This window comes from Deferrisoma palaeochoriense (genome assembly GCF_054656955.1).
The window spans coordinates 1-103,747 of record NZ_BAAHXI010000004.1; the positions used below are offsets into that span (position 1 = coordinate 1).

Sequence of the window (103,747 nt, forward strand, 5' to 3'; positions counted from 1 at the left end):
TCGCCGCTTCCGGTTTGGGGGCGGCGTTTTCGTTTGGGGTGGCGGGGGGCTTTGGCGCGGGGGCGTTCAGAGCCACAGGGCCGCGGCCGCGGCGTAGAACACGGCGGGCATCAGGTTCCCGGTGCGGATCTTCGTGGCGCCCAAGAGGTTGAGGCCGATCCCGGCGATCAGGAGCCCGCCGGTGGCCGTGACGGCCGAAAGCACCTCGGGCCGCTGGAGGGCCTCGAGGTGCCCGGCCAGGAGGGTGATGGCGCCCTGGGTGAGGAGGACCGACAGGGCCGAGAAGGCCACCCCCACCCCCAGGGACGACGCCATCACCACCGAGGCCGCGCCGTCGAGCATGGCCTTCACGTAGAGGGTGCTCGGGTCCCCCACGGTGCCGTCCTGGATCGAGCCCACGATCATCATGGCCCCGGTGCAAAAGAGGATCGAGGCCGACGCGAACCCCTCCACGAAGGTGGCGGACCCGGCCCGCAGCCGGCGCTGGAGCGCGCCGCCGAACCGCTCCAGGGCCCGCTCGATCCGAAGCGCCTCGCCGGTGAGGGCCCCGGCGATCACGCACCCCACGCTCAATAGGGGCTTCTCCCCCGAAAGGGCCATCTGAAGCCCCAGCAGGAGCACCGAAAGCCCCAGGGCCTGCATCAAAATCCCCTGAAACCGCTCGGAGACCCGCCGGCCCGCGATCGCGCCGGCCGCCCCGCCGGCCGCCACGGCCAGGGTGTTTACCACGGTTCCGGTCATCGTGTTCCCTCCCGCTGGAGTTCTCTCTCGTTCCCGAAGCGGCGGATGATGGCGGGTTTTTGTGCCGACGTCCAGGAGGCCCGGCCCTATTCCCCGTTGACAACCGGAAAATAGGGGCGTAATGTGCATATGCACAAAAACCCCAACCCGGAGGATCACGATGAAGATCTGCTTTCCCGTGGAACGACCCGATGGACTCGGCAGCACGGTGTACGGCCATTTCGGTTCGGCCCCCGCCTTCGTGGTGGTCGACACCGATACGGCCGAGGTCTCGGCGGTGGTGAACCGGGATCTCCAGCACGAGCACGGCCGGTGCAGCCCCCTCAAAGCCCTGGACGGCCACGCGGTGGACGCCGTGGTGGTGGGCGGCATCGGCAAGGGGGCCCTTGCGGGGCTCTCCCGCGCCGGGATCCGGGTGTTCGCCGCCTTCCCCGGCACCGTGGCCGAGAACCTGGAGCATTGGAAGGCCGGCCGCCTGCCCGAGTGGGACCCGGCCCGGACCTGCGGCGGCCACGGCCACGGGGGCGTCTGCGGGCATCACGGGTGAGCCCCCGGCCGAGGAAACCCCGCCGGTGCGGATGCGCCGCGCGGCTCGGGGATCGGGTGTACAAACCGGCCGGCGTCGCCTTGCGGAATCTCCCGCGTGTGGTACTCAGGGACGACGAATTTGAGGCGCTGGCCCTCTGCGACGGGCAAGGCCTCACCCAGGAGGAGGCCGCGGCGCGCATGGGCGTGTCGCGGGGAACGGTTCAGCGGCTCGTGGCCGGGGCCCGGCGCAAGGTGGCCCGGGCGATCCTGGAGGGGCAGGCCCTCGTGATCGGCCCGGCCGGGGAAGCGCAGAAAGGAGAGGCGCGATGAGGCATGGGATCGTGGCGGCGGTGGCGCTGGGGGTGGGGCTGGCGGCCTTGGGCGCATGGGCGGGGGATCCCCCCGTGAGCGACGACACCGACACCTGCATCGGCTGCCACGAGGAGGTCACCCCCGGGATCGTGGCCGATTGGCGAAGAAGCCGCCACAGCCACGTGACCCCGGCCGAGGGGCTTGGGCGCCCGGAACTCGAGCGCCGGGTGTCGGCCGCCGAGGTGCCCGAAGGACTGCGGGACGTGGTGGTGGGGTGCGCCGAGTGCCATACCCAGAACCCCGACGCCCACGCCGACACCTTCGAGCACAACGGCTACGAGGTGCACATCGTGGTTACCCCGGCCGACTGTGCCACCTGTCACCCGGTGGAGCGCGAGGAGTACGGCCGGAACCTCATGGCCAACGCCCACGACAACCTCATGGCCAACGGGCTCTACGCCCATCTCGTGGCCGCCGTGAACGGGCCCACGAGCTTCGACGGGGAGGGCCTCGCCGTCCGCGAGCCCGACGAACTCACGAACGCCGATTCGTGCCTCGCCTGCCACGGCACCCGGGTCACGGTGGACGGCACCGAGACCCGGGAGACGGCCATGGGGGAGATGGAGTTTCCGCGGCTCCGGGGCTGGCCCAACCAGGGGGTGGGGCGGGTGAACCCCGACGGCACCCGGGGGGCGTGCACCTCGTGCCACACCCGCCACCGGTTCTCCATCGAGGAGGCCCGGGAGCCCGACGCGTGCGAGCAGTGCCACAAGGGCCCGGACGTTCCGGCCTACAAGGTCTACGAGGTGAGCAAGCACAACGCCGTTTACCAGTCGGCGCGGGGGTTCTGGGACTTCGAGGCCGTGCCCTGGGTGGTGGGGGAGGATTTCACGGCGCCCACCTGCGCCACCTGCCACGCGAGCCTGGTCACCACCCCCGGGGGCGAAGTGCTGGCCCCGCGGACCCACGAGATGGCCGATCGTCTGAAATATCGGTTGTTCGGCCTGGTGTACGCGACGGCCCATCCCAAGTCCGGGGACACGACGGGCATCCGAAACCGCGCCGGGCTGCCCCTGCCGGCCGAACTCACCGGGGAGCCGGCCTCGGCGTTTCTGATCGACGAGGCCGAGCAGGCACGCCGAACTGCCCGGATGCAGGCCGTTTGTTCCGGGTGCCACAGCGGCCAGTGGGTGCGCGGCCACTTCGAGAAGCTTGACCACACCGTGGCCACCACCAACGCCCTGACCCTGGAGGCCACCAAGGTGCTCCTGAAAGCGTGGGAGAAAGGTCTCGCCCAGGGCCCGGGCCAGGACGCAAGCCCCTTCGACGAGGCGATCGAGCGGATGTGGGTGGAGCAGTGGCTCTTTTACGCCAACTCCACCCGGTTCGCCTCGGCCATGGCCGGTGCCGATTACGGCGTGTTCGCCAACGGCCGCTGGTACCTCCAGAAGAACCTGGCCCAGATGTGGGACTGGTTGAACTTCCTGGAATCCCGGAAAGGGCAGGATCCCGAGAAGTAGGACGAAACGATGGCGCTTTTCGAGTTCGAGGGCCGACGGCCCTCGGTGGACCCGTCGGCCTTCGTGAGCGAAACCGCAATCGTGGTGGGAGACGTTCGCATCGGGCCGCGGGTGTACGTGGGCCACGGTGCGATACTCCGCGCCGACTACGGAACCATCGTCGTGGGCGCGGAATCCGCCGTGGAGGAGGGGGCCGTGGTTCACATCAACCCCGACCACACCTGTCACATGGTGGGGAGGGTGACCGTGGGCCATGGGGCGAAGGTCCATTGCCCCTTGTTGGGCGAGAACTGCGTGATCGGGATCGGGGCCATCCTCTCGTTCGGCGTCGAGGTCGGCACGTGGGCGATCGTTGCGGAGGGAGCTGTCGTCCCCAACGGCACCCGGGTCGAACCGGAAACCATTGTGGGAGGGAACCCGGCTCGGGTGATCGGGCGGGTGCTTGACCGGCATCGAGAGTTTTGGTCGTACGGGAAGAACCTATACGTCGACCTTGCCGAGAGGTACCGGCACGGGTTCCGCCGGATTGGCTGACCGGGGATCGCGCGGACGACCCGTCCCCGCCGGGGCTTCAAGGCAGGTTCCTTCTGTTTTGCCCGGCCCCGTAAGGACCGTGGTAAGGTTTTCCCGGGGCCGCGCTTGCCGCAGGCTGCTACGCGCGACCAAGTTCCCGCAGCACCGCCATGGCCCGGGTGATCTCCCGGAACCGCTCGGGGTCGCCGCCGGCGTCCGGGTGGTGCTCCCGGGCGAGGGCCCGGAACCGGCGGCGCACCTCGGCCGGGCCCGCCTGGGGTCCGAGGCCCAGGGCGGCCAGGGCCTCCTCGCCTCGGTGGTAGACGCGAAACTGCTTCCAGAACCAGCGCAGCATCTCCCGAACGTCCTCCTCGCCGGTGCGGGCGAGGTGGGTGAGGTCGAGGTAGTACGTTTCCAGGGGATCCGGCGCGGCGGGAAGCCCCCTCGGGTTCGGGGCCGCGGACTGGAGGGGAAGGAGCCGGATGCGAAGGACGTGGATCTCGAGGCTCCCCCGGCTGGCCCGCTCCAGGGCCCGGCGGAGCCGGTAGAGGTGATGGAAGAGAAGGAAGTGGACCCGGAAGAGCTCGAGTTCCGTGAGCCCCCGGAGCGGCCCGTCGCCCCGGAGCCGTTCCAGGAGGTCGTACTCCCGAATGCCTTCGGGGTGGTCGCGGAGCACCCCGTAGAGCCGCCGGAGTTCGGGGTCGAGGGAGCGGAAGAAGGCCCGGTCCATGGCCGGTCAAGGTACCACCGGGGGCTCGCGGGGCCAACCGGCCGGGGGACGCCGGGTGGGTGAGCCCGATCTCTCGGTGGTCGTCCCCGCCCGAAACGAGGCCCACGAGCTCCCCGGGCTCCTCGCCGACCTCGGCCGGCAGGAGGGCATCGGACTCGAGGTCCTCGTGGCCGACGGCGGAAGCCGCGACGGTACCCCCGAGGTCGCGCGGCGGGCCGGGGCCCGCGTGGTCCCCGCCCCCCCGGGCCGCGGCCGCCAGATGAACGCCGGTGCCAGGGCGGCCCGGGCCCGGGATCTCCTCTTCCTCCACGCCGACACCCGGCTCCCCGATCCCCGGACCCTTGCCCGGGCCCGGGCCGCCTTGGGGTCCCAGGGCGGCCGGGTGGCGGGCCACTTCGGGATCCGGTTCCGGGACCGGGGGCCCGGGCGGGAAGGGGCCTACTACTTTTACGAGGCCAAGACCCGCACGAACCGGCCGGGCACGATCCACGGGGACCAGGGGATCTGGATCCGGGCCGACTACTTCCGGGAGCTCGGGGGATTCGACGAGGCCCTCCCGTTTCTGGAGGACGAGCGCCTGGTCCGGCGGGTGTTCCAAACCGGCCGGTGGGTGCTCCTGCCCGGTACCCTCGAGACCTCGGCCCGGCGGTTCGAGGCCGAGGGCCTCGAGGCCCGCCAGGCCCTGAACGCGCTGATCCTGGCGGCCGACGATCTGGGGCTCGAGGGGTTCCTGGCCCGGGCCCCCGCGCTCTACCGGGAGCAGGGGGAGGCCCGGCGGCTTCGGCTCGCGCCGTTTCTCGCGGCCCTCCACGCCGAGGGCCGGGCCGGCGGGTGGGGCGCGTTTCTCCGGCGCTGGCTCGCCGCGGGGCGGTTCGTGGCCCGAAACGCCTGGCAGGTCGGGTTCGCCCTCGACTGCCGCCGGAACCGCCGGGCGGGCCATCCGCCCGGGGAGGGCCCCTTCCCCTGGACCCGGCGGTTCGACCGGTGGGCCGGGGTGTTCGAGAGCCGCCCGGCCGCGGCGGCCGCCGCCCTTCTCACGGCCGGGGCGTTTTACGCGCTCTGGGCCCATGGACGGTGTTTTAGGCGTTGACAGCGTTTGAAACCTAGGGTACTGTGCTCGCTAACAAACGGTCGGGGACCGTGCCTCATCCGTCCCGGCCCGCCAGTGCGAGCGGATCGAACCGGAAGAGGCCAGCGCCCCTTCCGGTTTTTTGCAGGCGCCCCTTGCGCCGCGAACGATTGGGCGCGCTGGGCAGAAGCAGTACCGGATGCGGTTCCTCCCTCCGGGCGTTGTTTCTCCCACGCAGTTTTCACCACGGGTGCCGTGGGCACCCAAACGCCTTGAAGGAGGCAGGAACATGGCAGTCGGTACGGTAAAGTGGTTCAACGACCAGAAGGGCTACGGGTTCATCGCGCAGGAGAACGGGCCCGACGTCTTCGTGCACTTCAGCGCGATCCAGATGCAGGGCTTCAAGACCCTGCAGGAGGGGCAGCAGGTGGAGTTCGAGGTGGTCGACGGCCAGAAGGGCCCCCAGGCCGCCAACGTGCGCGTCGTCTGATCCCTTCTCTCGACGGAACCGAAAAAAAGGAGCGAGCCCCCGGGCTCGCTCCTTTTGCGTGAGGGTCATGCCGTTCGCCGATCACGACACCTACACCACGCCCCCCGACCGCCGGCCGGGGTGGCTGCCGCGCCTCCTCCCGAGGAAGGAACTGCCCTTCTACGCCAGGGTGCTCTGGATCGTGGCCCGGTCGCGCTGGGAGGTGGGCCGGGGCGTTTACGACGGGGCCCGGTGGGCCAAGTCGAGCGAGGACATCGTGCGAGCCCTGGAGTGGGTCGGCGTGCGGATCACCATCGAGGGCATGGGGGTGCTCCGGCGGTTCGAGGGCCCGGCCGTGTTCGTGGCGAACCACATGAGCACCCTGGAGACCTTCGTGCTCCCGGCCCTGATCCAGCCGGTCAAGCCCGTCACCTTCGTGGTGAAGGACACGCTCCTTCGCTACCCCTGGTTCGGCCCGATCCTCGCGAGCCGCGACCCCATCGCCGTGGGGCGGAAAAACCCCCGGGAGGATCTTGTGCGGGTTCTCGAGGAGGGACGCGATCGGTTGGGGCGGGGCATGTCGATCGTGGTGTTCCCCCAGACCACCCGGTCCGACGCCCTCAGGCTCGACCGGTTCAACACCATCGGGGCGAAGCTCGCGGCCCGCTCCGGGGTGCCCCTGGTGCCGGTGGCCCTTCGGACCGACGCCTGGGGCACCGGCCGGCGGTTCAAGGACTTCGGCCCGGTCCGGCCGCACCTCCCCGTGCGGTTCCGGTTCGGCGACCCCCTGCCCCCCGGCCCCCGGGGCACCGAGGCCCACCAGGCCTGCGTGGCCTTCCTCCGAGAAACCCTCACGGAATGGGGGGTGCCGGTGGTGGAGGCCGACCGGGCTACTCCTCCAGGATGAGCACGCCCGGTTCGGGGTCCACGGCGTAGCGGAACCGGCCGAGGAAGCTGAGGCCCAAGATGCCGTCGAGTCCGGGGAGCGGGTCGTCTTTGACCACGGCCACGGGCACGTCCCGGGCCGCGGCCTCGCCCACTTCCACCTTGCGGGCCTCCCCGAGACGGGCCTCGATCACGCCGTTGGCCGTGGCGAGCCGGACCTTGTCGCCCCCGATGCGGCCCCGGATCTTGGCCTTGCGGGCCACCTCGGCGGTGACGATGCAGTAGGTGGCGCCGGTGTCCACGAGGAACCGACCGGTGAACCGGCCGTTCAGGGTGACCTCGGCCACGAGCGCCCCGCCGTGGGCCTCCAGTTGCACCGTCGCGGCGGGGGCCTGGGCGGCCAGCAGAAGAAGCCCCAGAAGCACGAAGGCGGCGGTGCGGAGGCCCATGGCTCACTCCCAGGAGCGGAAAGGGCTGGAAATCCGGAAGGCCATCGCCAGGAAGCGGGGCTCCGTCGTTTTCGGGCCTTCGGCCCGGATCGCGGCGGGGACGCCGCTCCTACAACGGGTCCGTACCCTGGCGGCTCGCCTTGTCGGCACGTTGACCTCGATCCCCCGTTCGTCTCGGTTCAGAACAGGTACGGGTTCTCGTCCCAAAACGCCTCCCGGAGGCGCCAGGCGTAGGCCGTGGCCACGGCCATGGCCAGGGCCGAGACGAGGAGCACCGAGCGGAGCGCGGCCGGGCCCTCTTCGAGGCCGAACGCGGTCGCCAGTTCCTCCATGGGCCAGGCCCAGAGCCCCACGGCTGCGCTCGCAAGCTGCAGGGCGTTGTAGCCGAGGAGGATCCACCAGGTGAGCCGCTGGGCCTTGGCCACCCCCACCACGATGTGCACGAGCACCAGGCAGTCGAGGAGGACGGCGACCCGCGCTGGGGTCCCCCGGAGCACCCAGAAAAAGAAGGGGTAGGGCGAGCCGTGGGCCGCGGCCGTGGAGGCGAGCAACACCGCGTAGTAGAAGAGCAGCGCGAAGCTCGCCGGCCGGCGCCGGGTCATAGCTCTCCCCGGCCCAGGGCCCGGAGCGCCGGCAGGAGGAGCCGGAGGGCCCGGCCCCGGTGGCTCACCCGGTTCTTGACCTCGGGCTCGAGTTCGGCCGCGGTGCGCCCGAGGCCCTCCACCAGGAACAGGGGGTCGTACCCGAACCCGCCGGTGCCCCGGGGCTCCCTAAGGATCCGGCCGGCCACCCGGCCCTCGGCTGCCACCTCCCCCAGGTCCGGCAGGGCCAGCACCAGGGCGCACACGAAGGCCGCGGTGCGCCCGGGGTCGGGCACGTCCCGAAGTTCGGCAAGGAGCCTGGCGTTGTTGTCGGCGTCGGTGGCCCCGGGGCCGGCGTACCGGGCCGAGCGCACGCCGGGGGCCCCGCCCAGGGCGTCCACGGCGAGGCCCGAGTCGTCGGCGAGCACGGGGATGCCGAGGCGCCGGGCCAGGGGCCAGGCCTTGGCCCGGGCGTTCTCCAGAAATGTGTCCCCGTCCTCCGGGAGGTGGAGACGCTCCGGGAGGTCAGCGAGGCCCAGGACCTCGAACCCCAGGGGCTCGAGCATCTGCCGGAACTCCCGGAGCTTCCCGGCGTTCCCCGTGGCGACCAGGAGCCTCACCGGCCGGCCTCCAGGGCCTCGCGCTGGATCTCCAGGAGCCGCTCGATCCCCTTCCAGCCGAGGTCCAGGAGCTCCATCAGCCGCTCCCGGGAGAACGGCCGTTCCTCCCCGGTGGCCTGGACCTCCACGAACTCCCCCCGGCCGGTCATGACCAGGTTCATGTCGAGGTCGGCCGAGGAGTCCTCCCGGTAATCGAGATCCAGGAGGGCCCGGCCGCCCACCAGCCCCACGCTCACGGCGGCCACCGCGTCGGTCAGGGGCGGCCGGCTCACCACGTTTCGCTCCACCAGGGTCTGGAGCGCGTCGGCCAGGGCCACGTAGGCCCCGGTGATCGAGGCCGTGCGGGTGCCCCCGTCGGCCTGGAGCACGTCGCAGTCGATCCAGACCGTGCGTTCGCCCATGGAGTCGAGATCGGTCACGGCCCGGAGCGACCGGCCGATCAATCGCTGGATCTCCAGGGTGCGGCCCCCCTGCCGGCCCCGGCTCGCCTCGCGGGGGGTGCGGGTCTCGGTGGCCCGGGGCAGCATGCCGTACTCGGCCGTGACCCACCCCCGGCCCGTGCCCTTCAGGAACGCCGGCACCCCGTCCTCGACGCTCGCGGCGCAGAGCACCCGGGTGTGGCCCACCTCGATCAGCGCGCTCCCCTCGGCGTAGCGCAGCACCCCCCGCTCGATCCGAACCGGCCGAAGCTCGTCGGCCGCCCTTCCGTCATGGCGCATGAATCCTTCCTCTATTCCGTCGTAGGGGTTTCCGAACCGGGCTCCCCCGGTCCCAGCACATCTTCCACGGCCCGGGCCACGGCGCGAGCCAAGGCCTCGGCCCCCTCGGGCCGGCGCCACCAGGCCGTGTCCTCGGGCCAGGCGAGGGATCCGAATTCCACCAGGGCCGCCGGGCAGGTCACGGCCTCGAGCGCCGGGTGGGGCAGCGTGCCGATGCCCCGGTCGAAGCTGGGCGCCGCCTCCCCCAGACGCCGGCGCAGGGCCTCGGCCCACCGCCGGCTCCGCTCCCAGACGCCGGCCTGCCCGGCCTCCCAGAGCTGGGGGTCCACCCCCGCCGGGGGCGGCGGGGGAACAAACACCTCGAACCCCCGGGCGTGGGTGCGGGGTTCGCCGGAGAAGTGGACCGAGAGGTAGAGGTCGGCCTCCCGGTAGTTGGCAAACGCGGCCCGCAGTGGTTCCGGCAGGTCCTGGTCCGCCTCCCGGGTCAGGAACACCACAAGGCCCAGGGCCTCGAGGCGGGTCGCGAGGGCCTTCGCCAGCTCCAGGGCCGCGGCGTCCTCGGGCCCGGCCTCAGCCCGTGCCCCCCCTTCGGCGCCGCCGTGGCCCGGATCGAGCACGAGCCGCGGCCCCGGCCGTTGGACCCCGGCGCCCGAGGTGCTATCCTCGCCGCGCGCCGGGGTTCGGGGGCCGGCGAGGCACAGGAGCACGAGCAGGATCGGAGCGAGGGAACGAAGGCGGTCCATGGGCGGTCGGGAAAGCGGGCCGGAAGGTCCGCGCATGCTACCCCGGGGCCAGGGGACTGTCAATTCGCGCGGGCCGAAACGCCCCCTTGGGCAAGGGATCCGGGAGGAACGGCCATGAAACGGTGGTGGGTGGTCGTGGCGTTGGTGGCGTGGACCGGGGTCGCGGCGGCGGCCGAGCCCGATCCCCTGGTCCGGACGGCCAAGGAGACGGGCCGGCCGGTGCTGGGGGAGTTCGTGTCGGAAACCTGCCCGGCCTGCGACCAGCTGGAGCCGATCTTGGCGGAGGTGCTGGCGCGGCACCCCCACATCGTGCGCCGGGTCCACGACGCGGACAAGGAGCCGGAGCTCGCGAAGAAGTACGGGGTGAAATGCGTCCCGGTGCTCGTGATCGTGGACCCGAAGGGACAGGTGCGGTTCAACCAGGTGGGCTTCTGGACGGCCGAGGAACTCGAAGCCGTGCTCCGGGAGGCCGGGGTGGCCGAGGCGGGGTCGCCGTAGCCGCCGGGCCGTTGACAGCCCCGCGGGCGGTGCCTACGTTTCGCCGCCGAGCGGGGGGGACCACGACGTCAGGAGGGGTCGGATTCGATGGCCACGAAACGGGACTACTACGAGGTTCTCGGCGTGGGGCGAAACGCCTCGACCGAGGAGATCAAGAAGGCCTACCGGAAGCTCGCCCGCAAATACCACCCCGACGTGAACCCGGGGAACAAGGAGGCCGAGGAGCGGTTCAAGGAGATCTCCGAGGCCTACGAGGTGCTCTCCGATCCCGAGAAGCGGGCCCAGTACGACGCTATGGGCCACGCGGCCTTCGGCCAGGGGGCCGGCGCGGGCGCCGGGCCCCAGTGGGAGGAGTTTCGCTCGGGAGGGTTCGGTGGGTTCGACTTCTCGGACCTCTTTTCCGACCTGTTCGGGGAGACGGCCGGGTTTCGCCCGTCCGGGCCGCGAAAGGGGGCCGATCTCGAGTACGAGATGACCGTGTCCCTGACCGAAGCCGTGAAGGGCACGGAGAAGGAGATCTCGTTTCGCCGCAACGCCCCCTGCGACGCCTGCGGCGGGAGCGGGTACAAACCCGGCGCGGGTGGCGGAACCTGCCCCCGGTGCGGCGGCCGCGGGGTCGTGCGTTCGTCCCGGGGGGTGATCTCGGTGCAACAGACCTGCCCCACCTGCCGGGGCACCGGCCGGACGCCCGGTCCGGCCTGCGAGCGGTGCGCCGGCCAAGGCACCGTGCCCAAAGCCGAACGGATCCGGGTGCGGATTCCGGCGGGAGTGACCGAGGGGTCCCGGGTACGGGTGGCCGGCAAGGGGGAGGCCGGAGCGGCCGGGGGGCCCCCGGGCGACCTCTACATCCGGGTCCACGTGGCCCCGGACCCGCGGTTCCGGCGGGAGGGGAACGACCTCGTGACCACGGTGGACGTGGACCTCCTGGACGCCCTGCTCGGGGGCACGGTGGAGGTGCCCACGCTGGACGGCCCCGTGCGGATGAAGGTGCCGGCCGGCACCCAGAACGGCCAGCGGTTCCGGATCCGGGGGAAGGGGGTGCCGGGGAAGGGCGACCTCTACGCGGAGGTCCGGGTCAAGATCCCCCGGCGGCTCGATCCCGAGGTCCGAAAGGTGCTCGAGGGGCTGCGCGGGAAGCTCTAGGGGGCTGGCCGCGCCAGGAGTCAGCGGACGGACGACGGAGGGCAGGGATGCCCTGACATCTGACCTCTGAATTCTGTCCTCCGGTACGGCGGCCGCTACCACAAGGGAGGATGGGCGACGACGCCGGAATCCTCAAAGAGGTTCGCGTCCCAGCCTCCCAGCGTTCCAGCGGAAGTTCCAGCGAAGACTGGGGAGGGAGTGATGGACAAAGCGGTTCGGTTGATCCGAGTCCGGGAGATCGTGGAGGCGACCGGGGTCAGTTCGTCGACCCTGCGGGTGTACCGGGAGGCCGGGCTGATCGAGCCCGCGGCCCGGGAGGGGCGGGCGTACCTCTACGACGAGGACACCATCGAGACGGTCCGCCGGATCCAGCGCCTGCGCAACGACCTCGGGGTGAACCTGGCCGGGGTCCAGGTCATCCTCGAGATGCGCCGTACCATCGAGGAACTCCAGGAGCACCTGGACGAGGTGGTCCGGTTCGTCCGTGAGGACCTGCGCGCCGAGTTGGAGCGGGTGCTTCGCCAACGGGAGAAGGCGATGATCCCCCGGGCCTTCTTCCGGCCCCCCAAACCCCTGAAGTAGGAAAGGGGCCTGCGCGGGGGCTTTCCGTGATCGCCCTCGGTCCCCGAATCCTCCCCTTCCTCCCCCTCCTCGGCCTCGCCTCGGGCCTTTGGATTTCGTCCCATCCCGTTCCCGCCCTCGCCGCGTTCGCCGCGGTCTCCTGGACCGCGTGGCGGCTCGCCCCTTCGCCGGCCCTCCGGGTCGCTGCCCTGGCCGGCCTCCTGGCCCTGGCGGGGGCGGCCGCGGTCGCCTCGGGCCGGCCCCCGCCCCTGGAACCGCCCCTGGGAGCGGCCGGGAGGTTCCGGGGCCTCGTTGTGGAGGACCCGCGGCCGACCGACGCGGGCTGGTCGGCTGTGGTGGAGCTCACCGGCTGGGCCCCGGCCCCCATCGGACCCTGGCGGCCGGCCCGGGGGCGGGTGCGGCTCTCCGTGGAGGGCTGGCCCGAACCCCGGCCGGCCCGGGGAGGCGCCTGCTGGTTCCGGGGGGAGCTGCGCCGGCCGGTGGCGTTTCGGAACCCCGGGTCCGAGGGGTATGCGGCCTATCTCCGCCGGAAGGGGATCGGCGCCCGGGCCGGTACCCGGTGGCCCGGGGAGGTGACCTTCCGGCCCCCGCCCCCGGGATGGCAGGCCTGGCGGCAGGCCGTCGCGGCCGCCATGGAGCGGGCGGCCCCCGGTCCCGGGGGCGCCGTGCTGCGGGCCATGACCCTGGGGGATCGCTCGGGGGTGGGCCGGGAACTGGCCGAACGGCTTCGTCGGGCCGGGGTGTCGCACCTGGTGGCCGTGTCGGGGCTCCACCTGGGGATTCTCGCCCTCCTCGTCATCCCGGTCGCGCGGGCCGCGCTGCTCCGGGGCGCCCCGACCTTCTTCCTGGCCCGGCCCGTGGACCCGTGGGCCCGGGCGGCCTGCCTCCCCGTGTTGCTCGGGTACGCGGCGCTTTCCGGGTGGCAGGTGAGCACCCTGCGGGCGCTCGTCATGGTGGGGCTCGTGCTGCTCGCCGGCGCCGCGGCCCGGCCCCGCGCCCTGTTGCCCGGCCTCGGGGCCGCGGCGCTCCTGGTGGGGGTGGCGAACCCGGCCGTGCTTGGGGACCCGGGCCTGCACCTCTCGCTTTCGGCGCTGGCCGGGCTCTTCTGGCTCGCGCCCGGGCTCGAGGCCCGCCTCCTGCCGGCCCGGCCGGACCCGGTGGCCGCCCGGTACCCGCCCCCGGGGCTCCGCCGCTGGGGCCCGATCCTGGGTCGTGCCGCGGCCCGGGTGGCGTTCGCCTCGGCGGGGGCCACCCTGGCGACCCTTCCCGTGTCGCTCCTCCACTTCGGGGCCGCCCCCGTGGCCGGGGTGGTCACGAACCTGGTCTCGGTTCCGCTGGTGGGGTGGGGGTGCCTTCCCCTGGGGCTCCTGGGGGTCGGGATGCACCCCCTGGTTCCCCGGGCGTCGGCCTTCCTGTGGGAGCTCGCGGGGGGCGCGCTCAACGGGTGGGTGGCCGGGCTCGGGACCCTCGAGGACTGGGCGGGCATGGTGCGGGCTCCCTTTCTCGCCTCGCCCCTGGGGTTTGCCGGGCTCGCCGCGGCCGGGCTGGGCCTCGGCCTCTGGCTCTGGCGGCGGCCCGAGGCCTGGCGGTGGGCCGCCGCGGGGGCGATGCTTTGCGCCGCGGCCGCCCTGGGGCCCCGGATGCGGGAATCCCTGGATCCCCGGGTGCACCTCTGGGTGTTCGACGTGGGCCAGGGACAAGCGCTGGCCCTGCGGGTCCCGGAGGCCGGATGGATCGCCGTGGACGCCGGCGGATTCCCCGGAAGCACGTTCGACCCGGGGGCCGAGGTGGTGGTCCCGGCCTTGGAGGCCCTGGGGTGCCGGGGGCTTCGGGTCGCCGTGTCCACCCACCCCCATCCCGATCACCTCCTGGGGCTTCCCGCCCTCGTGCGGTGGGGCCGGCCGGGGGAGGTGTGGCTCCCGGCCGGGTTCCGGGGCGACGGCCGGTACCGGGACCTCCTGGAGGCCGCCCGGGAGGTGGGGGCGGCGGTGCGCTGGGTGGGGGCGGCGGACCTGGACCTTCCCGGCCCGGCGCGCCTCACGGCCTGGGAGGGGCCGGGGCCGTCGGAGAACGACCGCAGTCTCCTCCTGCGGATCGAGGCCCACGGCGGGGCCCTCCTTCTCCCCGGGGATCTCGAGGCCCCGGGCCAGGCCGCGGCCCTGGCCGCGGTACCGGAGCTCGGGGCGGCGGTCCTCGTCGCGCCCCACCACGGCGCGGCCGACGCGTGGCATCCTGGGTTCTTCCGGGCCGTAAGCCCGGCGTGGGTCGTGGTCTCGGCCGCCGGCCGGCGGGGCCTGCCGGCGGCCGCGTTCGTCGAGGGGGCGACCCGCCTCGGGGCCCGGGTCCTGGGGACCCACCAGGCCGGCTGCGTCCACGTGGCCCTGGGGCCCGGGGGACGGGTGCGGGCCGGCCCGTTTCGTTGACAGTCCTGGGGGGTTCTGTTAGCTTTCCCCATCCCTCGGTTCCTGGGACGCCATGACCCCTGCCGCCGTTCTCGTCGTCGACGACGATGTGTTCTTCCGCTCCTTTTGCTCCGACGTGCTTCGGCAGGAAGGGCTGCGCGTGCGCACGGCGTCCTCGGGGGGGGAGGCCCTGTCGGCGCTGGGCCAAGAGCTCGTGGACCTGGTTCTCGCCGACATCTACATGCCCGAGATGACCGGGCTCGAGCTGCTCCAGGAGATCAAGGCCCGCCACCCCGCGGTGGACGTCGTCATCATGACCGGGTACGCGTCGATCGACACCGCCGTGCGGGCTTTGAAGCACGGGGCCGCCGACTACCTGCGAAAGCCCTTCGCCGCCGAGGAACTGGCGGCCGTGGTGCGCGCCACCCTGGAGCAGCGCCAGTTGGTGCGGGAGCACTCCCGGCTCAAGCGCCAGCTGGAGCTCTACGAACTCGCCCGGGCGTTTCAGGGGCTGGACGATCCGGATCGGGTGACCGCCCTGGGGCTGGAGGCCCTGTCCGGTGCGACCCGCAGCGATCTGGGGCTCGTCCTGCGGCCCACCGACCCGGCCGGGCCGCTAGCGGTGGCGGGTCGTCACGGGCTCGACGCCGACGAGGCCGAGGCCCTGCGGGACGCCCTGGTGATGAAGGCGGAGCGGTATCTGCGCGGGCTCGAGGTGCCGCGGATCCTGGGGCGGGCCCGGCTCCTTCGGATCCTGGCGGACCGGTCCCGGGCGCCCGAGGTGCGGGAGCTCCTGTTCCTTCCCCTGCGTCCCCGGGCCGGGTTCGATGGCGTGGTCGTTCTCGGCCGGTCGGGCCGGGGCGAGCGGTTTACCCCGGACGATGCGGCCAACGCCCACTTCCTGGTCCAGCAGATGGAACTCGCGCTGGAAGCGGCCGAGCGGTTCCAGGAGGCCCGGAAGCTGGCCTTCGTGGACCCCCTGACCGACCTCTACAACGCCCGGTACCTGGAACGGGCGATCGACGAGGCGATCCGGGAGACGGAGCGTTCGGGCACCCCGTTTAGCCTGCTCTTCCTGGACCTCGACCGGTTCAAGGAGATCAACGACGTCCACGGCCACCTGACCGGAGGCAAGGTGCTCATCGAGGTGAGCCGGCTCCTCCAGGCCAACGTGCGCGAGAACGACGTCCTGGTCCGGTACGGGGGCGACGAGTTCGTGGTGGTGCTCCCGGGCACAGACACCCAGGCCGCAGTGGAGGTGGCCGAGCGGGTCCGCCAGGCCGTGCGCAACCACCGGTTCCTGGGACGGGAGGGCCGCGACATCCGGCTCACGGCCTCGGTGGGGGTGGCCACCTACCCCGACGACGCCGGCTCCCGGGAGGAACTCGTGGACAAGGCCGATCGGGCCATGTACCGAAACAAGGAGGCCTCGCGCGACGCCGTGTACGAGGCCCGTCTCCTCTGACGGACATTCCCCACATGGAGATCAAGAAGCTCAAGGGATTCCGGGATGTGCTCCCGGACGAGGCCCCCCTGTGGCAGCACATGGAGGCCGTGGCCCGGCGGGTGCTCGAGGCGTTCGGGTACCGGGAGGTGCGGCTCCCCCTCCTCGAGGACACGGCGCTCTTTCGCCGGTCGATCGGCGAGGCGACCGATATCGTCGAGAAGGAGATGTACACCTTCGTCGACACCGGCGGAAACTCGGTGACGCTGCGGCCCGAGGGCACCGCCTCGGCCGTGCGGGCGTACCTGGAAAACGGGCTGCACCGCTCGGCCCCCCGGGCCCGGTGGTACTACATGGGCCCCATGTTCCGGCGGGAACGACCCCAGAAGGGGCGGCTCCGGCAGTTCCACCAGATCGGGGTCGAATGCTTCGGCTGGGCCGAGCCCGAGGCCGACGCCGAGGTGCTGGCCGTGCTCTGGGACCTGTTTGGCGCCTTCGGCCTGACCGAGCGGCTCCGGCTGGAGGTGAACACCCTGGGGTGCCCGATCGACCGCCGGGCGTACGTGGAGAGGCTGCGGGAGCACCTCCGGGGCCTTCGGGACGAGCTCTGCCCCGACTGCCAGCGCCGGGTCGACACGAATCCCCTTCGGGTTTTGGACTGCAAGCGGGAGCGGTGCCGCGAACGCACCGCCGAGGCCCCGCTCATCCCCGACGCCGTGTGCCCCGACTGCGCGGCCCATTTCGGGCGGGTCCGGGAGATCCTGGAACGGGGCGGAATCCCCTTTGCCGTGAACCCCCGCATGGTCCGGGGCCTCGACTACTACAACCGCACGACTTTTGAGCTCCTGGCCGAAGGCCTGGGCGCCCAGAACGCCGTGGCGGCCGGCGGCCGGTACGACGGGCTGTCGGAAGCCCTGGGCGGCCCGCCGGTGCCGGCCTTGGGGTTTGCCGCCGGGATGGAGCGGCTCGCCCTTCTCCTTGACCCGAGCAGGGTGCCGGTCACCCGGCCGGTGGGGTACTGGGTGGTGCGGGGGCCGGAGGCGGCCGACCGGGCCCTGGCGCTTCGGCGGAGCCTGGCCGCCCGGGGCCTGGGTACCGAGATCGATCTCGCCCCCCGGAGCTTCAAGGCCCAGATGCGGGCGGCCGACCGGAGCGGGGCCCGGGTGGCCCTGATCCTGGCCGAGGACGAGCTCGCGGCCGGCACGGTGACCGTGAAGGATCTGGCCACGGGCGAGCAGGAACCGGTGGAGGCGGCCGCCCTGGAGGCGTACCTCGCCGATCGCGCGACGACGACTCCCCAAGGAGAGGAGCCATGACCCGCATCCCGAAGGACGCCCTGATCGCTTTGGCCGCCGTGGCCCTGGGCCTCGGCGCGGCCGGGATCACCGCGGCCGGCACCTGCATCGACGGCGGGTGCCACGCCGAGATCATGAAGCCCCAGTTCCTCCACGGCCCCGTGGCGGCCGAACAGGCCGGGGTCGACGGCTGCGTGTCGTGCCACGTGCCGGTGGGCCAGCCGTGCACGGCGTCCAAGGCCGGGAAGTATAAGTTCAAGACGAAGCCGGCGCGGCTGTGCCTCTTGTGCCACGAGCGGGGCACGGGCACCCAGCACACCCGGGCCGGGGGGAAATGCCTCTCCTGCCACGACCCCCACGGCAGCGAGGAAAGCTACAAGCTGATGCGGGCGGGGTAGCCGGGGGCTTTTCTCCCTGATTTCCAACGAATCCCGAACGGAGCGGACGAGCGTGATCGAACCGATGGGAACCTGGCGCCGCACCCACCCGTGCGGCGAGATCCGGCCGGAGCACGTCGGCCAGACCGTGACCCTGATGGGTTGGGTGCATCGCCGCCGGGACCACGGCGGCCTGATTTTTGTGGACCTGCGGGACCGCTCGGGGCTCGTGCAGGCGGTGTTCTACCCCGACGTGTCCCCCGGGGCCCACGAGCAGGCGCACCGCCTGCGCAGCGAGTACGTGATCGCGGTGCGGGGCGAGGTGGCGCCCCGGCCCGAGGGCACCGAGAATCCGGATCTCCCCACGGGGCAGGTGGAGGTGAAGGTTCAGGAACTCAAGATCCTGAACCGGTCCCAGACCCCGGTGTTCCCGGTGGACGAGGAGGCCGAGGTGGGGGAGGACCTGCGGCTCAAGTACCGCTACTTCGATCTCCGGCGGCCGGCCCTCCAGAAGAACCTGGCCCTGCGGCACCGGGCCGCCGCCAGCGTGCGGCGGTTCCTGGACGAGCACGGGTTCTGGGAGGTGGAAACCCCGGTCCTGACCCGGTCGACCCCGGAGGGGGCCCGGGACTTCCTGGTGCCGAGCCGGCTCGCCCCGGGCAAGTTCTACGCCCTGCCCCAGAGCCCCCAGCTCTTCAAGCAGATGCTCATGGTGGCCGGGGTGGAGCGCTACTTCCAGATCGTCAAATGCTTTCGCGACGAGGATCTCCGGGCCGACCGCCAGCCCGAGTTCACCCAGATCGACCTCGAGATGAGCTTCGTGGGGGCCGAGGATGTGCTGGATCTGATGGAGGCGATGGTCTGCCGGCTGTGGAAGGACACCCTCGGCGTGGACCTGCCGCGGCCGTTCCCCCGCATGCCCTACGCCGAGGCCCTGGCGCGGTACGGCACCGACGCCCCTGACCTGCGGTACGGCCTGGAGCTCGCCGACGTGAGCGCCTCGGTGGCGGGGTGCGAGTTCAAGGTGTTTGCCCAGGCCGTGGCCAAGGGCGGTGTGGTCAAGGTGCTGAACGCCAAGGGCGCCGGCGAGGCGCTTTCCCGCAAGGAGATCGACGACCTGGCCGGGTTCGTGGCCCCGTTCGGGGCCAAGGGACTCGCCTGGATCCGCGTGCAACCCGACGGCACCTGGCAGTCGCCCATCGCGAAGTTCCTGGGCGACAACGCCCGCGAAGGCATCCGGGCGGCGGCGGAGCCGGAGCCCGGCGACATCTTGTTCTTCGTGGCCGACACCGAGAAGGTCGCGAACCTCGCGCTCTCGAAGCTCCGGGTGCATCTGGCCGAGCGCTTGGGGCTCATCCCCGAGGGGCGGTGGGCGTTTTGCTGGGTCACGGACTTCCCGCTCCTCGAATGGGACCCCGACGAGAAGCGCTACGTGGCGCTCCATCACCCGTTCACGAGCCCGGTGCCCGAGGACGTGGAGAAGCTCGGCGACCGGCCCCTGGAGGTCCGGGCCCAGGCCTACGACCTGGTGCTCAACGGCGTCGAGATCGGGGGGGGCTCGATCCGGATCCACGACGCGGAGACCCAGGAGAAGGTGTTCGACGCCCTGGGCATCGGCCCCGAGGAGGCCCGGGAGAAGTTCGGGTTTCTCCTGGACGCCCTCTCGTTCGGGGCGCCGCCCCATGGCGGCATCGCGTTCGGGTTCGACCGGATCCTGATGTTCCTGTGCGGCACCCCGAGCATCCGGGACGTGATCGCGTTCCCCAAAACCCAGCGGGGCACCTGCCTGCTGACCGAGGCGCCGGCCGAGGTGGACCCGGCCCAGCTGCGGGAGCTGCACATCCGGGTGCGCCGGCCCGAAACCCCGGCCCCTTGACCCCTTTCGGGCGGGCTGCTATTTTCGCGCGCGTCAATCGGGAACCCGAGAGGGAGACGCCATGAAACTTACGACCAAGAGCAGGTACGGGGTGCGGGCGATCTTCGACATCGCCTACCACGCCGGAGGGCTTCCGGCCCAGATCAAGGACATCTCGGAACGCCAGCAGATCAGCCCCCGGTACCTGGAGCAGATCTTCCAGAAGCTCAAGAAGGCCGGGATCCTGGGCAGTAAACGGGGGCCCCGGGGCGGGTACTTTCTGCTCAAGAAGCCCAGCGAGATCACCCTCTACGACATCGTCACCTGCACCGAGGGGCCGATCGAACTCGTGTTCTGCGTGAGCGACATCGACGAGGCCGACTGCGACGCCCCCACCTGCGACCGCAAGGACGTGTGCGTGGCGAGCCCCATGTGGAAGGAGATCGGGGACAAGATCGCCGACATCTTTCGCAACACCACGATCCAGGACCTTTGCCAGCGGGCCGAGGAGTTGGGGATCGAACGCCAGCTCGACGCTCGGTTCATGTACTACATCTGAGGCGCCGGCGCCCCCCGGCTGGGGCGCGCCCCGCCGCCCTCGTCCGCCCGCCCCGGTCCCTGCCGGGGCGGTGGCGTTTCGGTGGGAGGAGTTCGGATGCCCGTTCGCATCGCCATCCACGGGTTTGGCCGGATCGGCCGGAGCGCCTTCCGGGTGGCCTGGGGCCGGCCCGGGGTCGAGGTCGCGGCCGTGTCCGACCGGGCCGACCCGGCCGCGCTCGCGCATCTGCTCCGGTACGACTCGGTCCACGGCCGGTTCGGGGGCGAGGTGGCGGCGGAACCCGGGGTGCTCCGGGTGGACGGCCGGCAGGTGCCCTTCGTGCGGGCGGAGGACCCCGGGGCGTGCCCCTGGGCCGAGCTCGGGATCGATGTGGTCCTGGAGTGCACCGGCCAGAACACCCGGAGGGCCGCCGCCGAACGGCACCTGGGGGCCGGTGCCCGGTGGGTCGTGGTGTCGGCCCCGGCCGAGGGCGCAGACCTCACGGTGGTGCTGGGGGTGAACGACCACCTCCTGGATCCGGGCCAACACCGGGTGGTGAGCAACGCCTCGTGCACCACGAACTGCCTGGCGCCGATCCTGAAGGTGCTCCACGGGGCCTTCGGGGTGCGCCGGGGCCTCGTGACCACGGTGCACAGCTACACCAACGACCAGCGGCTCCTGGACACCCCCCATCCGGATCTGCGGCGGGCGCGCACCGCCGGGGTCTCGATCGTGCCCACGACCACCGGCGCGGCCCGGGCGGTGGGCCTTGTGCTCCCCGAGCTCGCCGACCGGCTCGACGGGGTGTCGGTGCGGGTGCCGACCCCCGACGTGTCCCTGGCCGACGTCACGGTGGCCCTGAAGCGGCCGGCCTCGGCCGGGGAGGTGAACGCCGCGCTCCGGGAGGCGGCCCAAGGGGCGCTCCGGGGCATCCTGTCCTACACCGAGGAGCCCCTGGTCTCGGCAGACTACGTCGGAAGCCCCTTCTCGGCCGTGGTGGACGGCCCCCAGACCCGGGTCGTGGGGGGCGATTTCGTGAAGCTCCAGGCCTGGTACGACAACGAGTGGGGCTACGCCAACCGGCTCGTGGACCTGGCCGAGCGCTTCGCCTTTCGGGTGGGGTAGGGGGACCTCGGCGGGATCCCCTGCGCTGCCGCCCTGGGGGGCGGGTCATCCCTTTTCCTGCCCCGCCGCCGCGCACGCTTTGCACAGCCCCCAGATCTCGACCCGGCGTCCTTCGACCACCCCCCAGGTCGATGCCGGAATCGGGGGCTCCAGTTCATCCGCCTCCGGCCATCGGAAGTCCAGGATGGTTTGGCATCGGCGACACACGAGGTGGTGGTGCGGGGTGGGATCCGGGTCGTAGCGCACCCCAGACCCTGTTGGATCGACCCGGGTGATGAGCCCGAGTTTCTCGAACAGGGACAGGGCGCGATAGACGGTGTCGAGAGACACCGTCGGTAGTTTCGTTCGGGCGCGCCGAAATACGGCCTCCACCGTCGGGTGGCTCGGGTCTGATACCACGGCGCGGTAGAGCTCGATGCGCTGATGGGTCAGACGGAGCCCGTGGCGCTGAAAGGCTTCCCGCAAGCGCTCCAGTTCGGGATCGACAGACGATGTGCGGGCGGTCATTGGAGGGCCTCCGTGCAAGGGGTACCCGAGGTGGCCTGGGCGTGCGCGGAAAAAGCGGGGAGCCCGGGCGGGGGAACGCCCGGGCTCCCCGCGGCCCTAGGGGTTGGCGGGCGCAGCCCGGGCGTCCTTGGGGAGGTCGAACCGGTCGAGGTGCATGACTTTGTACCACGCGGCCACGAAGTCGCGCACAAACTCCTCCAATCCGTCAGCGCTCGCGTACGCCTCTGCCACCGCCCGCAGTTCCTCGTGGTGGCCGAACACGAGATCCACCCGGGTGGCCGTCCATCTCCTCGCACCCGTGGCCCTGTCGTACCCGTGGAACAGGTACCGGTGCTCGTCGGCCGCCTTCCACTCGGTTCCCATGTCCAGCAGGTTCACGAAAAACTCGTTCGTGAGCGTGCCCGGGGTCTCGGTGAGCACCCCGTGCTTCCCGTAGCCGTACACGGCCCCGAGGGCCCGCAGCCCGCCCACAAGAGCGGTCATCTCGGGCACGGTGAGCGTGAGGAGTTGGGCCTTGTCCACCAGGCGATACTCGGGGGTGCTCAGCACGTCGGCCTCGTCGAAGGGTTCCCCGTCCTTCCAGTAGTTGCGGAAGCCGTCGGCCACGGGCTCCAGGGCGGAGTAGAAGGCGACGTCGGTCTGTTCCTGGGTCGCATCCACCCGCCCCGGCACGAAGGGCACGGAAATGTCCAGGCCGGCCTTCCTTGCCGCCGCCTCCAAGGCGGCGCAGCCCCCGAGCACGACCATGTCCGCCAGGGAAACCCTCTTGCCGCCGGTCTGCCGCTCGTTGAACCGCCTCTGGATCTCCTCGTAGACGGCGAGCACCTCGGCCAGGTCTTCCGGATGGTTGACCGGCCAGTCCTTCTGGGGGGCGAGCCGGATTCGGGCGCCGTTGGCCCCGCCGCGCCGGTCCGAGTCCCGGTAGGTGGAGGCCGAGGACCAGGCGGTGTAGACGAGCCGGGGAACGCTCAGGCCCGAGGCCAGGATCTCCTCCTTGAGCGCCCGGATGTCGGCCTCGTCGATCAGTTCGTACTCCCGGTCGGGGAGGGGATCCTGCCAGACGAACACCTCGGCCGGGACCTCCGGCCCCAGGTAGCAGGAACGGGGGCCCAGATCCCGGTGGATGAGCTTGAACCACGCCCGGGCGAAGGCCTGCTCGAACTCCCCGGGGTTTTCGAGGAACCGCCGGGCGATCTTCGCGTAGTCCGGGTCGAACCGCAGGGCCAGGTCGGCCGTGAGCATCATGGGCGGGTGTTTTTTGTTCGGGTCGTGGGCGTCGGGGATGATGGGCTTGGCGCCCTTGGCCACCCACTGCTTCTTCCCAGCTGGGCTTTCGGTCAACTCCCACTCGTTGTGAAAGAGCAAGTGGAGATACTGGATCCCGAACCGGGTGGGCGTCGGCGACCACGCGAGTTCGAACCCCGAGGTGAACGCGTCGGGCCCCTTCCCGGTCTTGTAGCCGAACCTCCACCCCAGGCCCTGCTCCTCTGGGGGGGACGAAGCGGGATCCGGGCCGAGGTGGGTGTCGGGGGCCGCGCCGTGACACTTGCCGAAGGCGTGGCCGCCAGCGATCAGCGCCACCGTTTCCTCGTCGTTCATCCCCATCCGGGCGAACGCAACCCGGATCTGTTTGGCCGATCCCACAGGATCGGGGTTTCCCTCTGGGCCTTCGGGGTTCACGTAGATCAGGCCCATCTCCGTGGCTGCGAAGGGCTTTTCCAGTCCGCCCCCCTTGAACCTCTTGTCCCCCGTGAGCATCTCCTCTTCCGGACCCCAGTCCGCCCCCTCGTCCGGCTCCCAAACGTCCTCCCTTCCCAGGGCGAACCCGATCACCTTCACGCCCATGGACTCTAGGGCCACGTTGCCTGCGAGCACGATCAGATCCGCCCACGACAGTTTGCGTCCGTACTTCTGCTTCACCGGCCAAAGCAGACGGATTGCCTTGTCGAGGCCGATGTTGTCGGGCCAGTCGATCCGGGGGGCGAAGCGGATCTCCCCGGTACGGGCGCCGCCGCGCCCGTCGTGAATCCGGTAGGACCCCGCGCTGTGCCAGGCGAGCCGGATGAACAGGGGGCCGTAATGCCCGAAATCGGCCGGCCACCACTCCTGGGGTGTGGTCATGAGAGTCCGGAGGTCCTCCTTGACAGCGGAGAGGTCCAGCCCGGCGCACTCCCTCGCGTAGTCGTAGGCCGGCCCGTAGGGGTTGGCGTTGGGGCAGTGCTGGCGGAGGATCTTGAGGTTCAGCCGGTTTGGCCACCAATCGGTGATCCACCGCTTCCTCGGTTTCTTCTCGTTCGGTGCCATGACGGATTCCTCCCTTTCACGGGTTCGCTGCCGTGGGCTGCTGCGCGGTGCGGCTTCGCCCGCTACCAGGCCGCCACGAAGAGTTCGAAGTGGTCCCGGGGGTGGGCGCACGAGGGGCACTCCTCCGGGGCTTCGGGTCCCTCGTGGAGATACCCGCAGTTGCGGCACTTCCAGACGACGGGTTCCTCCCGCCGGAACACGCGTCCCGCCTCCACGTTGGCCGCCAGGGCCCGGTACCGGGCCTCGTGGTGCTTCTCGGCCACGGCGATGGCCAGGAACACCTCCGCGATCTCGTCGAACCCCTCCTCCCGGGCCACCCGGGCAAACTCCGGGTACATCTGGGTGTGCTCGTAGTTCTCTCCGGCCGCCGCCGCGAGCAGGTTCTCCAGGGTGGACCCGATCACACCGGCCGGAAAGGACGCCTGCACCTCCGCCTCGCCCCCTTCCAGGAACTTGAAGAGCCGCTTCGCGTGCTCCTTCTCCTGGTCGGCCGTTTCCTGGAAGATCGCCGAGATCTGGACGAACCCTTCCTTTCGGGCCTTGCTCGCGAAGTAGGTGTACCGGTTTCGGGCCTGGGATTCCCCGCAGAAAGCGGTCAGGAGATTCTTCTCGGTCTGCGTTCCCTTGATCGATGCCATGACGGGTCTCCTTTCGGCCGCGTGCGCGGACCGGGTGAGGATTGGTGATGGTGGCAGGGTGCCACGGAGAAGGGAAATTGTCAAGAAAAATTCCTAACAAGGAAATAATCGCATCGACTGGGGTGTTGTCAGATCGCCGGTGATGCTACGGAAACCAGCGGCTGGGGGGCTGGTGGAGAGCCAGGTGTGGCTCCCCACGTTGCCGCGCCCCACCAGGATTGGGTTGCTTTGGAAGATCCGGAACTTCCGCTGCCGGCGCGCCGACCTGCCGAGCCGACAACGGCATGCGAAGGCGCGGCGATCGGGTGCCGCACTCGCACCTGGCCGGAACCAGTTCCCCACCCGCCGCCGGCAAGACTCTTGAAAGTAGAAAGTATTAGGACGTTGCCATGGATCTTCGGACCCCTGGCACGTCGGCAGCATGGACGACGGGGGTGGTTTGTCAAGGCGCACCGCCCCGGCGGAGGACTCCACGGGACAGAAATGGCGGTTGACAGGCAGGCGGCCGCCGTCGTATCGTCCGGGACACAATCAGCATGACGCCCGCCGGTGCCCCCCTGGGGCTGAAAAGGGAAGAGGGGTGCGATTCCCCCGCGGACCCGCCGCTGTGAGCGCTGACGAAGGGCCTTGATGCCACTGGCCGAAACGGCTGGGAAGGCGGCCCGGAGGACGACGCGCGAGCCAGAAGACCTGCCGGCAGACGGGCGACCCACGCGAACCTCCCCGGGCCTTTGGGAGGGTGGGACCGCAACCCGGCGCTTCGAAAACGGGAAGCCCGCACGCCATGGCGCGTGCGGGCTTTTTTCGTGGTGCCGGAACCGCCGTCTCGTCCCTCCCCGCTCCGGGGCCAACTCCCACAAGGAGGGACTCGATGAACACCGGAACCGTGCTCTACCTGGCCGACGTCTCCCGCATCGCCGCCGCCGACCCCGCCGAACTGCCCGGGGATCTGGGGCTGGACCCGGAGTGGACCGAGATCGCCGCCTCGGCCCCGGGGTGGCCCACGGTGCCAGACGCCCTGCTGCGCCTCGTGGAACGGGGGGCCGGGCAGGTAACGCTGCGCGTGGCGAGGCCGGGGCCCGGGGGAGGCGTGGAGCTCGGTTGTTTGTGCGAGAGGATTTTTGGTTGAGGCAACCCCTTTTCTCCAACAACGCCCGAAAGGAGGCCCCCATGTTCCGTCGCAGCCGTATCGCCCTCATCCTGTTCTTGGCGTTCGTGTGGGCCCTGCCCGAGTCGGCCCGGGCGGCCCAGATGATGACCCGCACCCTCAAGGACAAACCGGCCATCGTGATCGCGGCCTTCGGCACCAGCACCAAGGCCCAGGTCACCTACGACGCGTTTGAGCGGCAGCTTCGGGAGGCGCTCCCGGGATACGAGGTGCGCTGGGCCTTCACGTCGGAGGTGATCCGGGAACGGGTGAACGCCCGGTGGGCGAAGGAGGGCAGGCCCGAGCGCCTCAAAAGCCTCCAGCAGGCCCTGGCCGACCTGGAGGCCGCCGGGTACACCAAGGCCGTGGTGCAGCCCCTCCACGTCTTTCCCGGCGAGGAGTACGAGGAGGTCTTGCGGATCGTCGAGCGGTTCCCGGACCTGCACATCGAGACCGGCGAAGCCCTTCTCCAGCGCTGGGAGACGGTCCACGAGGTGCTCGAGATCCTTTCGGCCTCGTTCCTGCCGCCGGACGAGGGCTGCAACGTCTTGGCGGCCCACGGAAGCCCCCAGACCCACGTGGGGGCGAACATCGCCTACCTGGGCCTCGACCGGCTCCTGCGCCGCCGGTTCCCCAACGCCTTCGTCGGCACCGTGGAGGGCATCCTGGGCCCCGAGAACGGCCTCGAGCCGGCCAAGGCCTACCGGGTGAAACGGGCCCGGTTCGTGCCCCTCATGTACGTGGCCGGCGACCACGTCATGAACGACATCATGGGCGACGAGTTCGATTCCTGGAAAGAGCAGATGAAGGCGGCCGGGTTCACCGCCGACTGCCCCACCGTGGAACTCGGGGGGGAGCGCTACTACAAGGGGCTCGGGTTCTATCCCGAGATCAACGCGATCTTCATCCGGGAGATCGAGCGGGTCTTGCGCCGCCTGTGACCCAACCCGATCCAACGCTCCTTTCGTCCGGGGGAGGGCACCCCTCCCCCGTCCCTTTTTTCGGAACGGCGGCCCGGACAACGGGGCCGGAACAACGCGAATCTGCCCGCCGGTGCCCCCTTGGGGGCTGAAAAGGGAAGTGGGGTGCAATTCCCCCGCGGACCCGCCGCTGTGAGCGCTGACGAAGGGCCTCGATGCCACTGGCCGAACGGCCGGGAAGGCGGCCCGGAGGACGACGCGCGAGCCAGAAGACCTGCCGGCGCGGGCAACCCACGTGAACCTCCCCGGGCTTTCGGGAGGGTGGGCTCTGTGGTGCTTCAAAAACGGGAAGCCCGCACGCCGGCCATGGTGTGCGGGCCTTTTTCGTAGCCCGATCGGGGGCTCGGTTTCGAGGGGAGCCGATGGAACGCTGCACCCATCGACAACGTGTGGGGAGATCCGTCCGGGCCGTCGTGGGGCTGGCCCTGCTGCCGGCATTCTGCTCCCACCCCGCGCCCGCGGACGAGAGTCCCGTGCTCCAGGAGGTGGTGGTCTCTGCCGAGGTTCCGCCGCCGGAGCAACCACAGACCCCGGAACGCACGGCCGCGGTCACGGTGATCCCGGCCGAGCGCTTCCAGGAGAAGGCCACCTCGGTTCCCGAGGTCCTGGAGCAGTCGGTGGGCCTCACGATCCGCCGGTTCGGCGGCCTGGGCGCGTTCTCCACGGCATCGATCCGCGGGTCCACGGGCCAGCAGGTGGCCGTACTGCTGGACGGCGTGCCGCTGGCCGGCCCCGGCACCGGTCTGGTGAATCTCGGCGACCTTCCGTTGGGCGACGTGGAGCGGATCGAGGTGTACCGGGGCACCTCGCCCCTGCGGCTGCGTTCGCCCGCCATCGGGGGCGTCATCAACGTGGTGACCCGCAGGGCGAAGCCGGGCTGGACCGCCCGGGCCGACGCCACGTACGGATCGTTCGACACCCTGGACGCGCGGGGCGTGGTTTCGTGGAAGGGCGACCGGGTGGGGCTCCTGGCGTCGGGCAGCTACACCTCGTCCGACGGGGACTTCGAGTTCTTGGACGACAACGGCACCCGGGCCAACCCGGACGACGACGAGACCACCACCCGCCGCAACAACGCGTTCTACGCGCGAAACCTGCTGGCCAAGGTCTCCTGGGAACCTTCGCCCCTGCTTCGCCTCGAACTCTCCGACGACTACTTCGACAAGCGCGAGGGCGTGCCCGGGATCGGCTCAAACCAATCGGACACGGCGCGCCTTCGCACCTATCGCAACGTGCTGTCGGTGCGGGCCGTGCGGGATGCCTTCCTCTCCGAGAACCTGGGCGCGGAGCTGTTCCTGCACCGGGTCGACGAGACCACCGCCTTCCTGGACCCGCTGGGCGAGATCGGGGTGGGGCGTCAGGACAATGTGAACGAGACCGTGGCCTGGGGCGGGGAGGGGATCCTCACCTGGTACTGGGGCGAGGCCCAGGTGCTGTCCTTTCTAGGGGCCTACCGAAACGAGCGGGCCGAGTCCCGGGACGAACTCACCGAGCCGTCCCAGGGCGACACCCAGGAGCGCACCACCTACCAGGCCGGGGTCGAGGACGAGGTGTATCTCCTGGACGACCGCCTCGTGCTGGTGCCCCAGGTGCTCTACACCTTTCTCGACCACGAGTTCGGCGGCCGGTCGCCGTTCTCCTGGAAGGAACTCCCCTCCCCGGACGACCGGGGGTACTGGACCTACCGGGTGGGGCTCTCCTCCCAACCCCGCCCCTGGATCAAGGTTCGGGCCAACGTGGCCCGGGCCTACCGGTTCCCCACCTTGACCGAGCTGTTCGGGGATCGGGGCACCGTGATCGGCAACCCCGAGTTGGTGCCCGAGCGCGGGGTCAACTGGGACGTGGGGGTTTCGCTGGATCCGGTTTGGCCCGGCGGCCGGGTGCATCTAGAGGCCGCCTATTTCCAGAGCCGCACCGACGACCTGATCCTGTTCGAACAGACCTCCCAGCGCACCGTGCGGGCCACCAACGTGTCAAGCGCCTGGGTGTGGGGCGTGGAAACCGCCTGGAGCCTCGAGGTGGCCAATCGCCTGGCGGTGAGCGGGAACTACACCTTCCAGCACACCGAGAACACCAGCGATATCCCCTACTACCGGGGCAACCAGCTCCCGGGCCGGCCCGAGCACGAGTTGTTCAACCGGCTCGAACTGCTCCTACCCCTCGGGCTGAAAGCGTTCCACGAGTTCTCGTGGACCTCCGGCAACTACCTGGACGCGGCCAATTTCGAGAGGGCGGATATCCGCCGCATCCACAACCTGGGTCTGTCGGCGCGACCCACTGGCACCCTGACCGTCACGTTTGAGGCAAAGAATCTCACCGACGAGCAGGTGTCGGACGCCCTCGGGTTCCCGTTGCCCGGCCGCAGCTACTACGTGACGGTCTCAGCCCAGCTCTGACCCCGTCCGCCCAAAAAGGAGGAGAGACCATGTGGCACACTATCCAACGCTCTGCGATGTTCCTGGCCGCGGCCTGCCTGCTGCTGGCCGGCTGCGGGGGAAGTTCCGGCGGGTCGGACACCGCGGCCCCGGCCCTGCCCGGCTCGGTGTTCGTGACCACCACCGACTTCACCACCGGGGGGTACGCCACGATTGATCTGGACACCTTGGAAGTTCAGGCGTTCGAGGGAAACGGCATCGTGGAGAGCGACAACGCCGTGGCAAGTCACGGCGGAAAGATTTACGTGATCAATCGGATGGGGTTCGACAACGTCACGGTGCTGGACCCCTCGGATCTGACCGTTCCGGTTGCCCAGTACAGCACCGGCAACGGCACGAACCCCCACGCCATGGCGTTTGCGAGCGACGCCAAGGCCTTCGTGAGCCTGTACGGCGCCGACCACCTCCTGATCGTGAACCCGGCCACCGGCGAGGAGGTCGGCCGGGTGGACCTGAGCGGGTTTGCCGACGACGACGGTCTTCCGGAGGCCTCGGCCATGGCCGTCGTGGGCGGGAAGCTGTTTGTGGCCCTCCAAAGGCTGGACCGCGACAGCTGGTTCGCGCCCACCGACGCCTCGTACCTGGTGGTGATCGACACGGCGACGGACCAAATCGTCGACGTGGACCCCTCCACGCCCGGTACGGCAGACCCGATCGTGCTCACCGGCACGAACCCGCAGTTCATGGTCTACGACGAGACCCTTGGCAAGATCGTCGTCTCGGAGACGGGAAGCTACGGGGCCCAGGACGGGGGTCTGGAGGCGGTGGACCCGAACACGTACGCGGCCGAAGGCTTCCTTGTGACCGAGGCGGACCTGGGGGGCGACGTGGGAGCCCTCGCCGTGGTGGACGGCTCCAAGGCCTACGTGGTGGTCACCGACTCGTCGTGGGCCAACGACGTGGCCGTGGTGGAGAGGATTGGGATTGGCGGAGCATGGGAGAAACAGGGGACGTTGGGTTTGCCCGGCGCCTTCATCCCGAACCTCGCCCTGGACGGCCGGGGGCGGCTCCTGGTGCCCGACCGGGACACCACCCGCCCGGGCGTTCGCGTCTATGACACCGCCACCGACCAGGAGGTGGAGGGGAGCCCGGTGGACGTGGGCCTGCCGCCCAACGCCATCGCCGTGTTCTGATCGCCCCGTCCCCCGGCCGTCCCCCCGCGGGGGCGGCCAGAGCACGGGAGAGGGACTTCCGTTGACCCGCCGGAGCCTTGGCCGGAGAGTTCGCGTCCTCGCCCTGGCGCTCGCGCTGGGCGCATCCGCCGCCCACGCGGCCGGGTGGACCGATGCGCTCGGCCGCCGGGTCGAGGCACCGGACCGGCCCCAGAGGATCGTTTCGCTGGTGCCCAGCGTGACCGAGGTACTCTACGCCCTGGGCGTGCAGGACCGGGTGGCCGGGGTTACCCGGTTTTGTACCTACCCCCCGCAGGCCCAGACCAAGCCGAAGGTGGGCGGGTATGCCGACCCCAGCCTGGAGGCGATCGTGGCCCTGGTGCCCGATCTGGTGCTGGCGTCGGCCGACGCCACCCCGCCCCTGCTGATCGACCGGCTCGCGGGCCTGGGGATCCCGGTGTACGTGGTGTATCCCCGGAGCCTCTCCGGCACCGTGGCGATGATCCGGCGGCTCGGCCGGGTGGTGGGGGCTGCCCGGGCGGGCGATCGGCTCGCGGCCGACCTGGAGCGCGCCACGGCCAGGGTCCGCAGCCGGGTGCGGGATCTTCCCCGGCCCGGCGTGCTCCTGTGCGTCATGGTCGAGCCCCTGGTGGTGGCGGGCCCGGGCACCCTTGCGCACGATCTCATCGAGGCGGCGGGCGGTCAGAATGTGGTGCCGCCGGGGCCGTCCCGCTACCCCACCTGGGGAGCCGAGGCCCTGCTCGCGAAGGACCCGGACGTGGTAGTGGTGTCGCCCCATCCGGGCCAGCCCGCCCCCGGCCGGCTGTTCGACCGGTGGCCCGAACTCAAGGCCGTGGCCGCCGGTCGGGTGGTCGAGGTCCCGGCCGATTGGATCCACCGCCCCGGGCCGCGGCTCGCCCGGGGCTTGCGGGCCCTGGCCCGCGCCATCCACCCGGACGCGTTCCCGGAGGAAGGCCCATGACCCCGCAACGGCGACTGCCCTGGGCGGCGGTGCTCCCCGCCCTGGTCCTCGCGAGCCTGGGCCTGTCCCTGTGGGCCGGGCCCCTGCGGCTCCCGTGGGGGGAGATCGCCGGCATCCTGCTGGGCAACGGCCGCGCCGACCCCATCCACGCCGCGATCGTGTTCCGGGTGCGGCTGCCCAGGGCGGCCCTGGCCGCCCTGGTGGGAGCGGGGCTGGGCGCGGCCGGCGGGGCGTTCCAGGGGCTGTTGCGCAACCCACTGGCCGACCCGTACATCCTGGGGGTGTCCGGAGGCGCGGCCCTGGGGGCCGTGGCCGCGCTGTCCCTGGGCCTGGCCTCGCCCCTGGGCGTGCCCGCGGCGGCGTTCCTGGGCGCGACAGGGGCGCTTGGGTTCGTGTACGTGGTGGCCCGGGCCCACCGGGGCTCGCCCCACACCCTGATCCTGTCGGGCGTGATGGTGGGCAGTTTCTGCTCGGCCCTGCTCCTGTTCCTGCTCTGGACCGCGCCGTCCGACCCCGTGCGTACCGCGATCTTCTGGCTGGCCGGGGACCTCTCGGGAGCCTCGCCCGGATGGCTTCCTGCGGCAGGGCTGTGGGCCGGGGGCGCCTTCCTGGTCCTGTGGCTCCAGGCCCCGGCACTAGACCTGCTGACCCAGGGGGAGGAGACGGCGGCCGACCTGGGCCTGGACGTGGGACGGGCGCGGTTGCTGCTGCTCGGAGCGGCCGGGGGGCTCACCGCCGCGGCCGTGGCCCTGGCGGGCCTTGTGGGCTTCGTGGGGCTCGTGGTCCCCCACGCCGTGCGTCTGGTGTGGGGCCCGGGGCACCGGCGGCTCCTGCCCGCATCGGCTCTGCTGGGCGCGGCGTTCCTGCTCGCGGCGGACGCCGCCGCACGCACCGTGCTCGCCCCGGCCGAGATCCCGGTGGGCGTGGTCACGGCCCTGGTGGGCGCGCCGTTCTTTCTGTATCTGCTGCGCCGGGGGGAGGGACAGGGATGATCCGGATCGAGGACCTCACGTTCGGGTTTGAGGTGGGCCGCCCGGTGCTTCGCGGGGTGACCCTGGAGGTGGGAGACGGGGAGATCCTCGGCGTTCTCGGTCCCAACGGGTGCGGGAAATCCACCCTCCTTCGGCTGATGCGGGGGGCGATCGTCCCGGACACCGGCCGGGTGATGCTGCGTGGCCGGCCTGTGCACCGATACCGGCCACGGGAAAGGGCCCGGCAGATGGCCGTGGTGCCCCAGGCCACGGCCGCACCGTTTCCGTTCACGGTATGGGAGTACGTGTGCATGGGCCGGTTCACGTGGCACCGGGGCTTCGGGGGGCCTGGACGGGAGGACCGGGCCTGGGCGGAAAGGGCGCTGGACCTTACGGACACCCGCCATCTGGCCCGGCGGCCGGTCACCCGGCTCAGCGGAGGCGAACTGCAACGGGTGACGTTGGCCCGGGCACTTGCCCAGGACGCCCCGATCCTTTTGCTCGACGAAGCTACGAGCCACCTCGACATCCAGCACCGCCTCGGGATCGCCGAACTCCTGGTGGAACTCCACCGGCGGGAGGGGCGCACCATCGTGCACGTCACCCACGACTTCGACCTGGCCGCCGCCATCTCGGACCGGCTGCTGCTACTCTCACCCCGGGGGGAACCCCTGGCGGTGGGCCCCCCGTCGGAGGTGCTGCGACCGGAGAAGATCGAGGAGGCGTTCTCCGTCGCGGTGAGGGTGGAGCCCGACCCGATCACCGGCCGGCCGCGGGTGCTGCCCGTGCTCCCCGTGAGGGGTCCGGCCGTGCTTCGGGAGGTGGCCCCATGAGCCCAACCTCGGGGAGAGGACTGGAGCGTTGGATCGCGGTTTCCTTGGCGATCCACGCCCTGGGTGTCTCCTTGTGGATGGCGGGCGGGCCGGGCGGAAACGAGGCCAGGCTTCCGGCGGCGCCGGTCCCTGTGCGGGTCGTGTTCCTGGACGCGGCCCCGGGCGGCGGTGCCGACGACTCGGCCCGCCCGGGGACTGGGGAAGGCACCGGGCCCACGCCCCGGAAGATCGTCAGGAGGGCGCCATCGGCGGCGAGGCCGGCCGCCGACAAGGCCCCGGGCCGGCGCTCGTCCCTGGTGCTGCACCGGCGATCTCCGGCCCCGCCCATCCCCGAGCCGGCCCGGCGTGGGGCAAAGACGCCTGTACGCCCTGCGAAGCCCGAGCCCGCGGCAAAGGCCGTTCCCGAGCCGCCCCCGTCGAAACCGTTGCCGGCCGCGGAGCCGCAGGGCAAAGCGCCTCCGCCCCGGCCCACGGCTCCCGCGGGAGATCCCGCCCCGGAACCCCAACGGCCTGTCGCGGTTTCCCGGCCAGCCGATCCGCCGGAGCCCGGGGGGGCTCCTGCTCCGAGAGCGATCGAGGGAGTTCGTGCCGAGACGGTACGGGCCATCCGGACGCCGGAGGTCCCCCGGCTCCGGGGGGATGCGCCCGGCGCGGTTTCCGGCGAGGGTTCGCCATGGTCGCCCGGGGACAGCGCGCACGGGTCGGCCGCTTCGCCCGCTCCCGCGGGCACGGAGGCGGATGCCTTGTCTCCACCAGGGCAAGGCGCCGGGGCCGGGGGTGGCCCCACCACGGCCGGGGAAACCAAGGGTGCCGGAACAGGTGTCGAAGACAGGGAGGCCCAGCCGGATTACGCGGCGATCTCGCCGCCCCCGTACCCGCGGCTGGCTCGGAGGCGCGGATGGCAGGGGGTGGTACGGCTGAGGGTGCGGGTGTCGTCCCGGGGCGAGGTGATCGGGGCTTCGGTGGATCAGAGTTCCGGGTACAGGGTGCTCGACCAGGCCGCTCTGGAGGCCGTCCAGGGGTGGCGGTTCACCCCGGCCGTTCGCGAAGGACACCCCGTGGAGTCGGTCGTCGTGGTTCCTGTGCGGTTCGCTCTAAACCCCTCCAGATAAGGTTTGTCCTGCCCCCGACGCAAAGGGGAAAATAGAGGTTACGCGCTGCCCCGGCAGCCAGCCACCAATTGCGGGAGGCAAGGGTCTTGGACATCTGGGTATTGGGAGGAGGTCGGTTCGGCACCCGAGCGGCGACCAGGCTCGCTGGGGCGAACCGGGCCGTGCTCGTGGTGGACCGGGAGCCCGCAGGGCTGGCTGCCGCGCGGGATCTGGGGGTGGACACCCGGCAGGCCGACGCGGTGGCATTCCTGCGGGGTTCCCTGGGCGAGGGGCGGCGCCCCGACTGGATCGTGCCGGCCGTGCCGTTCCACCTGGCCGCGGCCTGGTGCCTGGCCGAACTGGGCCCCGGGCTGGTGCGTCACCCGATCCCCCCCGAGGTGGAACGGGCCGTTCCGAACCCCTTTCGGGCGGCCGAGGATGAGATCTACGCAAGCCACGCCACCTGGCGCTGCCCCCCCGATTGCCCAGAGCCGGCCGACCGCTGCACGGTCACCGGGGAGCCCCGGCCCAAGGATCTCTTTCGCCTGCTCGCCGAACTCGACGTGCCCCCGTTTCGCCCCTTCGTGCTCCGCAGCCACCAACTCGCCCCGGGGGTCGGGGGGTACCGGCCGGAGGAGCTTCTTTCGCTTCGGGACGCCCTGGGCGCCCACCTCGGGCCTGCGCTGGTGGCCACGGCCTGCCGCTGCCACGGCGTGATCACCGGGGTGCTTCGGGAGGGTTGACGAGGGCAAAAAACGGCCGGTCCCTGGGGACCGGCCGTCCGATGAAGCGCGCCCGGGGGAGCAGTGGGGCCGCCCCCCGGGGCCGGCAACTGCGGACCGGCCCGCTGGGTTTGGCCTCCCAGCTTTCCAGCCTTCCGGCTTTCTAGCCCCCCTCACACCGACTTCGGCAACTCCGGCAGATCGAGCCCTGCCATCTGCTGCAGGAGCCGCATCACCTGGCAGGCGTAGCCGAACTCGTTGTCGTACCATACGTAGATCACCACGTTGCGGCCGTCGGCGCCGTTGACGATGGTGGCCTCGCCGTCCACCACGCCGGCGTGGCGCGAGCCGATGATGTCGGAGCTTACGATGTCGGGGCTCGTGGTGAAATCGATCTGGTTCTGGAGCGGGCTGTCCAGGGCGATCTGTCGCAGATAGTCGTTGAGCTCGTCGCGGGTGGTGGGGGTTTCGAGCCGCAGGTTCATGATGGCCAGCGACACGTCGGGCACGGGCACCCGCACGGCGTTCCCGGTGAGCTTGCCCTTGAGCTCGGGCAGGGCCTTGGCCGCGGCCTCGGCCGCGCCGGTCGAGGTGATGACCATGTTGAGCGGCGCGGCCCGGCCCCGGCGGGGCGCCTTGTGGAAGTTGTCGATGAGGTTCTGGTCGTTGGTGTAGGCGTGGCAGGTCTCCACGTGGCCGGACTCGATGCCGAACCGGTCGTGGATCACCTTGAGAACCGGTACGATGGCGTTGGTGGTGCAGGAGGCGGCCGACACGATCCGCTCGTTGGGGTCGAGGGTGTGGTGGTTCACCCCGTACACGATGTTGGGGATGTCGCCCTTGCCGGGGGCCGTCAGGAGCACGCTCTTCACCCCTTTGGCCTCGAGGTGCTGGCCCAACCCCTTGCGGTCCCGCCACTTGCCGGTGTTGTCCACCACGATGGCGTTTTCGATGCCGTACTGGGTGTAGTCCATGGAGGCCGGGTCGTCGGCGTACAGGATGCGAATGAGGTTCCCGTTCGCCACGATGGCGTTCTCCTCCTCGTCCACCATCGTGGTGCCGTGGAAGGGCCCGTGCACCGAGTCGAGCCGGAAGAGCGAGGCCCGCTTGTGGAGATCGGGTTCCTTGGGCGTTCGGACCACGGCGGCCCGCACCCGGAGCTTGTCGCCCTTTCCGGTCTTGTCCACCAGGATCCGCGCGAGGAGCCGGCCGATCCGGCCGAACCCGTAAAGCACCACGTCCTGGGGCGGTTCGAGCACGGGCCGCGGGCCCGTGGTGACGGGGGCGAGCTCCCGGGCCACGAAGGCGTCGAGGTCGCCGCCCTCCCTTTGGTAGCGCACGGTGAGTTTCCCGAGGTCGATCCGGCAGGGGCCGAGGTCGAGCTTGGCCATCGCCTGGAGCACCGGGTAGGTGTCCTGGACCGTGAGCTCCCGGCCCAGGATGAGCCGGGCGTGGCGATGGACCTTGAGGATCTCCACCGAGCTCACCTTGGCGATGGACCGGCCGAACACGTGGACCAGCACGCCGCGCTCCACCCGGAGATCGCTCAGGATCGGCATCATCTTCGTGGCCAGCGCCTCGGACTCGTTCCACAGCTGGAAATACTGCTCGCCCTTGTTTGCGCCCATGGAACCTCCTCCTTGGTTTTCGGGTCGTTCGATCGCCCCCCACGGAGGGGCGCCGGAAAGATAGCACGCCGGATTGGTCCGGCAAAACCCCTGCGGTTGCAAAACCGCAGGGGAGCCCTGCGTCCCGCGGGCGGGCGCCTCCCGGCCCCGGTCGGGCAAGGGTTTCTTTGAGTCAAACAAAGGGTATACTGGGAGGACTTCGGTCGCCGGTTTTCGGTCCCCGGTCGTCGGGACGGGAAAGAGGGTCGGCGGCGAAGGATTTGCGGGATCAAAACGTGTTTCTTGACATCAAACTTTTCCGGGACTAGCCTGTCGCCATCTGTCAGACGGAGGAGACCCTCATGGCGAAGCGTATCGACCCTTCGGTGGAGGACCTGGGCATCGGCCAGAAGATCCGGGAGCTGCGCCAGCGCCGGCGGTACACGCTCCAGGACCTCTCGGCCAAGACCGGGCTGTCGAAGCCGCTCCTGTCCCAGGTGGAAAACGGCCATGTCATGCCCCCGGTGGCCACGCTCCTCAAGATCGCCCGGGCGCTCGACGTCAACATCTCCTACTTCTTCCAGGAGGAGGAGCAGGAGGAGAAGATCGCCGTGACCCGGGCCCAGGAACGCCGGCAGTTCACCCGGCGCTCCCACCAGGACGCGAGCGAGGTGGGGTACGTGTACGAGTCGCTGGAGCTCCACAAGTCGCGCAAGCACATGGAGCCCCTGATGGTGACCTTCCCGCCGATGGAGAAGAAGGACATGGTGTTCTACTCCCACGACGGGGAGGAGTTCATCCACGTGCTCGAGGGCGAGATCGAGTTTCGCACCCCCGACGAGGTCCGGACCCTGAAGCCCGGCGACAGCCTCTACTTCGAGTCCGATGTATCCCACGCCTTCCGGGCGCTGGGTGACAAGGAGGCCCGGGCCCTGGTGGTGGTGTACACGGGCGAGCGGAGGTAGGCCGTGATCGAGATCCGGTTCCACGGGCGCGGGGGGCAGGGGGCCGTGGTCGCGAGCAACATCCTGGCCGCGGCGTGTTTCCTCGAGGGCAAATACGTGCAGGCGTTTCCGGCCTTCGGGGTCGAGCGCCGGGGGGCGCCCGTGGAGGCCTACATCCGGGTCGATGACCAGAAGATCCACCTGCGCACCAACGTCTACACCCCGGACCACGTGGTGGTGCTCGATCCCACCCTGATCGAGGTGGTGGACGTGACCCGAGGCCTGAAGCCCGGGGGAGCGCTTTTGCTGAACACCGAAAAGCCCCCGGGCGCGTTCCCCAAGTTCGCCCCGTTCCGGGTGGCCACGGTGGACGCGAGCCGGATCGCGCTGCGCCACCGCCTGGGGTCCCGCACCCATCCCATCGTGAACACCGCGATCCTCGGCGCGTTCGCCCGGGCCACAGGCATCGTGTCCCTCGACGCCGTGTGCGAGGCGATCCGCGAGGAGGTGCCGTCCCACCAGGAAGCCAACATCGACGCCGCCCGGGAGGCCTACGAGTCGGTGTGCCTGCCCGAGGCCGGCGCGGAGGCTGCCCCATGAGCCCTGTGACGTTTCGCTCCGCCCGGGACCTGCCCCCCATGTCCCGGTCGGCCGACACCATGCTCTGGAACCGCACGGGTTCCTGGCGGTTCCTGAGGCCCCGGTACCAGGACAAGATCGCCCCGTGCGCCGAGGCCTGCCCGGCGGCCGAGGACATCGCCCGGGTCCAGATGCTCTTGGGCCAGGGGGATTTCGAAGGGGCGTGGCTCCGGATCCGCGAGGAGAATCCCTTGCCGGGGGTGTGCGGCCGGGTGTGCTACCACCCCTGCGAGACGGCCTGTAACCGCGGGGAGTACGACGAGGCGGTGAGCGTCAACTCCCTGGAGCGGTTCCTGGCCGACCACGCCTGGAAGCTGGGGCTCGCTCCGCCGCCCTTGGACCTGCCGGCCTCCGGCGGGCGGGTGGCCGTGGTGGGGGCCGGGCCGGCGGGGCTAGCGGCCGCCTACTTCCTGCGACGGTTCGGCCACGACGTGGATCTGTTCGACGCCCGGGAGGAGCCCGGGGGGCTCCTGCGCTACGGCATCCCCGAGTACCGCCTGCCGCTGGATGCCCTGGCCTGGGAGGTGGGGCTCATCCTGGACGACGGGGTGCGGTTCCACGGCGGCCGGAAGCTGGGCGGGGACCTCGGGTGGGACGACCTCGCCGGGTACGACGCGGTGTTCCTGGCCGTGGGGGCCTGGACCCCGGCCCCGCTCGGGGCCGAGGGCGAGGAGCACGCGACCGACGGCCTGGGCCTCCTGGAGGGGATCCGCCGGGGCGAGCGGCCGGAGATCCGGGGCAAGGTGGCGGTGATCGGGGGCGGAAACACGGCCATGGACGTGGCCCGGTCGCTCCTTCGGCTGGGGGCCGAGCCGGTGGTGTACTACCGCCGCCGGCTCCAGGACATGCCGGCCTTGCCCGACGAGATCGAGGAGGCCCGGGAGGAGGGCATCCCGTTCCAGACGCTCCTGGCCCCGAAGCGGATCGAGCCCCTGGAGGGGGGCGGGTACCGGCTGGTGCTCACCACCATGATGGCCCTCGAGGAGGAAGAGGGGCGCCGGGCCCGGGTGGTGCCCTCGGGGCACCCGGACGTGGAGGTGGAGGTGGCCGCCGTGGTGACCGCCATCGGGGCCCGGCCCTCGGAGGGGGTGCCCCCCGAGGTGACCGCCGGGGACGGGCTCCTGGTGGAGGGGCTCCACCTCAAACGCATCGCGCCCAAGGGCGAGTGGGCCGAGCGGCCCCCCGTGTACGTGGGGGGCGACCTGGTGAACGACCGGAAGGCCGTCGTGACGGCGATCGCCTCGGGCAAGGAGGCGGCCCTCGTCATCGACGCCCGGCTCCGGGGCCGGGACCCGGCCGAGATCTGGCCCGAGATCCGGATCGGCCGCAAGGGCGGGGTGTCGGCCAACCGGTACCGCGGCGGCGACCGCACGGCCCAGCAGGACCACGTGGTGCGATACGAAGAGCTCAACACGATCTACTTCGAGTACCGGGAGCGGCGGGAGCGGCCCCGCATCACCCTGGAGGAGCGGCGCACCGGGTTCGACGAGGTGAAGATGCGCATCTCCGCCTCGATGGCCCTGCGGGAGTCGGAGCGGTGCTTCCACTGCGGGCAGTGCGACCAGTGCGACAACTGCTATCTCTTCTGCCCCGACGTCTCGGTGCTCCGGGATCTCCGGGCCGGGTCCCGGGAGATCAACTACGACTACTGCAAGGGGTGCGGCGTGTGCGTGGTGGAGTGCCCGCGCAACGCCATGGTCCTGGAGGAGGAGCCCCGATGAGGCGGGTGTTGGAGGGGAGCCACGCCGTAAGCCACGCCGTGGAGCTGGCCCGGGTCCAGGTGATCAGCGCCTATCCCATCACGCCCCAAACCCACATCGTGGAGCGGCTGGCCGAGCTCGTGGCCGACGGGGTGCTGGACGCCCGGTTCATCCGGGTCGAAAGCGAGCACTCGGCCATGGCGGCCGTGATCGGGGCGGCCTCGGCCGGGGCCCGGTCGTTCACCGCGAGTTCGAGCCACGGGCTCGCGCTCATGCACGAGATGCTCCACTGGGCCGCCGGGGCGCGGCTCCCCATCGTGATGGCCGAGGTGAACCGGGCCATGGGGCCGGGGTGGAACATCTGGGCCGACCAGACCGACAGCCTGTCCCAGCGCGACACGGGGTGGATGCAGCTGTACTGCGAGGACGTCCAGGAGGTGCTCGACACCATCCTGATCGCGTACAAGCTGGCCGAGCGGGTGAGCCTGCCGGCCATGGTGGTGATGGATGCGTTTTTCCTCTCCCACACCTACGAGCCGGTGGAGGTGCCCGACCAGGAGGCCGTGGACGCGTTCCTGCCCCCCTGGGAGCCCCAGGAGATCCTCGACCCCCGCGACCCCCACGCCTTCAACCAGCTCGCGAGCCCCGAGTACTACATGGAGTTCCGCTACAAGATCCAGGAGGCCATGGAAGGGGCGCTCGCGGCCCACGCCGAGATCGACGCCGAGTTCGGCGAGCGGTTCGGCCGCTCCTACGGGGCGGTGCGGGTGATCCCCTGCCGGGAGGGGGAGCGGGCCCCGCTGGCGCTCGTGACCACCGGCTCGGTCACGGGCACGGCCCGGGTGGCCCAGGCGGCCCTGCGGGAGAAGGGGGTCGAGTTCGACCTGGTGAAACTCAAGCTGTTCCGGCCGTTTCCCCACGAGGAGATCCGCCGGGTGCTCGGGGCCTACCCCCGGGTGGCCGTGATCGACCGGAACCTCTCGTTCGGCTCCGGCGGGATCTTCGCCTCCGAGATCCGGGCGGCCCTCGCGTTCCTGGCCGAGCGGCCCGCCGTGTACCCCTTCGTGGCCGGGTTGGGGGGCCGGGACATCACGCCCCAGACCATCGAGAACATCGTCCGGCGGGCCCTGGCGCCCGAGCCGCCCCGGGAGATCCTGTGGGAGGGGCTGAAGCTCTGACGCCGACCGGCGCCGAACCGAGCGGCCGGCGCGCCGGCCGAGGGAGAACGCCATGCCCATCGAAGTGCCCGTGCACGAACGGATGTACTCGGGCCACCTGGCCTGCCCGGGGTGCGGGGCGGCCATCGCCATGCGGTTTCTTCTGAAGGGGCTGGGGGAGAAGGCCGTGATCTCGATCCCGGCCTGCTGCTGGTCGATCATTGCCGGCCCGTTCCCCTACACGGCGCTGCAGGTACCGATCCTGCACACGGCCTTCGAGACCGGGGGCGCCGTGGCGAGCGGCATCCGCGCCGCCCTAGACGCCCGGGGCGACACCGAAACCCAGGTGGTCACCTGGGCCGGGGACGGAGGCACCTTCGACATCGGGCTCCAGGCCCTCTCGGGGGCGGCGGAGCGAAACGAGAACATCCTCTACGTGTGCTACGACAACGAGGCCTACATGAACACCGGGGTCCAGAGCTCGGGGGCCACTCCCGCAGGGGCCTGGACCACCACCACCCCGACGGGCTCGCCCAAACCCACCCGCAAGAAGGACATCATGCAGATCATGGCGGCCCACCGGATTCCCTACGCCGCCACGGCCTCCATCGCCTACCCCGAGGACATGGTGCGCAAGGTCCAGAAGGCCGTCTCGGTCAAGGGCACCAAGTTCCTGCACGTGTACGCCACCTGCCCCACGGGGTGGAAGGTGCCGAGCGAGATCGCTGTCAAACTCGCCCGTCTCGCCGTGCAGACCCGGATCTTCCCGCTGTACGAGGTGGAGGACGGGGTGCGCTACACGATCAACCTGGAGCCGGTGGGGTACCTGGTGGACGAGTACTACCGGATCCAGGGGCGCTTCAAGCACCTGACCCGGGATGACCTCGACCGGATCCAGGAGGAGGTGGACCGGAACTGGGAACGGCTCAAGGCCCTGGCCCGTCTGTCCTGAGCCCGCGGCATCCCCGGGCTTGCCCCGGTGCCCCCTTCGCGCATACCCTTGGGCCCTCCGCGGGAGGGCCCGTTTTCGTTGGAGGCCCCCGGCCTGGAACGCGGGCGGGGATGCCTGACCCGCAACGGGTGAGAGGCGCCCCAGCCTCCCAGCGGCGAACGGAGGCAGACCCCATGCGCATCGTCCGCTACGAGGATCCGGCCGGCAACGTGCGATACGGCAGGGAGGACCCGCCCGGGGTGGTGGAGGTCCTGGAGGGGGATCCCTTCACCGGGCTTCGCCCCACGTTTCGCACGGCCGACGTGCAGCGGTTCCTGGCGCCCATCGAGCCCGTGAACATCTACTGCGTGGGGCTGAACTACCGGGCCCACGCCCGGGAGGCGGGGCTCCCCATCCCGGGGGATCCGGTGATCTTCATGAAGCCCACGACCGCCGTGGTGGGGCCCGACCGGCCGATCCGGATCCCGGCCTGCTGCGCCCGGGGACCCGAGGTGGACTACGAGGGGGAGCTCGCCGTGGTGATCGGGCGAAAGGCCCGGGACGTGCCCGAGGAGCGGGCCCTGGACTTCGTGCTGGGCTACACCGTGGCCAACGACGTGTCGGCCCGGCGGTGGCAGAAGCACAACGGGGGTCAGTGGATCCGGGGGAAGTCCTTCGACACCTTCTGCCCCCTGGGGCCGGCGATCGTGACCCGCCAGGAGATTCCGGACCCCCAGCGCTTGCGGATCCGCACGGCCCTGAACGGCGAGCTCGTGCAGGACGGCACCACCGACGACATGATCTTTTCGGTGGCACGCATCGTGAGCTTCCTGAGCCGGGACACGACGCTTCTGCCGGGCACCGTGATCCTGACCGGCACCCCGCCGGGCGTGGGCTTCGCCCGGAATCCCCCGCTGTTCCTGAAGCCCGGGGACATCGTGAGCGTGGAGATCGAGGGGATCGGCCGGCTCACGAACCGGGTGACCGACGCCGACGGGGTGTGAGCCGCGCCGGCTGTCCCTAAGCCGCCCGGCCCGCAGAGGCGGAGGAAACACCAAACCCGTTCGTCAGCTAATCGACGGCACGGGCCGTTTGCAACGCGAGGTCAAGAGGGGACGCTCCGCCTCCCAGCTTCCCAGCCTCCAGCTTCCCAGCTTTCCGAGAGGAGATCCGACGTGAGTGAAAACCAGGCGAACGAAAACGCGGTGAAGGTCGAGGTGAACAAGCAGAACCTGTTCCGGGAGGAGATGTTCACCGACCTTCGGGCGGCGACGATCCGGCGGCTCGTTCCCATCAAGGCCGACGGATCGGACGACCCGGACCGGCAGCCCCTTTTCATGGGCGAAACCCAGATCCTGACCCCGGCCGGGCTTCTGCCGGTGCAGGCCCCCATCGAGGCCGACACGCTGGAGGAGGCCTGCGACAAGTTTCCCCAGGCCATCAACGACGCGGTGCAGCGGTTGGTGCGGGAGGTGCGGGAGGCTCAGCTTCGGGAGGCCTCTCGCATCGTGACCCCGGCCGAGGCCGGCATGGGCCTGGGGGCCGATCTGACCGGCGGGCTCCGGGGCGGCCCCGGGCCCCGGCCCGGGAGCAAGATCAAGCTGCCGTAAAGGCTGGGAAGCTGGAAGGCTGGAAGGCTCGGGGGGCGGCGCTCGACCGCCTCAACCCTGCCGGCGGCGGCGGTAGTCGTCCTGGGCCCGCCAGGGTTCGATGCCCTCCGGGGTGAGGGCCCAGAACGCCTCCAGCCGGTTGCGGAAGAACGCCCCGTCCGCCAGGGCGGCCTCGGCCGCCCGGCGGGCCGCCTCGCCCACGATGCCCCGTTCGTGCAGGTACCGGTAGAGGAGTGCGAGCGCCTCCCGGATGGCGTCCATCTCCTCGTGGGTCGGGTACAGGGTGTTCACGATGTACCAGTTGCCCAGGTACTGGCGCACCAGGGTGGGGTCCTCGTCGGCGGGGCCGGTTTCCTTGCAGTCCACCACGAAATCCCTGAGATACCGGTCAGCATGATGGGCCAGGGCACCGGCCTCGATGGGCGGGCGCCCCAGTTCCTCCCGCAACCAGGCGGCAAATTCCTGCAGCAGTTCCGCGCACAGGGTGTCAAGCCGGACGAAATCGTCGGGCCCCTGGAGCAGAAACGGGTTCGCCGGCATCGGCCTCATCCGGAGACGAGGTAGAGGATCGTCACGGCCACGCTGAAGACCACCAGCACCCCGAGGAGACTCGGCAGGAGCGGAAACCGGTGCCGGCCCAGGGCCGCCGTGATCGTGGCCAGGTAGGCGTCGCGGTTCGGGCCCGAGATCATCCGCCGGTGGAACCAGTGGAGTCCCGCGCCCATGGCGAGGCTCGCCACCCCGAACACCACGGCCACCCACGAGTAGGGCTCCTTTTGGGCGATCCCGATCCAACCGAGGAGGAGCAGGGTCACCCCGCCCACGTAGAAGTGGTAGGTGATCAGGCGTCCGTCCAGGAGCGCCCGGTCGCGGTGGGAGAGGTTCCGGTATCGGGCGAACCACATGGGTCGATTCCCTCGTTCGGATGGAAACCGCGGTGGACCGCGGGGCGCGGCCGGTTCGCAGGAACAAGAACGTGATGGCGGTTCGCCGCGGGCTGGCCCCACGGACCGAAGACCGCAAGACCGACGACCGCAGACTGCAGTTCCTGGGACGTTCCGGTGGGCCGGCCCGCCGGTTTTGCGCGCGCTCGCCGCGAAACCGATCCCTCTATACCCGATTCCGTTCCGTGGTGTCACCCCCCGGCCGGGTCAGTCCGGGTCCTCGTCGGGAGGCGGGCGGTTTTTGGTCCAGGAGGGGTGGGTGATCCCGAACTTCTCGATCTTGTAGTGGATCGCCCGCTTGGTGATGCCCAGGAGCGCCGCCGCGTCCTTCTGCACCCACCGGGCCCGCTTGAGGGCCGCCAGGAGCACCTCCTTCTCCACCACCTCGAGGGGCACGCCCCCCCGGGGGAAGTAGAACCGGAACCGCTCCCCGTCCCACTCCCGGGGTACGGGCGCCGCGGTTTCCGGAAGCCCCAGATCCTCGGCCGAGATCACCGGGCCGTCCGCGAGGAGCACGGCCCGCTCGATGGCGTTTCGGAGCTCCCGCACGTTGCCGGGCCAGGGATGTTTGCGCAGGGCGTCGAGGGCGTCGTCGCCGAACTCCACGGGGGGTTTCTTGAAGTCCGCGCAGAACTGGCGGGCGAAGTGCTGGGCCAGGAGCACCACGTCGTCCCCCCGGTCCCGCAGGGGCGGCAGGTGGATCGTGACCACGTTGAGCCGGTAGAACAGGTCCTCCCGGAACTTCCCCTGCTTCACCATCTCGGCCAGATCCCGGTGGGTGGCGGCGATGATCCGCACGTCCACCTCGAAGGGCTCCTCGCCGCCCAGTCGCTCGATCCGGCCGTCCTCCAGGGCCCGGAGGATCTTGGCCTGGGTGGCGAGGCTCATGTCCCCGATCTCGTCGAGGAACAGGGTGCCTCCGTGGGCTCGCTCGAACCGGCCCACGCGGCGGCGGGCCGCGCCCGTGAAGGCGCCGCGCTCGTACCCGAACAGCTCGCTCTCCAGGAGCGTGTCGGGCACGGCGGCGCAGTTCACGGCCACGAACTCCCGCTCCCGGCGCGGGCCCATGGCGTGGATCGCGCCGGCCACCAGTTCCTTTCCGGTTCCGGTCTCCCCGGTGATGAGCACCGTGGTCTTGGCCGGGGCCACCTTCCGGGCCAGTTCCAGGGCCGCCCGGATGCCCGGGCTCTCCCCCACGATGTTCTCGGGCCGGTAGGGCTCCAGGAGGTGCTCGCGAAGCCCCCGCACCGTCTCGGCCAGGTCCCCCTGCACCAGGGCCCGCTCGATGCGGGCCTCCATCTCATCGATATCAAATGGTTTTTCGATGAAATCCAGTGCCCCGAGCCGCAGGGCCCGCACGGCGGCCTCCATGGAGCCGTGGGCCGTCATCACGATCACGGGGGTGCGGGGTTGGTGCTCCCGCACCGCCTCGAGCACGGCGAAGCCGTCGGCCCCGGGGAGCCGCAAATCCGTGACCACAAGGTCGAACGGCCGCGTTTCGATCACCCGAACCGCGGCGTCGCCCCGCTCGGCGGTGACGACCCGGTGGCCCCGGGCCCCGGCCGCGATGGCCAGGGCGTCCCGGAGCGCGGCGTGGTCTTCCACGATCAGGATCTCAGCCACCTCGCCCCTCCTCGGCCAGAACCGGCACCCGCACCACGAAGCGGGTGCCCTGGCCCGGCGCGGACACGATGTCGAGCCCTCCCCCGTGGGCGTCCAGGATCTTCTGGGCGGTGGGGATCCCGAGTCCCGATCCGCCCTCCTTGGTCGTGAAAAACGGGTGGAACACCCGCCGGAGCACCTCGGGCTCCATCCCCGGCCCGTCGTCCTCGATCTCGATCCGGATGCGGCGGGCCGGGTGCTCCCCGAACTCCCTGAGGCCGGGCACGGGCACCGGGGCGTGCTCGGCCACGAGGGTGGGTGCGTCCTCCACGGAGAGCCGAACGGTCACGTTGCCCCCCGGCCCCGTGGCCTCGACCGCGTTGGCCAGGAGGTTCACGACGGCGTCCCGGAGCCGGTCCCGGTCGCCCCGGGTGGCGGGGAGGTCCTTGCCCACCTCCCACGACACGTGGGGCACCGCATCCGCGAACCGGGCCGCCACCGCTTCCCAGGCCTCCCGGCACAGGGTCGCGAGGTCCACGGGGCCGAGCTCCAGCCGGACCGGCCGCACGAAGGCCAGGATCTCCCCCAGCTTGTGATTGGCCTCAAGGAGCTCCTCCTCGGCCCGGTCCAGGAACCCCGCCCCCTCCGGGTCGTGGTCGAGCCGGCGCCGGGCCAATCCCAGAAACAGCCGGATCCCGCCGAGGCGGTTTCGGATCTCGTGGGCGAGCTGGGCCGCCACCTCCCCGAGGCTTGCGAGCCGGCTGCGAAGGGCCTCGCGCTCCCGTTCCTCCTCCACCAGGGTGAGATCCTTAAAGAAGATCGCCGAGCCCACGGGGGCCCCCCGCTCGTCTTCGACGCGCGACAGGCTAAACCCCACCAGCTCGCGGGTGCCGTCGGGCCGCTCCAGCTCGAGCTCCGCCCGGTCAGGCAGGGTGGCGCGCCCCAGGGCGTCAAGGAGCAGGTGCGCCAGCGCCGGGTAGGCCGCCAGGGCCTCCCGGCAGTCCCGGCCCCGGGCCGCCTCGGGCTCGATCCCCAGGATCTCGGCCGCCGGCCGGTTCCAGAGGAGCACCCTCCCGGCGGCGTCCACAGCGATGACGCCGCAGCGCATGGCGGCAAGGATCCGGCTGGCGAGACGTTCGGGCATGGGCGGGTCCGGGGTCGGGGACGAAACGGGTGCTCGGCTCCCTTCCATACCACGGAATCGGGACGGGCGACAGGGCCCGAGGCGGCTTGCCGACCGCAGACCGTCGACCGGAGACCGACGCCCCTAGATCTGGTGGCACTCCTGGCACAGTTGGGACCGGGGCCGAACGAACAGGCTCCTCTCCCCCGACTCGTGGGGCGCGTGGCAGCCCGTGCAGCGGTACTCCGCCCCGTCGGTGGGGAAGGCGCGGGAGCCCGGGAACCGCTCCCCCCGGGCCGCGTCCACCGTGTGGGCGTGGTCCGAGAGGTCGTGGCAGGTGCGGCACAGGGCGTTCCCAGGTGTTCGAAGCTGGTGCTCCCGGTCGGCCCGGTGGGGGTCGTGACAGGTGGAACACCCGTCCTCCAGGGCCCCGTGGACCACGGGCTTCCCGGTCAGGACCTCGTGGCACTCGAGGCAGGGGGCGTTGGGCTCGGCGCCGGTCAGGAACCCCGGCTTCGTGCCCCGGTGGGGGCTGTGGCAGACGAGACACCCCTCCTCCAGGGCCGGGTGAAGCTCCCCGGCTCCCTCCCGGGGGTCGTCGTGGCACTCGAGGCACAGGTCCGGGGGCGTCTGGGCCAGGAACCCCGGGCCCTCGCCCCCGTGGCCGGACATCCGGTGGCAGGTGGTGCAGTCCTCCTCGGCCGGGGGGTGTACGGCGAGGCCGGCGGCGGGACCCTTGTCGGCGTGGCACCGCAGGCACAGCGCCGGCCCCTTGCCTCGAAGGAGTTTGGCCGAGGCGTCGCCGTGGGGATCGTGGCAGCCGGCGCACCGGTCCCGGGCCGGGGTGTGGGCTTTGGGGAGGCCCGCCGTGGGGTCGTCGTGGCACCCGAGGCACAGTTCCCGCTGGGGCTGGACCAGGGCGGCCCCGCCGAACCCCTCGTGGGGGCTGTGGCACCCGAGGCACCCGCCCTCGAGGGCGGGATGGGGCTCCTCCACCCCCTCGGCCGGATCGTCGTGGCAGCCGAGGCAAAGCCCCGGCGGCTGGGCCTTGAGGTACCGCGGCCCGCCGCGGCCGTGGGGATCGTGGCAGTTGGAGCAGGTCTCGGCGGCCGTGTGGAGGGTCTTTCCCCCGGTAAGATCGGGCACCTCGTGGCATTCCCGGCAGGCGGCCCAGGGGGTGTCCCCCTTCGTGTACCCGGGCCGGAACCCCCGGTGGGGGTCGTGGCACGAGAGGCACCCTTCTTCCAGGGCGGGATGGGGCTCGTCCAGGCCTTCGGCCGGGTCGTCGTGGCACGCCAGGCAGAGCTGCGGCGGGGTCTCGGACAGAAACGCCCGTTTCGTGCCGCCGTGGGCGCCGTGGCAGTCGGTGCATGTCTCGGCCGCCGGGTGGCGGGCGCGCCCCTCCGGGACCTCTGCCTCCCCGTGGCAGGCGCCGCACACCTCGGGCTGGGGCCCCCGGAGGAACGCCGGCCGGTCCGACAGGTGGGGGTCGTGGCAGGCGGTGCAGTCTCCCTCGGCCACCGGGGCGTGGAGCGTCGCCCCCTTGTCCCGGAGGTCCTTCTCGAACGAGTGGCACATGCGGCACCGGGCGGCCGCGTCGTCCACCTTGACGCTCCGCTCGGCGCCCCCGCCGTGGCACACCGTGCATTTGCCCTTGGCCATGGGCGGGTGGAGCCGGCCCCTCACGAGCCGGTCCTCCGCCGACGTGTGGGGGGGGTGGCAACGCCCGCAGGCCTCCGGCGGAATCGAGAGGCCGCCGTGGAGGCCCGAAAGCTCCTCATCCCCCGCGAGGTCATGGCATCGGCCGCAGGAGGCGCGGGCCCTCGCCCGGTTGTCGTCGGCGTGGGGGTCGTGGCAGCCCTGGCAGCCCTCCTCCAGGGCCGGGTGAACCGTGTTCCCCTGGTCGATCCCCCCGTGGCACCCCAGGCACTTCGGCGCCGGATCGGCGGCCAGGAGCCCCCGGTCGGTTCGGCCGTGGGGATCGTGGCAGTCGGTGCAGGCCGCGAGCGCGCCCTTGTGCCCGTGCTGGAGCACCGGACCGTGGCAGGCGAGGCAGAGGTCGGGCACCCCCGAGACGACCAGGCCCTTCCGGTCGCCGTGGGGGTCGTGGCAGGTGGCGCAGGACCGTTTGCCGAAGAGCGGGGGATGGAGCCTCTTTCGGTCGCCGGTCCCCTCGTCGTGGCAGTCGTGGCACTGGTCGGGCAGGGGTTTGTGGAGTTCCTTGGGGTAGCCCGAGTAGTGGGAATCGTGGCAGGCAGAGCACCCCCCTTCGGCGACCGCGGGATGGGTTGCCTCGGACACGGTCCGGTCGGGGTGGCAGGTTCGGCACAGGTCGGGGCCAGGGGCCTTCAGGAGTTTCGGATCGTGTGCGGCGTGGGCCTCGTGACACCTTTCGCACCGCGCCACCGCCGTTCGGAAATGGGGGTGGGCCAGGGGATCGGAGCCTTCGGCCTCCGGGTTCGTTGCGACCACGACGTGGCACGAAAGGCACACCGCGGGGGTTCCGCCCTCCCGCAGGTCCATCGACAGCGGGTCGTGGCAGTCGACGCAGTTCGAGACGTCTCCGGCGTGCACGCGCAGGGGGCGAAACCCGGCGGGAGGTTCCCGGCCGTCGTCGGCGAAAAACACCCGGACCGATTCGCCGCCGATCCGAAACTCGTTGAGTCCCGGTTCGAGGAGGACGAAGATCTCGAACAGGTCGCCCCAGTCGGCCCGGACCACGTCCTCCACCCACCCCGAGGCGGTTCTCGCGGTCCAAGCGACGGTCGATCCCCGGGGGGCGGTCCCCAGGATGAGGAGCGTGTCCTCGGTCACGAGGGTCCGGTCTTTCGGAATCAATACCCGCACGCCCTCCTCGGCCGAAGCGGGAGGCGGGCAGAGGACCCACAAGACGGCGAGGATTGCGGCGAGGGCCGGCCACCGGGGTGCCCTGGGCCGCATCCCCCGGGCGGGGAAGCGCGATCCATGGCACCGGGCCAAAAGGGCCGGGGCCCGGTTGGGCATCTCGAAGCGGTGGGGATGTGGATGCATCGGTTGCCGCAGTGTCCGCCGCCCCGGGGCGAGTTCCACGAAGAGTCGGTCGAGATCTCCCTCGGCGCGCACGAGAGGGGGTGTGACCGTATCACCGGGGGCGTCCCCGCTGCAACGGCGGGGAACGGCCGCCGTTTAAGGTTTTCGGGCCGCCGGCCGAAGTCCGGGAAGGCGGCCCCGGGGAGGATCGGGGGCCCGGCGCCCGAAGGAAGGCCGGCCGGGAGGTGCCCCGCCCCTTCGAAACCCGGTCCCTGGGGCGTACGCGATATTTCGCCCATTGGGGCAAATGCCGCAGGGGGCGGCGAGACGGGGCCTTTGGGGACGCGCTTTCCGCACGGCACGATTTGTGCTACTAGTCCGCCCCGGGCTTCGTCCCTGGGGATCGTGCGAACCGAGGAGGAACTCCATGGGAGTACCGGCAAGAACGCTGACCCTGGCCTTGGGGCTCCTGTTCCTTTGGGCCCCCGCCCCGTCGCCGGCCGCGATCAAGGTGCGAAAACCGGTTCTGCTTGCCCCTTCGCCGGCGGCCAAGGCCCCGGCGGCCCCGACGCCCTCCCGCGAATCGGAGGAGTTTTTCGTCGGAACCGTGATCTTCGCCCGGGGAGGCACCCTGGTGGCGGAGATCCCGACCGGGGCGAAGAAGGGGGAGTACATGGTGGTGTTCGACAAGGGATTGCGCCGGGTGGGGAAGGTGCGAGTGGTGCGCGCCCTCGAAGACGGGATCTACCTCCTGCAACCCTCGGGGGCCGTGCCGGCCGGGCCCGGCGCCCGCCTCGCGAGGGAATCGGAGCGGGAGGCCGCGGCTCGGGTGGTTCGCGCAAACCGGATTCCCGACTACCTCGAGTTCTTGGAGTTCTTTCCCGAGAGCGAGTACCGCGACCGGATGGCCCGGGAGGTGTTCCGCCTGCGGATGAAGGAGGCGTACCCGACCTTTCCCGGGACCACCCTGGAGGGACGAATCGTCTTGGCCGAGACCCTCGACAGGAACATCCCCCTGGGGCAGGTGCTTGTGAAGCTCGACCGGTTCGTCATCGCCCGCACCGACGACACGGGCCGATTCCGGATCGAGGGCATCCCGAAGATGCCGGTGGCGGTGCGCGTGGATCTCGACGTGAAGAGCGAGCGGTTCCAACGGGGGGAGCCGGTTGCCGTGGACATCCCGGCGGACGCCGTTGCCCAGCTGGAGGCGGAGATCCCGGTCAAGGTGGTTCCCACCGTGCTCGTGGGGCAGATCGTGGACGAGAGGGGGGCGCCGTTGCCCGGGGTCGAGGTTTGGACCTCGCCCTACACGATGGAGGCGCTCACCGACGAGGCCGGGGCGTTTCGCATTTCACGCCGGAAGGTCCTCGGAGCGGGGGGTGAGGCCGGTTCGGACCAGCCCCTGTTCGGGGGGCGGTACGAGGTCTACGCGTTCCGGCGGGGATACGCCGTGGGCCGGGCGGTGATCACGGCGGAGAGTTACCGGGAGAATGAGGTGCCGCCGATCCGGTTGGAACGGCTGGACCTGGTGGCGGAGCCCGTTCCGGAACTCGGCGTGGATCTGATCGAACACCTGGCCGTGGATCCGGGCGCCGTGGTTCCCGAGGGGGCCGGCCCCAGGCTCAACCCGTGAGGTGCGCTCGGATCTCGCATCGGCAAGAGAGGTGACCATGAGGCGCTTTCCCGCGATGGTGGTGTTGGCCGTGCTCGCCGCGTTTCTCTGGCTTCCCGCGTCGGCGCAGGAGGAGCCCTCCGCGGAGCCCGCGGCCGGGACGGAAGAGGCCCTTCCCAACGTTTCCCGGTTCGAACGGGAGGCGGGGGAGCCCGGGGTCTTGTCGGTCCTGTCCAGGCCCGAGGGGGCCCGGGTGTTCGTGGACGGCGAGGAGCGGGGCACGACCCCGGTGTACGTGAAGGGCCTGTCGGACGGTCGTCACGAGGTCATTTTGTACCTGCCGGACCAGGGCGCGGTCCGGCAGATCGTGGAGGGAGCCGGCGGCCGGATCTTCGTGGACTTCGAGGCCGAGGACAAGGTCGGACTCGGACTGGTCGTGGTCACCACCGAACCGCCGGACGCCCGCGTGGAGGTGGACGGAGAGGCGGCGGGGCTGGCACCCCTGGAGCTGCCCCTGCCGGCCGGCCGCCACGTCGTGCGGGCCGTGCGGGAAGGGTTCCGGCCCGCCGAGAGGGTGGTCGAGGTGGAGGCCGGGGGCCGGGCCGAGGTCGCGTTGAGGCTGGACCCGGAGGACGGGGCGCTCCTCGTGGTCACGAGCCCGGCCGGGGGGGCGGTGTTCGTGGACGGGGAGCCGCACGGGAGCGCCGAGGGCCCTCTTCGGATCGCGCCGGTGGCCCCGGGGGTCCATGCCGTGCGGGTCGATCTGGAGGGGTTCGTCCCCTGGGAGCGGCGCGATGTGGTCGTGGAGAGCGCGAAGACCACCACGGTGTTGGCGGCGCTCGCCCCGATCCGGACCGAGAGCACGGTCAGGGTCTATTCGGACCCGCCGGGAGCCAAGGTTTGGCTCGACGGTGCGGAGCTCGGGGTGGCCGGCGAGGAGGGGCTGGGGTTCCGGGCGCCCAAGGGCCCCCACCGGCTGCGCCTCGCGTTCGACCCGGCCGAACGGCCGGGGTACCTGCCCCTCGAGGTGACGGTTCATTTCCGGAACGACGTGGAGGACTACCGCGAACGGCCGTTTCGCCTGCGGCCGGTGGACGAAAATTACGCCACGGCAGAGACCCTCGCCGAGCGGGGTCAGAGGGAAGAGGCTCTGGCGTTTTTCGCCCGGGTGCCCCCCGACCACCCGAGCTTCGCCAGGGCACGGGCCCGGATGGTAGAGTTGTTGGCCGAGTTGGGGCGGGTGCGGGAGATCCCGGCCGTCCTTTCCGAGGTTGTGGCCGTGCCGGAGTTTGCCCAGAATCCGGTGCTGAACCTCGCGCTGGGGTATTGGTGCTGGGAGGCGAGCCGCACCGCCGGAGCCGGCGAGGCCGTGGACCTCCTCAGAAGGGGAGCCGAGGCCCTGGAACGGGCCGTGGCGGTGCCGGAACTGTTTCCGCCGGATCGGCGAGACCGGCTCGTGTTGCAGGCCTATTACTATCTGGGGGTGACCAGTGAGCGTCTGTTCCAGGAGACGGGGGAGGCGAGGTTCATCCAGAAGGGGGCCCAGGCCTGGCAAGTGTTTTTCGCACGGTTGGGACAGACTCCCGACGCGCTGGGGCCCGACTGGGTCGACCGGGCGCAACGCCACCGGCAGCATGTCGAGTTCCTGGCGACGAAGTTGGGCGGTTAGCCTTCTGGCGCTGGTCCTCGGGCTGGCCTGCACCCAGGCTCCCGACGGAGGAGCGGCGGCGGCCGCGCCGGACCCGGAGGTCCAGGCGTGCAAAGCCGGCTGGATGGGGGCGTATGCGGCCAAGGACCCGGCGATCGCGCAGTTGCTGACCAAGGGGAAGGGTTGGATCGCCCTCCGGGAAAGCCGGTTCTACGACGCCATTCAGGAGTTTTCGGCCTCGGGGGAGCCGGATCCCGGCCTGGTCCGCACGTACCAGGCCTTTGCCGACCTCTACCGGGCCCTGGACGGCCTGTTCCTCGACGTCGAATCCCTGTATCTCCCCGAGGCGAGCGCCGGGAATCCGAGCCTGGAGGCGCGCCTCGGGTGGGTGGCGCTCCGACGGGGCGACCTGCCCACCGCCCGGAAGGTGTTCGGAGGGGAAAGGGCCTCGGCCGGCGGGTACCTCGAGGTGCTGGCCCAGGCGGGGCTCGCCTACCTGGAGGGGGACGGGGACCGGCTGCGGGCGCTGACCCGGAAGGCGGGGTCCCCGGACACCGACGACGAGCGGGTGATGGGACTCGTGGCGTGCTACCTCTGGGGGGTCCCCTGCCCCACCGGAGACCGCACGCCGTACGGCCAGGCCCTCGACGCGTTCCGCCAGGGGGACCTGGCGAGCGGGGTGCTGGCGCTCGAGATGGTGGACTTCCACCAGGTGGGGAGCGCGCCCGGCCCGGACCTCTACCTGTACGAGCTCCTGAAACGCGGGTTCGGCGGCCTGGCGGCCGAGGCCGCACGGGCGCTGGTGGCCCCGTTCTGGGCGGGCCTCGGGGCCGAGGCCCAGGGGGCTTGGGACGGGGCCGCGTCGTGGTTCGGGAAGACGCCGGTGCGCGAGGCGATGGACATCTGGCTCTTCAGCCCTGTCACCGGGCCCGAAGAGGCCTCGGTTCTGGCGCGGGTGAGGGAGGGGGCCGCCCTGTACCGCCTGGGGCGGAAGGGCGAGGCCCTGGCCCGTTGGAGAACCGCTGCGGAGGGCCAACCCGGCCCCCTCGTTCTGGCGACCCTGGCGGCCCTCCAGGCGGAGTTGGGTGCCGCGGAACCGCTGGGCGATCCGGTGGAGTCGGCCCGGGCCGCCGTGCGCACGGTGGAGGCGCTGCCCGAGCGGTTGCCCGAGGGGCCAGACTCCGCGGCCTTGGCCGAGCTCTACCCGGTTCGCCGAGCCGAGGTGGCACGGCTGGCGGCGCGCGTGTTTTGGTCCCGAGGACTGGACGCGGAGGCGCTCGAGGTTTTGGACCGGGCGCACGACAAGAGCCAGGGGAGCCGCCCCGATTTTCGGAATCCCCCCGCGTACCTGGTGGACCTGGCCCGGGCCTACGCCCGGACCGGCCAGTTCGCCCCCGCGGTCGGCCTGCTGTTCGATCTGACGAGGGAGTATCCCACGGCCCGCCTGGCGTACGAGAGCCTGAAGCGGCTCTACGCGTCGCGCACCGGGGGCGAGGTTCCCCCCCGCTGAGAGTGCACCGGGGACCGTTCGGGGGCGACCGACGGCCGTAACCTGACAGCACGGGGAGTGTTTTGTCCGATGATCCGCACGGTCCTGGTAGGCGTGGCGGTGGCCGGGTTGGCGGCCGCGGCTTGGGCGGGGATGCGCTACGCAGAGGGCACGCCCCCGTCGACCCTGAATCCGCTGATGGCCCGCGACATGCCGAGCGTGCGGGCCGCCGAGTTGGTGTACGAGGGGCTGATCACCCCCCCGGACGCGGGGGAGGTCAAACCCCTGCTTGCCGAGTCGTGGGACGTGAGCCCGGACGGCCGTACCGTCACGTTCCGGTTGAAACGGGGGGTCCGGTGGCACGACGGCACCCCGTTTACGGCAAGGGACGTGGTGTTCACGGTGGAGGCGGGCCGGGATCCGGCGAACGCCTCCCCCCTGAGGCCCCAGTTCGCCGCGTTCGAGGCGGTGGAGGCCCTCGACGACGCCACGGTGCGGTTTCGGCTGGCGCGGCCGTCGGCCAACCCGATCCTCCTGTTCGATTTCCGGATCCTCCCGGCCCACCGGTTTTCCGGGACGGCCCTCGGGGGCGGGGGTCCCGACGCGGTGGGAACCGGCCCGTTCCGGTTCGCCGAGTGGACCGCGGCCGGAGAGATCCGGTTCGTAGCCAACCCCGAGTACCACCGGCCGGGGCAGCCGGGCATCCAGGAGGTGGAGGCCGCGCCCGTACCCGATGACAACATCCGCAACGAACTCCTGCGCTATGGCGCGGTGGACCTGGTGCCGACCGTGCGGCCGAGGGACATCCCGGTGCTCGAGGAGTTGTCGGGGATCCGGCTGTACCCCTACAGCACCCTGTCGTACGCCTTTGTGGGGCTCAATTTCCGGAACCCCCTGCTGCGCGACCTCCGGGTGCGCCAGGCGATGGTCCGGGGAATCGACCGCCAGGCGATGCTGAAGGCCCACTACGGGGGCCGGGGCGTCGTGATCTCCGGGCCGTTCCCCCCGGCCTCGTGGGCGTACAACTTCGACGTGAAGCCCTGGCCCCACGAGCCCGACATGGCGGCGAAACTCCTGGAGGAGGCCGGGGTCGTGGATTCCGACGGCGACGGCGTCCGGGAGAAGGACGGCCAACCGGTGAGGCTGCGGCTCGTGTCGCTCGCGGCCGACGAGGCCCAGAAGGCCGTGGTCCTCGATCTGCAGCAGCAGTTCCGGCGCCTGGGGATCGCGGTGGAGGTGAAGTTCCTGGAACCCTCGGCCTGGCGCAAGGCGGTGTTCCAGGACCACGCCTTCGATCTCGTGCTCGCCGAGTGGACCTTCGACCACAGCGTGAACGTGTACTCCCTGTTCCACTCGGCCGAGGCGGGCCCCGGCCGGAACAACCTGGGGGCCTACGCCAACCCCGAGGTGGACCGGCTCCTGGAGCAGAGCCGAAGGGCTCCCAACTCCGAGGCCCTGCGGGCCGTGTACGGGGAGCTCCACCGCGTGCTCCACGACGACCTGCCCTACCTCTTTCTCTGGAGCCTCAACCGCTACGCCGCCGTGTCCACCCGGATCGAGGGGGTCCGCATCCATCCCTTCTACTTCTTCTCCTACGCGGGGGGGTGGAAGGAGCGGTGACCGGCCGTCCGGTTTTCGCCCTGGCCGGCTGGGCGCTGCGCCAGGTCGCCTCGGGCCTCCTGGTGCTCCTGGGGACCACCCTTCTCCTCTACGGGGTTCTCCGGGCGGCCCCCACCGTGGCACCGGCCAAGCGCATCGGGGTGGTGGAGGGGCCCGCGGCCGGCGTGGCGGGACTCCCGGGCTACGGCGAGTGGCTCCTGGGGGCGCTCAGGGGCGACCTGGGCCGGTCGGCCGCGGTGCAGCAGGGCCGTCCGGTGGTCGCCCTGATCCTTCCGGGGCTTCGCCGCTCCCTGGGGCTCGCCGGCGCGGCGCTCGCGGTGTCCACCCTGCTGGCGGTGACGGTCTCCCGCTGGGCCCGCCGTCGGTTCCTGGGCCGCCTGGCCGGAACCCTCGCCCACCTCGCCTCCGCCCTTCCGGTGTTCCTGCTTGTGTATGCCATCACCGTCCTCGGAAACCGCCTGGTGGCCGCCGGGGCGCAGGGGGGGTGGTGGGACCTCCCGTCCTGGTTTCCGTTCCCCAGCCGGGACCACTGGGTGCCCTGGGTTGTGGCCGTGGTCGTCTTGGCCGTGGGGGACGGGCTCCTGGCCGACCTCCTGGGCCGGATCCGGGCCGAGGTTCGGGCCGCCGGCCGGGTGGAACACCGGGTGGGAGCCCGGCTCCTGGGAATCCCCGAGGCCGCCGTGACCGTGCGGGAGACGCTGCCGGGGGTGGCGGCCCACCTCTCCCGGCGGGTGGCGTTCGTGCTCGGGTCCACCGTGATCCTCGAGGCGGCCCTGGGCTGGCCGGGTTTGGGGTACCTGACCTGGCGCGCGGCGGCCGAACGGGATCTGCCCCTGCTCCTCGGGTCGGCCGTGGCCCTGGCGGCCGTGGTCCGGCTCGCCGGGGTGGTGGCCGAGGCGGCCGGCCGGTGGGCCGACCCCCGGGTGGGCGAGGTCGAACGGTGAGCACGAAAGTCCGATTTCCCGGGCGCCGGGTCGGGGCTCGGGCCCTTCTGGCGGGCGGGTGCCTGTGCCTTCTCCCCACGGCCCTGGGGGCCGGGGCCGGGCTTTTCGGTTGGTTGCCCCACGACCCGACCGCCTTCGTCGCCCCGCCCCACGCCCCCCCTGGCCCCGACCTCTGGCTGGGGGCCGACGCCCTGGGCCGGGATCTGCTGGCTCGCCTGGCCTCGGCCTCGGCCCGGTTCGCCGGGCCGGCGCTCCTGGCCGTCGCCACGGCCGCCGTGCTCGGGTCGGCCCTGGGGCTTGCGGAGGGGCTCCTCCCACCGTTCTTCCGGGCGCTCGCAACGGGGCTGTCCCAGGCGGTGGACGGGGTGCCGAAGCTCGTGGCGGTGCTCTTGGTGGCCGCGGTCACGGGCAGCGACCTCGCCTGGATCATGGGGGCGGTAGGTGTGTCGTTCGCCCCCCAGGTGGCCGAGCCCATCCGGTCCAGCATCCAACGGCTCCGGTCGCTCGCGTTCATCGAGGCGGCCCGGTCGTTGGGCGTGAGCGGTTGGAGGGTGGTGTTCGTGCACGTGCTGTGGGGCCACGGCCGGCGGGTTCTCCTGGCCCAGGCCACGAGCCTCCTGTCGTTCGCGGTGCTCGCCGAGGCGAGCCTGTCATACCTGGGAGGCGAGCTGGGGGTGCAGGAGCCGGCCGCGAGTTGGGGCAACATGTTGGCGCTCGCCCGGGACGGGGTGTTCCGGGGCCATTGGCTTCCGGTGGCCGCCCCGGCCGCCACCCTGGCCCTCACGCTCCTCGGGCTTCATCTGGTCGGGCGGGGGATCCTGGAGCGGATCGAGGAGCGGCCGTGAGCGCGCCCCTGTTCGCCTGCCGCGATCTCGTCGTTCTTCTCGAAACCGGCCGGGCCCTTCGCCGGGCCCTCGACCGGGTCTCGATGGAGCTCCGTCCGGGGGAGCCCTTCGGGCTGCTGGGGGAGTCCGGATCGGGGAAGACGCTGCTGTTCCATTCCGTGTTCGGGCTTTCGGACGCCGCTCCGGGGATCGTGGCCGGTTCGGCCGAACTCCTCGGCCAGGCGTTGTTCCCCGAGATCGACCGGGCGGTGGCTTGGGAGCCGGGCCCTCCCGAAACCGTGCGCAAGGACATGACCGCGTGGAACCGCCGGCTTCGGCGCCGGGTGGCCCCCGTCCTGGGCCGGGACGTGGGTTTGGTGCCCCAGGACCCGGGGACGGCGTTTCCCCCGTACCTGACCGTGGGCGACCTGCTGGCGCGGGCCGTACGACGCCGCGACCCGGGGCTCACCCGCGAGGAGGCCCGCCGACAGGGCATCGAACAGCTGGCGCGGGTGGGGATGTACCGGCCCGAGGAGGTGGCGACCCAACATCCCTACCAGCTTTCGGGGGGCATGGTCCAGCGGGTCGCCCTGGCCCTGGCCCTGGCGCCGAGGCCGGCCCTGCTCGTGGCCGATGAGCCCACCACCGGGCTTGACGCCACCCTGCGGCTCCGGGTGCTCCAGCTTCTCGCCCGGGCTCCGGCCGAAACCGGGACCACGCTCCTCCTCGTGACCCATGACACCGAGGCCGCCCGGCTCCTGTGCTGGCGGGTGGCCGTTCTGTGCGGGGGGCGCGTCGTGGAGGAGGGGCCGGTGGGCCGGGTGCTGAACCCCCGTTGGAGCCCCAAGCATCCGTACACCGAGATGCTTTTGGCGGCCGAGGCGGCGCTGGCCGGGGGAGGCCGGCCGCCGGCCACCCGCGCCGGTGGGGCGGGGGAGGGGTGCCCCTTCTCGGGGCGGTGCTCCCGGGAGCAGGCGCGGTGTGCCTCGGAGTCCCCGCCCCAGGTGGCCCTGGAGAGCGGGCACCGGCTCGCGTGCTGGGAGGTGGGGGCGTGAGCGGGATCCGGGTTGCCGTGGAGGGCCTCTCGAAGACCTTCTCCCTGGGCGGGGGATGGGGGCGCCGGCGGCGGATTGAGGCCCTGGGGGAGGTCTCGTTTGCCTTGGAGCCGGGGGAGTTCGCGGCGCTGGTGGGGGAGTCGGGCTCGGGCAAGACGACCCTGGGACGCTGCCTGCTGGGGCTTCTCCGGCCCGACGCGGGGAGGATCCGGGTGGGCGAGTTCGACCCCCAGCGGGTCCGGGGCCGCGGGAGGAAGGCCTTCGCCCGGGCGGCCCAGATGGTGTTCCAGAACCCCTACGCCACCCTGAACCCGGCGTTTCGGGTGCGGTACCTCCTGGAGGAAGCCGTGCGGATCCACCGGGACATCCGCGGGGGCGAGGTGGCCGGCGAGGTGGAACGCCTCGTGGAAACGGTGCGGCTCCCGGCCGAGCGGCTCCACGCCTATCCCTCGGAACTCTCGGGAGGGGAGCGCCGGCGGGTGGCCTTTGCCCGGGCGCTGGCCACCCGGCCCGGGTTCGTGGTGGCCGACGAGCCGGTGGCCGGGCTCGATCCGCCGATCCAGGTGGAGCTCGTGGAACTCCTCCGGCGGGTGCACGAGCGGCGCCGCCTCACGGTGCTCCTCGTCACCCACGATCTTCGGGTCGTCCGCACCCTCGTGTCCCGGGTGCTCGTGCTGTTCCGGGGGCGCCTGGTGGAGGACGCACCGGCCGAAGGCTTCTTCGGGGGGAAGGCCCTCCACCCCTACTCGAGGGAACTCCTGGAGAGCGCCTTCGGCGTGGCCGGGGCCCTGGCCCGGCCACCCCGGCCGTTCCGGGAGCCCGCGCAGCGGGGGTGCCCGTTCCTCGGGCGGTGCGGGCAGGCCGACCCGTCCCAGGGGTGCGACGCCGAGGTCCCGCCCCTCGTTCCCGCGGGGCCCGCCCACCGGGTGGCCTGCCACCTCGCGGGACGGAGAGACGACGGCCCGGTTCCTCCGGGCGAGGGTTTGTCTCGACGGTTGCGGGTGTGATACGAACCCCACCCGGCCCCGGGTCGGTGGCGCTGCGCGGGCCCCAAGCGGCGGCGGATGACCGGAGACTGCATTGGGGAGGAGGCCCGAAACGGTGACGGACGGCGGACGGGCGCGCCGGTGGATTTGGGCGTGGGCCCTGGCGACGTGGATCGTGGGGTTCGGGGGGATCGCCTGGGCGGGGTACGAGAGCGCCCTCGAGAGGGCGGAGTTTTATCTGAGCCGGGGGGGCACCTACGGATCCGACGCGGTGCGGAGCCTCCGGGAGGCCGAGGCCGAGGATCCCCACAGGGCCTGGGCCGATCCCCGGTGGCTCGTGGCGGCGGCCCGGGCCTATGCCCAGACCGGCCGGGCCACCGAGAGCCTTTGGGCCCTCGACCGGCTGGACGCGCTGGGGAGCCTGGGGCCCGAGGCGGCGGCCCTCCGGGATCACTTGCTGGAAGGTCAGGGTCTGGGGCGGGTGCGGGTGGTGAGCGCCGTGCCGGTGGACCGGGTCGAGTTCCGGATCGAGGCGGCGGATCCGGCCTCCCTCGACCCGGCGGGCCGAAAGGTCCTGGAACGGCTGGGGGAGCTTCTGGGTCGGGGCGTCGCCGCGGGGCCCGAGGGAACCGTGCTCCTGGTGCCCGAGGGCCGGTTCCGGGTGACGTTCGTGCCCACGGCCCCGCTGGAAAGTCCCCGAGGAACGGTGGAGGTGGAGGTGTGGGCCGGGGATGAGGTCCCCCTCCGGTTGGTTCCCCGCTACCCTTCTCCGGACCAATGGGCCGTGTCGGCCGGAGCCCGGGCGGTGTCCCTGGGGTGGCCCCCGCTGCAGGGAATGACGTACCGGGTGATCCGGGAACGTCCCGGTGAGCCGACCGTGGTGTGCGAGGGGGCGGAACCCTCCTGCCGGGACGAGGGGCTCGAGGTGGGGGTCGAGGCGGCCTACCGGCTGGAGGTCCGTACGGGCGACGGCGCGTTGGCCGCCGTGGGGAGGGCCGTGGCCACCACCCTGGCCCCGGTGGACCGGGCGGCGGCCGAGGCCGCCCTTCAGGACGACCTGCGGGTGGGGCTTGCCTGGGCCTTGGGGGAGGGGGCCGTGGACCGGGTGCGGGTCGTGCGGGAGGGGAACGAAGGGGATGTGGTGGTCCTCGAACGGCGGGCCCTCGACCCGCTCCGGGAAGGGCAGGCCGTGGACGGGCCGTTCACGCCCTCGGACGAGCGCCGCACCCTGGGATACCGGGTCGAGGCCTGGGTGGAGGGGGCGGAAACGCCCTCGGCCGTGGCCCGGGCCGAGGTCGACCTCCCGCCCCGGGTCCGGCGCATCGCCCAGGTGGCCGAGTCGGTGGATCGGGGGGCCGTAGTGGTGTATTGGGAGACCGTGCCCCGCGAAGCGGTGGCGGAGCGCTACCGGATCTACCGGCAGCGCGGGGCGGGCACCCTGGGGGAGTTCGTGGGAGAGGCCGCGGGAGCGTTTGCCCGGGAGTTCGTGTACGAAGTGGCCGACCCCGTTGCCGCCTCGGCGTTTCGGCATTTCGTGATCCCCGTGGTGGGAGACCGCTGGATTCTCGACCCCGAGTGGATACAGGTTACCGGGGAGGAACCGGCGGAGCGGTTCGAAAAACGGCGCCGGGCGGGCCAAGCCCTGCCGGATCTGGCGCTGGCGTGGGACCCGTTCCGGGGGGCGCGGCTCTATGCCGTGGTGGTGGGCGAGAAGGAGGTGCTGGTGAAGCGGCCGTATGTGGAGGTGGAGGGCCTCCAGACGCCGCTTCTGGCCACCCGCCACGGCGTGGAGGTGTTTGCGGTGGGGCCCCAGGGAAACCGCGTGCCCGTGCTCCGGCTCGACCTCTCCTACGAGGCCTACCCGCGGCCCGAACCCGAGGGGAATCCGTGACGCGGGCGGGGATCCTTTTGTTCCTCTGCCTCGCCGGTCTCCCGGTGGGGGCCCTGGCCGCCCCCGGGGTGGAGCGGGTGGTGGCCCTGTCGCTGGGCCCCCTCGAGGGCCGGGGCCAGCCGGCGGCCCTTGCGACCGACCGGGAGGGCGCGAGCCTGGCCTTCGAGTTCCTGGGGGCCGAGGGCGACACACTGGAGGTGTACCTCGCCCCGTTCAAGGGCGGGGGGCCCCTGCCCTCGGGGCTCGGCCCGCCCGAGGCCGTGGTGCCGGCCGGCGGAACCGACCCCTTCGCCCTGAAGCCAGAGCGGCCCCTGAGCGAGGGGCCGAGCTTCGGCCCCCCCAAGCGGGGCCAGCCCCGGCTCGTGGTGGCGGCCACCCGCAAGGCCGCGAGCCGCGGCGCCTCGGTCGTCAACCTGGACCTGTTCCTCCGGGAGCCGGGGCGCCGGGCGTTCCTCACCGACCACCCGGAAAACGACGCCAACCCGGCGTTTTCGCCCGACGGCACGGCGGTGGCGTTCACCTCGGGCCGCACGGGCCAGGGGGACCTCTACCTCTACCGGTTCCGGGGCGAGCCGGCCGGGCTGGTTCGGCTCACCTTCGAGCCGGCCGGTTCCGAACTCTACCCGGCCTGGTTCCCCGGGGGCGACCGGCTCGCCTTCGTGGCCCACCTGGGCACCTCGGATCACGTGGCGGTGCTCGACCGGCTGGGCGAGCTCGCGGCGGCGGACGAGGGGGCGCGGCGGCTTCGGGTGCGGGAGCACCTGCGCGACCTCACCCCCGGCTGGGCCGGGGCATGTCTTGCGCCCAGCGTGTCCCCCGACGGCCGGTGGGTCGCGTTCCTGTCGCGCCGGGACGCGGCCGGCCCGGCCGACCTCTACGCCGTGCCCGCGCAGGGCGGAGAGCCCCGGCTCGTCTGCCGGGGGGTGCTCCCCGAGACCCGGGGCGGCCCCCGGTGGACCCCGGACGGCCGGGGGTTCGTGGTGGTCCTGGACGACGCCGACCGGCTGAACCCCCTGGCCCACGTGGCCCTTGACGGCCCGGGGGAGCCCCGGGTACTCCCCACCGGCACCGAGCTCAACGCCGACCCCTGGGTGGTCCGGCGGGGCGGTCGGACGGTGGTGCTGTTCACGGCCCAGGGCGCGGTCGGGCAGGCGGAAAAGCGCTGGCGGCGGGTGTACGCCGCCCTGTTACGGGAGGAGCGGGAGTGAGCCCCATGGACGACACGGTGGCCCGGTACGACCCCTTCGCGGCCCTCGAGGACATCGCCGTGCGCACCGGGCTCGACCTCAAGGTGATCGCGGCGGTCCTGGAGGGGGAGCTCGACTACCTCGGGTGCCTCGGGCTCCTGAACGGTGAGACCGCCGACGAGGCCACCCGGCGGGAGTGGGAGGAGCTGCGCCAGGAGAACGAGGACCTCCTCGAGCGAAACCCCGACGAGTACGACATGGACGTCGCCATCTCGTTCATCCAGCGTAACCGCGGGATCGAGCGGGACGTGATCGCCCGGGTGCTCGAGGCCAACCTGGCGTTCATGGAGCGCCAGGGCCTTCTGGACGACGGGTGGGAGGAGGACTGGATCGGCGCCGACGACGACGGGGAGCCGTCGGAATGACCCGGGTCCGCGACAAGGTGGTGACGCTGGAGGAGGCCGCGGCCCTGGTGCCCCCGGGCGCCACGATCTCCATCGGGGGGTTCACGAGCCAGCGCCACCCCACGGCGCTCCTGCGGGCGATGATCCGGCGAGGGGTGCGCGACCTCGTGGTCTACTGCCACTCGGCCGGAAGCGACGTGGACCTCCTGATCGGGGCCGGGTGCGTGCGCCGGGTCGAGGCCGCCTACCTGGCCGACGGGGTGTTCGCCCCCATCGCCCCCAACTGGCGGCGGTTCGTGGAGGCGGGCCGGATCGAGTTCGAGGACTACTCCAACGCCGCCATGATGGCCCGGTTCTCGGCCGGGGCCATGGGGCTTCCGTTCTTCCCCGTGCGCTCGATGCTCGGAACCGACCTTCTGGCCAAGGAGGGACTCGACCCCGGGGTGCGCCGGGCCGACCCCCGGGCCGCCCCCCGAAAGGCCGCCGTGATCGCCTGCCCCTTCACGGGGGAGCCGGTGGTGCTGGTGCCGGCCGTCCGGACCGACCTGTGCCTGTTGCACGTGCAGAAGGCGAGCCCCCAGGGGCTGGTGCGGATCGAGGGCCAGGAGTTCCTGGACGTCCAGCAGGCCCTGGCCGCCGACCGGGTCATCGTGACCTGCGAGGAACTCGTGGACGACGAGGAACTCCGGCGGGAGCCCGAGCGGAACCGGATCCCGCCGTTCGCCGTGGACGCCGTGGTCCACGTGCCCTTCGGGGCCCATCCCCACAGCGTGCACAACTACTACGACTACGACCCCCAGCACCTCCACCTCTACGCCGAGGCGGCCCGGTCCGACGAGACGTTCCGGGCGTTCCTGGACCGGTTCGTGTTCGGCCCGTCCGACCACGCGGCCTACCTGGAGGCCGTGGGCGGGGCCGAGCACCTGGACCGGCTTCGGGCCCGGTCGGGGCTCGGCTACAACCCCGAACTCAAGAGGACGCCGTGAGCGCCGTCTACACCACGTTCGAGCTCATGACCGTGGCCGCGGCCCGGGAGATCCGGGACGGGGAGGTGGTGTTCGCCGGCACGGGGCTCCCCATGCTCGCGGCCATGCTGGCCCAGCGCACCCACGCCCCCGGGTGCGTGCTCGTGTTCGAGGCGGGAAGCGTCGACCCCCGCATGCTTCACCTGCCCATGAGCGTGGGCGACTCGCGCACCCTCACCGGCGCCGCCATGGCGGCGGGGCTCATGGAGGCCTTCACCTACCTCCTGCAGGGGGGCCGGATCGACGTGGGGTTTCTGGGCGGGGCCCAGGTGGACCGGTACGGGAACATCAACTCGACCGCCCTGGGCGACTACCGCCGGCCCACGGTGCGGTTCTCGGGGAGCGGGGGGGCGGCCGACGTGGCCGCGCTCGCCCGGCGCACCGTGATCATCGCCCGCCACGAGCGCCGCCGGTTCCCGGAGCGGGTGGACTACCGGACGAGCCCGGGGTGGCTCGAGGGCGGCGACTCCCGGGCCCGGGCCGGCATCGGCCGGGGCGGCCCCGCGGCCGTGGTGACGACCCTGGGGATCCTCCGGTTCCGGCCCGACACGAAGGAGCCCTACCTGGCCTCGGCCCACCCGGGGGTCGCGCCCGAGCGGGTCCAGGCCGAGACCGGCTTCCCCCTCGACGTCTCCGAGGCGGTGGAAACCCCGCCGCCCACGGCCGAGGAGATCGAGATCCTCCGCCGGGTCGTGGACCCCGAGGGTGTGTTCCTGAAACGGGGCGCGTGACGCAGCGCCAGGCCCCGATTCGATCGTCCTTTTCGTCCCTTCCCTAGAGCCCCCGGATCCCCAGGGCCTCGAGCTCGGCGTCCACCAGGTCGGCCCAGCCCCGGTTGGCCCGGGGGCTCGCCGGGCTCGGGTGGCTGATCCTCCCCACCCGGACGCCGGTGCCGGCAAGGGCTTCCCGGGCCCGGTCCTCGGCGAACGCGCCCACCCCCACCACGATCCGGGGCCCCAGGAGCGCTACGGTGTCCCGGAGCGCCCGGTCGCAGGCCGCGAACAGGGGTTCCCTCTCGGCCTTCTTCAGCTTGTCGGGGGTGAGGTTCCGGCCCGAGGCCGTGAGGAACAGGAGCGGGCAGTAGTTCGCCACGAAACACCGGGCGAAAAACCGCTCGGGGCTCCCGAACCGCTCGGCGGCCCACCCCCACAGCCGAAGCCCGCTCACCTCGTTCCGGGGGCACCCGAACCCCTCCACCGGCCGCTTGGGGTGTTCCCGGTCGGGCTTGCCCACCGGCGCCTCGATCCCGAGCCAGCCCCGCACCCGGCTCACCGCGCCGAAGGGAACCCCGGTCTGGGCCATGCCGAAGGGGCCCGGGTTCATGCCGAGGAACACCACCTCCTTGGGCGGGGAGCCGTAGCGGTCCCAGTAGAGGTCGTAGGGGGCCCGGGCGTACACGAGGGGATTGTAGACGTACGCCACGGGCTCGCCGAACCGGAGCCCCTCGAGCTCGGCCACGAGGCGGTCGGTGATGTCGCGGTGGGTCACGGCGTGGACTCCTCTCGGGAGGGCGGTCTTCGGTTACCGGTCTTCGGTCCGCCGCCGGGCTCTGCGGCCGCGGGGCCAGGTCCGGCCACGACGGCCAGGACCTCGGCCCCGTACCGGGCGAGCTTGGCCCGGCCGATCCCGGGCACCTCGGCCAGTTCCTCCAGGGTTCCCGGCCGGGCCTCGGCCACGGCCCGGAGCGTGGCGTCGTGGAACACCACGTAGGGCGGAACGCCCTGGGCCCGGGCGGTTTCGAGCCGCCAGGCCCGAAGGCGCTGGAACAGGGCCTCGGCCTCGGCCGGGACTGCGGCCGAGGCCGCCGGGGCCTTGGGTTTCGCCCGCCGGGCGACGGGGTCGCGCCGGAGCCGGAGCTCCCGCTCCCCCCGGAGCACCGGCCGGGCCCGGGCCGTGAGCCGCAGGGCCCCGTGGCCGCCGGGCACCGGCTCCACCAGCCCGGCCGCGGCGAGTTGGCGGAACACCGAGCGCCAGGTGCGCTCGTCCAGGTCCGTCCCGATCCCGAAGGTGCTCACCCGGTGGTGGCCCCACCGCCGCACGGCCTCGGTCTCCCGGCCCCGGAGCACGTCCACCAGGTGGCCCACCCCGAACCGCTGGCCCGTGCGGTAGACGCAGGAGAGCGCCTTTTGGGCCGCCACCGTGGCGTCCCAGGTCTCCACCGGCTCGAGGCAGGTGTCGCAGTTGCCGCAGGGTCGCTCCAGCGCCTCGCCGAAATACCCCAGGAGCACCTGGCGCCGGCACCCGGCCGCCTCGCAGTACCCCCACAGGGCGTCGAGCTTGCGGCGTTCGACCCGGCGGTGGGCCTCGTCGGCCTCCGAGAGCTCCAGGAGCCGGCCCAGGGCCACGATGTCGGAGAACCCGTAGGCCATCCAGGCCTCGGCGGGCAGCCCGTCACGGCCGGCCCGGCCGGTCTCCTGGTAGTAGGCCTCGAGGCTCTTGGGCGGGTCGAGGTGGGCCACGAACCGCACGTTGGGCTTGTCGATGCCCATGCCGAAGGCCACCGTGGCCACCACCACGACCCCCTCGTCCTTGAGGAACCGGTCCTGGTGGGCCTCGCGCTCGGCCGGATCGAGGCCGGCGTGGTAGGGAAGCGCATCCCACCCCCGCTCCCGGAGCCAGGCGGCCGTCTCCTCCACCCGCCTTCTCGTGAGGCAGTACACGATGCCCGCCTCGCCCCGGTGCCCCGCGAGGAACCGCAGGAGCTGCTCCCGGGGCCGGTCCTTGGCCACGACCCGGTACCGGATGTTGGGTCGGTCGAATCCCGCGACGAACCGCCTGGCGCCCTGGAGCCCGAGCCGCTCCACGATGTCGGCCCGGGTGGGCTCGTCGGCCGTCGCCGTGAGCGCCACCCGGGGCACCCCGGGAAACCGGTCGGCCAGGACGCCCAGGCCCAGGTACTCGGGCCGGAAGTCGTGGCCCCACTGGCTCACGCAGTGGGCTTCGTCGATGGCAAAAAGCGCGATCGGGATCCGGTCGAGGAGCCCGAGGAACCGGTCGGTCAGGAGCCGCTCCGGGGCGGCGTACACGAGGTCGAGCTCCCCCCGGAGAAGCGCCCCCTCGGCCCGGCGCGCCTCGGCCGGGGTGAGCCCCGAGTGGAGGGCCGCCGCCCTGATCCCCAGCTGCACTAGGGCGTCCACCTGATCCTTCATCAGCGCAATGAGGGGCGACACCACCACCCCGGTGCCGGGGCGGGCGAGGGCCGGGATCTGGTAGCACAGGCTCTTGCCCGAACCCGTGGGCATGAGCACCAGGGCGTCGCCCCCCGCGCACACGTGGCGCACCACGGCCTCCTGCTGCCCCCGGAACGAGGGGTAGCCGAACACCTCCCGGAGGATCGTCAGGGGGTCGGGCCGGGCCTTCACGGCAGCACGTCCGGCTCGAAGAAGAGCCAGCGCACCTGGGGGAACGCCCGCTTGAGGTCGCGCTCGCAGGCGTTGATGGCCTCCACCAGGGCCGTGGCCGACTCGGCCGGGGCCATCCGGGCCTTCACGGCCACCATGACGTCGGGCCCGAGTTGCAGGGTGATGAGATTGAGGACGCCGGCCACGGCCGGGTGGGCCACGAGGAACGAGTGGACCCCCCGCTCGAACTCCGGCCCGGCGCTCTCCCCGATCAAGAGCCCCTTGACCTCCCCGGCCACGGCCAGGGCGATCACGATGAGGAGTAACCCGACCCCCACGCTCCCCCAGGCGTCCCAGGCCGGGTTCCCGGTGACCACGGCCAGGCCCACCGCCACGAGGGCGATGGAGAGGCCCAGGATGGCCCCCAGGTCCTCGCCCACGACCACGAGGAGCTCGCTCCGGCGGCTCTCCCGAAACCACCGCCAGAGGGGTTTGCCCCGGCGCACATCCCGGGTCTCCCGCAGGGCGCCGGTCAGGGAAAGCCCCTCGAGCACGAGGCCCAGGACCAAGACCACCACCGCGATCCAGGGCCGGTCGAGCCCGTGGCCCTCGCCCGCCGGGTGGCCGAGCTTGTGGAGCCCCTCGTACACGGAAAACAGGCCGCCCATGCTAAACAGCATGAGGGCCACCACGAACGACCAGAAGTAGAGGGCCTTGCCGTGCCCCAGGGGGTGGTCGGCGTCGGGGGGCCGGCGGGCCCGGGCGAGCCCCAGGAACAGGAGGCCCTGGTTCGCGCAGTCGGCCAGGGAATGCACCCCTTCGGCCAGCATGGCCCCGGAGCCGGTGAGGCCGGCCGCGACGAATTTGGCCGCCGCGATGCCCAGGTTCGCCCCCAGGGCGTAGAGGATCGCGCGCACGCTGCCGGAATGGGGCATGACGTCGGTCTCCGGTTCAGGGCTCAGGGGACAGACGACAGAAGACAGGCGGGTGGCATCCACTTCGGCGGAAGCGTCGTCAACTCCCCGTGATTGTTGCGGAACGAGCTTCCCACCCGCCGCAGCGGGACCTAACCTCCGTCCTCTGGCCCTTGCCCCTCACACCCCCCGGTCCCGGTGGGGCCAGAGGATGCGGTGGAGCTGGACCTGGAGGCGGGCGTCCAGGCGGTCGGCCAGGAGCCAGGCGGCCAGGTCGGCCGGATCGAGGACGCCCCAGACCGGGGAGAAGCTCACCCGGATCCGGCCGAACACGTTGCGCCGGCCGAGTTCCTCCGCGGCCCAGGCGTAGTCGGCCCGGTCCCGGCACACCACCTTGAGCTCGTCCCGGGGCCCGAGCCGCTCCAGGTTCTCCCACCGGTTCCGGTGGGCCATGCCCGAGCCGGGGGTCTTGACGTCCATGACGACGTGGACCCCCCGGGGCACGGGGTCGAGGGGGAGGCTCCCGTTCGTTTCCAGGAGCACCCGGCGGCCGGTCTCCAGGAGGGCCTCCAAGAGGGCCGGGGTCCCCGGCTGGGCCAGGGGCTCCCCACCGGTCACCTCCACGGTGCCCTGGCCCTCCCGGGCCACGGCCCGAAGCACCTCGTCGAGGCCCCGGTCCTCTCCCCCCTCCCAGGCGTAGGCCGTGTCGCAGTAGGTGCACCGGAGATTGCAGCCGCCGAGCCGCACGAAGGTGCAGGGATAGCCGGCCCAATGGGACTCCCCCTGGATGCTCGAGAAGATCTCCACGACCCGCAGTCGCACGGTGTCCATCTGGCTTTACTCCGCTCTCGGGGCCCGTCAGATCAGGGGGCCCTCCATCGCGTACGGACCCGGGGCTGGGGGGCTGGTTCCGGCCGGGCGCGAGTGCGGCACCCGTTTCGCCGCGCCTTCGCATGCCGTTGCCAGCCCGGTGGGCCGGGGCGCCGGTGGCGGAAGTTCTTGAACCTCCGAGGCGATGCAGGCTTGGTGAGGGCGCGGCGACGTGAGGGGCCGCGCCCGGCTCTCCACCAGCCCCCCAGCCCCAGCCCCACGCCGTCGGAAACGCCCGAACTTCCGAACCAGGGCACTTGGAGGCTCCCCAGGGCCCCTTCGGGGCCCCGCTACGCTGGACAGTAACGCCCGAGCCAGGCCCCGGTGTGGGAGCGCCTTCCGTGCCAGGTGCCAGAAGATAGACGACAGAGGACCGGGGTGCTCTGACCTCTGACTTCTGAATTCCGGCCCCCGATACGGCAGCCGCTGACGCCGGAATCCCGAAGGTTCTCAGCCGCCTAGCTGCCGAGCAGCCCAGCCGCCTCGCCAAAGTTGCTCGGGAACTGCTCCCGGTTCCCCGACAGGCCCCTCTGGGCAGAGAGGGCCACTGGGTTCGAACGCAACCCGTTGTCAGATCTCCCCGAAGGCGGCCCGCACCAGGTCCTGGAGCCGGCCCGCCACCTCGAGGGCGTGGCGCAGCAGATACCGCTCCTGGGGGGGGAGCGCCGCGGGGTTCAGGTAGGTGTCTGGCGCCTCGCCCGCCTCCAGGGCCCTCGCCTGGGTCCGGAGCAAAAAGAACAACAGCGTCCGGTACGCGGTTTGGGCGAACTCCGCCTCCTCGGCCGGCATCGCGCCCCGGGCCGCCAGGGCCCCGAGCCGGCCGATGGTGGAGGTCTCGGCCACGCCGTGGCGCAGCGCCAGGATCCGGGCGCACTCGGCCACGAAGAGGAGCCCCGAGCGTTTGAGGTCGATCTCGCCCCGGTGGGGCCCCCGGCGCTCCGTGGCGAACGACCGGAACCAGCCCAGGGGCACCCGGTGGCGCGCGGCCTCGGCGTAGAGGCTCCGCAAAAGCGGAAAGTTTCGCCGTACCCCGTCGAGCAGGAACCCCCTCAGGTCGTGGGCCAGGCCCACGTCCCCCCAGATCGGCAGGAGATCGTAGGCCAGCGTGGAGTACCGCACGGCGTTGGAATCGGGCCGGGCGAACCAGCCCCGGGCCTGGTCGCGCCACTCCCGCAGGGGTTTTCGCCACACCGGGTTTCGGCTCATCACGTGGCCCCGGCAGGCCGGAAACCCGGCCTCGGCCAGCCCGGCCGACACCCGGTCGCCGAGCTCCATGAAATAGGGCTCCACCCGGCCCCACGCCGCCGGCGGGTAGTCGGCCAGGATCATGCCGTGGTCCTGGTCGGTGGCGAGATGGGCCTCTTCGCGCCCGTGGCTCCCCATGACCACGAAGCAGAAGGGGGCGGGGGGCCTGCCCCAGCCCTCGGCCTCGAGTTCCCCCATCGCGATCTCGAGGGCCCGGCGGTGGATGTCGCGGAAGAGGTGGGTCAGGGCCCGCGCCACCTCGTCGCCGGGCAGGCCCTCGTCCACGAGCCCCAGGCAGACCCGGGCCGCCTCCCGGCGCACGCGGGCGAGTTCGGCGAAGGACCGGGCCGCCTCGATGCCCTCCACGAGCTCGATGGTCCCGCGGGTCAGGAGCGGAAGGAGGTCCCGCATCGACACGACCCCCACGGCCCGCCCGCCCTCCACCACCGGCAGGTGGCGAATCCGGCGGTGGCCCATGATCCCGAGGGCCCGGTAGACGTAGGCGTCCGGGGCCACGGTCTCGACCGGCGAAGACATGACGGCCTCGGCCCGGGTCGTGTCGGGATCGAGCCCCCGGGCGAGCACCTTCGTCACCAGGTCCTTCTCGGTCAGGATGCCCCGGAGCACCCCGGCCTCCTGGACCAGGGCCGAACCCGTCCCCCGGGCCGCCATGGCCCGGGCCGCGTCGCGCACGGAGTCCACCGGCGCCACCCGCGCCGGGGGCCCCCGCATCACCTCCACCACCCGCTTGCGGAACGCGGCGGCGTCGGGGCGGCCGGGCAGGGGCTTCCGCCCCGCCTCCTGGACCCGGCGGAAGAGGTCCTGGAGGCGGCGGGCCATGGCGGCGGCGAGGAGCGAGCCCACCTCGGGGTGGGCGGCGGCGAGGTCCCGGAGCACCCCGGCCCGCACGGCCAGGGCCTCGCCCTCCCCGGCCACCCGGGCCGAGGCGGGGAAGGGGTCGGGGGTGAAGACCGAGAGCCAGCCCACCAGATCCCCGGGGCCCGACACGCTCACCACCACCTCCTCGGCCCCCTGGCCCACCCGGATCTCCACCGTGGCCGACTCCAGGTAGTACACGTCCTCCGGGGGCCCGCCCCCCTGGCGGAACAGGTACTGGCCCCTCCGAAGGCGCCTGCGCTCGATGGCCCGGGAGAGGACGTCCCGGGCCTCCGGCGGCAGGCGAGCGAGCGCCGGGGCGGCGGCGAGGAGGAGGTCGAGGTCGCTCAAGGGGTCTCCGGGGCGACGAGGTCGAGGGTGCCGAGGATCCGGTTGGCCCACGGCGCGTCCGGGTCGATCTGCCGGGCCCGCCGGGCCCAGGCGCGGGCGCCGCCGGCGTCCCCCTCGGCCGCGGCCAGGGCGGCCGCGTCCTGGGCGATGCGAAGGCGCAGCGCCGGCGGAAGACCCGGCACCTCCCACGCGGCCGCCAGCAGCTCCCGGGCCTCACCGGGCGGGGCCCCCAGGGCCGCTCGCACCGCGGCCAGTTCCACCAGCACCGTGGCGTAGAGGGCGGTTTCCCGCCCCCCGTCGGCGGCCTCGAGGGCGGCCCGGGCGGCTTCCAGGCCCTGGCGCGCCTGCTCGGGCTGGCCGGCCCGATGGGCCGTCCGGGCCTCGCTCACCCGGGCGGCCACGGCGCGGGCCAGGTCCTCGGCCGCCCGGCGGGCCGAGTCGCGCAGGTGCCTCTCCACGGCCACGCCGGCCGCGGTGCCCAGCGCCACCACGAGCGCCCAGGCCCAGAGCCGCCGAAGGAGTCGCGTCCTGGGGTTCGGTGAGGTTTCCTTCGGTTCGATGGCGTCTTGCTCCCGGGTGAGGGGGCCGGACGGCGTCCCGTCCGGCACACGGGAACGGATGCTACGGGGCCTGCCCGGGGGAGTCAATTTTGCGGCCCCTTGGCCCGGCCGGTCCCGCGGGGCGGGGCTTTTCTCGCGCCGGATTTTGAGATAAGGTTTGAATCTTCCCTTCGCGGGATTTTTCGTTGGGGATTGGGGGAACACGGGAGGACCGGCGATGGAGCAAAAGAAGGTGAAGGTCCTGGCGGTGGACGACGAACCCAACATCCTCCTGTCGCTCGAGTACATCCTCGAGCAGGAGGGGTTCGACGTGTACACGGCCCGTGACGGGGACGAGGCCTTGGAGTTGGCCGAGAAGGTCAGGCCCGACGTCGTGCTCCTCGACGTGGCCATGCCCCGGAAAGACGGCTACGAGGTCTGCCGCCTGCTCCGGGGGAACCAGGATCTTTCGGGTACCCGGGTGGTGATGCTGACCGCCAAGGGCCAACCCCTGGAGCGCAAGAAGGGCCTCGAGGTGGGGGCCGACGTGTACGTCACCAAACCGTTCGCCACCGACGAACTCCTCGAGAAGATCCGCAAGGTCCTCGCCGGATGACACCCGCCTCCGCGCCCCCCCGGCGCTCCGGCATCCGCCGCCGGATGATCGCCGCCTTCCTCGGCCTGGCCGTGGTGCCGTTCGCCGCGGCGCTCTCGATCCTCTTCTTCGTGGCCCGCCACGACGTGGTGGAGGTGCGGGCCTCGGCCCTGGCCGGGCAGGCCGCGATGCTCGCCGACCTCCTGGGCTCCCGGATCGCGTGGCTCGCCCAGGCCGCGGCCGGGCTTGCGGGGGTGCCCGAGGTCCGGGACCACGTGGCGCGGGAACGCACCCTCCCGCCGGGATGGGAGTCCACGGTGCGCCGCCTCATGCCCGAGGTCGAGGCGATCGCGGTGGAGCCCCCCGGCCTGGGCACGCCAGGGCTCCGGGTGGAGGGCGCCCGCCTGGTCGTCCGGGTGCCGGTGACCACCATCGAGGGCCGGGCGGCCGCAACCCTGCGGGTCGAGGCGAACCTGGACCGGGTGCGCGGGGTCGTGGACTGGTTCCGGGGCACCGTGGGCCGCGCCGTGCTCGTGGGGGGGAACGGGGAGCGGCTGGCCGGCGATCCCGAGGTGCCCGTGCCCCGGGATCTCCGGGGAAGGGGCTGGGTGCGGTTCGAGGTCCGGGGCGAGGAGTACGCCGCCGGGGCCGCGCCGGTGAGCCTGGGAGCCGGCGGGGATGGGGGCTGGATCGTGGTGGCCGTGAAGCCCCTGTCGGAACTCCTGGCCCCGTTCTACCGGGTGGTGGGGCAGCTCGTGCTGCTCCTGGGCGTCTTGGCCGCGGCCGTGGTGGCCCTGGCCTGGCGCCTTGCGGACGGCTTCGTGCGGCCGCTCCTCAAGATCCGCGACGGCGCGGAGATCGTCTCCCGGGTGAACCTGGGCCACCGGATCGAGGTCGCCACCGGCGACGAACTCGAGGACGTGGCCGATGCCTTCAACCGGATGGCGGAGTCGCTCTCCCGCAGCTACCGGGAACTCGAGGCCCGGGTGGCCGAGACCACCCGCACGCTCCAGGAGGAGCGAAACCGGCTGGCCACCGTGCTGCGGGCCATGCGCGAGGGCGTCGTGCTCGCGAACACCGCCGGGGAGGTGGTGCTCATGAACCCCCGGGCGCGGGCCGCCCTGGAGAGGGGCCCGGGCGCCGGGATCGGCGCCCCCCTGGGCCGGCTGCTGCCCGAGGACCGGGCCGCGTTCTACGTGCGCCGGGTGCGCCGGCGGTGGGAAGAGGGCCGGGAGGCCCAGGAGGAGGTGGTGTTCCCCCTCGAGCACGGGGGGCTCCTGCGGGGCACGATGAGCGGGGTGCCGGGGCCGGGGGGCGAGCTCTCGGGGTTCCTCCTCGTGTTCCGGGAGGCGGCGCTCGATCCCGAGGAGCGCCGGGCCGACGAAACCCTCCTCCAGATGCCCGAGCTCCTCAAGGGCCCCGTGGCCACGTCCCAGGCCCTTTTGGAGGCCCTGGGCCGGCACCCCGACATGAAGCCCGAGCAGCGACGGCGGTTCCTCGACGGCCTGGCCGAGGAGATCCGGCGCATGGCGGAGCGGGTCCGGGCGGCGGAGGAGGCCGCGGGCCTCCTGGCCGGGGCCCGGTGGGAGATGGTGCCGGCCGACCCGCTGGTGCTCCTCGGGGAGGCCGTGGGGCTCGTGCCCGGCGCCTATGTGAACCTGAAGGACCCCCGGGAGCCGGTGCCCCGGGTGTTGGTGGAGCCGTTCCTGTGGGTGGCATCGTTGGCGGCGGCCCTGCGGTGGCTGGGCGAGCGCACCACCGGGTGGAGCCCGGTCGATGCCTCGATCGAGGTGTCGGACGAGGCCGTGCTCACGGTGCTTCGGGTCTCGGCCGACGGGGCGCTCACCCCGGAGGCCTTGGAGGGGGTCGAGGTCCGGGCCCGGGGCGAGCCCACGGTGCGGCTCGGGGATGCCGTGCGCCGGAACCGGGGGGAGCTCTGGATCCGCACCGGGGAGGGCGGCGCGCAGGAGGTCTGTTTCGGGCTCGAACGGGCCTCCCGCAGGGCCGAGGAGGAGGCGCGGCCCGGCATCCTCGACGACCAGCCGGAGTTCTACGACTTCGACCTCTTCCTGCCCCGGCCCGCCCTCGAGGGGCCGGAGCTTTTGGCCACCCCGCTCCGGGACCTGGAGGTCGTGGTGTTCGACACCGAGACCACCGGGCTCGATCCCTCCAAAGGCGACCGGGTGGTGAGCCTGAGCGCCGTGCGGATCCGGGCGGGGAAACTGGTGGCCGGGAGCCAGTTCCATACCCTGGTGAACCCGGGGCGGCCCATCCCCGAGACCTCCACGGCGTTCCACGGGCTCTCGGACGCCGACGTGGCCGATGCCCCGTCGTTTGCCGAGGTGCTCCCCCGGTTCTACGAGTTCGTGGGCAAGGCGGTGCTCGTGGCCCACAACGCGGCGTTCGACAAGAAATTCCTCGACCTCGGGGCCCGGGAGGCGGGCCTGCCGCTCCTGGAGAACCCGATCCTGGACACCCTGTTCCTCTCCTACGGGGTCCACAAGGACCTCGAGGGCCATAACCTGGACGCCATCGCCCAGCGGCTCGGGGTGGCGATCGAGGGGCGCCACACCTCCCTCGGGGACGCCCGGGCCACGGCGGAGATCTTTTTGAAGCTGATCCCCCTCCTGGAGTCCCGGGGGGTGCGCACCCTGGGCGAGGCCAAGGCCTTCTGCGACCGCATGCTGCTCCTGCGCTGGCAGTCGTCGAGGTTTTAGAGGCTGGAACGCTAGAAGGCTGGAAGGCTGGGAGGCCAGGAGGCTGGAAGGCTAGAAGGCCAGGCGGCGGCGAAGCCGGGAAGGCGCCGGGCGGCCGCCCAGCCGCCTAGCCGCCCAGCGGGCCGAAGGCCCCCGACCCACGACCCACGATTTACGATTCACGATTTACGATTTACGACCCACGACTCACGACAAACGGCCCCTCATGGATTCTGGTGCCCGTCGACTCTCCGCCCTGTTCGTGCTGGGGGTGATCCTGTTTTTCTCGCCCCTGCTCGCCCTCTTTAACCGGCCCGTGGCCGTGGCCGGGGTGCCGCTCCTTCCCCTGTACCTCTTTCTCGCCTGGGCGGTGCTCCTCGCCCTGGCCCCGCTGCTCCTGCGCACCCGGCGATGACCCGCGCGTTTTGGGTGGCCCTCGTGGGCCTGGGGTACGTGCTCGGGCTCTTCGCCTTGGCCTACGCGGCCGACCGGGCCCGGGAGCGGGGCCGAAGCCCCGTGGACCACCCCCTCGTCTACAGCCTGTCGCTGGCCGTCTACTGCACCGAGTGGACCTTCTACGGGAGCATCGGCCGGGCCGCGTCCAAGGGGATGGGGTTCCTGCCGATCTACCTGGGGCCGACCCTGGTCTTTTTCCTCGCGCCCCTGGCCCTGCGGAAGATGGTCGCCTACTGTCGGACCCGGGGCATCACCACGCTGCCGGACCTCCTGGAGGAGCTCTACGGCAAGGGGTCGGCCCTGGGCGCCTTGGCCACGTTCATCCTGGTGGCGGGGGTCACCCCGTACATCGGGCTCCAGCTCAAGGCCGTGGCCCACACCTTCGATCTGCTGACCGGCCGCCTGACGGGAGGAGGCGTGCTCCAGGATGCGGCCTTCTGGGCCGCCCTCGGGCTCGCCATGTTCGCCGTGCTCTTTGGCGCCCGCACCCTGGTGGTGAGCGAGCGCCACGAGGGCATGGTGGCGGCCGTGGCGTTCGAGAGCGCCGTGAAGCTCGGGGCGTTTCTCGTCCTGGGAGCCTACATCACCTGGGGCATCGGGGGCGGGTTCGGGAGGATCTTCTCCGAGACCCTGGCCCACCCGGAGTTCCGGGACATCCTGGTGCTGGGGCCCAAGACCACCCTGCCCGAGTGGGTGACCCTCGGGGTGTTGTCCATGGCCGCCATCGTGCTCCTGCCCCGGCAGTTCCACATGCTGGTGGTGGAGAACGTGCGCGAAAACCACCTCCGGCAAGCCTCCTGGATCTTCCCCACGTACCTGCTGCTCATGAACCTGTTCGTGCTGCCCGTGGCCCTGGTGGGGCTCCTGGTCCACGCGCCGGGCCCTCCGGACACGTTCCTGCTCACCCTTCCCCTGAGCCGGGGCCACACCGGGCTTGCGGCGCTCGCGTTCCTCGGGGGGTTTTCCGCCGCCGCGAGCATGGTTATCGTCTCCTCGGTGGCCCTGGCCACCATGATCCTCCACCACCCGGGCATCGCGATCCTCGGAAAACTCGCCCCGTCCATGGGAGGGGAGACGCCCCGGGATCTCTCGCGCCAACTGCTTCTCGCCAAGCGGGCGTTCATCTTCGGGGTGGTGCTCCTGGGGTACGGGTTCTACCGATGGATCGGGGAATCCCAGACCCTGGTGAACATCGGGCTCCTGTCGTTCTCGGCGGTGACCCAGTTCGCCCCGGCCGTATTTCTGGGGTTCGTCTGGAAGGGCCGCACCCGAGCCGGGGCGCTGACGGGCCTCACCCTGGGGTTCGGGGTGTGGACCTACACCCTCTTGCTGCCCACCTTCGTGGGGTCGGGCTGGGTGGATCCGGCCATTCTAGAGCGGGGGCCCTGGGGCATCGCGGCCCTTCGGCCCCACGCCCTGTTCGGGCTGGAGGGCCTCGACCCCTGGTCCCACGCTTTGGTGTGGAGCACCGTGTTCAACCTCGGTGGATTCCTCACGGTGAGCCTCCTGGTGGGGGCCCGCCGGCCGGCCACGCCTCCCGCGGTGCCGATGGGGTGGGTGAGCCGCGAGGACGTGGAGGGGCTCCTCACCCGGTTCGTGGGGCCCGCGAAGGCCCGAGAGGTCATGGAGAGCATTCCGGCCCGGTCCGGGCCCCAGGCCCTGGTGGAGGCGGCCGAGCGGTGCCTCGCGAGCGCGCTGGGCACCCCGTCCGCCCGCATGATCCTCCAGAGCTTCCTGGCCTGGCCCCGGGACCAGGCCGTCGAGATCCTCGACGTGTTCGGGCGGGTGTCGCGCACCCTGGCCCAGAGCCGCGAGGCCCTGGAGCGCCAGCTCCGGGAGCTCCTGGTGCTCCACGAGGCGGCGGGGCTCATGTCGCGCACCCTCGACATCAACGCCGTGCTGGACGGGGTGCTCAATCTGATCCACCGGGAGTTCGGGTTCGAGTACCTGGCCGTGCGGCTCCTGGACGAGGACGGCAAACTCCGGATCCGGGCCCACGTCGGCCTCAACCCCGACTACGTGGCCCTGTCGGCCGTGCCCCCCTCCGAGGAGAGCTACTTCGGCACCTGCTTTCTGCGGGGAGAGCCGGTGGTCCTCGAGGACACCCGCAACGTGGACAAGCCGATCTTTTTCGGCCAACTGACCCAGGACGTGCCGGTCACGGCGCTCATCCACGCCCCCATGATCCACGAGGGCAAGCCCATCGGGGTGCTCACAGCCTACGGCACCCGGGGGCCCATGCACTTCACCGAGGAGTTCGTGAGCCTCTTTTGCGCCTTGGCGAACCAGCTCGCCATGGCCGTGGCCAACGCCCGGCTCTACGAGGAGGTGCAGGCTTACAGCCAGGCCATGGAGGAGAAGGTGCGCCAGCGCACGGCCGAGCTCGAGGAGGCGAACGCCCGGCTGCGGGAGCTCGACCGCCTGAAGAGCGAGTTCCTCTCCACCGTGAGCCACGAGCTTCGCACCCCCCTCACCTCGATCCGGTCCTTCAGCGAGATCCTCCTGAAATACGGGGTGGACGACCCGGACAGGCGCCGCCAGTTCCTGGAGATCATCCAGCAGGAGGCCGAGCGGCTCACCCGGATGATCAACGAACTCCTGGACCTCTCCAAGATCGAGGCCGGCCGGGTGGAGTTCCGCATCGAGCCGGTGGATCTGGGCGAGGCCATCCAGAAGGCGGCCGATGTGGCCAAGCCCCTGTGCGACGAGAAGGGGGTGCGGATCGAGGTCTCGGTGGAGGAGCTCCTGCCGCCGGTGGCCGCCGATCCCGACCGGCTCCAGCAAGTGCTCGCGAACCTCCTGTCCAACGCGGTCAAGTTCTCCCCGCCGGGGGGCACGATCTGGGTCGGCGCCGTGGCGGGGGAGGGCGAGGCCGTGGTCAGCGTAGCCGACGAGGGCGAGGGCATCCCGGAGGACCGCCTGGGCGAGGTGTTCGAGCGCTACTCCCAGATCCGCGACCCCCAGAAGAGCCACCCCCTGGGCACGGGCCTGGGGCTCGCCATCTCCCGGGAGATCGTCCAGCGGCTGGGCGGCCGCATCTGGGCCGAGAGCCGCGCCGGCGCCGGGGCCACGTTCTCGTTCACGATCCCGTTTGCCTCCAAGTGACTTCCGCGAGGCGGCCGGGCTGTTCGGCAGCTAGGCGGCTGAGAACCTTCGGGATTCCGGCGTCATCGCGTCGGCCAACCTGTGGGAGCGGCTGCCGTATCGGGGGCCAGAATTCAGACGTCAGAGGTCGGGGACCCCCGTATCCTCTTTTGTCTGTCCACTGATTCCTGGCACGGAAGGCGCTCCCACACCGGGCCCCTGACTCGCGCGTTACTGTCCTGCGTAGCAGGGCCCCAAAGGGGCGCTGGGAAGTTTCCAAGTAACTTCGGTCCACGGTCGCCGGTCTCGCGGTCGTCGGTCCTGTGGTCCAGACGGCCGCGGCTCACCGCGTGGCCGAGGCGGAAGTTATTGTTTTTGCAAACAGGCCACGCCCCGCGCGGCTTACGGGAGCTTCCAACTGGCACGGACCCGTCGCCCGCGTTGGGGGGCAAGGGGCCTCCCGGAGAGCCGGGTGCGGCCGTACCGGAAAACAGAAATCGGAATTCGGCCGACAGGATTCCGTGGCGCTGAGCTGCACCGGCCTCTGTCCCGTGATGTTCGATTTCTGACACGGAGGTCCCTTCCCCCACCCGCCAACGCGAGCACCGGCGCCTACCCCGCGGCAGTGGTTTGCGAAGAGGACGCGCCCCGCTCGGCCTACGGCAGGTCCCGAGGCTTCTTGACCCTCTGCGGCCGGTGTGTGAGCATCAGCGATTCCTTTGGAATCGTTCGCGAACGGAGCCCCCCGTGCCCGACGCCGTCCTGTTCTTCGCCCACGGGAGCCGATCCACCGAGGCCAACCGGTTCGTCCGGGACCGGGTCGAGGCCCTCCGGGCGCGGTGGCCCGGGGTGGCGGTGGAGGTGGCGTTCCTGCAACTGGCAGAGCCCGGGATCGCCGAGGCGCTGGGGCGGCTTGCCGCAACCGGGGCCCGGCGGGTCGCGGTGGTGCCGCTCTTCCTGGCACCGGGAAACCACGTGCGCGAGGACATCCCCGCCGCCCTGCGGGAGGCCGCCGCGGCCCACCCGGGGCTCGAGGTGGTCCTGACCGCTCCCCTGGGGGAGGCCGACGAGGTCTGGGCCGCCGCCGCCGAACTCGCCCGGGCGGCCCTCGCGGCCGGCCCCTCGAAAGGAGATCGAACCATGAAGCGTTGGGGCTACGACGTCGCCCCCCACGAGATCGAGGCCCGCAGCTTCGAGATCATCGAGGGTCTGGCGGACCTCTCCCGGTTCTCCCCGGCCGAGAAGGCCCTGGTGCAGCGGGTCATCCACGCCACCGGAGATCCCGGGTTCGCGGACCTCCTCGCCTGGAGCCCGGGCGCGGTGGAGGCCGGGGTGGAGGCGTTTCGGGCCGGCGCGCCGGTGGTCACCGACGTGGAGATGGCCCGGGCCGGGGTGAGCAAGGCCCGGGCGGCGAAACTCGGCTCCGAGGTCCACTGCTTCCTGAACGCCCCGGGCGTGCCCGAGGAGGCCCGGGAGCGGGGCGTCACCCGCTCGATCGCGGCCGCCGAGCGGGCCGTGGCCGCCTGCCCGGACGCCGTGTTCGCCTTCGGGAACGCCCCCACGGCGCTCTTCCGGCTCCTGGAACTCGCGGACGAGGGCCGGGCCCGGCCCCGGCTCGTGATCGGGGTGGTGGTGGGGTTCGTGGGGGCGGCCGAGTCCAAGGAGGCCCTCATGGCCCGCACGGATCTGCCCTGGATCGCGGTGCGGGGCAACAAGGGCGGCAGCAACGTGGCCGCGGCCTGCGTGAACGCCCTGATGAAAACGGCCCTGGAGGGGGCCCCGGCGTGAGCCGGAAGCTCCGCTCGGGGTTCACCACGGGGGCCTGCGCCGCGGCCGCGGCCAAGGGGGCCGCGCTCCGGCTGTTCGGCCGGGCCGCGGACGAGGTCACCCTCGACCTCCCCTGGGGCCGGCCCGAGGCCCGGCCGGTGCGGTTCGCCCTGGTGAACCCGGCGGGCGGGGACGGGTGGGCGGCCTGCGGGGTGGTGAAGGACGCCGGGGACGACCCCGACGTGACCGACGGCCTGGAGATCCGGGCCTCGGTGGCCCCGGATCCGGTGCCCCCCGGGGGCCGGCGCCACGACCACAGCGACGTCGAGAACTCCCGGGCGCCCGGCCCCGCCGAAACGGCGATCCGGATCGAGGGGGGCGAGGGGGTGGGCCGGATCACCAAGCCGGGCTTGGCGCTTCCGGTGGGGGAGCCGGCCATCAACCCGGTCCCCCGGCGCATGATCGAGGCCGCGGTGCGCGACGCCCTGGCCGAGGCCGGGGGTTCGGGCCCGGTGGGGCTCACGGTGGTGATCTCGGTGCCCCGGGGCGCCGAGGTGGCCCGGAAGACGTTGAACGCCCGGCTCGGGATCCTGGGCGGGCTTTCGATCCTGGGGACCACCGGGATCGTGGTGCCCATGAGCCACGACGCCTGGCGGGCCACGATCGACGCCGGCCTCGACGTGGCCCGGGCCGCTGGCCTGGGGCGGGTGGTGCTCTCCCACGGCCGCTCCAGCGAGGCCGCGGCCCAGGCCCTCTTCCCGGAGCTTCCCGAGGAGGCCTTCGTGCTCATGGGCGACCACGTGGGCTACGCCCTCGACGCCGCGGCCCGGCGGGGGCTCTCCATCGTGCTGGCCGGCCAGTTCGCCAAGTTCTGCAAGGTGGCCGCGGGTCACTTCGCCACCCACGTCAAGGACTCCCGGCTCGACAAGGAACTCGTGGCCGACCTCCTGGCCGAGGCCGGCTTTCCCCCCGAGCGGGTGGAGGCCGCCCGCTCGGCCAACACGGCCCGGGAGGTGTTCGAGGGGCTTTTGACCGGGGGCGACCGGGGGGTGTTCCGGGAACTCTGCCGGCGGGTCGCCGCCCGGGCCGCCGAGCGGGCGGGGGGCCGGGTGCCGGTGGAGGCGGTGCTCTTCGGGTACGACAAGGCCGTGCTGGCCCGGGAGGCCCTGGGATGAGGGTGCTGGTGGCCGGGGTGGAGCCCGGGGCCCGGGCGCTTCCCGCGGATCTCGCCGAGCGGGTCCGGGGAGCCGACCTCCTGGCCGGGGTCCGGCGGCACCTGGCCCTGGTGCCCGGGTTCGGCGGGGAACTCCTCCCCTTCGAGGACCACCGGGTCTCCGACGTGGCGGCCCGGGTCGCGGCCGAGCCGGGGAAGCGCGCGGCGATCCTGGCCTCGGGGGATCCCGGGTTCTTCGGGGTGGCGGCCCTGGTGCTCCGGCGGGTGCCGGCCGAGGAGGTCGAGATCGTCCCGGCCGTGTCCTCGATGCAGCTCGCCTTCGCGCGGGCCCGGGAGCCCTGGAGCGACGCCCGGTTCGTGAGCCTCCACGGCCGGCCCCTGGAGAACCTGGCCCCCGTGCTGGGCGCCCGGCGGATCGGGGTGTTCACCGACGCCGGGAACTCCCCGGCCCGGATCGCCGGGTTCCTGGAGGCCGCCGGCTGGGACGACTACGAGATGGTGGTGGCCGAGGACCTGGGGCTCGACTCCGAGCGGGTCCGCCGGGGGCCGGTCGCCGGGTTCCGGGACTGGACCGGCTCGGATCTGAACGTGGTGCTCCTCCTCCGCGAGGGGCCGGACCCCCGGCCCCTGGGACCGGGGCTCCCCGACGGGGCGTTCGCCCACGACCGGGGTCTCATCACGAAGCGGGAGGTGCGGGCCGTGGCCCTGGGCCTCCTGGGGCTTCCGGCCGAGGGCGTGCTCTGGGACGTGGGCGCGGGGTCCGGGTCGGTGGCGGTGGAGGCGTGCCTCCTGCGGCCCGGGCTTCGGGTCTTCGCGGTGGAGAAGACGGCGGAGGGCGTCGGGCACATTCGAGCGAACCGCCGGGCGTTTCGGGTGGCGAATCTCACCCCCGTGGCCGGGGAGGCGCCGGAGGCCCTCCGGGATCTGCCCGACCCCGACCGGGTGTTCGTGGGCGGCAGCGGGGGGCACCTCCGGGAGGTGCTCGATGCGGCCTGGGCCCGGCTCCGGCCCGGGGGCGCGGTGGTGGTGGCGGCCGTGCTCCTCGAGACCCTGGGCGAGGTCCTGGGCTGGGCGAGGGGGCAGGGCCTCGAGCCCGAGGTCACCGAGGTGCGGGCCAGCCGTTCCCGCCCCGTGGCCGGCCGGCACCGCCTGGCGCCCGAGAACCCGGTGTTTTTGGTAAGGCTGGGAGGATAGAAGGCTAGAAAGCTAGAAGGCTAGAAGGCTAGAAGGCTGGGAGGCTGGGAGCGAAACCCTTTTGGCCACAGATGGGCACAGATCGACACGGATCTTCTGCTTGGAGTGTAGGGGCGATTCGTGGTGTGCGCTTGTCCAACCCCCTGGCCGCGGCGAGCGAACCGAACACCAAAAACCGACGACCGGCGACCGAAGGTGCTGGGAGGATGTCTTTAGCCTTCCAGCTTTCTGGCTTTCCAGCTTTCAAGCGGGCCGAAGGCCCCGGACCGACGACCGATGACCGACGACCGATGACCGATGACCGACGACCGACGACCGACGACCGACGACCGAAGCGTTTCCGCCGTGCGGCCGGGGGAGGTGGTGTTCGTGGGGGCCGGGCCCGGGGACCCCACGCTCCTCACCGTGGCGGGCCGGGAGGCGGTGGAGGCGGCCGACGTGATCCTCTACGCCGGAAGCCTCGTGAACCCCGAGATCCTCTCGTGGGCCCGGCCCGAAGCGGAGATCCACGACACGGCCGGCATGAACCTCGAGGAGACGACCCGTGTCTGCCTCGAGGCGGCCCGGGCCGGCCGGCGGGTGGTGCGGCTCCACACGGGGGATCCCTCCCTCTACGGGGCCATCCAGGAGCAGATGGCGCCCCTCGAGGCCGCCGGGGTCCCGTGCCGGGTGATCCCCGGGGTGAGTTCGGCTTTCGCCTCGGCCGCGGCGCTCGCCACCCAGCTCACCCTGCCCGGGGTGAGCCAGACCGTGGTGTTCACCCGGCTCGGCGGCCGCACCCCGGTGCCCGAGGCCGAGTCCCTCGACCGCCTCGCGGCCACCGGCGCCACCCTGTGCGTGTTCCTGTCGGTCGACCGGATCGAGGAGGTGGTGGCCGCCTGTCTTCGGGGCGGCCGGTCCCCCGACACCCCGGCGGCCGTGGTCCACCGGGCCTCCTGGCCCGACGAGGCCTGGGTCACCGGCACGCTCTCGGACATCGCGGAGAAGGTGCGGGAGGCCGGGTTCCGGCGCCAGGCCATGATCCTGGTGGGTGAGGCCCTGCGGCCCCGGCTCCAGGGCTGGGACGGGTTCCCCCGGTCGAAGCTCTACGATCCGGGGTTTCGGCACGGCTACCGGTGTCAGGGACCAGAAGACAGAGGACAGAGGACAGGAGGAGAGGACCCCTGACAGGGCATCATCCTCCGAGCAAAGGACCCGGAATGCCCACACGGGCTCACGCGGACTCCCTTCACGCCGTGGCCCTCACCCGGGCCGGGGCGCGGACGGCCCGGAGGCTCGCCGCGGCGTTCCCCGGGTGCCGGGCCTGGGTGCCCGAGCGGTTCGCCCAACCGGGCGACGAACCCCTCCGGGAGCCCGTGGCCGACCTCCTGGCCCGCTTGTGGGGAGGGGCCCAGGGGTTTTTCCTCGTCATGGCGGCCGGGATCGCCGTGCGGGCCGTCGCCCCGCTCCTGCGGGACAAGGCCCGGGATCCGGCCGTGGTGGTGTTCGACCCGAAGGGGCGGTTCGCGGTGCCGATCCTCTCGGGCCACCTGGGCGGCGGGAACGATCTGGCCCGCCGGGCGGCCGAGGCGCTCGGGGGCACCCCGGTCGTCACCACGGCCACCGACGCCCTGGGAAGGCCCGCAGTGGAGGTGTGGGCCCGGGACCGGGGGTACGCCTGGGAGCCCCGGGAGGGCCTGGTGGCCGCGAACGCGGCGCTGGCCAACAAGGAGCCCATCGGGGCCTGGGCCGACCCGGAGGCCGGGGGGCTGGGCCTTCTCGAGGGGCTCGCCGAGCACCTGGATCTCGCCACCGAGGACGAGGCCGAGGCCCGCCGGTTCGGGGGGTGCCTCCTGGCCGTGACGCCCCGGCTCCGGCCGGATGTCCCGGCCGCGTTGTGGCTTCGGCCCCGGTGCCTCGTGCTTGGTGTCGGGTGCCGCCGGGCCGCCGACCCCGAAGCCGTCACCGAAGGCGTGCGCGAAGCCCTGGCCAAGGCGGGGTGGAGCGAGGGGAGCGTAGCCGCGGTGGCCACGGTGGACGCCAAGGCCGACGAGCCGGCCCTCCACCGGCTCGCCGGGGCCCTCGGCGCCGATCTCCGGATTTTTCCGGCCGATGCCCTGGCGGCCGTGGCGGTGCCCACCCCGTCGGAGCGGGTCCGGGAGGCCGTGGGCACCCCCAGCGTGGCCGAGGCCGCGGCCCTGGCGGCCGCCCCGGGGGGCCGGCTCGTCATGCCCAAGGGCAAGGGATCGAACTGGACGCTGGCCGTGGCGCTCGGGGCGCCGGAGGGCCGGAGGGAGTCCCTCGAGACCCGCGGCGGATAGCCGCGGGGAAAGGCACGCAGGGTGGCGGAAACCGTGGATCGCGGCCGGCCGTGGCTGGCCCCGCTGTTCGTGGGTGCCATCGGGTTTGCCGCACTCACATGGATCAGCCAGCGGAACTACCTCCTCTTCCATTCCCTGGTCGAGCTGTTCAGCGTGGTGGTGGGGGCGTGCCTGTTCCTGGTGGCGTGGCATTCGAGGCACCGGCTCCAGAACGGGTACTTCGCGGTGCTGGCGATGGCGTACCTTCCCGTTTCGGCCATCGACCTGGCCCATACCTTGGCGTACAAGGGTATGGGCGTGTTCCCCTGGGCGACGGCGAACCTCCCCACCCAGTTGTGGATCGCCGCCCGTGCCACCGAGGCCTCCGCCCTGGTGCTGGCACCCGTGTTTGCGGCGAGGACGGTGTCGGCTCGGAGGGCTCTATGGGCCTACGGGGCACTCGGGGTCGCGCTCCTTGCCGCCATCTTCGCGGGGGTGTTCCCGGCCTGCTTCGTGGAGGGACGCGGCCTGACGCCGTTCAAGAAGGGCATGGAGTACGCCATCAGCGGCACCCTGGTCCTGGCGGCTTGGGGACTTCTACGGAGAGCCCGGTTCTTCGACCGGACTTCCCTGGCGATGCTGGTGGCTGCCACGGTCACCACGGTGTTCGCGGAACTCGCGTTCACCTTCTACGTCTCGGTGTTCGGGCTTTCAAACCTCGTGGGGCACCTCCTCAAGTTCGTGTCGTTCTGGCTCGTCTACCTGGTGCTCGTGCGGACGGCCATCGAGGAACCGGTGGATCTCCTGTTCGCCCAGTTGAAGCGGCGGGAGGCGGAACTGAGCGAGGAAAAGGCGAGGCTGCAACAAGCGTTGGAGCAGGTTCGGACGCTGGAGGGACTCATTCCGATTTGTTCGGGATGCAAGAAGATCCGCGACGACAAGGGATACTGGCGTGAGGTGGAACTCTACGTGCGTGAGCGGACGGGGGCGGAGTTCACCCACGGCCTGTGCCCCGACTGCGTGGAGCGGCTCTACCCCGAGTTCGCGGGGCAACTGGGTAAGCACAGGCAGGGAGGCTAGAAAGGTGCTTTTCGTCGTCGGCATCGGCCCCGGGGGGCGGGACCACATGACCCTGCGGTCGCTCGAGGCGATCGGGTCGGCCGAAGTGATCGTGGGGTACACGAGATACGTGGAGCTCCTAGGCGACCTCGCGGCCGGCAAGGAGGTGGTGGCCACCGGCATGACCCGGGAGACCGAACGGTGCCGGGCCGCGGTGGACCGGGCCCTGGCGGGCCGGCGGGTGGCCGTGGTCTGCACGGGCGATCCCGGCGTGTACGCCATGGCCGGGCTCGTGCTCGAACTCCTGGAGCGGCTCGACCCGGAAGGGACCGTGCCGGTGGAGATCGTGCCCGGGGTCACGGCGGTGAGCGCCGCGGCGAGCCTTCTCGGTGCCCCCCTCATGACCGACTTTGCCGTGGTGAGCCTCTCGGACCTCCTGACCCCCTGGGAGGCGATCGAACGGCGCCTCGAGGCGGCCGCGGCGGCCGACTTTGTGGTGGCGCTCTACAACCCCCGGAGCCGGAAGCGGGTGCGCCACCTGGACCGGGCCTGCGAGATCCTCGCCGCCCACCGGCCGGCCGACACCCCGGCCGGCATCGTGCGCCACGCCCTGCGGCCGGGCCAGGAGGTGACCCTCACCACCCTGGCCGAGGTGCCGCGGTGCGAGGTGGACATGATGAGCGTGGTGATCGTGGGGAACCGCTCGACCCGCCGCTGGCGCGACTGGCTCATCACCCCCCGGGGGTACGAGCTCGACGAAGGATAGTGATCCCATGCTCCCAGGCGAGGATGGGCGGTCACGATGGAAACGCCAAAGATTTTCACGTCCGAGCGTCCGAGCGTCCCAACGTCCCAACCGAAAGAGCCTTCCAGCCCCTTTTCCGGAGAACCCCCGATGGCCCGAAAGATCGTGGTGACCGTGATCGGCAAGGACCAGGTGGGCATCGTGGCCAAGGTGGCCACCGTCCTGGCCGATGCCGTGGTGAACATTGAGGACATCAACCAGAAGATCCTGGGCGGCGACATCTTCGCCATGACGATGCTCGCCGACATGGCGCGAAGCCCCCTGAAGCTGCCGGAGCTCACGGCGGCCCTCGAAAAGGCCCTCGAGGGCATGGGCCTCAAGGTCATGGTCCAGGACGCCGAGGTCTTTCGCTACATGCACCGGGTCTAGGGGAGCCGGGGGCCAGAGGACGGAATCCAGAGGACAGGGTGTGGTGCAGCCCGTGGCCGGCGGCCACGGGCCGATCCAGGCCCAGCGGGCGGCGCAAAGCCGGCAGAGTCGCCGCGCCGGGGGCCGCACGTCCGGCGCGCCCCATGCGCCGGAATCAATGGGTTTTCGGCCTCCCAGCTTCCTAGCTTCCCAGCTTTCCAACCTCCAAAGGACCGAGCATGCGCTTCTCGAGTGAAGAGATCCTGGAAACCGTCGGCATGATCGCCGAGGACCGGCTGGACGTGCGCACGGTGACCCTCGGCATCTCCCTGTGGGACTGCGCCGACCCCGACCCCGGGGCTTGCGGCCGCAAGGTGGCCGAGAAGATCCGCGCCCGGGCCGGCCGCCTCCGGGAGGTGGCCTCGGAGATCGAGGCCGAGTTCGGCGTGCCCATCGTGAACACCCGGGTGAGCCTCACCCCCCTTGCCTTGGTCGTGCCCCGCACCGAGCCCGAGGCGTTCGCCGAGGTGGCCCGGGCGGTGGACGAGGCCGGGGCCGACGTGGGCGTGAACTTCGTGGGCGGGTTCTCGGCCCTGGTCCAGAAGGGGGCCACCGAGGTGGACCGGGCCCTGATCGGGGCGATCCCCCGGGTGCTCGCGGACACCGAGCGGCTGTGCTCCTCGGTGGTGGTGGCGAGCACCCGCACGGGCATCAACATGGACGCCTGCCTCGAGATGGGCCGGGTCATCCGGGAGACGGCCGAACGAACGGCCGACCGGGACGGGATCGGGTGCGCCAAGCTCGTGGTGTTCGCAAACCCCGTGGAGGACAACCCCTTCATGGCCGGCGCGTTCCTGGGGCCCGGGGAGCCCGAGGCCACGGTGCTCGTGGGGGTGAGCGGCCCCGGGGCCGTGCGCCGGGCCCTGGAGGGGCTGGACCCCGGGGCCGACCTCGGGGAGGTGGCCGAGACGATCAAGAAGACCGCGTTCAAGATCACCCGCATGGGGGAACTCGTGGGCCGCGAGGTGGCCCGGCGGCTCGGGGCCCGGTTCGGGATCCTGGATCTTTCCCTCGCCCCCACCCCGGCCGAGGGCGACAGCGTGGCCCGGATCCTCGAGGTGATGGGGCTCGGCCGGGCCGGGGCCCCGGGATCCACCGCGGCCGTCATGATGCTCAACGACGCCGTGAAAAAGGGCGGCATGTTCGCCTCGTCGTCGGTGGGGGGCCTTTCGGGGGCGTTCATCCCGGTGAGCGAGGACGCCGGCATGATCCAGGCGGCCGAGGAGGGCGTGCTCACCCTGGAGAAGCTCGAGGCCATGACGGCGGTATGCTCGGTGGGCCTCGACATGGTCGCGGTGCCCGGCGACACCCCGGCCGAAACCCTGGCCGCGATCCTGGCCGACGAGATGGCGATCGGGGTCGCCAACGGAAAGACCACGGCGGTGCGGATCATCCCGGCCCCGGGGAAGAAGGCGGGCGACCGGGTGCGGTTCGGGGGGCTTCTGGGCGAGGCCCCGGTCATGCCGGTGAACCCCACCCCGTGCGCGGGGTTCGTGCGGCGGGGCGGCCGGATCCCGGCCCCGGTCCAGGCGTTCCGGAACTGAAGGCGCGGGCCGTGGCCCCCGGAGGATCCGTCCCATGAGCCCCCTGCGCTGGGCCCTCTACGCGCTCGCCGGGGTGGCGTTCGCCGCCTGCCTGTGGTTCGGGGTGGAGGCGGGCCGGTTCGTGGCCCGGTCCGAGGCCGTCACGGCCACGGTGGAGGGCCGGCAGAAGGTGGGGCTTCGCACCGGGGAGATCGCCCTTGCGTTCCCGGGCCCGGAGGGGGCCGAACGCAGGGGGAAGCTCCGGGGGTACTGCTAACGACCCGGCCCACGCCCCGGGGGCCGAGGTGCCGGTCCGGGTGGCGGGCGACGACGTGCGGCCGGCGGCCTGGGAGGATCTGGCCATCCCGCCTCTGGTGGCCGGGTTGCTGGGCGGGGTGTTCCTCTGGCTCGCCGCCCTGGCGGGCCGGGGGCCCCGGGCCTCAGGGGGCGCCGCCGAAAAGCCAGAGGAGTAGGGCCACCGCGAACCCCTGCACCACCCAGGCCACCAGGCAAACCCCGGCCGCCCGGGCGGTGCTCTTGTAGTCCAGGGCCTGGCGCACGGCCACCACCATGGCCGCGATGGTCCACACCCCGGCGACGAGGTGGGCGATCCACTGGAGGGGGTCGATCACCCCGACCCCCCGCACGATGCCCGGCGCCGCCGCGAACCCCACGGTGCGCAGGAGTTCCCCGTGGTCGGCCCGGGTTTCCGACTCCGGGAAGAGGCGGGTGCCCACCCAATAGGCCAGGTACGCCCACACGTACCAGCCCACCAGGGCGACCACGGTGCCTCCGAACACGCCGAGACGGCCCTGATACCCTCCGATCCCGGCGGCGAGGCTCGAAAGCACCACCACCCCCACGGCCTGCCCCAGGGCCGACCGGTCGGCCTCCACCTCCTCGTAGAGTTGCGGGTCGAGCCGGGCCGCCCGCACCACGCGGTTCACGAACGAATTTGCCATCGCGGTTCTCCTCCCTTGCACGAGTCCCCGGCGCCACCCGCTTCCGCGCCCGGTCACACCCCCGACAGCAGGAAATCGACCGCCCGCAGGATCTCCTCCCGGTGATGGGCAAGGCTGCCCACCCGCTCCCCGAGTCGGGACCGGAGCACCCCCGCGAGTTCGGCCGTGGACATCACCACCCGCCTTCCCTCCACCTCGAACACGGGGTTGAGGTGCCGGGCCGGTTTGGGCATGGCCTCGGCGGCCACCAGGGGCACGACCACCCGGGTGGCCAGGGGATCCAGCAGGTCGCTCTGAATGTCCAGGAGAAACGGGATCTCCCCCCGGGTGGCCTCGTCCGGGTTGCGGTAGATGTCGAACTGGGCCATCAGAACCGGCGCCACCCGTCGCTGAACACCCCCCGGGCGCTCACCCTCCGGTTGTACGCCTCGATCGCCTCGCGGTTCTCCTCGCGCCAGCGCTCCTGGTACCGTTCCGCGAGGATCTCGGCGAGCTTCTCCTCCAGGGCCCGGGAAAGGTTGATGCCTTCCTCCCTGGCCCTCCGGAGGAGGTCCTGGTTCACGGTGACGTTCGTCGCCTTCTTGGGCGCGGAGGGCTCGAACAGGGGAATCATGGGGACGCCTCCGAGTAATGCGCATCGTGATGCGCATACATTGCGCCCACCCGGCCCAGGGGTCAAGGTCCCCTGGATCTTGAGCCCTTCCCGCAGTCGGTGGTACACGGGGGGCCAAGGGGCGGGGCTGTCCCGCCCGTCCCGTAGATGCCCGCGGGTTCCCGCCCCGGGGCGGAGCCCCGCCTCCCTGCGCCCCAGGGCAACGGGTTCGAAGGAGTGCCCATGGCCGTCACCCCCGCGATCCGGTTCCTGAAACAGCGAAAGATCCCCCACGAGGCCCGGGAGTACGACCACAAGGTCAAGGGCGCCGAGTACGCGGCCGAGGCCCTGGGGTGGCCGGTGGAGGCCATGGCCAAGACCCTGGTGGTGGCCCTGGGGGACGGCACGTTCTGCCAGTGCGTGCTGCCGGGCGACGTGGAACTCTCGCTGAAGAAGCTCGCCCGGCTCGCCGGGGTGAAGGCGGCCCGCATGGCCACCGTGGACGAGGCCCAGAAGCTCACCGGGTACCTGGTGGGGGGCATCAGCCCCTTCGGGGTGCGAAAGCCCGTGCCCGTGTGGGTGCACGAGTCGCTCATGGGGTTCGAGACCATCGGGGTGAACGGCGGCCGCCGGGGGCTCATCGTGTTCTTGGCGCCCCAGGCGCTGGTGGACGCCGTGGGCGCGCGGGTGGCCGATCTGGCGGCGTGACCATGGGCCGGCCCGAGGCCGAGGAGACGCGGCTCCGGTACCTCTACCGGGCCCTCGTGGTGCGGGGGAAACTCCGGCTCCCGCCCGAGGCGGCCCGGGCCCTGGTGGGGCCCGACTGCGCCTACCACCTCTACCGCCACCTGCCGGCCCGGGGCGAGGCTCCTACCCCGCTCCCCGCCCCGAGAGACGGGGAGTCCGGCTCCGAGGACGGCGGCGGGCCGGCCTGATTTCCCCTTACTCCTCCCCCCGTCGCAGGGCCTTCTTGCGGCTGTGGAGCCGCTTTTCCTTGAGGCGCCGTTCCCTGGCGGCCCGGCCGGGGCGGGTGGGGATGCGGCGTTTTCGCCTGCGCCGCCGCCGGCGCAGGGCCTCGGCCAGCCGTTCCAGGGCGATCCTACGGTTCTCGGCCTGGCTGCGGCGCTCGGTGGCCGTGACCACGATCCCCGTGGGAAGGTGCCGGATGCGCACCCCGGTCTCCCGGGTGTTCCGGTGCTGGCCCCCGGGGCCCGAGGCCCGAAGGAACGTGATCTCCAACTCCTCGTCCCGGAACGGTTCGTCGCTCACGGGACCGCCTCCGTCTGCCACAGGACCCGGGCCGGGGCCCCGTCGCCCCGGGCCACGGGGAGCGGCAGGCAGTGGAGCACGCCCGGGCCGGCCGGCACGCCCGCGAGCCGAAGGTTCTCGACGATCACGGCCCCGGCGCCGAGGAGGATCCGGTGGGCCGGCAGGTCCGCGGCCCCGACGGGATCGGCGCTCGGGCCGTCCAACCCCACGAGCCGGGCCCCGGCCTCGACGAGGCCCCGGGCTTCCTCCGGCGTGAGCCCCTCGGCCCCCACGCCCCGCACCAGCACCCTCGGGGGAAGTCCCCCGGGAAGGCCGGCGAGTTGGCCCCGTTCCAGGAGCACCCCCGGCCCGATCCAGAGGTCCAGGGGAAGGGCGTCCAGGGGGGCGCCGTCGGGGACCAGGTGGGCCGGGGCGTCCACGTGGGTGCCCGAATGGGTGCCCAGGTCGAGCCTGCGGGCGCGGTAGCCTTCGGCCCGGAGCCGGGCCACGGTGCGCACCCGCACGGGCTCGTCCCCCGGGTACACGGGCGTCTCCGGGCCGACGGGATGGGTGAGGTCGTAAAGCATGGGGTTCCTCGTGGTGCTCCGCCTGGGGTGTCGCCGGGGCTCAACGTAGCAAAAGGGCGGGGCCGGAGCCACGGGGAACGGCGGGCAAGGGGCCGGTTTGAACCACGGAGGGCACGGAGGACACGGAGAGAAGTCCCCCCTGGCCCCTTTGGGGCCCCGCTGCGCGGGGAAGGGACGTCCGAGGCAGGGCTTGAGGGTGGGGGCGACGCCCGTGCCAGAACTCAGTGGACAGACGACAGAGGACAGGGGTTCTTTGAAACCTGACCTCTGAGTTCTGGCTCCCGTTACGAAAGGTGCTCCCCCAGGTCGGGACAGTCACGGGCGCTGGAAGCACAGATGATTTTGGCGTCCTAGCCTTCCAGCCTCCCAGCGTCCCAGCGGGAAGGCGATTCACGCCCCGCTGCCTGCCCTTCGCGCCCGTCGGCTTCCCGCGCCCCCGGGTTCCTGTCGTAGCGAGGTGAACCCACCGCAATCAGTAGATCGTCGTGTACCCCGAGAACACGATCTCCAGGGTCTCGTCGAACCGTTCCTCGGCCTCCGGAAGGAGGGCCTCCAGGTCCTCGGGGGTGAGGCCGGCCGCGGCCCAGGCCGCCTCGTCGGCGCTCGGAGCGTCCCCGGGTTCGACGCACAGGATCCCGGGTTCCCGCAGGCTCGCGGCGGCGTTGGCCAGGTGGACCCGGGCGGCGTCGGCGGGGTGGGCCCGGGCCCGGGAGGGCACGTGGTGGAACTCCACCGGCGCCCACAGGCTCTCGGGCAGGCCCCAGGCCTCCAGGAGCCGCGCCCCCACGTCGGCGTGGGTGAACCCCCAGTGCTCGTGCTCGGCCGCGTGGAGCCGGGCCCAGCCCTCGCCGTCGGCCTCGAGCACCCGGCGGCTCCCCTCGGGGTCCAGGTGCAGGAGGACGAGCCACCCCACGTCGTGCAAGAGCCCCGCCAGAAAGGCGCGCTCCCGGCCGGCCCGGCGCTCCCGCACCAGGACCGAGGCCACGGCGGCCGTGTACACGCTGTGGCGCCAGAAGGAGTCCACGTTCACGTCTTCCGGGGGGACCTTGGCGAAGGTTTCGGCCGCGGCGGTGGCGAAGGCGAGCGTCCGGATCTCCTCCCGGCCCAGGAGGGCCACGGCGTGGGTCACGGTTTCCACCCGGCGGGGCAGGCCGTAGAAGGCGCTGTTTACGAGCTTGAGCACCCGGGCCGAGAGCGCCGGGTCCGTCCGCAGTGTCTCGGCCACGTCCTCCGCTGTGGACCGGTCGTCGGCCAGGACGTCGTTGAGGCGCAGGCACGCCTCGGGCAGCGATACGAGTTCTCCCGCGCGGGCCACCAGATCGTCGAGGGTCATTTGCCACTCCTTGGGGGCGATGCCAGGGTGCGACCGACGGGGCGTGCATCCGTCCCTGGGGTGTCCTCCGTGCTCTCCGTGCCCTCCGTGGTTCCGATCCACGGGGTCGCCCCGATTTTCTTTTCGGCCGCCGGGCCCGCGGGCTCAAGGTGGCGGCCACGGATCGACCTGGTATCCTCGCTCCCCGTGTCGGGTGCCAGAGGACAGAAGACAGAGGACAGGGGGGGTCTGACATCTGACCTCTGAATTCTGCTCCCTGACACGGCAACTGCCCCCACGGGCTGGCCGCCGCGATAACGTCGGAATCCCGAATGCTGTTAGCCGCCTAGCTGCCGAGCAGCCCGGCCGCCTAGCCGAAGCTACTCGGAAGGAGGAGACCGTGGAGCGAGTGCTGGAGCAACTGGAGGCGCGCCGGGAGGCGCTCCTAGAAGAACTCTTTGCGTTTTTGCGCATCCCCTCGGTGAGCGCCGACCCGGCCCAGGCGGCCGACGTGGCCCGGGCCGCCGAGTGGCTCGCCGGGCGGCTCGCCCGGTCGGGGTTCGAGGCCCGGGCCGAGCCCACCGGGGGCCACCCGGCCGTGGTGGCCGAGTGGCGCGGGGCCCCGGGGGCGCCCACGGTGCTCCTCTACGGCCACTACGACGTGCAGCCCGCCGATCCGGCCGACGGCTGGACCTCGGACCCCTTCGAGCCGGCCGTGCGGGACGGGCGCATCGTGGCCCGGGGGGCCACCGACGACAAGGGCCAGCTCTTCTGCCACGTGGCCGCCCTGGGCGCCCATCTCGAGGTCCACGGCCGGCTCCCCGTGAACGTGGTGGTCCTGTTCGAGGGCGAGGAGGAGTCGGGGAGCGAGCACCTGGAGGCGTTCCTCCAGGCCCACCGAGACCGGTTCCGGTGCGACGCCGTGGTGGTGAGCGACTCGGGCCGGCTCGACCCGGCCGTTCCGGCCATCACCTACGGGCTGCGGGGCCTCGTGTACCTGGAACTCACCGTGCGGGGCCCAAACCGCGACCTCCACTCGGGCTCCTTCGGCGGGACCGTGGCCAACCCGGCCAACGCCCTGGCGCGGCTCCTGGCCTCGCTCCAGGACGAGGCCGGCCGGGTGGCCGTGCCCGGGTTCTACGACCGGGTGCGGCCCCTGGAGGCCTGGGAGCGGGAGGCGTTCGCCCGCCTGCCCTTCGACGAGGAGGCCCTGCGCCGGGACCTCGGGGTGGATGCGCTCGCAGGGGAGCCGGGCTTCACGCCCCTGGAGCGGCTCTGGGCCCGGCCGACCCTCGACGTGAACGGGCTCGTGGCCGGGTACACGGGGGAGGGCGCCAAGACCGTGCTCCCGGCCTGGGCCCGGGCCAAGGTGTCCTGCCGGCTCGTGCCCGACCAGGACCCCGACGAGATCGCCGGCCTCCTGGAGGGCTGGCTCGCCCGGCGGGTGCCCGCCGGATGCCGCCTCGAGATCTCCCGCCTCCACGGCGCTCGGCCCGTCTTGGTGCCCACCGAGGGACCGTTCATGGCCGCGGCCCGCCAGGCCCTGGCCCGGGGGTTCGGCGCCGAGCCCGCCTTCATCCGCGAGGGCGGCTCGATCCCGGTGGTCGAGGCGTTCCAGCGGCTTCTCGGCGCCCCGGTCCTCCTCCTCGGGTTCGGCCGGCCCGACGACCGGGCCCACGGCCCGGACGAGCAGTTCCACCTCGACGACCTGTGGGCCGGCATGCGCACCAGCGCCTGGCTCTGGCCTCTGCTGGGGGAGGTGGGATCGTGACGAAGCCCAGTTTCTGGCAGCGGGTGCGAAAGACCTTCGACCGGGCGGCCCGGCTCACCGCCCACGACCCGTCGCTCCTCGTCCAGATCCGGGAGTGCGACAGCGTCTACCGCGTGTGCTTTCCGGTGCGCCGCGACGACGGCTCGATCGAGGTGGTCCAGGCCTGGCGCGCCGAGCACAGCCACCACAAGCTGCCCACCAAGGGGGGGATCCGCTACTCCATGAATGTCGCCCAGGACGAGGTGATGGCCCTGGCGGCCCTCATGACCTTCAAGTGCGCCGTGGTGGACGTGCCCCACGGCGGGGCCAAGGGCGGGGTCCGGATCGCCCGGCACCGGTACTCCGACGCCGAGGTCGAGCGGATCACCCGCCGGTTCGCCTACGAGCTCATCCGCAAGAACTTCATCGGTCCCGGCACCGACGTGCCGGCCCCCGATTTCGGCACCAGTTCCCGGGAGATGGCCTGGATCGCCGACACCTACGGCGCGCTCGCGCCCGACAAGCTCTACTCCCTGGCCTGCGTCACCGGAAAGCCGGTGGGCCAGGGCGGCATCCGGGGCCGCACCGAGGCCACCGGCCGGGGGGTGATGTTCGGGCTCCGGGAGGCGTGCGAGTCGGCCGAGGACCTGCGGGCCGCGGGGCTCGGGCCGGGCCTCGCCGGCAAGCGGGTGGTGGTGCAGGGCCTCGGGAACGTGGGCTACCACGCCGCGAAGTTCCTCGGGGAGGCCGGGGCGGTGATCGTGGGGCTCGCCGAGTACGAGGGCGCGGTCCACAACCCCGACGGACTCGACGTGGAGGCCGTGGTGGCCCACCGCCGGGAGACCGGCTCGATCCTGGGATTCCCGGGGGCCGAGGACGTGGTGCCCACGGCCCGGGCCCTGGAGCTGCCCTGCGACATCCTGGTGCCCGCGGCCCTGGAGAACCAGATCACGGCCGAGAACGCCCCGCGCATCCAGGCCCGCATCGTGGCCGAGGCGGCCAACGGCCCGGTCACCGACGAGGCCGAGGCGATCCTCCGGGAGCGGGGCGTGTGGATCCTGCCCGACGTGTGGCTCAACGCCGGCGGGGTCACGGTGTCCTATTTCGAGTGGCTCAAAAACCTCTCCCACGTGCGGTTCGGCCGCATGGAGAAGCGGTTCGACGAGGACATCCACCGGGGGCTGGTGGCCGCCCTCGAGCGCATGACCGGCCGGCGGTTCGAGGCCGCCGAGGGCCAGCGGCTGGCCCGGGGGCCGGGGGAGGAGGAGCTGGTGAACGCCGGGCTCGAGGAGACCATGGTGCTGGCGTTCCGGGAGATCCAGGAGACCCGGGCCCGGCTGGGCAAGGAGGTCGATCTTCGGACCGCGGCCTTCGTGCTGGCCATCGACAAGATCGCCGCCTCCTACGAGGCCCTGGGCATCTGGCCGTAGATCAGGCGAGCCCGTTTTCCTCGCGCCACTTCTGGGCGCAGTCGGGGCACATGCCGTGGGTGAACTCGATGCCGGCGTGGGTGGAGAGGTACGCCTCGAGCCGGTGCCAGTACTGCTGGTCGTCGCGGATCTTGTGGCAGATCATGCAGATGGGCAGTAGCCCCTGGAGCCGCTTCACCTCGGCCAGGGCCCGTTCGAGTTCCCCGACCCGCTGGGCCAGGCGGTCGTGGAGTTCCACGGTGCGCTCGCCGGCCCGGATGCGAGCAAGGAGTTCCTCGGGACGGAAGGGCTTGGTGAGGTAGTCGTCGGCCCCCGCGTCCAGGGCCTCCACGAGATCGGGCAGGGCCTCCTTCACCGTGAGCATGATGAGGTAGGTGTACGGCCGCTCGTGGGAGCGGATCCGCTCCACGAGTTCGAGCCCCGAGAGCCGGGGCATCAGCCAGTCGGTGAGGACGATCCGGTGGTGGCCGGTTTCCAGGGCCTCCCAGGCCGCCTCCCCGTCCTCGGCCAGGTCGGCCTCGTAACCGGCCGCGAGGAGCGTGTGCTCCACCATCCGGCGGGTGCTTTGGTCGTCGTCCACGATCAGGATCCGCATGGAATCTCCCCTGGGCCCCCTTTGGGGGCTCACTGCGCAGGAATGGAACCGCCGAGTCAGGGCTCGGGTGTGGGACGGCCCTGGGCCAGGAGTCAGGGGACAGAGGACAGAGGACAGGGGTTCTCTGGCGCCTACCCCCTGCATTCCGGCCCCCCGCACCGTGGGACCGGCGGCACCGCTGGGACCACCAAAGATCTTGACGTCCTAACGTCCTCGCGTCCCAACGTCCCCACGTCCTAACGTCCCCGCGTCCCAACGGTCCACGGTGGGGGCAATCCATCGATCGTCCGGCCGGGGCAAGATCTTGAGCCGCTCGGAGCGTCCCGTGCGGTTCCCGTTGACACGCCCGGCCGGGTCTGGTAAAAAGCCGATTCTCTCGTGGGGCCGTAGCTCAGCTGGGAGAGCGCTTGAATGGCATTCAAGAGGTCGTCGGTTCGATCCCGATCGGCTCCACCACGAAAATCAAGGGCTTACGGGCCATCCCCGTAAGCCCTTTCTTCTTGTGCCCTGAGAACGTGGCCCTTCCGGTGGGCCGTTGGACAGTCCCCGACGCGGGCCAAGGCAGAAAACCCGAAGCCCCCCTTCCTTCCCCTCCTGGAATCCGTTCCCCGTGCGCGTGGTCGGGAGGCCTCAGCCTGCCGCAGGGCGTCTCTCGCCGTCCGCGGGTCCAGAATCCGGGGATCCCGAGGCTGGTCGTCTGTCGGCGAGCCGCTTCGCCACCGTCCGTTCCACCCGCCCCCAGAACTCTTTGGCGGGTAGCCAGCGGCCTCCGGCCACTTGGCCGCTCGGATCCCGGAAGAATGTGGTGCGCTCGCCCATCCGCTCGGCCTGCTCCTCTTCGATGGCGTCCAGTTCGAGGTCGGCGTCGGACACGTCCTCTCCGGTCGCCCCCGATTCCTCGGTATCCTCCACCCCCGCTCCCAGGGCTTGCCGAGACACCCCCAGGAAACGGGCGCACTCGGCCACGGTTCGGAACCCCCTGAGTTCGTAGCCGTCGGCTCCATCGCCGCGGGGGACCAACGCGACGGCGGCCGCCCCCAACGCCCCCTGAAGTCGTTTCCCCGGCGCAGGGTTCACATAGACCGTCCCGTGGTCCCTTGTCTCCAAGGGGCGCACCGCCAACCGTACCGGGTCGCTGTGCCCTGTCACGTATCGCCGCCCGATGTTTTGCGCCGCATTGATGTCGGCGTGCTTGACGCCGAGGCCGTCGGGTTTCAGGTAGGCCAGGAGTTCCCCCGTGCCCGTGGGCGCGAGCGTTCCCGGCCTCGCCTTCTCCGGGGGGATTCCGACGGCTTCCAGGGCGGGCACCAGCCAGGGGGCCCCGCCGGCCTGTAGTTGGGCCGCGTCTTCGGCGGTCAGGGCCCGGCATCGTACGCCGGGCGCCCCGGTCGTGGCGTCGAAACGGCTCGAAAAGGCGGCGCCTGTTTCGGCAACGGCGATGCCGTACTCCTCCGCCTGCATCTCGGCCAGTCGCCGGACCTCCCGGTGCATCCACCGCATCAGTTGCCGGTTCTCCGCCCGGGGCCGGTCGGTGCGGAACCGGTAGCGGGTGAGGTCCTCGAACACGATCAGGTCCACGGGGTCAAACCTTTGGGTCCAGCGGCCGTCCTCGTACACCAGCCCCCGGGCGGCCTGCACGATGAGGTCGGCCGTCGTCTTGGCGCGGTCCTCCCGGAGGTTCACAAAGTGTTGCCTAAGCCTTCGGGCCACCGAGCCGAAGCGTTCCCGGTCGAGTCGCTGGACCTCGGGCCTCCAAGGGGGCTGGTGCCGGTGCCAGGCGAGAAGGGTCCGGTACACCCGTTCGAGATGCTCCACCGCCCACGCGCTCTTCCCGCCGCCGCTGGTCTTGAGTTCCTTGGTCCGCCTGCGCCACTGGGAGATGTGCTCCCCGAGCCTTCGCTCGGCTTCCCGGTAGAGCCGAAAGGCTGCGTCGCGCCACTGGGGCGTCGGAGCCCCGGCCACGCCCCATAGCTCGGCGAGGTCCTCGTCCCGGAAGGGAAACCGCTCCCCCGATGCCTCGCCGTCGGCCCGGAGCGCGGCGAGCGCCTCACGCCGCTCCTCCGGGGTTTCCATGAGGCAGATCCGCCGAAACGTGCCAAGCCGGCGGATCTCCCGCCGTACCGCGAACAGTTCGTCGTCGGCCTCCCGGCGCCGGGCGAGCACGTCCTTCTCTGTTTCCTCTCCGGGCAGCCGAAGCACGGCGCTTCGTTCGAGCCGGTACGCCGGCGTCGCCGACACAGCCCCGTCAGCCCCCGTTGCGGGTTCCACCTCGTACACCGCAATGGCCGCGGCCGATCGCAAGCCCAGGTCCACGGCGAGCACGCGGGTGGGGGTGGTTGGAGCCCTCTCCCGTCCCTTGGCACTTATCCGCTCGCCGAGGGAAGAGTCGAACCAGGCCTTCTTGGTCTTCCGGATGCGGAACGTTTCTTCTCCGGCTTCGGGCACCACATCGAGGGCCACCTTGAAGTACACGGGTCCCACGGCGCCGTCGGCCAGGGCCTCCTCGCCCGTTTTCTCGGTGTGGCCCCGGTCGAACAGAAGAGCCGCACCGGCCACCTTTGCCGCCGATTCCCCAAGGCGGTCCTGGGTGCGGCGCCGGAGCACCAGGTCCCGACGGGTGCCCCTCGTGCGCCCCGTTCGTACCTCCTCCACCACGGCCCCTCGGGCCTGCCCGGACGGCGCCAGGGGAAAAGTGAAGCCCTGTTCCTCCAGCGGACCTGACGGGTCGCCGTCCACGGGGGTTAACAACCGAAGGGTAAGGGTGAGCTTTCCCGGTTCTGGGCTGGCCAGGCGGTAGGGGGCTGGTTCTGGTTTTTCGGGGGGTCGAACTCGGCGAACCGGGGATGTTCCCGCGCCTCGGCGAACGTGAACACGGGGTGCCGGCGGGTACGCTCCAGGAGCCGTTCCAGGTAGTTCCGTTCGGCCACGGCCTGCACCGCGTCGCCCGCCGGGTGCCGCACGAGCCAATCCTGCTCGGGGTGCGCGAGCCACGCGAGCAGTTCCGCCCCGCCGAATTTTCGGGGATTTTCGGCTTGCAGTTGGGCCAGAAACCTCCTGCGCTCATCCAGTGGCGCGCCCGGATGGGCTAGCAGCCACTCGCGCAGGCGCGGCCAGCCCCGCAGTTCCCGAAAGCCCACCCGATAATGAGGCGCCGCGCCCAGCCCCTCGGCCAACCGTTCCAGGGCCAGGGTGCGCTCCTTCTCGTAGCGTCGAATCGCCGCCAGGGCGTCGGCAAGGGGCTCCGCCCACCGCTCGTCCCAACGGACGAGGCGGTCGAGCCGCTCCTGGTACGCGACCCGGGCTCTATGGCCCCACGTCTCCCAGGAGTTCAGGTGCCCCACGGCAAGGGCGAACGCCATGCGCTCGTACTTGGTGAGGTTGCCGCGGGTACCCCGGATCAGCCCTTCGCCAAAGGGAGCCGCCAGCGGCACCACACCGAGGTCTCTCAACCGCGCCTTGAGAAGAACGTCGCCCGACCACTTCCCCTGGAGGTCCGAAAACAAGCGAAGCGGCCACCCAGGGTCGCCGTTGTGGTAGCTCACGAGCCATGCGGGCGGGCGGCCCGTGCGGTTGAGAAGTTCCTCGTTCGAGGCCAGGATGCCCCGGGCTTCCTCGGCCCACGCCTCGTCGGGTTCCCGCCAGCCGTCGCCGGTTCGATACCGCTGGAGCACGGGGTCGAACACCGCCAGCAGGTGTTCGTCGGCCTGGCCCGAGGCCGAACCGGCCGACACCAAGAGGTCGTGATAGTTGCGGGCATCCTGGGCGCTTCCCCGGCCGGGGTCCCGGCTGGAAGTCACGATGTGGCCGTAGAACTCCCGCAACAGCTCGCAGGCTTCCTGGCGGCGTTCGGGCGGTACGCCTCGGTCGCGAAGCCGTTGTTCGAGGCGGCTTCTCCACACGGCGGCCGGGGCGATCTCGTCCTTCTCCTCGGGGGTCTGCCCCACGCACACGTCGGCCTGCCGCATCTCCAGCAGCAGGTTTTCGTAGTGGGCAACGGCGCGGTTTACAAAAAGGTGGGTGGCCCAGAGGGCCTTTCGAGCGCGGACGGACTCAGGGGAGTCATCGCGGGGAACAACGAGTCTGAACTTGATCGCCCGGGTTGGCATGCGCCCCCCTCTTTCCAGAGCGCCGGGCCTGGCCGGAAATATGGCGTCCTTCTTTGCGATTTGCTCGGCGCCCTTGTCAGTTCTTCTCCGGCCTCCAATGACCCATCACTTCCGGTACCGGTTGCAACGGGGCGCAGAGGCAAGAAGGTCCCGCCCGCGCACGTCCCAACGACCCATCACTTCCGGTACCGGTTGCAACACCAGGGCCTCCAGGTCCCCCTTGCCGCCCGCGCGCGTCCCAACGACCCATCACTTCCGGTACCGGTTGCAACCCCACCCGCCCCAAGACCATCGTTGCGATGCGGGGTTCCCAGCCCGTTTCCGCGAACCCATACCGCTTGGTTGAACAGGGTCGGTTTCACAGGAGTTCTCCGCCGTGGGTCGCAGAGGGTTTTCCGCCGGATTGCGGGCAGTTAGGCGCCGAGCGCGAACCCCCTCGGAATCGCGTGTGCGCCAGAGGTTCGCGCCGTGCCACCCCGCTCCGCTGTCAAAGACCGGTGCCCGGAACTGATGAGTCGTCCGGTGGATTGACGGACGGCTGAAACGTCCGCCGAGGGACTTTCCACCGCGACAGCCCGGCCCCATGGGCCGGTTCTCCTCTCCTATCATACAGGGCCCGCGGTAGCAAGCCTGGTGTCGTGGCCGACAAGCGGCTGGGGCCAGGCATGTCTTGACCGCCGCGCCGCTCGCGGCGAATGTCTGTTGATGGCCGCGGAAGGTCTCGTCGGACAGGATCTGACCGATTTCCCAGTCCGTCCTATTGCCGATGCCGTGGGATCTTCGGCATTCTCTCCGCGCCAGACAGGGCGGGGTGATGAAGGGGCGGCACACCGAGGGCAGGACAGCATCTCACGACCGAACGGCCACCGGGGCGCCGACGTGCGTCCGTGGCCGTTTTTTTGTTTGCGGCCAACCGGTCTGGGCACGACCCTCGGGCGCATTGCCATGAAGCGATGGAGGGAGTCGGGCAAAGGGAAAGGAGGAAAGGCACCGGTTGTCGGGAGGCTCCCCCAACACGTGTCTGATCGTGGATGAAAGTGGGTTCCCCAAGAAAGGCAACCGCTCGGTCGGCGTGGCGCGCCAGTGGTGTGGGCGCCTGGGAAAGGTGGAGAACTGCCAGGTGGGCGTGTTCGCCGCCCTGGCCCGAGACGGGGAGGTGACGCTGACCGATGCCCGGC

Annotated in this window: 96 protein-coding genes, 1 tRNA gene, 1 pseudogene and 2 riboswitches; of the genes and pseudogenes, 67 read left to right on the forward strand and 31 right to left on the reverse strand. The window is 71.9% G+C overall.

Features of this window, described 5'->3' with window-relative positions; translation table 11 throughout:
• Positions 1-66: 66 nt before the first annotated feature.
• Complete coding sequence (locus tag ACYQ8L_RS01955; RefSeq protein ID WP_459940078.1) at positions 67-741, reverse strand: DUF554 domain-containing protein; 675 nt, start codon at positions 739-741, stop codon at positions 67-69.
• Between the two features lie 160 nt (positions 742-901).
• On the opposite strand from ACYQ8L_RS01955, the gene ACYQ8L_RS01960 reads away from it, so the two are divergent.
• Genes ACYQ8L_RS01960 through ACYQ8L_RS01975 form a run of 4 tightly spaced genes read left to right on the forward strand, consistent with a single transcriptional unit; the run spans position 902 to position 3,635 of the window.
• Positions 902-1,288 carry a NifB/NifX family molybdenum-iron cluster-binding protein gene (locus ACYQ8L_RS01960; RefSeq protein ID WP_459940079.1) on the forward strand — a complete coding sequence of 129 codons (387 nt, stop codon included), beginning with the start codon at positions 902-904 and terminating at the stop codon, positions 1,286-1,288.
• Positions 1,285-1,599, forward strand: coding sequence for a DUF134 domain-containing protein (locus ACYQ8L_RS01965; RefSeq protein WP_459940080.1), 315 nt, complete (start codon positions 1,285-1,287; stop codon positions 1,597-1,599). Before ACYQ8L_RS01960 ends, ACYQ8L_RS01965 begins: the two co-directional genes overlap by 4 nt.
• Positions 1,596-3,101: a multiheme c-type cytochrome gene (locus tag ACYQ8L_RS01970; protein WP_459940081.1), complete on the forward strand. Its 1,506-nt coding sequence runs from the start codon at positions 1,596-1,598 to the stop codon at positions 3,099-3,101. Before ACYQ8L_RS01965 ends, ACYQ8L_RS01970 begins: the two co-directional genes overlap by 4 nt.
• Before the next feature lie 9 nt (positions 3,102-3,110).
• Positions 3,111-3,635 (forward strand): gamma carbonic anhydrase family protein, encoded by a 525-nt coding sequence (locus ACYQ8L_RS01975; RefSeq protein ID WP_459940082.1) that lies wholly within the window; start codon positions 3,111-3,113, stop codon positions 3,633-3,635.
• A 118-nt stretch (positions 3,636-3,753) separates the two neighbouring features.
• On the opposite strand, the gene ACYQ8L_RS01980 is transcribed toward ACYQ8L_RS01975, so the two are convergent.
• Positions 3,754-4,344, reverse strand: a complete 591-nt coding sequence (locus ACYQ8L_RS01980) for a DNA-J related domain-containing protein (protein ID WP_459940083.1) — start codon at positions 4,342-4,344, stop codon at positions 3,754-3,756.
• Between ACYQ8L_RS01980 and ACYQ8L_RS01985 the strand changes: the two genes are divergently transcribed.
• The 3 genes from ACYQ8L_RS01985 to ACYQ8L_RS01995 all read left to right on the forward strand — a co-directional run bounded on the left by ACYQ8L_RS01985 (position 4,343) and on the right by ACYQ8L_RS01995 (position 6,789).
• Complete coding sequence (locus ACYQ8L_RS01985; protein ID WP_459940084.1) at positions 4,343-5,434, forward strand: TIGR04283 family arsenosugar biosynthesis glycosyltransferase; 1,092 nt, start codon at positions 4,343-4,345, stop codon at positions 5,432-5,434. The two genes, ACYQ8L_RS01980 and ACYQ8L_RS01985, sit on opposite strands and share 2 nt — an antisense overlap.
• 268 nt (positions 5,435-5,702) lie before the next feature.
• On the forward strand, positions 5,703-5,903 hold the full coding sequence (locus ACYQ8L_RS01990; RefSeq protein WP_459940085.1) for a cold-shock protein: 201 nt from the start codon (positions 5,703-5,705) through the stop codon (positions 5,901-5,903).
• 67 nt (positions 5,904-5,970) lie between these two features.
• Positions 5,971-6,789, forward strand: coding sequence for a lysophospholipid acyltransferase family protein (locus ACYQ8L_RS01995; protein WP_459940086.1), 819 nt, complete (start codon positions 5,971-5,973; stop codon positions 6,787-6,789).
• Here ACYQ8L_RS01995 and ACYQ8L_RS02000 read toward each other — a convergent pair.
• The 5 genes from ACYQ8L_RS02000 to ACYQ8L_RS02020 form a co-directional block, all read right to left on the reverse strand.
• Positions 6,773-7,216: a retropepsin-like aspartic protease family protein gene (locus ACYQ8L_RS02000; RefSeq protein ID WP_459940087.1), complete on the reverse strand. Its 444-nt coding sequence runs from the start codon at positions 7,214-7,216 to the stop codon at positions 6,773-6,775. The genes ACYQ8L_RS01995 and ACYQ8L_RS02000 overlap by 17 nt on opposite strands.
• A gap of 179 nt (positions 7,217-7,395) precedes the next feature.
• Positions 7,396-7,818: a hypothetical protein gene (locus ACYQ8L_RS02005; RefSeq protein ID WP_459940088.1), complete on the reverse strand. Its 423-nt coding sequence runs from the start codon at positions 7,816-7,818 to the stop codon at positions 7,396-7,398.
• Complete coding sequence (locus tag ACYQ8L_RS02010; protein WP_459940089.1) at positions 7,815-8,417, reverse strand: XTP/dITP diphosphatase; 603 nt, start codon at positions 8,415-8,417, stop codon at positions 7,815-7,817. The genes ACYQ8L_RS02005 and ACYQ8L_RS02010 overlap by 4 nt, the downstream gene beginning before the upstream one ends.
• Positions 8,414-9,136: a ribonuclease PH gene (rph, locus tag ACYQ8L_RS02015; protein WP_459940090.1), complete on the reverse strand. Its 723-nt coding sequence runs from the start codon at positions 9,134-9,136 to the stop codon at positions 8,414-8,416. Before rph ends, ACYQ8L_RS02010 begins: the two co-directional genes overlap by 4 nt.
• Before the next feature lie 11 nt (positions 9,137-9,147).
• Positions 9,148-9,879 carry an N-acetylmuramoyl-L-alanine amidase family protein gene (locus ACYQ8L_RS02020; protein ID WP_459940091.1) on the reverse strand — a complete coding sequence of 244 codons (732 nt, stop codon included), beginning with the start codon at positions 9,877-9,879 and terminating at the stop codon, positions 9,148-9,150.
• Positions 9,880-9,993: 114 nt separating this feature from the next.
• Here ACYQ8L_RS02020 and ACYQ8L_RS02025 point away from each other — a divergent pair, with 114 nt between their 5' ends.
• The 10 genes from ACYQ8L_RS02025 to gap all read left to right on the forward strand — a co-directional run bounded on the left by ACYQ8L_RS02025 (position 9,994) and on the right by gap (position 21,138).
• Positions 9,994-10,377, forward strand: a complete 384-nt coding sequence (locus tag ACYQ8L_RS02025) for a thioredoxin family protein (protein ID WP_459940092.1) — start codon at positions 9,994-9,996, stop codon at positions 10,375-10,377.
• A gap of 87 nt (positions 10,378-10,464) precedes the next feature.
• The gene (gene dnaJ / locus ACYQ8L_RS02030) at positions 10,465-11,520 is read left to right on the forward strand and encodes a molecular chaperone DnaJ (RefSeq protein WP_459940093.1); all 1,056 of its coding nucleotides are present in this window, start codon (positions 10,465-10,467) and stop codon (positions 11,518-11,520) included.
• 201 nt (positions 11,521-11,721) lie between these two features.
• The gene (locus ACYQ8L_RS02035; RefSeq protein WP_459940094.1) at positions 11,722-12,102 is read left to right on the forward strand and encodes a MerR family transcriptional regulator; all 381 of its coding nucleotides are present in this window, start codon (positions 11,722-11,724) and stop codon (positions 12,100-12,102) included.
• Between the two features lie 26 nt (positions 12,103-12,128).
• Positions 12,129-14,525, forward strand: a complete 2,397-nt coding sequence (locus ACYQ8L_RS02040; RefSeq protein ID WP_459940095.1) for a ComEC/Rec2 family competence protein — start codon at positions 12,129-12,131, stop codon at positions 14,523-14,525.
• Between the two features lie 52 nt (positions 14,526-14,577).
• Complete coding sequence (locus tag ACYQ8L_RS02045; protein WP_459940096.1) at positions 14,578-15,969, forward strand: diguanylate cyclase; 1,392 nt, start codon at positions 14,578-14,580, stop codon at positions 15,967-15,969.
• Between the two features lie 14 nt (positions 15,970-15,983).
• Positions 15,984-17,264 carry a histidine--tRNA ligase gene (gene hisS / locus ACYQ8L_RS02050; protein ID WP_459940097.1) on the forward strand — a complete coding sequence of 427 codons (1,281 nt, stop codon included), beginning with the start codon at positions 15,984-15,986 and terminating at the stop codon, positions 17,262-17,264.
• Positions 17,261-17,641: a cytochrome c3 family protein gene (locus tag ACYQ8L_RS02055; RefSeq protein WP_459940098.1), complete on the forward strand. Its 381-nt coding sequence runs from the start codon at positions 17,261-17,263 to the stop codon at positions 17,639-17,641. The genes hisS and ACYQ8L_RS02055 overlap by 4 nt, the downstream gene beginning before the upstream one ends.
• Before the next feature lie 52 nt (positions 17,642-17,693).
• Positions 17,694-19,496, forward strand: a complete 1,803-nt coding sequence (gene aspS / locus ACYQ8L_RS02060; protein ID WP_459940099.1) for an aspartate--tRNA ligase — start codon at positions 17,694-17,696, stop codon at positions 19,494-19,496.
• 61 nt (positions 19,497-19,557) lie between these two features.
• A complete protein-coding gene (locus tag ACYQ8L_RS02065; protein WP_459940100.1) occupies positions 19,558-20,034 on the forward strand; it encodes an RrF2 family transcriptional regulator in 477 nt (158 codons plus the stop codon).
• Between the two features lie 96 nt (positions 20,035-20,130).
• Positions 20,131-21,138 (forward strand): type I glyceraldehyde-3-phosphate dehydrogenase, encoded by a 1,008-nt coding sequence (gene gap, locus ACYQ8L_RS02070; RefSeq protein ID WP_459940101.1) that lies wholly within the window; start codon positions 20,131-20,133, stop codon positions 21,136-21,138.
• A 45-nt stretch (positions 21,139-21,183) separates the two neighbouring features.
• Here gap and ACYQ8L_RS02075 read toward each other — a convergent pair whose 3' ends face one another.
• From ACYQ8L_RS02075 to rbr, 3 genes are all read right to left on the reverse strand, one after another.
• Positions 21,184-21,645: a Fur family transcriptional regulator gene (locus ACYQ8L_RS02075; RefSeq protein ID WP_459940102.1), complete on the reverse strand. Its 462-nt coding sequence runs from the start codon at positions 21,643-21,645 to the stop codon at positions 21,184-21,186.
• 96 nt (positions 21,646-21,741) lie between these two features.
• Positions 21,742-23,949, reverse strand: coding sequence for a catalase/peroxidase HPI (katG, locus tag ACYQ8L_RS02080; RefSeq protein ID WP_459940103.1), 2,208 nt, complete (start codon positions 23,947-23,949; stop codon positions 21,742-21,744).
• 62 nt (positions 23,950-24,011) lie between these two features.
• The gene (rbr, locus tag ACYQ8L_RS02085; protein WP_459940104.1) at positions 24,012-24,587 is read right to left on the reverse strand and encodes a rubrerythrin; all 576 of its coding nucleotides are present in this window, start codon (positions 24,585-24,587) and stop codon (positions 24,012-24,014) included.
• Positions 24,588-25,117: 530 nt separating this feature from the next.
• A riboswitch (cobalamin riboswitch) is annotated at positions 25,118-25,299 on the forward strand.
• 159 nt (positions 25,300-25,458) lie between these two features.
• On the opposite strand from rbr, the gene ACYQ8L_RS02090 reads away from it, so the two are divergent.
• The 9 genes from ACYQ8L_RS02090 to ACYQ8L_RS02130 all read left to right on the forward strand — a co-directional run bounded on the left by ACYQ8L_RS02090 (position 25,459) and on the right by ACYQ8L_RS02130 (position 34,881).
• Positions 25,459-25,716, forward strand: a complete 258-nt coding sequence (locus tag ACYQ8L_RS02090; protein WP_459940105.1) for a hypothetical protein — start codon at positions 25,459-25,461, stop codon at positions 25,714-25,716.
• 41 nt (positions 25,717-25,757) lie between these two features.
• Entirely contained in the window at positions 25,758-26,675 is a 918-nt protein-coding gene (locus ACYQ8L_RS02095; RefSeq protein ID WP_459940106.1) for a sirohydrochlorin cobaltochelatase, read from the forward strand.
• Positions 26,676-26,768: 93 nt separating this feature from the next.
• A riboswitch (cobalamin riboswitch) is annotated at positions 26,769-26,950 on the forward strand.
• Positions 26,951-27,076: 126 nt separating this feature from the next.
• Entirely contained in the window at positions 27,077-29,110 is a 2,034-nt protein-coding gene (locus ACYQ8L_RS02100) for a TonB-dependent receptor plug domain-containing protein (RefSeq protein WP_459940107.1), read from the forward strand.
• A 29-nt stretch (positions 29,111-29,139) separates the two neighbouring features.
• A complete protein-coding gene (locus ACYQ8L_RS02105; RefSeq protein ID WP_459940108.1) occupies positions 29,140-30,282 on the forward strand; it encodes a YncE family protein in 1,143 nt (380 codons plus the stop codon).
• A gap of 61 nt (positions 30,283-30,343) precedes the next feature.
• A complete protein-coding gene (locus ACYQ8L_RS02110) occupies positions 30,344-31,243 on the forward strand; it encodes an ABC transporter substrate-binding protein (RefSeq protein WP_459940109.1) in 900 nt (299 codons plus the stop codon).
• Positions 31,240-32,235, forward strand: coding sequence for a FecCD family ABC transporter permease (locus tag ACYQ8L_RS02115; RefSeq protein WP_459940110.1), 996 nt, complete (start codon positions 31,240-31,242; stop codon positions 32,233-32,235). The genes ACYQ8L_RS02110 and ACYQ8L_RS02115 overlap by 4 nt, the downstream gene beginning before the upstream one ends.
• On the forward strand, positions 32,232-33,047 hold the full coding sequence (locus tag ACYQ8L_RS02120) for an ABC transporter ATP-binding protein (protein WP_459940111.1): 816 nt from the start codon (positions 32,232-32,234) through the stop codon (positions 33,045-33,047). The genes ACYQ8L_RS02115 and ACYQ8L_RS02120 overlap by 4 nt, the downstream gene beginning before the upstream one ends.
• Positions 33,048-33,124: 77 nt before the next feature.
• Complete coding sequence (locus tag ACYQ8L_RS02125) at positions 33,125-34,159, forward strand: energy transducer TonB (RefSeq protein ID WP_459940172.1); 1,035 nt, start codon at positions 33,125-33,127, stop codon at positions 34,157-34,159.
• 86 nt (positions 34,160-34,245) lie between these two features.
• Positions 34,246-34,881: an NAD-binding protein gene (locus ACYQ8L_RS02130; RefSeq protein WP_459940112.1), complete on the forward strand. Its 636-nt coding sequence runs from the start codon at positions 34,246-34,248 to the stop codon at positions 34,879-34,881.
• A gap of 152 nt (positions 34,882-35,033) precedes the next feature.
• Here ACYQ8L_RS02130 and ACYQ8L_RS02135 read toward each other — a convergent pair whose 3' ends face one another.
• The gene (locus tag ACYQ8L_RS02135; RefSeq protein ID WP_459940113.1) at positions 35,034-36,488 is read right to left on the reverse strand and encodes a glyceraldehyde-3-phosphate dehydrogenase; all 1,455 of its coding nucleotides are present in this window, start codon (positions 36,486-36,488) and stop codon (positions 35,034-35,036) included.
• 341 nt (positions 36,489-36,829) lie between these two features.
• Here ACYQ8L_RS02135 and ACYQ8L_RS02140 point away from each other — a divergent pair, with 341 nt between their 5' ends.
• The 7 genes from ACYQ8L_RS02140 (at position 36,830) to ACYQ8L_RS02170 (ending at position 43,448) form a co-directional block, all read left to right on the forward strand.
• Positions 36,830-37,432 carry a helix-turn-helix domain-containing protein gene (locus tag ACYQ8L_RS02140; RefSeq protein WP_459940114.1) on the forward strand — a complete coding sequence of 201 codons (603 nt, stop codon included), beginning with the start codon at positions 36,830-36,832 and terminating at the stop codon, positions 37,430-37,432.
• 3 nt (positions 37,433-37,435) lie between these two features.
• Positions 37,436-38,011 (forward strand): 2-oxoacid:acceptor oxidoreductase subunit gamma family protein, encoded by a 576-nt coding sequence (locus ACYQ8L_RS02145; protein ID WP_459940115.1) that lies wholly within the window; start codon positions 37,436-37,438, stop codon positions 38,009-38,011.
• Positions 38,008-39,771 (forward strand): FAD-dependent oxidoreductase, encoded by a 1,764-nt coding sequence (locus tag ACYQ8L_RS02150; RefSeq protein WP_459940116.1) that lies wholly within the window; start codon positions 38,008-38,010, stop codon positions 39,769-39,771. The genes ACYQ8L_RS02145 and ACYQ8L_RS02150 overlap by 4 nt, the downstream gene beginning before the upstream one ends.
• Complete coding sequence (gene porA, locus ACYQ8L_RS02155; RefSeq protein WP_459940117.1) at positions 39,768-40,928, forward strand: pyruvate ferredoxin oxidoreductase; 1,161 nt, start codon at positions 39,768-39,770, stop codon at positions 40,926-40,928. Before ACYQ8L_RS02150 ends, porA begins: the two co-directional genes overlap by 4 nt.
• Before the next feature lie 52 nt (positions 40,929-40,980).
• Positions 40,981-41,859, forward strand: coding sequence for a 3-methyl-2-oxobutanoate dehydrogenase subunit beta (locus ACYQ8L_RS02160; protein ID WP_459940118.1), 879 nt, complete (start codon positions 40,981-40,983; stop codon positions 41,857-41,859).
• 173 nt (positions 41,860-42,032) lie between these two features.
• The gene (locus ACYQ8L_RS02165) at positions 42,033-42,842 is read left to right on the forward strand and encodes a fumarylacetoacetate hydrolase family protein (RefSeq protein WP_459940119.1); all 810 of its coding nucleotides are present in this window, start codon (positions 42,033-42,035) and stop codon (positions 42,840-42,842) included.
• A gap of 171 nt (positions 42,843-43,013) precedes the next feature.
• Positions 43,014-43,448, forward strand: coding sequence for a hypothetical protein (locus ACYQ8L_RS02170; protein WP_459940120.1), 435 nt, complete (start codon positions 43,014-43,016; stop codon positions 43,446-43,448).
• A 51-nt stretch (positions 43,449-43,499) separates the two neighbouring features.
• On the opposite strand, the gene ACYQ8L_RS02175 is transcribed toward ACYQ8L_RS02170, so the two are convergent.
• From ACYQ8L_RS02175 to ACYQ8L_RS02195, 5 genes are all read right to left on the reverse strand, one after another.
• A complete protein-coding gene (locus tag ACYQ8L_RS02175) occupies positions 43,500-43,988 on the reverse strand; it encodes a hypothetical protein (protein ID WP_459940121.1) in 489 nt (162 codons plus the stop codon).
• Between the two features lie 5 nt (positions 43,989-43,993).
• A complete protein-coding gene (locus ACYQ8L_RS02180; RefSeq protein WP_459940122.1) occupies positions 43,994-44,353 on the reverse strand; it encodes a hypothetical protein in 360 nt (119 codons plus the stop codon).
• Positions 44,354-44,599: 246 nt separating this feature from the next.
• On the reverse strand, positions 44,600-46,015 hold the full coding sequence (locus ACYQ8L_RS02185; protein ID WP_459940123.1) for a sigma-54-dependent transcriptional regulator: 1,416 nt from the start codon (positions 46,013-46,015) through the stop codon (positions 44,600-44,602).
• Complete coding sequence (locus ACYQ8L_RS02190) at positions 46,008-47,138, reverse strand: two-component system sensor histidine kinase NtrB (protein ID WP_459940124.1); 1,131 nt, start codon at positions 47,136-47,138, stop codon at positions 46,008-46,010. Before ACYQ8L_RS02190 ends, ACYQ8L_RS02185 begins: the two co-directional genes overlap by 8 nt.
• Positions 47,139-47,261: 123 nt before the next feature.
• Entirely contained in the window at positions 47,262-49,964 is a 2,703-nt protein-coding gene (locus ACYQ8L_RS02195) for a cytochrome c3 family protein (protein WP_459940125.1), read from the reverse strand.
• A 589-nt stretch (positions 49,965-50,553) separates the two neighbouring features.
• Here ACYQ8L_RS02195 and ACYQ8L_RS02200 point away from each other — a divergent pair.
• The 13 genes from ACYQ8L_RS02200 (at position 50,554) to ACYQ8L_RS02260 (ending at position 65,542) form a co-directional block, all read left to right on the forward strand.
• Positions 50,554-51,759, forward strand: a complete 1,206-nt coding sequence (locus ACYQ8L_RS02200; RefSeq protein WP_459940126.1) for a carboxypeptidase-like regulatory domain-containing protein — start codon at positions 50,554-50,556, stop codon at positions 51,757-51,759.
• Between the two features lie 37 nt (positions 51,760-51,796).
• Positions 51,797-53,407 (forward strand): PEGA domain-containing protein, encoded by a 1,611-nt coding sequence (locus ACYQ8L_RS02205; RefSeq protein ID WP_459940127.1) that lies wholly within the window; start codon positions 51,797-51,799, stop codon positions 53,405-53,407.
• The gene (locus ACYQ8L_RS02210; protein ID WP_459940128.1) at positions 53,373-54,896 is read left to right on the forward strand and encodes a hypothetical protein; all 1,524 of its coding nucleotides are present in this window, start codon (positions 53,373-53,375) and stop codon (positions 54,894-54,896) included. The genes ACYQ8L_RS02205 and ACYQ8L_RS02210 overlap by 35 nt, the downstream gene beginning before the upstream one ends.
• Before the next feature lie 69 nt (positions 54,897-54,965).
• A complete protein-coding gene (locus ACYQ8L_RS02215; protein ID WP_459940129.1) occupies positions 54,966-56,495 on the forward strand; it encodes an ABC transporter substrate-binding protein in 1,530 nt (509 codons plus the stop codon).
• Positions 56,492-57,439, forward strand: coding sequence for an ABC transporter permease subunit (locus ACYQ8L_RS02220; RefSeq protein WP_459940130.1), 948 nt, complete (start codon positions 56,492-56,494; stop codon positions 57,437-57,439). Before ACYQ8L_RS02215 ends, ACYQ8L_RS02220 begins: the two co-directional genes overlap by 4 nt.
• The gene (locus tag ACYQ8L_RS02225) at positions 57,436-58,284 is read left to right on the forward strand and encodes an ABC transporter permease (RefSeq protein WP_459940131.1); all 849 of its coding nucleotides are present in this window, start codon (positions 57,436-57,438) and stop codon (positions 58,282-58,284) included. The genes ACYQ8L_RS02220 and ACYQ8L_RS02225 overlap by 4 nt, the downstream gene beginning before the upstream one ends.
• The gene (locus ACYQ8L_RS02230) at positions 58,281-59,318 is read left to right on the forward strand and encodes an oligopeptide/dipeptide ABC transporter ATP-binding protein (protein ID WP_459940132.1); all 1,038 of its coding nucleotides are present in this window, start codon (positions 58,281-58,283) and stop codon (positions 59,316-59,318) included. The genes ACYQ8L_RS02225 and ACYQ8L_RS02230 overlap by 4 nt, the downstream gene beginning before the upstream one ends.
• Positions 59,315-60,325, forward strand: a complete 1,011-nt coding sequence (locus tag ACYQ8L_RS02235; RefSeq protein ID WP_459940133.1) for an ATP-binding cassette domain-containing protein — start codon at positions 59,315-59,317, stop codon at positions 60,323-60,325. Before ACYQ8L_RS02230 ends, ACYQ8L_RS02235 begins: the two co-directional genes overlap by 4 nt.
• A 94-nt stretch (positions 60,326-60,419) precedes the next feature.
• Positions 60,420-62,195, forward strand: a complete 1,776-nt coding sequence (locus ACYQ8L_RS02240) for a hypothetical protein (RefSeq protein WP_459940134.1) — start codon at positions 60,420-60,422, stop codon at positions 62,193-62,195.
• Positions 62,192-63,403, forward strand: coding sequence for a TolB family protein (locus tag ACYQ8L_RS02245; RefSeq protein ID WP_459940135.1), 1,212 nt, complete (start codon positions 62,192-62,194; stop codon positions 63,401-63,403). Before ACYQ8L_RS02240 ends, ACYQ8L_RS02245 begins: the two co-directional genes overlap by 4 nt.
• On the forward strand, positions 63,400-63,807 hold the full coding sequence (locus ACYQ8L_RS02250; protein ID WP_459940136.1) for a hypothetical protein: 408 nt from the start codon (positions 63,400-63,402) through the stop codon (positions 63,805-63,807). Before ACYQ8L_RS02245 ends, ACYQ8L_RS02250 begins: the two co-directional genes overlap by 4 nt.
• Positions 63,804-64,772 carry a CoA transferase subunit A gene (locus tag ACYQ8L_RS02255; protein WP_459940137.1) on the forward strand — a complete coding sequence of 323 codons (969 nt, stop codon included), beginning with the start codon at positions 63,804-63,806 and terminating at the stop codon, positions 64,770-64,772. Before ACYQ8L_RS02250 ends, ACYQ8L_RS02255 begins: the two co-directional genes overlap by 4 nt.
• Positions 64,769-65,542, forward strand: coding sequence for a CoA-transferase subunit beta (locus ACYQ8L_RS02260; RefSeq protein WP_459940138.1), 774 nt, complete (start codon positions 64,769-64,771; stop codon positions 65,540-65,542). Before ACYQ8L_RS02255 ends, ACYQ8L_RS02260 begins: the two co-directional genes overlap by 4 nt.
• Before the next feature lie 43 nt (positions 65,543-65,585).
• Here the strand turns inward: ACYQ8L_RS02260 and ACYQ8L_RS02265 are convergent, their stop codons facing one another.
• The 6 genes from ACYQ8L_RS02265 to ACYQ8L_RS02290 form a co-directional block, all read right to left on the reverse strand.
• Complete coding sequence (locus ACYQ8L_RS02265; protein WP_459940139.1) at positions 65,586-66,299, reverse strand: uracil-DNA glycosylase family protein; 714 nt, start codon at positions 66,297-66,299, stop codon at positions 65,586-65,588.
• Positions 66,296-68,173 (reverse strand): DNA helicase RecQ, encoded by a 1,878-nt coding sequence (gene recQ / locus ACYQ8L_RS02270; RefSeq protein WP_459940140.1) that lies wholly within the window; start codon positions 68,171-68,173, stop codon positions 66,296-66,298. The genes ACYQ8L_RS02265 and recQ overlap by 4 nt, the downstream gene beginning before the upstream one ends.
• On the reverse strand, positions 68,170-69,087 hold the full coding sequence (locus ACYQ8L_RS02275; protein WP_459940141.1) for a cation diffusion facilitator family transporter: 918 nt from the start codon (positions 69,085-69,087) through the stop codon (positions 68,170-68,172). Before ACYQ8L_RS02275 ends, recQ begins: the two co-directional genes overlap by 4 nt.
• A gap of 159 nt (positions 69,088-69,246) precedes the next feature.
• Positions 69,247-69,897, reverse strand: coding sequence for a radical SAM protein (locus tag ACYQ8L_RS02280; RefSeq protein WP_459940142.1), 651 nt, complete (start codon positions 69,895-69,897; stop codon positions 69,247-69,249).
• A gap of 609 nt (positions 69,898-70,506) precedes the next feature.
• Positions 70,507-72,408 carry a putative nucleotidyltransferase substrate binding domain-containing protein gene (locus ACYQ8L_RS02285; protein ID WP_459940143.1) on the reverse strand — a complete coding sequence of 634 codons (1,902 nt, stop codon included), beginning with the start codon at positions 72,406-72,408 and terminating at the stop codon, positions 70,507-70,509.
• Positions 72,405-73,016, reverse strand: coding sequence for a hypothetical protein (locus ACYQ8L_RS02290; RefSeq protein WP_459940144.1), 612 nt, complete (start codon positions 73,014-73,016; stop codon positions 72,405-72,407). The genes ACYQ8L_RS02285 and ACYQ8L_RS02290 overlap by 4 nt, the downstream gene beginning before the upstream one ends.
• Positions 73,017-73,185: 169 nt before the next feature.
• On the opposite strand from ACYQ8L_RS02290, the gene ACYQ8L_RS02295 reads away from it, so the two are divergent.
• The 15 genes from ACYQ8L_RS02295 to ACYQ8L_RS02365 all read left to right on the forward strand — a co-directional run bounded on the left by ACYQ8L_RS02295 (position 73,186) and on the right by ACYQ8L_RS02365 (position 90,460).
• Positions 73,186-73,563, forward strand: a complete 378-nt coding sequence (locus ACYQ8L_RS02295; protein WP_459940145.1) for a response regulator transcription factor — start codon at positions 73,186-73,188, stop codon at positions 73,561-73,563.
• A complete protein-coding gene (locus tag ACYQ8L_RS02300) occupies positions 73,560-76,259 on the forward strand; it encodes a 3'-5' exonuclease (RefSeq protein WP_459940146.1) in 2,700 nt (899 codons plus the stop codon). Before ACYQ8L_RS02295 ends, ACYQ8L_RS02300 begins: the two co-directional genes overlap by 4 nt.
• 205 nt (positions 76,260-76,464) lie before the next feature.
• Positions 76,465-76,653, forward strand: coding sequence for a hypothetical protein (locus ACYQ8L_RS02305; protein ID WP_459940147.1), 189 nt, complete (start codon positions 76,465-76,467; stop codon positions 76,651-76,653).
• Positions 76,650-79,799 carry an ATP-binding protein gene (locus ACYQ8L_RS02310; RefSeq protein ID WP_459940148.1) on the forward strand — a complete coding sequence of 1,050 codons (3,150 nt, stop codon included), beginning with the start codon at positions 76,650-76,652 and terminating at the stop codon, positions 79,797-79,799. Before ACYQ8L_RS02305 ends, ACYQ8L_RS02310 begins: the two co-directional genes overlap by 4 nt.
• Positions 79,800-80,525: 726 nt before the next feature.
• Entirely contained in the window at positions 80,526-81,566 is a 1,041-nt protein-coding gene (locus ACYQ8L_RS02315; protein WP_459940149.1) for a precorrin-8X methylmutase, read from the forward strand.
• On the forward strand, positions 81,563-82,720 hold the full coding sequence (gene cbiD, locus ACYQ8L_RS02320) for a cobalt-precorrin-5B (C(1))-methyltransferase CbiD (RefSeq protein WP_459940150.1): 1,158 nt from the start codon (positions 81,563-81,565) through the stop codon (positions 82,718-82,720). The genes ACYQ8L_RS02315 and cbiD overlap by 4 nt, the downstream gene beginning before the upstream one ends.
• On the forward strand, positions 82,717-83,913 hold the full coding sequence (gene cbiE, locus ACYQ8L_RS02325) for a precorrin-6y C5,15-methyltransferase (decarboxylating) subunit CbiE (protein WP_459940151.1): 1,197 nt from the start codon (positions 82,717-82,719) through the stop codon (positions 83,911-83,913). The genes cbiD and cbiE overlap by 4 nt, the downstream gene beginning before the upstream one ends.
• Before the next feature lie 297 nt (positions 83,914-84,210).
• Complete coding sequence (cobM, locus tag ACYQ8L_RS02330) at positions 84,211-85,080, forward strand: precorrin-4 C(11)-methyltransferase (protein WP_459940152.1); 870 nt, start codon at positions 84,211-84,213, stop codon at positions 85,078-85,080.
• Between the two features lie 32 nt (positions 85,081-85,112).
• Positions 85,113-86,213, forward strand: a complete 1,101-nt coding sequence (locus ACYQ8L_RS02335) for a cobalt-precorrin 5A hydrolase (protein ID WP_459940153.1) — start codon at positions 85,113-85,115, stop codon at positions 86,211-86,213.
• A gap of 21 nt (positions 86,214-86,234) precedes the next feature.
• Positions 86,235-87,272, forward strand: a complete 1,038-nt coding sequence (locus ACYQ8L_RS02340) for a membrane-associated sensor domain-containing protein (RefSeq protein WP_459940154.1) — start codon at positions 86,235-86,237, stop codon at positions 87,270-87,272.
• 4 nt (positions 87,273-87,276) lie between these two features.
• The gene (gene cobJ / locus ACYQ8L_RS02345) at positions 87,277-88,017 is read left to right on the forward strand and encodes a precorrin-3B C(17)-methyltransferase (protein ID WP_459940155.1); all 741 of its coding nucleotides are present in this window, start codon (positions 87,277-87,279) and stop codon (positions 88,015-88,017) included.
• 129 nt (positions 88,018-88,146) lie between these two features.
• Entirely contained in the window at positions 88,147-88,425 is a 279-nt protein-coding gene (locus ACYQ8L_RS02350; RefSeq protein ID WP_459940156.1) for an ACT domain-containing protein, read from the forward strand.
• Between the two features lie 218 nt (positions 88,426-88,643).
• Positions 88,644-90,008 carry a PFL family protein gene (locus ACYQ8L_RS02355; RefSeq protein ID WP_459940157.1) on the forward strand — a complete coding sequence of 455 codons (1,365 nt, stop codon included), beginning with the start codon at positions 88,644-88,646 and terminating at the stop codon, positions 90,006-90,008.
• A 34-nt stretch (positions 90,009-90,042) separates the two neighbouring features.
• Positions 90,043-90,264 carry a hypothetical protein gene (locus tag ACYQ8L_RS02360; protein ID WP_459940158.1) on the forward strand — a complete coding sequence of 74 codons (222 nt, stop codon included), beginning with the start codon at positions 90,043-90,045 and terminating at the stop codon, positions 90,262-90,264.
• A 40-nt stretch (positions 90,265-90,304) separates the two neighbouring features.
• The gene (locus tag ACYQ8L_RS02365; RefSeq protein ID WP_459940159.1) at positions 90,305-90,460 is read left to right on the forward strand and encodes a hypothetical protein; all 156 of its coding nucleotides are present in this window, start codon (positions 90,305-90,307) and stop codon (positions 90,458-90,460) included.
• Here ACYQ8L_RS02365 and ACYQ8L_RS02370 read toward each other — a convergent pair.
• The 3 genes from ACYQ8L_RS02370 to ACYQ8L_RS02380 are packed head-to-tail and all read right to left on the reverse strand — an operon-like array spanning position 90,428 to position 91,562.
• Positions 90,428-90,949, reverse strand: coding sequence for a YIP1 family protein (locus ACYQ8L_RS02370; RefSeq protein ID WP_459940160.1), 522 nt, complete (start codon positions 90,947-90,949; stop codon positions 90,428-90,430). The genes ACYQ8L_RS02365 and ACYQ8L_RS02370 overlap by 33 nt on opposite strands.
• A gap of 53 nt (positions 90,950-91,002) precedes the next feature.
• Complete coding sequence (locus tag ACYQ8L_RS02375) at positions 91,003-91,317, reverse strand: CcdB family protein (RefSeq protein WP_459940173.1); 315 nt, start codon at positions 91,315-91,317, stop codon at positions 91,003-91,005.
• Entirely contained in the window at positions 91,317-91,562 is a 246-nt protein-coding gene (locus ACYQ8L_RS02380) for a type II toxin-antitoxin system CcdA family antitoxin (RefSeq protein ID WP_459940161.1), read from the reverse strand. Before ACYQ8L_RS02380 ends, ACYQ8L_RS02375 begins: the two co-directional genes overlap by 1 nt.
• A gap of 222 nt (positions 91,563-91,784) precedes the next feature.
• Here ACYQ8L_RS02380 and ACYQ8L_RS02385 point away from each other — a divergent pair, with 222 nt between their 5' ends.
• Both ACYQ8L_RS02385 and ACYQ8L_RS02390 read left to right on the forward strand, forming a co-directional pair.
• Positions 91,785-92,249, forward strand: a complete 465-nt coding sequence (locus ACYQ8L_RS02385) for an aminoacyl-tRNA deacylase (RefSeq protein ID WP_459940162.1) — start codon at positions 91,785-91,787, stop codon at positions 92,247-92,249.
• A 2-nt stretch (positions 92,250-92,251) separates the two neighbouring features.
• Positions 92,252-92,476 (forward strand): hypothetical protein, encoded by a 225-nt coding sequence (locus ACYQ8L_RS02390; protein ID WP_459940163.1) that lies wholly within the window; start codon positions 92,252-92,254, stop codon positions 92,474-92,476.
• A 7-nt stretch (positions 92,477-92,483) separates the two neighbouring features.
• Here ACYQ8L_RS02390 and ACYQ8L_RS02395 read toward each other — a convergent pair whose 3' ends face one another.
• The 3 genes from ACYQ8L_RS02395 to ACYQ8L_RS02405 all read right to left on the reverse strand — a co-directional run bounded on the left by ACYQ8L_RS02395 (position 92,484) and on the right by ACYQ8L_RS02405 (position 94,709).
• A complete protein-coding gene (locus tag ACYQ8L_RS02395) occupies positions 92,484-92,810 on the reverse strand; it encodes a peptide chain release factor family protein (protein ID WP_459940164.1) in 327 nt (108 codons plus the stop codon).
• Positions 92,807-93,376 (reverse strand): cyclase family protein, encoded by a 570-nt coding sequence (locus ACYQ8L_RS02400; RefSeq protein WP_459940165.1) that lies wholly within the window; start codon positions 93,374-93,376, stop codon positions 92,807-92,809. The genes ACYQ8L_RS02395 and ACYQ8L_RS02400 overlap by 4 nt, the downstream gene beginning before the upstream one ends.
• A gap of 472 nt (positions 93,377-93,848) precedes the next feature.
• Positions 93,849-94,709: an HDOD domain-containing protein gene (locus tag ACYQ8L_RS02405; RefSeq protein ID WP_459940166.1), complete on the reverse strand. Its 861-nt coding sequence runs from the start codon at positions 94,707-94,709 to the stop codon at positions 93,849-93,851.
• Positions 94,710-95,088: 379 nt separating this feature from the next.
• Between ACYQ8L_RS02405 and ACYQ8L_RS02410 the strand changes: the two genes are divergently transcribed.
• Positions 95,089-96,459, forward strand: coding sequence for a dipeptidase (locus ACYQ8L_RS02410; RefSeq protein WP_459940167.1), 1,371 nt, complete (start codon positions 95,089-95,091; stop codon positions 96,457-96,459).
• Positions 96,456-97,868 carry a Glu/Leu/Phe/Val family dehydrogenase gene (locus tag ACYQ8L_RS02415; RefSeq protein ID WP_459940168.1) on the forward strand — a complete coding sequence of 471 codons (1,413 nt, stop codon included), beginning with the start codon at positions 96,456-96,458 and terminating at the stop codon, positions 97,866-97,868. Before ACYQ8L_RS02410 ends, ACYQ8L_RS02415 begins: the two co-directional genes overlap by 4 nt.
• Before the next feature lies 1 nt (position 97,869).
• On the opposite strand, the gene ACYQ8L_RS02420 is transcribed toward ACYQ8L_RS02415, so the two are convergent.
• Positions 97,870-98,463: a response regulator transcription factor gene (locus tag ACYQ8L_RS02420; RefSeq protein WP_459940169.1), complete on the reverse strand. Its 594-nt coding sequence runs from the start codon at positions 98,461-98,463 to the stop codon at positions 97,870-97,872.
• Positions 98,464-98,843: 380 nt separating this feature from the next.
• Here ACYQ8L_RS02420 and ACYQ8L_RS02425 point away from each other — a divergent pair.
• A tRNA-Ala gene (locus tag ACYQ8L_RS02425) sits at positions 98,844-98,919 on the forward strand.
• A 174-nt stretch (positions 98,920-99,093) separates the two neighbouring features.
• Here ACYQ8L_RS02425 and cas12b read toward each other — a convergent pair.
• The gene (gene cas12b / locus ACYQ8L_RS02430) at positions 99,094-101,199 is read right to left on the reverse strand and encodes a type V CRISPR-associated protein Cas12b (protein WP_459940170.1); all 2,106 of its coding nucleotides are present in this window, start codon (positions 101,197-101,199) and stop codon (positions 99,094-99,096) included.
• Positions 101,200-101,204: 5 nt separating this feature from the next.
• Positions 101,205-102,569: a hypothetical protein gene (locus tag ACYQ8L_RS02435; RefSeq protein WP_459940171.1), complete on the reverse strand. Its 1,365-nt coding sequence runs from the start codon at positions 102,567-102,569 to the stop codon at positions 101,205-101,207.
• Positions 102,570-103,572: 1,003 nt separating this feature from the next.
• Here ACYQ8L_RS02435 and ACYQ8L_RS02440 point away from each other — a divergent pair.
• A pseudogene (locus ACYQ8L_RS02440) lies at positions 103,573-103,747 on the forward strand (transposase); the annotation flags it as partial.

Coding starts and splice junctions, on each gene's coding strand:
- ACYQ8L_RS01955 (WP_459940078.1), bottom strand. CDS start 741: ATGACCGGAACCGTGGTAAACACCCTGGCCGTGGCGGCCGGCGGGGCG.
- ACYQ8L_RS01960 (WP_459940079.1), top strand. CDS start 902: ATGAAGATCTGCTTTCCCGTGGAACGACCCGATGGACTCGGCAGCACG.
- ACYQ8L_RS01970 (WP_459940081.1), top strand. CDS start 1,596: ATGAGGCATGGGATCGTGGCGGCGGTGGCGCTGGGGGTGGGGCTGGCG.
- ACYQ8L_RS01975 (WP_459940082.1), top strand. CDS start 3,111: ATGGCGCTTTTCGAGTTCGAGGGCCGACGGCCCTCGGTGGACCCGTCG.
- ACYQ8L_RS01985 (WP_459940084.1), top strand. CDS start 4,343: ATGGCCGGTCAAGGTACCACCGGGGGCTCGCGGGGCCAACCGGCCGGG.
- ACYQ8L_RS01980 (WP_459940083.1), bottom strand. CDS start 4,344: ATGGACCGGGCCTTCTTCCGCTCCCTCGACCCCGAACTCCGGCGGCTC.
- ACYQ8L_RS01990 (WP_459940085.1), top strand. CDS start 5,703: ATGGCAGTCGGTACGGTAAAGTGGTTCAACGACCAGAAGGGCTACGGG.
- ACYQ8L_RS01995 (WP_459940086.1), top strand. CDS start 5,971: ATGCCGTTCGCCGATCACGACACCTACACCACGCCCCCCGACCGCCGG.
- ACYQ8L_RS02000 (WP_459940087.1), bottom strand. CDS start 7,216: ATGGGCCTCCGCACCGCCGCCTTCGTGCTTCTGGGGCTTCTTCTGCTG.
- ACYQ8L_RS02005 (WP_459940088.1), bottom strand. CDS start 7,818: ATGACCCGGCGCCGGCCGGCGAGCTTCGCGCTGCTCTTCTACTACGCG.
- rph (WP_459940090.1), bottom strand. CDS start 9,136: ATGCGCCATGACGGAAGGGCGGCCGACGAGCTTCGGCCGGTTCGGATC.
- ACYQ8L_RS02020 (WP_459940091.1), bottom strand. CDS start 9,879: ATGGACCGCCTTCGTTCCCTCGCTCCGATCCTGCTCGTGCTCCTGTGC.
- ACYQ8L_RS02025 (WP_459940092.1), top strand. CDS start 9,994: ATGAAACGGTGGTGGGTGGTCGTGGCGTTGGTGGCGTGGACCGGGGTC.
- dnaJ (WP_459940093.1), top strand. CDS start 10,465: ATGGCCACGAAACGGGACTACTACGAGGTTCTCGGCGTGGGGCGAAAC.
- ACYQ8L_RS02035 (WP_459940094.1), top strand. CDS start 11,722: ATGGACAAAGCGGTTCGGTTGATCCGAGTCCGGGAGATCGTGGAGGCG.
- ACYQ8L_RS02045 (WP_459940096.1), top strand. CDS start 14,578: ATGACCCCTGCCGCCGTTCTCGTCGTCGACGACGATGTGTTCTTCCGC.
- hisS (WP_459940097.1), top strand. CDS start 15,984: ATGGAGATCAAGAAGCTCAAGGGATTCCGGGATGTGCTCCCGGACGAG.
- ACYQ8L_RS02055 (WP_459940098.1), top strand. CDS start 17,261: ATGACCCGCATCCCGAAGGACGCCCTGATCGCTTTGGCCGCCGTGGCC.
- ACYQ8L_RS02065 (WP_459940100.1), top strand. CDS start 19,558: ATGAAACTTACGACCAAGAGCAGGTACGGGGTGCGGGCGATCTTCGAC.
- gap (WP_459940101.1), top strand. CDS start 20,131: ATGCCCGTTCGCATCGCCATCCACGGGTTTGGCCGGATCGGCCGGAGC.
- ACYQ8L_RS02075 (WP_459940102.1), bottom strand. CDS start 21,645: ATGACCGCCCGCACATCGTCTGTCGATCCCGAACTGGAGCGCTTGCGG.
- katG (WP_459940103.1), bottom strand. CDS start 23,949: ATGGCACCGAACGAGAAGAAACCGAGGAAGCGGTGGATCACCGATTGG.
- rbr (WP_459940104.1), bottom strand. CDS start 24,587: ATGGCATCGATCAAGGGAACGCAGACCGAGAAGAATCTCCTGACCGCT.
- ACYQ8L_RS02090 (WP_459940105.1), top strand. CDS start 25,459: ATGAACACCGGAACCGTGCTCTACCTGGCCGACGTCTCCCGCATCGCC.
- ACYQ8L_RS02095 (WP_459940106.1), top strand. CDS start 25,758: ATGTTCCGTCGCAGCCGTATCGCCCTCATCCTGTTCTTGGCGTTCGTG.
- ACYQ8L_RS02100 (WP_459940107.1), top strand. CDS start 27,077: ATGGAACGCTGCACCCATCGACAACGTGTGGGGAGATCCGTCCGGGCC.
- ACYQ8L_RS02105 (WP_459940108.1), top strand. CDS start 29,140: ATGTGGCACACTATCCAACGCTCTGCGATGTTCCTGGCCGCGGCCTGC.
- ACYQ8L_RS02115 (WP_459940110.1), top strand. CDS start 31,240: ATGACCCCGCAACGGCGACTGCCCTGGGCGGCGGTGCTCCCCGCCCTG.
- ACYQ8L_RS02120 (WP_459940111.1), top strand. CDS start 32,232: ATGATCCGGATCGAGGACCTCACGTTCGGGTTTGAGGTGGGCCGCCCG.
- ACYQ8L_RS02125 (WP_459940172.1), top strand. CDS start 33,125: ATGGCGGGCGGGCCGGGCGGAAACGAGGCCAGGCTTCCGGCGGCGCCG.
- ACYQ8L_RS02135 (WP_459940113.1), bottom strand. CDS start 36,488: ATGGGCGCAAACAAGGGCGAGCAGTATTTCCAGCTGTGGAACGAGTCC.
- ACYQ8L_RS02140 (WP_459940114.1), top strand. CDS start 36,830: ATGGCGAAGCGTATCGACCCTTCGGTGGAGGACCTGGGCATCGGCCAG.
- ACYQ8L_RS02150 (WP_459940116.1), top strand. CDS start 38,008: ATGAGCCCTGTGACGTTTCGCTCCGCCCGGGACCTGCCCCCCATGTCC.
- porA (WP_459940117.1), top strand. CDS start 39,768: ATGAGGCGGGTGTTGGAGGGGAGCCACGCCGTAAGCCACGCCGTGGAG.
- ACYQ8L_RS02160 (WP_459940118.1), top strand. CDS start 40,981: ATGCCCATCGAAGTGCCCGTGCACGAACGGATGTACTCGGGCCACCTG.
- ACYQ8L_RS02165 (WP_459940119.1), top strand. CDS start 42,033: ATGCGCATCGTCCGCTACGAGGATCCGGCCGGCAACGTGCGATACGGC.
- ACYQ8L_RS02175 (WP_459940121.1), bottom strand. CDS start 43,988: ATGCCGGCGAACCCGTTTCTGCTCCAGGGGCCCGACGATTTCGTCCGG.
- ACYQ8L_RS02180 (WP_459940122.1), bottom strand. CDS start 44,353: ATGTGGTTCGCCCGATACCGGAACCTCTCCCACCGCGACCGGGCGCTC.
- ACYQ8L_RS02190 (WP_459940124.1), bottom strand. CDS start 47,138: ATGCCCGAACGTCTCGCCAGCCGGATCCTTGCCGCCATGCGCTGCGGC.
- ACYQ8L_RS02200 (WP_459940126.1), top strand. CDS start 50,554: ATGGGAGTACCGGCAAGAACGCTGACCCTGGCCTTGGGGCTCCTGTTC.
- ACYQ8L_RS02205 (WP_459940127.1), top strand. CDS start 51,797: ATGAGGCGCTTTCCCGCGATGGTGGTGTTGGCCGTGCTCGCCGCGTTT.
- ACYQ8L_RS02210 (WP_459940128.1), top strand. CDS start 53,373: ATGTCGAGTTCCTGGCGACGAAGTTGGGCGGTTAGCCTTCTGGCGCTG.
- ACYQ8L_RS02215 (WP_459940129.1), top strand. CDS start 54,966: ATGATCCGCACGGTCCTGGTAGGCGTGGCGGTGGCCGGGTTGGCGGCC.
- ACYQ8L_RS02255 (WP_459940137.1), top strand. CDS start 63,804: ATGACCCGGGTCCGCGACAAGGTGGTGACGCTGGAGGAGGCCGCGGCC.
- ACYQ8L_RS02275 (WP_459940141.1), bottom strand. CDS start 69,087: ATGCCCCATTCCGGCAGCGTGCGCGCGATCCTCTACGCCCTGGGGGCG.
- ACYQ8L_RS02280 (WP_459940142.1), bottom strand. CDS start 69,897: ATGGACACCGTGCGACTGCGGGTCGTGGAGATCTTCTCGAGCATCCAG.
- ACYQ8L_RS02295 (WP_459940145.1), top strand. CDS start 73,186: ATGGAGCAAAAGAAGGTGAAGGTCCTGGCGGTGGACGACGAACCCAAC.
- ACYQ8L_RS02300 (WP_459940146.1), top strand. CDS start 73,560: ATGACACCCGCCTCCGCGCCCCCCCGGCGCTCCGGCATCCGCCGCCGG.
- ACYQ8L_RS02305 (WP_459940147.1), top strand. CDS start 76,465: ATGGATTCTGGTGCCCGTCGACTCTCCGCCCTGTTCGTGCTGGGGGTG.
- ACYQ8L_RS02310 (WP_459940148.1), top strand. CDS start 76,650: ATGACCCGCGCGTTTTGGGTGGCCCTCGTGGGCCTGGGGTACGTGCTC.
- cbiE (WP_459940151.1), top strand. CDS start 82,717: ATGAGGGTGCTGGTGGCCGGGGTGGAGCCCGGGGCCCGGGCGCTTCCC.
- cobM (WP_459940152.1), top strand. CDS start 84,211: ATGACCGACGACCGACGACCGACGACCGACGACCGAAGCGTTTCCGCC.
- ACYQ8L_RS02335 (WP_459940153.1), top strand. CDS start 85,113: ATGCCCACACGGGCTCACGCGGACTCCCTTCACGCCGTGGCCCTCACC.
- ACYQ8L_RS02350 (WP_459940156.1), top strand. CDS start 88,147: ATGGCCCGAAAGATCGTGGTGACCGTGATCGGCAAGGACCAGGTGGGC.
- ACYQ8L_RS02355 (WP_459940157.1), top strand. CDS start 88,644: ATGCGCTTCTCGAGTGAAGAGATCCTGGAAACCGTCGGCATGATCGCC.
- ACYQ8L_RS02360 (WP_459940158.1), top strand. CDS start 90,043: ATGAGCCCCCTGCGCTGGGCCCTCTACGCGCTCGCCGGGGTGGCGTTC.
- ACYQ8L_RS02370 (WP_459940160.1), bottom strand. CDS start 90,949: ATGGCAAATTCGTTCGTGAACCGCGTGGTGCGGGCGGCCCGGCTCGAC.
- ACYQ8L_RS02375 (WP_459940173.1), bottom strand. CDS start 91,317: ATGGCCCAGTTCGACATCTACCGCAACCCGGACGAGGCCACCCGGGGG.
- ACYQ8L_RS02380 (WP_459940161.1), bottom strand. CDS start 91,562: ATGATTCCCCTGTTCGAGCCCTCCGCGCCCAAGAAGGCGACGAACGTC.
- ACYQ8L_RS02385 (WP_459940162.1), top strand. CDS start 91,785: ATGGCCGTCACCCCCGCGATCCGGTTCCTGAAACAGCGAAAGATCCCC.
- ACYQ8L_RS02390 (WP_459940163.1), top strand. CDS start 92,252: ATGGGCCGGCCCGAGGCCGAGGAGACGCGGCTCCGGTACCTCTACCGG.
- ACYQ8L_RS02400 (WP_459940165.1), bottom strand. CDS start 93,376: ATGCTTTACGACCTCACCCATCCCGTCGGCCCGGAGACGCCCGTGTAC.
- ACYQ8L_RS02405 (WP_459940166.1), bottom strand. CDS start 94,709: ATGACCCTCGACGATCTGGTGGCCCGCGCGGGAGAACTCGTATCGCTG.
- ACYQ8L_RS02420 (WP_459940169.1), bottom strand. CDS start 98,463: ATGCGGATCCTGATCGTGGACGACGACCAAAGCACCCGCCGGATGGTG.
- ACYQ8L_RS02435 (WP_459940171.1), bottom strand. CDS start 102,569: ATGCCAACCCGGGCGATCAAGTTCAGACTCGTTGTTCCCCGCGATGAC.